Annotated in this window: 112 protein-coding genes, 1 tRNA gene and 3 pseudogenes (2 of these 116 cut by a window edge); 47 read left to right on the forward strand and 69 right to left on the reverse strand. The window is 59.0% G+C overall.

Annotation, left to right across the window (positions count from 1 at the left end; genetic code table 11):
- The 4 genes from K3819_RS12945 to K3819_RS12960 form a co-directional block, all read right to left on the reverse strand.
- A protein-coding gene (locus tag K3819_RS12945; protein ID WP_221399470.1) for an aldehyde dehydrogenase (NADP(+)) crosses the window boundary here: on the reverse strand, window positions 1-1240 show its 5' portion. 353 nt of this gene lie to the left of the window's left edge; only the first 1240 of its 1593 coding nucleotides appear in the window; the start codon lies at window positions 1238-1240; its stop codon lies beyond the left edge, outside the window.
- Window positions 1241-1320: 80 nt separating this feature from the next.
- Complete coding sequence (locus K3819_RS12950; RefSeq protein ID WP_221399471.1) at window positions 1321-2268, reverse strand: dihydrodipicolinate synthase family protein; 948 nt, start codon at window positions 2266-2268, stop codon at window positions 1321-1323.
- A 54-nt stretch (window positions 2269-2322) separates the two neighbouring features.
- Window positions 2323-3249 carry a 4-hydroxyproline epimerase gene (locus K3819_RS12955; protein WP_221399472.1) on the reverse strand — a complete coding sequence of 309 codons (927 nt, stop codon included), beginning with the start codon at window positions 3247-3249 and terminating at the stop codon, window positions 2323-2325.
- Window positions 3250-3271: 22 nt separating this feature from the next.
- The gene (locus tag K3819_RS12960) at window positions 3272-4903 is read right to left on the reverse strand and encodes an APC family permease (protein ID WP_064595752.1); all 1632 of its coding nucleotides are present in this window, start codon (window positions 4901-4903) and stop codon (window positions 3272-3274) included.
- 223 nt (window positions 4904-5126) lie between these two features.
- On the opposite strand from K3819_RS12960, the gene K3819_RS12965 reads away from it, so the two are divergent.
- On the forward strand, window positions 5127-5894 hold the full coding sequence (locus K3819_RS12965; RefSeq protein ID WP_221399473.1) for an AraC family transcriptional regulator: 768 nt from the start codon (window positions 5127-5129) through the stop codon (window positions 5892-5894).
- 21 nt (window positions 5895-5915) lie between these two features.
- Here K3819_RS12965 and K3819_RS12970 read toward each other — a convergent pair whose 3' ends face one another.
- A complete protein-coding gene (locus tag K3819_RS12970) occupies window positions 5916-6239 on the reverse strand; it encodes a hypothetical protein (protein ID WP_082934460.1) in 324 nt (107 codons plus the stop codon).
- A gap of 142 nt (window positions 6240-6381) precedes the next feature.
- On the opposite strand from K3819_RS12970, the gene K3819_RS12975 reads away from it, so the two are divergent.
- Entirely contained in the window at window positions 6382-8508 is a 2127-nt protein-coding gene (locus K3819_RS12975; protein WP_221399474.1) for a TonB-dependent receptor domain-containing protein, read from the forward strand.
- Between the two features lie 10 nt (window positions 8509-8518).
- On the opposite strand, the gene K3819_RS12980 is transcribed toward K3819_RS12975, so the two are convergent.
- From K3819_RS12980 to K3819_RS13035, 12 genes are all read right to left on the reverse strand, one after another.
- On the reverse strand, window positions 8519-9274 hold the full coding sequence (locus K3819_RS12980) for an ABC transporter ATP-binding protein (RefSeq protein WP_039771128.1): 756 nt from the start codon (window positions 9272-9274) through the stop codon (window positions 8519-8521).
- Entirely contained in the window at window positions 9268-10329 is a 1062-nt protein-coding gene (locus tag K3819_RS12985; protein ID WP_085667220.1) for an iron ABC transporter permease, read from the reverse strand. The genes K3819_RS12980 and K3819_RS12985 overlap by 7 nt, the downstream gene beginning before the upstream one ends.
- A complete protein-coding gene (locus tag K3819_RS12990; protein WP_221399475.1) occupies window positions 10326-11513 on the reverse strand; it encodes an ABC transporter substrate-binding protein in 1188 nt (395 codons plus the stop codon). The genes K3819_RS12985 and K3819_RS12990 overlap by 4 nt, the downstream gene beginning before the upstream one ends.
- A gap of 64 nt (window positions 11514-11577) precedes the next feature.
- On the reverse strand, window positions 11578-13992 hold the full coding sequence (locus K3819_RS12995) for a TonB-dependent receptor (RefSeq protein WP_221399476.1): 2415 nt from the start codon (window positions 13990-13992) through the stop codon (window positions 11578-11580).
- A 93-nt stretch (window positions 13993-14085) separates the two neighbouring features.
- The gene (locus K3819_RS13000) at window positions 14086-15063 is read right to left on the reverse strand and encodes a FecR domain-containing protein (protein ID WP_221399477.1); all 978 of its coding nucleotides are present in this window, start codon (window positions 15061-15063) and stop codon (window positions 14086-14088) included.
- Window positions 15064-15579, reverse strand: coding sequence for a sigma-70 family RNA polymerase sigma factor (locus K3819_RS13005; protein ID WP_039771138.1), 516 nt, complete (start codon window positions 15577-15579; stop codon window positions 15064-15066). It lies immediately after the preceding gene.
- 83 nt (window positions 15580-15662) lie between these two features.
- Window positions 15663-16847, reverse strand: a complete 1185-nt coding sequence (locus tag K3819_RS13010; protein WP_221399478.1) for an aminotransferase class V-fold PLP-dependent enzyme — start codon at window positions 16845-16847, stop codon at window positions 15663-15665.
- Between the two features lie 14 nt (window positions 16848-16861).
- Window positions 16862-18106: an MFS transporter gene (locus K3819_RS13015; protein WP_074690762.1), complete on the reverse strand. Its 1245-nt coding sequence runs from the start codon at window positions 18104-18106 to the stop codon at window positions 16862-16864.
- 13 nt (window positions 18107-18119) lie between these two features.
- Entirely contained in the window at window positions 18120-19973 is a 1854-nt protein-coding gene (locus tag K3819_RS13020) for an IucA/IucC family siderophore biosynthesis protein (protein ID WP_221399479.1), read from the reverse strand.
- Window positions 19974-20018: 45 nt separating this feature from the next.
- On the reverse strand, window positions 20019-21167 hold the full coding sequence (locus K3819_RS13025) for an NAD/NADP-dependent octopine/nopaline dehydrogenase family protein (protein ID WP_221399480.1): 1149 nt from the start codon (window positions 21165-21167) through the stop codon (window positions 20019-20021).
- A 28-nt stretch (window positions 21168-21195) separates the two neighbouring features.
- On the reverse strand, window positions 21196-22197 hold the full coding sequence (locus K3819_RS13030) for a PLP-dependent cysteine synthase family protein (RefSeq protein ID WP_260329057.1): 1002 nt from the start codon (window positions 22195-22197) through the stop codon (window positions 21196-21198).
- A gap of 56 nt (window positions 22198-22253) precedes the next feature.
- Window positions 22254-23648, reverse strand: a complete 1395-nt coding sequence (locus tag K3819_RS13035) for a Y4yA family PLP-dependent enzyme (protein ID WP_221399481.1) — start codon at window positions 23646-23648, stop codon at window positions 22254-22256.
- A 587-nt stretch (window positions 23649-24235) separates the two neighbouring features.
- Here K3819_RS13035 and K3819_RS13040 point away from each other — a divergent pair.
- The 15 genes and pseudogenes from K3819_RS13040 to K3819_RS13105 all read left to right on the forward strand — a co-directional run bounded on the left by K3819_RS13040 (window position 24236) and on the right by K3819_RS13105 (window position 40706).
- Complete coding sequence (locus K3819_RS13040) at window positions 24236-25123, forward strand: CoA ester lyase (RefSeq protein ID WP_221399482.1); 888 nt, start codon at window positions 24236-24238, stop codon at window positions 25121-25123.
- A 15-nt stretch (window positions 25124-25138) separates the two neighbouring features.
- The gene (locus tag K3819_RS13045; RefSeq protein ID WP_039771147.1) at window positions 25139-25540 is read left to right on the forward strand and encodes a ParB N-terminal domain-containing protein; all 402 of its coding nucleotides are present in this window, start codon (window positions 25139-25141) and stop codon (window positions 25538-25540) included.
- Between the two features lie 160 nt (window positions 25541-25700).
- Entirely contained in the window at window positions 25701-27905 is a 2205-nt protein-coding gene (locus K3819_RS13050; protein ID WP_221399483.1) for a TonB-dependent siderophore receptor, read from the forward strand.
- Between the two features lie 89 nt (window positions 27906-27994).
- Window positions 27995-28366, forward strand: coding sequence for a fe2+ zn2+ uptake regulation protein (locus K3819_RS13055; protein WP_074690768.1), 372 nt, complete (start codon window positions 27995-27997; stop codon window positions 28364-28366).
- A 129-nt stretch (window positions 28367-28495) separates the two neighbouring features.
- Window positions 28496-28606 (forward strand): annotated as a pseudogene (locus K3819_RS29445) (PAAR domain-containing protein); the annotation flags it as partial.
- A gap of 182 nt (window positions 28607-28788) precedes the next feature.
- Window positions 28789-29841, forward strand: coding sequence for an isopenicillin N synthase family oxygenase (locus K3819_RS13060; protein ID WP_221399484.1), 1053 nt, complete (start codon window positions 28789-28791; stop codon window positions 29839-29841).
- A gap of 42 nt (window positions 29842-29883) precedes the next feature.
- Complete coding sequence (locus K3819_RS13065; RefSeq protein ID WP_221399686.1) at window positions 29884-30693, forward strand: MetQ/NlpA family ABC transporter substrate-binding protein; 810 nt, start codon at window positions 29884-29886, stop codon at window positions 30691-30693.
- Entirely contained in the window at window positions 30690-31490 is an 801-nt protein-coding gene (locus tag K3819_RS13070) for a methionine ABC transporter ATP-binding protein (RefSeq protein WP_221399485.1), read from the forward strand. The genes K3819_RS13065 and K3819_RS13070 overlap by 4 nt, the downstream gene beginning before the upstream one ends.
- A complete protein-coding gene (locus K3819_RS13075; protein WP_074690781.1) occupies window positions 31487-32158 on the forward strand; it encodes a methionine ABC transporter permease in 672 nt (223 codons plus the stop codon). The genes K3819_RS13070 and K3819_RS13075 overlap by 4 nt, the downstream gene beginning before the upstream one ends.
- A gap of 8 nt (window positions 32159-32166) precedes the next feature.
- Complete coding sequence (locus K3819_RS13080) at window positions 32167-33723, forward strand: sugar ABC transporter ATP-binding protein (protein ID WP_221399486.1); 1557 nt, start codon at window positions 32167-32169, stop codon at window positions 33721-33723.
- On the forward strand, window positions 33716-34741 hold the full coding sequence (locus K3819_RS13085) for an ABC transporter permease (protein WP_221399487.1): 1026 nt from the start codon (window positions 33716-33718) through the stop codon (window positions 34739-34741). Before K3819_RS13080 ends, K3819_RS13085 begins: the two co-directional genes overlap by 8 nt.
- A 31-nt stretch (window positions 34742-34772) precedes the next feature.
- Entirely contained in the window at window positions 34773-35828 is a 1056-nt protein-coding gene (locus K3819_RS13090) for a substrate-binding domain-containing protein (RefSeq protein ID WP_221399488.1), read from the forward strand.
- Between the two features lie 9 nt (window positions 35829-35837).
- On the forward strand, window positions 35838-36503 hold the full coding sequence (locus K3819_RS13095; RefSeq protein WP_085611873.1) for a sulfite oxidase-like oxidoreductase: 666 nt from the start codon (window positions 35838-35840) through the stop codon (window positions 36501-36503).
- A gap of 387 nt (window positions 36504-36890) precedes the next feature.
- Window positions 36891-39278, forward strand: coding sequence for a TonB-dependent siderophore receptor (locus K3819_RS13100; protein WP_221399489.1), 2388 nt, complete (start codon window positions 36891-36893; stop codon window positions 39276-39278).
- Window positions 39279-39320: 42 nt separating this feature from the next.
- Window positions 39321-40706, forward strand: a complete 1386-nt coding sequence (locus K3819_RS13105) for an APC family permease (protein ID WP_221399490.1) — start codon at window positions 39321-39323, stop codon at window positions 40704-40706.
- Here the strand turns inward: K3819_RS13105 and K3819_RS13110 are convergent.
- The gene (locus K3819_RS13110) at window positions 40682-41143 is read right to left on the reverse strand and encodes a DUF3574 domain-containing protein (RefSeq protein ID WP_064595798.1); all 462 of its coding nucleotides are present in this window, start codon (window positions 41141-41143) and stop codon (window positions 40682-40684) included. The two genes, K3819_RS13105 and K3819_RS13110, sit on opposite strands and share 25 nt — an antisense overlap.
- 390 nt (window positions 41144-41533) lie before the next feature.
- Between K3819_RS13110 and K3819_RS29450 the strand changes: the two genes are divergently transcribed.
- Window positions 41534-42043, forward strand: a complete 510-nt coding sequence (locus tag K3819_RS29450; RefSeq protein WP_074690788.1) for a hypothetical protein — start codon at window positions 41534-41536, stop codon at window positions 42041-42043.
- Window positions 42044-42112: 69 nt separating this feature from the next.
- On the opposite strand, the gene K3819_RS13120 is transcribed toward K3819_RS29450, so the two are convergent.
- From K3819_RS13120 to K3819_RS13135, 4 genes are all read right to left on the reverse strand, one after another.
- Window positions 42113-42703: a helix-turn-helix domain-containing protein gene (locus K3819_RS13120; RefSeq protein WP_221399687.1), complete on the reverse strand. Its 591-nt coding sequence runs from the start codon at window positions 42701-42703 to the stop codon at window positions 42113-42115.
- Between the two features lie 53 nt (window positions 42704-42756).
- Window positions 42757-42918 carry a hypothetical protein gene (locus tag K3819_RS13125; protein ID WP_170928274.1) on the reverse strand — a complete coding sequence of 54 codons (162 nt, stop codon included), beginning with the start codon at window positions 42916-42918 and terminating at the stop codon, window positions 42757-42759.
- A gap of 147 nt (window positions 42919-43065) precedes the next feature.
- Window positions 43066-44097 (reverse strand): NAD(P)-dependent alcohol dehydrogenase, encoded by a 1032-nt coding sequence (locus K3819_RS13130; protein WP_221399491.1) that lies wholly within the window; start codon window positions 44095-44097, stop codon window positions 43066-43068.
- Window positions 44098-44148: 51 nt separating this feature from the next.
- Complete coding sequence (locus K3819_RS13135) at window positions 44149-44394, reverse strand: hypothetical protein (RefSeq protein ID WP_039773074.1); 246 nt, start codon at window positions 44392-44394, stop codon at window positions 44149-44151.
- Between the two features lie 163 nt (window positions 44395-44557).
- On the opposite strand from K3819_RS13135, the gene K3819_RS13140 reads away from it, so the two are divergent.
- From K3819_RS13140 to K3819_RS13150, 3 genes are all read left to right on the forward strand, one after another.
- Entirely contained in the window at window positions 44558-45205 is a 648-nt protein-coding gene (locus K3819_RS13140) for an ATPase (protein ID WP_221399492.1), read from the forward strand.
- Window positions 45206-45291: 86 nt separating this feature from the next.
- Window positions 45292-45633: a hypothetical protein gene (locus K3819_RS13145; protein ID WP_221399493.1), complete on the forward strand. Its 342-nt coding sequence runs from the start codon at window positions 45292-45294 to the stop codon at window positions 45631-45633.
- 153 nt (window positions 45634-45786) lie between these two features.
- Complete coding sequence (locus tag K3819_RS13150; RefSeq protein WP_221399688.1) at window positions 45787-46179, forward strand: DUF1801 domain-containing protein; 393 nt, start codon at window positions 45787-45789, stop codon at window positions 46177-46179.
- A 51-nt stretch (window positions 46180-46230) separates the two neighbouring features.
- Here the strand turns inward: K3819_RS13150 and K3819_RS13155 are convergent.
- The 3 genes from K3819_RS13155 to K3819_RS13165 all read right to left on the reverse strand — a co-directional run bounded on the left by K3819_RS13155 (window position 46231) and on the right by K3819_RS13165 (window position 48217).
- Window positions 46231-46305 (reverse strand) — tRNA-Gln (locus K3819_RS13155).
- Window positions 46306-46533: 228 nt separating this feature from the next.
- The gene (locus K3819_RS13160; protein ID WP_221399494.1) at window positions 46534-46740 is read right to left on the reverse strand and encodes a hypothetical protein; all 207 of its coding nucleotides are present in this window, start codon (window positions 46738-46740) and stop codon (window positions 46534-46536) included.
- A 139-nt stretch (window positions 46741-46879) separates the two neighbouring features.
- Window positions 46880-48217, reverse strand: a complete 1338-nt coding sequence (locus tag K3819_RS13165; RefSeq protein ID WP_064595813.1) for a 2-hydroxycarboxylate transporter family protein — start codon at window positions 48215-48217, stop codon at window positions 46880-46882.
- Window positions 48218-48348: 131 nt separating this feature from the next.
- Between K3819_RS13165 and K3819_RS13170 the strand changes: the two genes are divergently transcribed.
- Window positions 48349-49266 carry a LysR substrate-binding domain-containing protein gene (locus K3819_RS13170; RefSeq protein WP_221399495.1) on the forward strand — a complete coding sequence of 306 codons (918 nt, stop codon included), beginning with the start codon at window positions 48349-48351 and terminating at the stop codon, window positions 49264-49266.
- Between the two features lie 38 nt (window positions 49267-49304).
- Here K3819_RS13170 and leuD read toward each other — a convergent pair whose 3' ends face one another.
- The 3 genes from leuD to K3819_RS13185 form a co-directional block, all read right to left on the reverse strand.
- The gene (gene leuD, locus K3819_RS13175) at window positions 49305-49913 is read right to left on the reverse strand and encodes a 3-isopropylmalate dehydratase small subunit (protein WP_221399496.1); all 609 of its coding nucleotides are present in this window, start codon (window positions 49911-49913) and stop codon (window positions 49305-49307) included.
- Between the two features lie 3 nt (window positions 49914-49916).
- Entirely contained in the window at window positions 49917-51338 is a 1422-nt protein-coding gene (leuC, locus tag K3819_RS13180) for a 3-isopropylmalate dehydratase large subunit (RefSeq protein WP_221399497.1), read from the reverse strand.
- 122 nt (window positions 51339-51460) lie between these two features.
- Complete coding sequence (locus tag K3819_RS13185) at window positions 51461-51877, reverse strand: RidA family protein (RefSeq protein ID WP_085611861.1); 417 nt, start codon at window positions 51875-51877, stop codon at window positions 51461-51463.
- A 134-nt stretch (window positions 51878-52011) separates the two neighbouring features.
- Between K3819_RS13185 and K3819_RS13190 the strand changes: the two genes are divergently transcribed.
- A complete protein-coding gene (locus K3819_RS13190; RefSeq protein WP_221399498.1) occupies window positions 52012-52974 on the forward strand; it encodes a LysR family transcriptional regulator in 963 nt (320 codons plus the stop codon).
- Between the two features lie 11 nt (window positions 52975-52985).
- Here K3819_RS13190 and K3819_RS13195 read toward each other — a convergent pair whose 3' ends face one another.
- The 3 genes from K3819_RS13195 to K3819_RS13205 are packed head-to-tail and all read right to left on the reverse strand — an operon-like array spanning window position 52986 to window position 54222.
- Window positions 52986-53393, reverse strand: coding sequence for a RidA family protein (locus K3819_RS13195; protein ID WP_085611859.1), 408 nt, complete (start codon window positions 53391-53393; stop codon window positions 52986-52988).
- A 24-nt stretch (window positions 53394-53417) separates the two neighbouring features.
- Complete coding sequence (locus tag K3819_RS13200; protein WP_221399499.1) at window positions 53418-53912, reverse strand: PaaI family thioesterase; 495 nt, start codon at window positions 53910-53912, stop codon at window positions 53418-53420.
- A 55-nt stretch (window positions 53913-53967) separates the two neighbouring features.
- Window positions 53968-54222 carry a DUF4880 domain-containing protein gene (locus K3819_RS13205; RefSeq protein ID WP_221399500.1) on the reverse strand — a complete coding sequence of 85 codons (255 nt, stop codon included), beginning with the start codon at window positions 54220-54222 and terminating at the stop codon, window positions 53968-53970.
- A gap of 224 nt (window positions 54223-54446) precedes the next feature.
- Here K3819_RS13205 and K3819_RS13210 point away from each other — a divergent pair, with 224 nt between their 5' ends.
- Entirely contained in the window at window positions 54447-56357 is a 1911-nt protein-coding gene (locus K3819_RS13210) for a tyrosine-protein phosphatase (RefSeq protein WP_221399501.1), read from the forward strand.
- A gap of 45 nt (window positions 56358-56402) precedes the next feature.
- Here the strand turns inward: K3819_RS13210 and K3819_RS13215 are convergent, their stop codons facing one another.
- Window positions 56403-57323 (reverse strand): AraC family transcriptional regulator, encoded by a 921-nt coding sequence (locus K3819_RS13215; RefSeq protein ID WP_409348346.1) that lies wholly within the window; start codon window positions 57321-57323, stop codon window positions 56403-56405.
- A 172-nt stretch (window positions 57324-57495) separates the two neighbouring features.
- Window positions 57496-59172 (reverse strand): MFS transporter, encoded by a 1677-nt coding sequence (locus K3819_RS13220; protein WP_041475232.1) that lies wholly within the window; start codon window positions 59170-59172, stop codon window positions 57496-57498.
- A gap of 434 nt (window positions 59173-59606) precedes the next feature.
- Between K3819_RS13220 and K3819_RS13225 the strand changes: the two genes are divergently transcribed.
- Window positions 59607-59945: a hypothetical protein gene (locus K3819_RS13225; protein ID WP_221399503.1), complete on the forward strand. Its 339-nt coding sequence runs from the start codon at window positions 59607-59609 to the stop codon at window positions 59943-59945.
- 297 nt (window positions 59946-60242) lie between these two features.
- On the opposite strand, the gene K3819_RS13230 is transcribed toward K3819_RS13225, so the two are convergent.
- The gene (locus K3819_RS13230) at window positions 60243-60938 is read right to left on the reverse strand and encodes a transposase (protein ID WP_221399504.1); all 696 of its coding nucleotides are present in this window, start codon (window positions 60936-60938) and stop codon (window positions 60243-60245) included.
- 556 nt (window positions 60939-61494) lie between these two features.
- Window positions 61495-61878 (reverse strand): DUF6124 family protein, encoded by a 384-nt coding sequence (locus K3819_RS13240; RefSeq protein WP_221399505.1) that lies wholly within the window; start codon window positions 61876-61878, stop codon window positions 61495-61497.
- A 451-nt stretch (window positions 61879-62329) separates the two neighbouring features.
- Here K3819_RS13240 and K3819_RS13245 point away from each other — a divergent pair, with 451 nt between their 5' ends.
- The 3 genes from K3819_RS13245 to K3819_RS13255 all read left to right on the forward strand — a co-directional run bounded on the left by K3819_RS13245 (window position 62330) and on the right by K3819_RS13255 (window position 63971).
- Window positions 62330-62761, forward strand: a complete 432-nt coding sequence (locus K3819_RS13245; protein WP_085611852.1) for a DNA methylase — start codon at window positions 62330-62332, stop codon at window positions 62759-62761.
- Window positions 62758-63489 (forward strand): DUF72 domain-containing protein, encoded by a 732-nt coding sequence (locus tag K3819_RS13250; protein ID WP_221399506.1) that lies wholly within the window; start codon window positions 62758-62760, stop codon window positions 63487-63489. Before K3819_RS13245 ends, K3819_RS13250 begins: the two co-directional genes overlap by 4 nt.
- A 101-nt stretch (window positions 63490-63590) precedes the next feature.
- Complete coding sequence (locus K3819_RS13255) at window positions 63591-63971, forward strand: RidA family protein (RefSeq protein ID WP_085611850.1); 381 nt, start codon at window positions 63591-63593, stop codon at window positions 63969-63971.
- 157 nt (window positions 63972-64128) lie between these two features.
- On the opposite strand, the gene K3819_RS13260 is transcribed toward K3819_RS13255, so the two are convergent.
- Window positions 64129-64608, reverse strand: coding sequence for a hypothetical protein (locus tag K3819_RS13260; protein ID WP_064595846.1), 480 nt, complete (start codon window positions 64606-64608; stop codon window positions 64129-64131).
- Window positions 64609-64841: 233 nt separating this feature from the next.
- On the opposite strand from K3819_RS13260, the gene K3819_RS13265 reads away from it, so the two are divergent.
- A complete protein-coding gene (locus tag K3819_RS13265; RefSeq protein WP_108561544.1) occupies window positions 64842-66830 on the forward strand; it encodes a U32 family peptidase in 1989 nt (662 codons plus the stop codon).
- 60 nt (window positions 66831-66890) lie between these two features.
- On the opposite strand, the gene K3819_RS13270 is transcribed toward K3819_RS13265, so the two are convergent.
- Window positions 66891-68201: an MFS transporter gene (locus tag K3819_RS13270; protein WP_221399507.1), complete on the reverse strand. Its 1311-nt coding sequence runs from the start codon at window positions 68199-68201 to the stop codon at window positions 66891-66893.
- 539 nt (window positions 68202-68740) lie between these two features.
- Between K3819_RS13270 and K3819_RS13275 the strand changes: the two genes are divergently transcribed.
- Window positions 68741-69724, forward strand: a complete 984-nt coding sequence (locus K3819_RS13275; RefSeq protein WP_221399690.1) for a GlxA family transcriptional regulator — start codon at window positions 68741-68743, stop codon at window positions 69722-69724.
- 21 nt (window positions 69725-69745) lie between these two features.
- On the opposite strand, the gene K3819_RS13280 is transcribed toward K3819_RS13275, so the two are convergent.
- Both K3819_RS13280 and K3819_RS13285 read right to left on the reverse strand, forming a co-directional pair.
- Complete coding sequence (locus K3819_RS13280; RefSeq protein ID WP_221399508.1) at window positions 69746-70810, reverse strand: alpha/beta fold hydrolase; 1065 nt, start codon at window positions 70808-70810, stop codon at window positions 69746-69748.
- A gap of 210 nt (window positions 70811-71020) precedes the next feature.
- Window positions 71021-71215, reverse strand: a complete 195-nt coding sequence (locus K3819_RS13285) for a PLDc N-terminal domain-containing protein (RefSeq protein WP_041475233.1) — start codon at window positions 71213-71215, stop codon at window positions 71021-71023.
- 167 nt (window positions 71216-71382) lie between these two features.
- Here K3819_RS13285 and K3819_RS13290 point away from each other — a divergent pair, with 167 nt between their 5' ends.
- A complete protein-coding gene (locus tag K3819_RS13290) occupies window positions 71383-72219 on the forward strand; it encodes an AraC family transcriptional regulator (RefSeq protein WP_221399509.1) in 837 nt (278 codons plus the stop codon).
- A gap of 52 nt (window positions 72220-72271) precedes the next feature.
- Entirely contained in the window at window positions 72272-72868 is a 597-nt protein-coding gene (locus tag K3819_RS13295; protein ID WP_221399510.1) for a LysE family translocator, read from the forward strand.
- A gap of 13 nt (window positions 72869-72881) precedes the next feature.
- Here the strand turns inward: K3819_RS13295 and K3819_RS13300 are convergent, their stop codons facing one another.
- Window positions 72882-74192: a PBS lyase gene (locus tag K3819_RS13300; RefSeq protein ID WP_260329058.1), complete on the reverse strand. Its 1311-nt coding sequence runs from the start codon at window positions 74190-74192 to the stop codon at window positions 72882-72884.
- A 245-nt stretch (window positions 74193-74437) separates the two neighbouring features.
- Here K3819_RS13300 and K3819_RS13305 point away from each other — a divergent pair, with 245 nt between their 5' ends.
- The 3 genes from K3819_RS13305 to K3819_RS13315 all read left to right on the forward strand — a co-directional run bounded on the left by K3819_RS13305 (window position 74438) and on the right by K3819_RS13315 (window position 76176).
- Window positions 74438-75145, forward strand: a complete 708-nt coding sequence (locus K3819_RS13305; protein WP_221399511.1) for a class I SAM-dependent methyltransferase — start codon at window positions 74438-74440, stop codon at window positions 75143-75145.
- 116 nt (window positions 75146-75261) lie between these two features.
- Window positions 75262-75957 carry a tRNA (adenine(22)-N(1))-methyltransferase TrmK gene (locus tag K3819_RS13310; protein ID WP_221399512.1) on the forward strand — a complete coding sequence of 232 codons (696 nt, stop codon included), beginning with the start codon at window positions 75262-75264 and terminating at the stop codon, window positions 75955-75957.
- A gap of 54 nt (window positions 75958-76011) precedes the next feature.
- Entirely contained in the window at window positions 76012-76176 is a 165-nt protein-coding gene (locus K3819_RS13315) for a DUF2986 domain-containing protein (protein WP_064595861.1), read from the forward strand.
- A gap of 27 nt (window positions 76177-76203) precedes the next feature.
- Here the strand turns inward: K3819_RS13315 and K3819_RS13320 are convergent, their stop codons facing one another.
- The 5 genes from K3819_RS13320 to K3819_RS13340 form a co-directional block, all read right to left on the reverse strand.
- On the reverse strand, window positions 76204-78582 hold the full coding sequence (locus K3819_RS13320) for a DUF3772 domain-containing protein (protein ID WP_221399513.1): 2379 nt from the start codon (window positions 78580-78582) through the stop codon (window positions 76204-76206).
- A gap of 117 nt (window positions 78583-78699) precedes the next feature.
- Window positions 78700-79389 (reverse strand): arsenical resistance protein ArsH, encoded by a 690-nt coding sequence (gene arsH / locus K3819_RS13325; RefSeq protein ID WP_221399514.1) that lies wholly within the window; start codon window positions 79387-79389, stop codon window positions 78700-78702.
- A gap of 11 nt (window positions 79390-79400) precedes the next feature.
- Window positions 79401-79871, reverse strand: coding sequence for an arsenate reductase ArsC (locus K3819_RS13330; protein WP_085611840.1), 471 nt, complete (start codon window positions 79869-79871; stop codon window positions 79401-79403).
- A 9-nt stretch (window positions 79872-79880) separates the two neighbouring features.
- Window positions 79881-80228 (reverse strand): metalloregulator ArsR/SmtB family transcription factor, encoded by a 348-nt coding sequence (locus K3819_RS13335; RefSeq protein WP_085611839.1) that lies wholly within the window; start codon window positions 80226-80228, stop codon window positions 79881-79883.
- 118 nt (window positions 80229-80346) lie between these two features.
- Entirely contained in the window at window positions 80347-80967 is a 621-nt protein-coding gene (locus K3819_RS13340) for a LysE family translocator (RefSeq protein WP_085611838.1), read from the reverse strand.
- A gap of 246 nt (window positions 80968-81213) precedes the next feature.
- Here K3819_RS13340 and K3819_RS13345 point away from each other — a divergent pair, with 246 nt between their 5' ends.
- Genes K3819_RS13345 through K3819_RS13360 form a run of 4 tightly spaced genes read left to right on the forward strand, consistent with a single transcriptional unit; the run spans window position 81214 to window position 84998 of the window.
- Window positions 81214-82206: a hypothetical protein gene (locus K3819_RS13345; RefSeq protein WP_221399515.1), complete on the forward strand. Its 993-nt coding sequence runs from the start codon at window positions 81214-81216 to the stop codon at window positions 82204-82206.
- Between the two features lie 2 nt (window positions 82207-82208).
- The gene (locus K3819_RS13350; protein ID WP_085611836.1) at window positions 82209-82838 is read left to right on the forward strand and encodes a DUF2997 domain-containing protein; all 630 of its coding nucleotides are present in this window, start codon (window positions 82209-82211) and stop codon (window positions 82836-82838) included.
- A 21-nt stretch (window positions 82839-82859) separates the two neighbouring features.
- Entirely contained in the window at window positions 82860-83360 is a 501-nt protein-coding gene (locus K3819_RS13355) for a 4Fe-4S single cluster domain-containing protein (RefSeq protein ID WP_256575355.1), read from the forward strand.
- Between the two features lie 27 nt (window positions 83361-83387).
- Entirely contained in the window at window positions 83388-84998 is a 1611-nt protein-coding gene (locus K3819_RS13360) for an AAA family ATPase (RefSeq protein WP_085611834.1), read from the forward strand.
- Window positions 84999-85055: 57 nt separating this feature from the next.
- On the opposite strand, the gene K3819_RS13365 is transcribed toward K3819_RS13360, so the two are convergent.
- Entirely contained in the window at window positions 85056-85523 is a 468-nt protein-coding gene (locus K3819_RS13365) for a metallophosphoesterase family protein (RefSeq protein WP_221399516.1), read from the reverse strand.
- Between the two features lie 135 nt (window positions 85524-85658).
- On the opposite strand from K3819_RS13365, the gene K3819_RS13370 reads away from it, so the two are divergent.
- Entirely contained in the window at window positions 85659-86060 is a 402-nt protein-coding gene (locus tag K3819_RS13370; protein ID WP_085611832.1) for a hypothetical protein, read from the forward strand.
- A gap of 641 nt (window positions 86061-86701) precedes the next feature.
- Here the strand turns inward: K3819_RS13370 and K3819_RS13375 are convergent.
- From K3819_RS13375 to K3819_RS13395, 5 genes are all read right to left on the reverse strand, one after another.
- Window positions 86702-87064, reverse strand: coding sequence for a DUF6124 family protein (locus tag K3819_RS13375; RefSeq protein WP_085690553.1), 363 nt, complete (start codon window positions 87062-87064; stop codon window positions 86702-86704).
- 466 nt (window positions 87065-87530) lie between these two features.
- A complete protein-coding gene (locus tag K3819_RS13380; RefSeq protein ID WP_085611830.1) occupies window positions 87531-88448 on the reverse strand; it encodes an AraC family transcriptional regulator in 918 nt (305 codons plus the stop codon).
- Between the two features lie 81 nt (window positions 88449-88529).
- A complete protein-coding gene (locus tag K3819_RS13385) occupies window positions 88530-88787 on the reverse strand; it encodes an Atu4866 domain-containing protein (protein ID WP_039773158.1) in 258 nt (85 codons plus the stop codon).
- Between the two features lie 19 nt (window positions 88788-88806).
- The gene (locus K3819_RS13390; protein ID WP_085611829.1) at window positions 88807-89181 is read right to left on the reverse strand and encodes a hypothetical protein; all 375 of its coding nucleotides are present in this window, start codon (window positions 89179-89181) and stop codon (window positions 88807-88809) included.
- Between the two features lie 177 nt (window positions 89182-89358).
- A complete protein-coding gene (locus tag K3819_RS13395) occupies window positions 89359-90123 on the reverse strand; it encodes an SDR family NAD(P)-dependent oxidoreductase (protein ID WP_221399517.1) in 765 nt (254 codons plus the stop codon).
- Between the two features lie 286 nt (window positions 90124-90409).
- Between K3819_RS13395 and K3819_RS13400 the strand changes: the two genes are divergently transcribed.
- Window positions 90410-91354 (forward strand): AraC family transcriptional regulator, encoded by a 945-nt coding sequence (locus K3819_RS13400; RefSeq protein WP_221399518.1) that lies wholly within the window; start codon window positions 90410-90412, stop codon window positions 91352-91354.
- A gap of 180 nt (window positions 91355-91534) precedes the next feature.
- A complete protein-coding gene (locus tag K3819_RS13405) occupies window positions 91535-92269 on the forward strand; it encodes an SDR family oxidoreductase (protein WP_064595909.1) in 735 nt (244 codons plus the stop codon).
- Window positions 92270-92355: 86 nt separating this feature from the next.
- On the opposite strand, the pseudogene K3819_RS13410 reads toward K3819_RS13405, so the two are convergent.
- The 5 genes and pseudogenes from K3819_RS13410 to K3819_RS13430 form a co-directional block, all read right to left on the reverse strand.
- Window positions 92356-93591 (reverse strand): annotated as a pseudogene (locus K3819_RS13410) (IS4 family transposase); the annotation flags it as partial.
- A 173-nt stretch (window positions 93592-93764) separates the two neighbouring features.
- Complete coding sequence (locus K3819_RS13415; protein WP_221399519.1) at window positions 93765-94100, reverse strand: hypothetical protein; 336 nt, start codon at window positions 94098-94100, stop codon at window positions 93765-93767.
- Between the two features lie 205 nt (window positions 94101-94305).
- Window positions 94306-95691 (reverse strand): IS4 family transposase, encoded by a 1386-nt coding sequence (locus tag K3819_RS13420; protein ID WP_085611935.1) that lies wholly within the window; start codon window positions 95689-95691, stop codon window positions 94306-94308.
- Between the two features lie 171 nt (window positions 95692-95862).
- The gene (locus K3819_RS13425) at window positions 95863-96423 is read right to left on the reverse strand and encodes a hypothetical protein (protein WP_221399520.1); all 561 of its coding nucleotides are present in this window, start codon (window positions 96421-96423) and stop codon (window positions 95863-95865) included.
- A gap of 211 nt (window positions 96424-96634) precedes the next feature.
- A complete protein-coding gene (locus tag K3819_RS13430; protein ID WP_221399521.1) occupies window positions 96635-97552 on the reverse strand; it encodes a helix-turn-helix domain-containing GNAT family N-acetyltransferase in 918 nt (305 codons plus the stop codon).
- A 249-nt stretch (window positions 97553-97801) separates the two neighbouring features.
- Here K3819_RS13430 and K3819_RS13435 point away from each other — a divergent pair, with 249 nt between their 5' ends.
- Window positions 97802-98248, forward strand: coding sequence for an anti-virulence regulator CigR family protein (locus K3819_RS13435; RefSeq protein ID WP_221399522.1), 447 nt, complete (start codon window positions 97802-97804; stop codon window positions 98246-98248).
- Between the two features lie 118 nt (window positions 98249-98366).
- Here K3819_RS13435 and K3819_RS13440 read toward each other — a convergent pair whose 3' ends face one another.
- From K3819_RS13440 to K3819_RS13450, 3 genes are all read right to left on the reverse strand, one after another.
- Window positions 98367-98666: a hypothetical protein gene (locus K3819_RS13440; RefSeq protein WP_103387280.1), complete on the reverse strand. Its 300-nt coding sequence runs from the start codon at window positions 98664-98666 to the stop codon at window positions 98367-98369.
- A gap of 138 nt (window positions 98667-98804) precedes the next feature.
- Window positions 98805-99884, reverse strand: a complete 1080-nt coding sequence (locus K3819_RS13445) for an NAD(P)/FAD-dependent oxidoreductase (RefSeq protein ID WP_409348347.1) — start codon at window positions 99882-99884, stop codon at window positions 98805-98807.
- Between the two features lie 90 nt (window positions 99885-99974).
- Entirely contained in the window at window positions 99975-100733 is a 759-nt protein-coding gene (locus K3819_RS13450; protein WP_221399523.1) for a sulfite exporter TauE/SafE family protein, read from the reverse strand.
- A gap of 157 nt (window positions 100734-100890) precedes the next feature.
- On the opposite strand from K3819_RS13450, the gene K3819_RS29455 reads away from it, so the two are divergent.
- The 3 genes and pseudogenes from K3819_RS29455 to K3819_RS13460 all read left to right on the forward strand — a co-directional run bounded on the left by K3819_RS29455 (window position 100891) and on the right by K3819_RS13460 (window position 101669).
- A complete protein-coding gene (locus K3819_RS29455; protein WP_260329061.1) occupies window positions 100891-101028 on the forward strand; it encodes a hypothetical protein in 138 nt (45 codons plus the stop codon).
- Window positions 100970-101164: pseudogene (locus K3819_RS29690) on the forward strand (hypothetical protein); the annotation flags it as partial. The gene K3819_RS29455 and the pseudogene K3819_RS29690, both read left to right, overlap by 59 nt.
- A 49-nt stretch (window positions 101165-101213) precedes the next feature.
- The gene (locus tag K3819_RS13460) at window positions 101214-101669 is read left to right on the forward strand and encodes a GNAT family N-acetyltransferase (protein ID WP_221399524.1); all 456 of its coding nucleotides are present in this window, start codon (window positions 101214-101216) and stop codon (window positions 101667-101669) included.
- Between the two features lie 90 nt (window positions 101670-101759).
- On the opposite strand, the gene K3819_RS13465 is transcribed toward K3819_RS13460, so the two are convergent.
- From K3819_RS13465 to K3819_RS13480, 4 genes are all read right to left on the reverse strand, one after another.
- Window positions 101760-102119, reverse strand: a complete 360-nt coding sequence (locus K3819_RS13465; protein WP_409348351.1) for a c-type cytochrome — start codon at window positions 102117-102119, stop codon at window positions 101760-101762.
- Between the two features lie 144 nt (window positions 102120-102263).
- Window positions 102264-103193 carry a LysR family transcriptional regulator gene (locus tag K3819_RS13470; protein ID WP_221399525.1) on the reverse strand — a complete coding sequence of 310 codons (930 nt, stop codon included), beginning with the start codon at window positions 103191-103193 and terminating at the stop codon, window positions 102264-102266.
- Window positions 103194-103229: 36 nt separating this feature from the next.
- Window positions 103230-104204, reverse strand: a complete 975-nt coding sequence (locus K3819_RS13475) for a quinone oxidoreductase (protein WP_221399526.1) — start codon at window positions 104202-104204, stop codon at window positions 103230-103232.
- 296 nt (window positions 104205-104500) lie between these two features.
- Window positions 104501-104860, reverse strand: a complete 360-nt coding sequence (locus K3819_RS13480) for a DUF6124 family protein (RefSeq protein ID WP_221399527.1) — start codon at window positions 104858-104860, stop codon at window positions 104501-104503.
- Window positions 104861-105810: 950 nt separating this feature from the next.
- On the opposite strand from K3819_RS13480, the gene K3819_RS13485 reads away from it, so the two are divergent.
- Window positions 105811-106824 (forward strand): hypothetical protein, encoded by a 1014-nt coding sequence (locus K3819_RS13485; protein ID WP_221399528.1) that lies wholly within the window; start codon window positions 105811-105813, stop codon window positions 106822-106824.
- 374 nt (window positions 106825-107198) lie between these two features.
- Here the strand turns inward: K3819_RS13485 and drt3b are convergent, their stop codons facing one another.
- From drt3b to K3819_RS13515, 6 genes are all read right to left on the reverse strand, one after another.
- Entirely contained in the window at window positions 107199-109160 is a 1962-nt protein-coding gene (gene drt3b, locus K3819_RS13490) for an antiviral reverse transcriptase Drt3b (RefSeq protein WP_221399529.1), read from the reverse strand.
- A complete protein-coding gene (gene drt3a, locus K3819_RS13495; protein WP_221399530.1) occupies window positions 109153-110421 on the reverse strand; it encodes an antiviral reverse transcriptase Drt3a in 1269 nt (422 codons plus the stop codon). The genes drt3b and drt3a overlap by 8 nt, the downstream gene beginning before the upstream one ends.
- A gap of 105 nt (window positions 110422-110526) precedes the next feature.
- Window positions 110527-111294: a phosphonate ABC transporter, permease protein PhnE gene (gene phnE, locus K3819_RS13500; protein WP_221399531.1), complete on the reverse strand. Its 768-nt coding sequence runs from the start codon at window positions 111292-111294 to the stop codon at window positions 110527-110529.
- Window positions 111291-112118, reverse strand: a complete 828-nt coding sequence (locus K3819_RS13505; RefSeq protein ID WP_221399532.1) for an ABC transporter permease — start codon at window positions 112116-112118, stop codon at window positions 111291-111293. The genes phnE and K3819_RS13505 overlap by 4 nt, the downstream gene beginning before the upstream one ends.
- Window positions 112112-112909 (reverse strand): phosphonate ABC transporter ATP-binding protein, encoded by a 798-nt coding sequence (locus tag K3819_RS13510; RefSeq protein WP_221399533.1) that lies wholly within the window; start codon window positions 112907-112909, stop codon window positions 112112-112114. Before K3819_RS13510 ends, K3819_RS13505 begins: the two co-directional genes overlap by 7 nt.
- On the reverse strand, window positions 112906-113053 hold the final stretch of the coding sequence (locus tag K3819_RS13515) for a putative selenate ABC transporter substrate-binding protein (protein WP_007955223.1). The gene runs 704 nt beyond the window's last position; the window shows 148 of its 852 coding nt (coding positions 705-852); its start codon lies beyond the right edge, outside the window — the gene reads right to left on this strand; it ends in the stop codon at window positions 112906-112908. The genes K3819_RS13510 and K3819_RS13515 overlap by 4 nt, the downstream gene beginning before the upstream one ends.

A 113053-nucleotide genomic window follows, 5' to 3' on the forward strand; every position in this document is an offset into this window, starting at 1 on the left:
GCACCTGACGGATTTCAGCGTCGCTGGCGCATTGCACGATCAAGGACGCGGCGCCGAACGCTTCGGCCTGCAAGGTGTGGTCGGCGAGAAAGTCGGCGGCGTCGGTGACGAACACATGAGCCTGGCCCTGATTCGGGTCCGTTGCTTGCTGGCCGACGGCGGCAATACGCGCTCGGTGGTTTTCCGCGAGGGCATTCACGCTGGATTCGTAGGCGTTGAAAATTCCCGGCGTCAGCATGGTCTGCGCGGGGCTGCGCTGGATCAGTTCGCTGGTGGCGGCAATAAAGGCGTCCAACGCCGGCCCCTTACGGGCGAGCACTAAGCCGGGATTGGTGCAGAACTGACCGGCGCCCAGTGTCAGCGAAGCCACAAACCCTTGGGCCAACGCCTCGGCGCGATTTTGCAGCGCCACTGGAAACAGCAACACCGGGTTGATCGAACTCATTTCAGCGTATACCGGAATCGGCTCGGGCCGGGCTTGGGCCGCTTTGATCAGCGCGAGGCCGCCACTGCGCGAACCGGTGAAGCCGACGGCCTTGATCCGTGGATCGCTGACCAGCGCGATCCCCACTTCACGACCGGAGCCGTACAACAACGAGAACACACCTTCCGGCAAATCACAGGCCTTGACCGCCCGCGCAACGGCACGGCCAACCAGTTCGCTGGTACCGGGATGGGCGCCGTGGGCCTTGACGATCACCGGGCAGCCAGCAGCCAGCGCCGAAGCGGTATCGCCACCGGCCACCGAGAACGCCAGAGGGAAGTTGCTCGCACCAAACACGGCCACCGGCCCCAATGGAATCTGGCGCTGCCGCAGATCCGAACGCGGCATTGGCTGGCGTTGCGGTTGCGCGGTGTCGACTCGCACATCCAGCCATTCACCGGCCCGCACGGTGTGGGCAAACAAGCGCAGTTGCTGACAGGTGCGGCCCCGCTCGCCCAGCAGGCGCGGGCGCGGCAGGCCGGTTTCGGCCAGGGCGCGGTCGATCAGTTCGTCGCCGAGGGCTTCGATTTCGCTCGCGATGGTTTCAATGAACTTGGCCCGTGCCTCGAGCGATGTCTCGCGATAACGGTCGAGCGCCGCCCAGGCCAGTGCGCAGGCCTGCTCGACATGCTCGGCAGAGCCGCCGGCGTAGGCCGGTTGCAAAGGCGCGTTGGTGGCGGGGTTGATCCCGTGGATGACGTCGCGGTCGCCGGTGAGGGTTTGCTGACCGATCAGCAGTTGGCCCGTCAGGGTCATGGCGCATTCCTTATCAATAAAGCAGGTCACGAATAAGGCCCGCCGCCGTGGGTGGCGGCGGGCTTGAGCGCAGCGGCAGGTCAGGCGAAGTTTTGCTCCGCCGACCAGTTTTCGTACCAGTGACGGAACAGCGCGTACTGGGCTTCTGCGTAACGACGCTGTGAGTCGCTGAGGGCATCGGTTTCGTTGAAATGCAGGGTGTATTCCTTGTCGCCGTTGAGCACCATCAGGTGTTTGTAATACAGCACCAGATCCGGGCCTTCGTCGAAGGACGACAGCACCGCCAGCGCCGATTCCAGTTCACGGGCCTGGCGCCGCGCCCTGGCGTCACCCTTGGCGGCCTGCTTGCTCAGGGCCACCAGTTGCAGCACTTCGCGGGGCAGGGCGTTGCCGATGCCGGTGATGGCGCCGGTGGCGTTGCAGTTGACGAAGCCGTGCACGACCTGGGTGTCGACACCGACCATCAAGGTCACGTCATCATCCTTGGAGGTGATGTTTTCAGCGGCGTAGCGCAGATCGGCGCCACCGCCGAATTCCTTGAAACCGATCAGGTTCGGGTATTCACGTCGCAGCTCGAAGAACAGATCGGCGCGGGTGGCGAAGCCGTAGTAAGGGCTGTTGTAGATCACCGCCGGCAGGTTCGGCGCGGCTTGCAGAATCGCCGCGAAGTGGGCTTTTTGCGCCGCCGCCGAAGCGCCACGGGACAGCACCCGAGGAATCACCATCAAGCCCTGCGCGCCGACTTTCGCCGCGTGTGCAGCGTGGGACACTGCTTCACGGGTGTTGACCGCGCCGGTGCCGACGATGGTCGGAATCCCGGCGGCCACCAGCCGCGCCACGCCTTCCTGACGCTCGGCTTCGGTGAGCAGCGGCCAGTCACCCATGGAGCCGCAATACACGACGGCGCTCATGCCGATGTCGATCAGTTCGCGACCCTTGGCCACCAGCGCATCGAAGTCCGGTTTGCGCGCGGCGGTGCACGGGGTCATCAGGGCGGGCATGCAGCCGGTGAAGATGTTGTCGCTCATTATTGTTCTCCTTGGAACGGTCATTCAGAGGGGTTTGAAGTGCAGCGCAGCGGCTCAGATGCCCCACGCGAACGGATCGGTTTCGTCGATCAGCAGCGTGCTGTCGGCGGTCATGTGGGCGCGGCCGGTGATGTAGGGGCGGATGCGATCGCCTTCCCATTCAAAGCGGCCTTCGAACTGGCTGCCGGTGATGCTCGCCTGCACCCAGCGCTCGCCGGGCGCGAGTTTTTCGTCGGCGGCCAGGCATGCCAGTTTGGCGCTGGTGCCGGTGCCGCAAGGGGAGCGGTCGTAGGCTTTGCCGGGGCACATGACGAAGTTGCGGCTGTCGGCCTCGGCGTCATCGGCGAACAGTTCGATGTGGTCGATGACCGCGCCGTCCTCGCCGTGGATGCCCTGGTCTTCGAGGGCCTTGAGCATTTTCCAGGTGAGGTCGGTCAGGGTGTCGACGTTGTCCAGCGTCAGCGTCTGGCCGTGTTCGGAGACCAGGAAAAACCAGTTGCCGCCGTAGGCGACGTCACCGAGGAAGCGGCCGTATCCCGGCACTTCCACCGCCACCTGTTTGCGTGAGCGATAGGCGGGCACGTTGCCCAGGGTCACGGCGCCGTCTTCATGCAGCGTGGCGCTGACCGGGCCGACCGGCGTGTCGATCTTGTGCACCCCCGGTGCGATCAGCCCCAGGTGCTGCAACGATGCAACGAGGCCGATGGTGCCGTGGCCGCACATGCCGAGGTAACCGGCATTGTTGAAGAAAATCACCCCGCAGGTGGCGTCCGGCGACACCGGCTCGCAATACAGCGCGCCCACCAGCACATCGTTGCCACGCGGTTCCAGCAGGCAGGCGCGGCGCCACTGGTCATGCTGATTGCGCAGGGCGTCGCGTTTCTCGGCCATGGTGCGCCCGGGCAGGTCGGGAAAACCTTTCATCACCAGACGCGTGGGTTCGCCGCCGGTATGGGAATCAATGACGTGTACTCGTTTCATGGACAGGTCCCGTTGAGTGATTTCAGTAAGCGCCGGCAGCGCGCGGGTTGGCGGCGGAGGCGGGTGACGGCGAAGCGACTTCGCTTTCATCCTCTTCCGATTCCAGGCGCAGCAGATGCGCCGGTACGCCGGTGGCCGCGCCCCAGTAATAAATGCCCATCGCACAGGCTGCGACGACCAGGGTGTCGAACGGGTGGGTGAGGATGCCCAGACCGCCGAAGGTGCCGAGTTTCGACAGGACGATGGTCACCGCGTAGAAGGCGATCAGCCACGCGGACGAGCGCACTTGCCGGGACAGACTGAGGTGGGCGGTCGGCACGAAGCGGCCGCAAAGCAGGTAGACGACGAACATCAGGATTTGCAGACCGAGGAGCCAGGACACGGTGTTCCAGCCGGACCAGTAAACGATCAGCGCAGCGATGATGAACGACACCGGCCCCAGCACGCCCATGCACTTGACCCGGAACGGGCGTGGCATGTCGGGCGCATTGCGACGCAGCGCGGCGACGGTCACCGGGGCGACGGCATAGCTCAGCACCAGCGCGGCGGAAACCACGTTGATCAGCGCTTCCCACGATGGGAACGGCAGAGTCCAGAACACCGACAGGGCGAAGGTAAGCCACAACGCCGGACGCGGGATGCCGGACTTCGCGTCGATGTGGGTGAAGACCTTGAAGAAGGTGCCGGTCTGCGCCCAGCCGTAGATCACCCGAGGCGTGGCGTTCATGTAGATGTTGCCGCAGCCGCTGGGGGAGATCACCGCGTCCGCCACCACCAGATACGCCAGCCAGCCCACGCCCAGTGCCAGGGCGATGTCGCGGTACGGCAGGGCGAATTCCTTGGATACCCCGGCCCAGCCATTGGCGAGCAGTTCGGTCGGGATGCCGCCGAGGAAGGCGGTTTGCAGCAATACGTAGATCGCGGTGGAAAGCAGCACCGACAGGATCAGCGCAATCGGGATGGTGCGTTGCGGGTTCTTCACTTCGCTGGCCACCGAGATGATCGGGGTCAGGCCGAGGTAGGCGAAGATCACGCCGCCGGCGGAGACGGCCATCTCGATGCCCGAGAGTCCGAATGGGGCGAAGCCCTGAACCTGAAAGTTTTCCGGTTTGAAGAAGGTGAACAGCACGCCGATCACCAGCAGCGGCACGATGAACTTGAACACGCTGACCAGATTGTTGGCCTTGGCGAAGGTCTTCACGCTGCGGTAGTTGAGCAGGAAGAACACGCACAGCAGGCCGAACTGCACCAGCCAGCCGAGCAGGGTCGGGTCACCGCTGCCGGCCTTGGTCAGGCTCGGAAACCAGGCCGCCGCGTATTGGCGCGAGGCAACCACTTCGATCGCCACCAGACTGGAAAACGCGATCAACGTGATGAAACCCATCAGGTAACCGAGCAGCGGCCCGTGGCTGTAAACCGGGTAACGCACCACACCGCCAGCGCGGGGCAATGCCGCGCCCAGTTCGCAGTAGACGATGCCCAGCAGCAACACGGCGAACCCGCCCAGCAACCAGGAAAAAATCCCCGCCGGCCCGGCAATCGCCGACACGTGACTGGCCGCGAACAACCAGCCGGAACCGAAGATCGCCCCCAGCCCGATAAAGGTGAGGTCGATCAATGAAAGTTGTTTTTTGAACTTGCCTTGGCCTGACATGGCATCGCCTTCTTGTGAGTTATTGGATAGGCAGGTGTGAGTCACTGGAACGGCTAAACAGTGAACTCATCGGGCGTCGGGCGATTGATGTTTTGCGCAGCTCCGGATGACGAATTCGGCACAGTTGCGAAGAAAGCCAGCGGCGCTCGACACGCCACAAACGTTGCTGCAATCTGCACGCGAACGCCTCAGCCCGTTCCACTCACCGGGGAAAACCGTCACCATGCAGAACGCATTTGCGATCCTGTGCCAGGGCGATGAGCACAATCGTCCCCACACCCTCGAGGCGCTGTTGGCGGGGGTGGCGCCGCTGTTGCCGATGCTGGACGTGATTCCGAACGCGGCGATTTTCATCAAGGATGTGCAGGCGCGGTACGTCCTGGCCAACCGCACGCTGGTGCAGCGCTGCGGCCTGAAAGACCTGAAACCGCTACTCGGCAAAACCAGTGCGCAGGTGTTTCCGGCGCAACTGGGGCCGGGCTATACCGAGCAGGATCGGCGAGTGCTGGAGGAAGGCTTCGTGCTGGAAGATCAGCTGGAACTGCACCTGTACGGCAGTCGCGAACCGGGCTGGTGCCTGACGCACAAGCGTCCGCTGTACAACCGCGACGGCGAGATCATCGGCCTCGCGGGGATTTCGGTGGACCTGCAATCGGCCAGCGAAACCCACCCGGCGTTTCAGCGCCTGGCGGCGGTCGACGAACACATCCGCGCGCATTTCAATCGGCGTGTCACCTTGGGCGAGCTGACCCGGATCGCCGGCATTTCGGTGGCGCAGCTGGAGCGCTACTGCAAACGGGTCTTTCACCTTACGCCGAGGCAGATGATTCAGAAAGTGCGGCTGGAACATGCCCATCGCTTGTTGCATACCGAACTGCCGATCACCGAGGTGGCGCTGCAATGCGGCTACACCGATCACAGCGCCTTCACCCGGCAGTTCAAGGCGTCAACCGGGTTCACCCCGCGTCAGTACCGGCAGGCGACAGAGTGATGAGCGGGTTTCGGTGGGCGATCAGCCCGCTCGTTTCAGCGTGTGTGCGACGTACAGTTTTGTGATCAGCCCGGCCATTGCCTTCGCTCCGAAACAACGGAAGTAAACGTAACCGTTGTCGGTCTCCAGACTGACGATCCGGGTAATGAATCCCCCCTCCAGAGTGACCTTGCGAATGGTGGCTATCGGGACTTCAACGTCCAGAACTCCGCCGGGCACCGCGCGGTTCATGGCATTGGCACTCATACGAATCCCGGACGGCGTGATCACCACTTTCCCACCCACCCAGAGTCCGCCGGGCACGAGAAAATTGGCCAGCCTGGACTTCAGCACTTCTTCAGCCACCTCAGACGCTCCCTTGTTTGATTGCTGTTGGAAAACCACAGGCCTGTTTACCTGACAAAAAACCAAATCGCCATGTGTTTCCTTCGTTCTTTCATGCGTCGCAGTTGTCACTGCCCGTTCCCGCCTGTCTGGAGTTCACCCGATGCCTTCGCTCAAAACCCTGCCCGCCGCCTTGCTGGGGCTGGCCCTTGTCTGTCCGGTCAAGGCGCAATCCCAGGGGCTGGAACTGGGGCAAGTGCTGATCGGGGCCGAGGATCAGAGCGGTGACGATCTGTCGGTGGAAGAGGCGAAGGCTCGTCTGGCCCAGGTGCCGGGTGGCAGCAACGTGGTCGATATGCGCCAGCCATTGCAGGGCCGGGTCGCGAGCAATCAGGATGTGTTGGCGTATCAGCCCGGTGTCTATGCCCAGTCCGCGGGCAACGAAGGGACGAAAATCTCGATCCGTGGCTCGGGCATCAACCGCGCTCCCGGCGCCCACGCGTCGGGGCTGTACACGATGCTCGACGGTCTGCCGCTGACCGGCCCCGGCGGTACGCCTTATGAACTGCTGGAGCCGCTGTGGCTGGATCATGTGGAAGTGCTACGCGGTGCCAACGGTTTTGATCGCGGTGCGCTGGCCCTTGGCGGCGCCGTCGATTACGTCAGCCACACGGGCTACAACGCGCCGCTGCTGAACGTGCGTTACGTCATGGGCAGCCATGGTTATGCCCAGCGGCAAGTCAGTTCCGGCCAGGTGCTGGGCGATTTCGATTACTACCTGTCGATGACCGACGCGCATTCCGACGGTTATCAGGATCACACCGCGAGCAAGAGCCAGGGCGTCATCGCCAACTTCGGCTATCGCTTCAATCCAAATCTGGAAACCCGCTTCTACATACGTCACCGCGAGACCGACAACGACCTCGCCGGGCGGGTGACCAAACACTCCATCGAGCACGATCCACGCGCGGCCAACCCGGCCTACGTGACGCGCAACGACAGCCGCGATCAGCCCGGCAGCACCTTCATCGGCAACAAAACCACGTACTACATCGATGACGATTCGAGCATCCAGACCGGTCTGGTTTATCACGATTACCCGATGGACCTGCGCGAAGGCCCCAACCGCCTGAAGGTCGCTTACACCGATGTCAGCGGCACGTTTGACTACAAGCGCCGCGACACGCTCTGGGGCATGGAGAGCAACAGCACCGTGGGCCTGCGAGTGACCAAACACCTGCCCAACGACGGTGCCAGCGAACGGGTGCGGATTCCCACCGGCAACACCGCCCGCTATGCGCCGGGCACGCACATGCGCAACTTCACTTATCAGGGGTCGGATTCTGTCCTGCACGTGGGCAACGACCTGGAAATCGCCGATGACCTGTGGCTGACCACCGGCCTCGCCGCGATCTACACCCGCCGCGAAAGCGCCGTGACCTACCCGGAAGGTGGCGGCAAAACCAGCCTCGGCGACTGGGATTACGCGCCGCGCCTGGGCTTGCGTTATCAGGTGACGCCGGACCTGCAACTGTTCGGCAACCTCAGCCGTTCGGTCGAAGCGCCGCATCCGTGGTCGCTGATCTATAGCTCCAACATACGCTTCCCGACCGGCAGCGGCGCCGCCACCGGCACCCAGCGTGATCCGGTCAAACTGCAAAACCAGACCGCCACCACCCTGGAACTCGGCGGCCGAGGCGACAGCGCGCTCGGCGAATGGAGTCTGGCGTGGTACTACGCTCAGGTGCGACACGAATTGCTTTCGGTGTTGCCGGACGCCAACGCGACCACGCCTTACGAACTCAACGCCAGCCCGACCGTGCACCAAGGCGTGGAAGCCAGTCTGCTCAGCAACCTGTGGTCAGCGAACGATGGCGGCAAGTTGAGCCTGCGCCAGGCCTACACCTTCAGCGACTTCCATTACCGCGACGACGATCGCTTCGGCGACAACCGCCTGCCGGGCCTGCCGATGCATTACTACCAGGGCGAACTGCGCTACGACTTTCCACAAGGTTTCTTCGCAGCGGTCAACACGCAACTGGTCTCGAAAACCGCAGTGGATTACGCCAACAGCTATTACGCCGATCCTTACGCCACCTTCGGCGCGACCCTCGGTTACAACGCCCCCAAGGGCGACTGGCAGACCTGGCTGGACATGCGCAACCTGACCGACAAGCACTACGCCGCTACCGTTACGCCGGGCTATGACGATAAAGGACTGGACGCCGCACGCTCCACACCGGGTGAGGGCATGGCGATGTATGTCGGGGTGTCGTGGAGTCTGCTCTGAGGGCCAACCCTCAAACAATGTCATCGATCAGAATATGGTGCTGCCCGCGACTGCATTGTTCGATCCGCGCCTCGACCTTGTAGACCGCGCGCAGCATCGGTTCGGTGATGACTTCATGGCTGGGCCCGCTGCCATGGGCCGTGCCACCCGCGATGACCAGCACCTGATCGGCAAAACGCAGCGCCTGATTCAGGTCGTGGATGGCGATGAACACGATCACTTCGCGACGGCGCGCGAGGGCTTTCATGAAGTTCAACACCTGAACCTGCCGGTGCATGTCGAGTGCGCTGGTGGGTTCGTCCATCAGCAGGATTTCCGGTTCGCGCACCAGCGTCTGGGCGATTGACACCAATTGCTGTTGGCCGCCGCTCAGTTCACCGAGGTTGCGAAACGACAGTTCGGTGATCCCGAGCGCTTCGAGAATCTCGTCCACCAGTTTCAGTTCATCATCGTGAACCGCCCAGTTGGGCGTCAGTTGCTTGCGCGCCAGCAGCACCGATTCGTACACCGTGAGCCGGGCGCTGGCGTTCAGGCCCTGGGGCATGTAGCTGATGCCTTGAGTGCCTTTTTTCGAGCCTTCCAGAATCACTTCGCCCGGCCCGTCGATCAGCCCGGCCATGCGCTTGAACAGCGTCGATTTGCCTGCCGCGTTGGGGCCGACGACGGCCACGACCTGGCCGCCGGTAAACGTTGCGGTACTGACGCCGGAAATGATCTCGCGCTGACCGTAGCGGGCGCCGAGGTTGTCGAGCCGGATCTTCACCATGAGTTTTTCTTACCGTTGAGAATCAGAGAAATGAAGAACGGCACGCCAATCAGTGACGTGACCACACCGATGGGGAATATCGCTCCCGGGATCAGGGTCTTGCTGACCACCGAACTGGCGGACAGGATCAGCGCACCGGTCAGCAACGAGGCCGGCAGGAAAAACCGCTGATCCTCGCCGATCAGCATCCGCGCGATGTGCGGCCCAACCAGCCCGATGAAACCGATCGTGCCAACGAACGCCACCGGAAACGAAGCGAGCAGACTGACCATGATCAGCGTTTGAAAGCGCAGGCTGCGCACGTTGATGCCGAAACTCGCAGCCTTGTCGTCGCCCAGGCGCAGGGCCGTCATCGCCCACGCACGTTTGGCGAAGATCGGCAGGGTGATGAGGATCACCACGCAGATCACCCCGAGTTTCGGCCACGTGGCCTTGGTCAGGCTGCCCATGGTCCAGAACACCACGGCTGCCACGGCTTGTTCGGTGGCGAAAAACTGCACCAGCGCCAGTAACGCGTTGAAGGTAAACACCAGGGCGATGCCGAGCAGCACGATGGTTTCGGCGGTCACGCCACGACGCATGCTCATGAAGTGAATCAACAGCGCCGAGAGCATCGCCATGATGAACGCGTTAAGCGGCACCATGTATTGCGCCGCCAGCGGAAACAGCGCCACGCCGAAGGCCAGCCCCAGCGCCGCGCCGAAACCGGCCGCCGCCGAAATACCGAGGGTGAACGGGCTGGCGAGCGGGTTGTTGAGGATGGTCTGCATCTGCGCCCCGGCGAGCGAAAGCGCCGCGCCGACAGCGACCGCCATCAACGCCACCGGCAGGCGGATGTCCCACATGACCACCCGCACTTGTGCCGATGCGGTTTCCGGCGAGATCAAAGCACCGAGCACTTCGCTGAGGCTGTAACGGGCCGGGCCCAGCGCCAGATCGAGCAACACGCTGAAGATCAGCAGCACGGCCAGCCCTAGCAGAATCAGCCGTTTACGCAGCACCAGCCGCCGGTAGGTGACGCTCTGCACAATCGGTGCTTCGCCCAGCGAACTCATGGCTTGACCTCGGTTTTTTGCAGGCTGACGAAATAGCCCGGCTCATACGGCACTGGCATGAAGCGCTCGTGCATCTCGCGAAATGTCGCGTCGGGATCAAGATCGGCGAACAGTTCCGGGTGGAACCATTTGGCCAGTTGCTGAATGGCCACGAACTGGTAAGGGCTGTTGTAGAACTGATGCCAGATCGCATGAAACGCCTGAGTGTCCTGCGCCTTGATGCCGGCGTAGGCCGGGCGCTGGGTGTACCAGGCCAGTTTGCGTCGGGCTTCGGTGAGATCCGCGCCCGGGCCGACACCGACCCAATGGCCGCCCGGGGCAAAGGCTTCCCAGTCGGCGCTGGTGACCACCACATGGTCGGGATTGGCGACGATCACTTGCTCAGGGTTCAGTTGCCCAAAGGTGCTCGGAATGATCCGACGGGCGATGTTATTGCCACCGGCCATGTCGACGAACAGACCAAAGTTCTCGTTGCCGAAACTCAGGCAGCAATCATCGGTATAGCCACCGATGCGCTCGATGAACACGTTGGGACGGGCAGGATGGTATTTCTCGATCACGTCGGTGACGCGGTGGATCTGCTGGTTACGAAAATCGATGAAGGCTTCGGCGCGCTCTTCCTTGCCGAACAACTTGCCGAACAGGCGCATGGTCGGCTCGGTGTTCTGCATGGGGTTGTTGCGAAAGTCGACGTACACCACCGGGATGCCCAAGGCGTCGAGTTTCTCGATGTAGCGGGCATCCTCGGTTGCGTGCTGCGCTTCGATGTTGAGGATGATCACGTCAGGCTTCTGCGAGATCGCCTGCTCGATGTCGAAGGTGCCGCTCTCGAAACCGCCGAAGGTCGGGATCTTGGCGATGTCGGGGAATTTGCGCAGGTAGGCGTTGTAGGTGTCCGGGTCGGACTGGATCAGGTCCTTGCGCCAGCCGACGATGCGTTCGATGGGGTTCTGCGTATCCAGCGCGGCCACCAGATACAGCTGGCGACCTTCACCCAGAATGACCCGGCGCACCGGCAGGTGAACCTTGACCGTGCGGCCCTGCAAGTCAGTCACGGTGCCCAGTGCCGGATCCGCTTCGGCAGCTTGCGCGCGGCCCGGCATCAAGGAAGAAATCGACAAACCCAGCAGCCCGGCGAACAGCAGGGCGGCGAAGGTCTGGCGGCGGCGAAAAACATTAACCATGGTGTATGCCTTTGCAAAAGCCGGATCGGACCACGACGCCAGGCGCCGCTCCGGGCCGGACGTTTCAGAAATCGACAGTGGCCGAGAGCAACAAGGTCCGAGGCGCGCCCTGGGAGAACGCGCCGTAGGAGGCGACGCCCGACCAGTATTCACGGTCAAACACGTTCTGCACGGTGGCCCGCAAAGTGGTCGGCCGTTCGGCGATGCGAGTGGCGTAGCGCGCGCCGACATCGAAGCGGGTCCAGGCGTCCAGTTGTTGGGTGTTGGCCTGATTGACGTACTGGCTGCCGGTGTAGATCGCGCCGCTGGTCAATGTCAGGCCTTCGACCTGCGGCACGTCCCATTCGGCCCAGAGGTTGGCTTGCACTTCGGGAACCCCGACCGGTTTGTTGCCACGGTTGGCAGCGACACCGGTTCGGGTCAGTTCGCCGTCGAGCAGCGTCACGCCCCCGATCAGGCGTGTGCCTGTTGCAATCTCGCCCGCCATGTTCAGTTCGACGCCCCGGTTGCGCTGTTCGCCATTGACCGAGAACACCCCGGATGCCAGTTCACCGCTGGGCTTTTCAAGCTGGAACAGGGCGATGGTGGACATGAAACGGCCGTAGTCGAGCTTGACTCCGACTTCCTGCTGGCGCGACACATAAGGGGAAAAGATCTCGCCCGCGTTGGCAGCGGCGGACGGCGCGATGTCACCCTTGCTCAGGCCTTCGACGTAGTTGTAGTAGAACGAGACATGGTCCCAGGGCTTGGCGACGATCCCGAACAGCGGCGTGGATTTGCTTTTGTCGTAGGACGTGGTGATTGAGCCGGCCGTGTTGTAGTTATCCGACTTGATGTTCTGCTGGCGCACGCCGAGCGTGACCTGGAGGCGTTCATCGAGCACCGACAGGGTGTCGGCGAGGGCCACGCCCGACAGCTCGCTTTCGGAAACCTTCGGGGTATCCGGCTTGGCGATCGCGGGTTTCGGGCGATTGAGCGGGTGATAGATGTTCGACAGGATCGCCGGGCCGGAAATAATCCCCCGGGACAAGTTATCGCGGTAGCGGGTGACTTGTAGCGCCGTGCTATGACTGATCGGCCCGGTGTCGAACCGCAGCCGCGCACCGGCATCGACGGTGTAGCGCTGGACTTCGAATTTGTAATAGCCGGGGATCGACGAGGTGTCGCCCGCTTCGTTGATGATGGTCGGCGTCTGGTCGGACATGCGCGCGACATCCGATCGGCCACCGCCGGCGTGGGCGAACACTGTCAGGTTGTCGTTGAGGTCGTATTCGCCGCCGAGCAACGCCGATTTGTCGCGGGTTTCCGACCAGCCCCATTCCTGGCTGACGCTGGTGCGGCCGTTGGCTGCGGACGGAATCTCCACGCCGGAGGCAATCAGGAAGGGGCGGGATGCGGCGTCGAAACTCTCTTTCTGATTGATCAGGTCCAGGGTGGTGCGCAGGCGTTCGCCCTGGTAGTCGAGGGACATCGCGCCGATACCGACCTCTCGGGATTGCTTGTCGATAGCCGTATCGCCTTGCTGGACGCTGCCATTGATCCGCACGCCGAAGCGGCGTTCTTCACCGAAGCGTCGGCTGACATCGAGGTGGCCGCCGAGCTGGGTATTCAAGGCGTAACTGGTGGTGAAACGAGTCAGGTCTTCGTCCAGTGAACGCTTGGGTACCACGTTGATCACGCCGCCGACACCGCTGTTGGGCGACATGCCGTAGAGCAGGGCGCCGGGGCCTTTGACCAGTTCGATCCGTTCTGCGTACTCGGTGAACACCCGGTAGTTGGAGGCCACGCCGTACACGCCGTCGAACGCCAGTTCACCGAGGTTGCCTTCGCCGACCGGAAAACCACGGATGAAGAACGAGTCGACAATCCCCCCTGTCTGCCCTGTGGAACGCACCGATGAGTCGCGCTCCAGCAAGTCGCCGACGGTGACAGCCTGCTGGTCCTTGATCAGTGTCGAGGTGTAGCTGCTGACACTGAACGGAGCGTCCATCGCATCGCGGTTGCCCAGAATGCCAAGGCGTCCGCCGCGGGCGACCTGACCGCCCGCAAGCACCGGCGGCAAGCTGTCGGTGCGCGTGTCGATGCCTTCGACCGTGGTGTCCGCCAACGTGACCCGGCGCACTACCAGCGTCCAGGTCCCGTCGCTGCGAGCGACCATCTCCAGGCCACTGCCTTCGAGCAGTCGAGACACCGCTTCCTGCACCGAGTAGCTGCCGGACAACCCAGGGCTGACGAGGCCTTCGGTGATCGACGGCTGAAACGACAAGGCGATACCGGCGTCCACGGCAAAGCTCGAGAGGGTCACGCCAAGCGGGCCGGGCCCGATGTTGTAGGCTCGCACAGTGACCGCGTCCAGCTGCTCCGGCCTGGCTGCCTCGGCGAGGGCGCTGCTGGCCAGGCCCAGCACAACGCTGAGCAACACGCTGCGCATAACGGGCTTTAGCAGACGATCCGCAAGCAAGGGTCGTGCAACGAGCATGAAGGGATGACCCTATGGACGAGGTGGAATGGTTGTTCCTTTCATAGCCAGCCGAGATCAAAAAAAGTATCACCCGTGCGGTGATTTTTTTGCTCAGGCGGGTGAGAGCGTCACCCAGTAACCACTCAAGTGCCCGGAGACGCGCACGGGATAGGTCTGCGCCAGCATGTTCAGCGAGCGTTGGGTATCACTGATGGGAAAGGCCCCGGAAATGCGCAGGCCGGCAATGGCTGGATCGCACCGCACAAAGCCTCGGCGATAGCGCGCCAGTTCGACAACGAAATCCGCCAGCCGCATCTTGTCGGCCATCAGCATGCCCTCGGTCCAGGCGCCAACGTTGCGGTCGGTCGGGTTCAGCGAGCCAAAGGCCTGTGATGAAAAGTCGGTACGTTGCCCGGCGTTGACGATGATCGGCGCGCTCTGTGGGCTGTCGGCCAGCTCGACTTGCACAGCGCCTTCGAGCACTGCGAGTTGGGTGTGCGGCTGCCATTCACGAACGGTGAAGCGCGTGCCCAGCGCCTGCATCCGGCCCTGACGGGTGCTGACCAGAAAAGGTCGAGGCTGCGCGGCGTTGTCCGGCGCAGTCTGCACCAGGATTTCGCCTTCGCGTAAATGGATCAGCCGCTGTCGGGTGTCGAACAGAACGTCGATGGCCGTGTCGGTGTTCAGGGTGATTTGCGAGCCGTCGGCCAGGGTGAGTTCGCGGCGCTGGCCGACGGCGGTGTGGTAATCGGCGGACCATTGCTGCGATTGCGCGAGTTTCCAGCTGCCCCAGCCGGCGGGTACCGCTGCCAGCAGCAAGGCCAGTTTGCCGAGGGCTGCGCGACGTTCCGGGTTGCTCGGACGATCCAGCGCCGACATCGCCAGCGACGGTGGCAGACCGCCGAACTTGCTTTGCAGCAACTGCGCGCGGGCCCATGCCCGGTTGCGCTCGGGGCTGCTGACTTTCCAGTATTCCCACTCTGCACGCTCGGTTTCGCTGAGGTCGTTTTCGCTCAGGCGCATCAGCCACTCGGCGGCTTCTTCGAGGATTTTCGGATCGAGCGGCGGTTCACTGCGGCGGGTGAGCATTCATTCCACCAGCATCAGGCACTGCACGAAAGCCTGTTTCATGTAGCGCTTGACGGTGATCAGCGAGACGTCCAGCTGCTCGGCAATATCGGCGTATTTCAAGCCGCCGATCTGCGACAGCAGGAACGCGCGTTTGACCAGTGGCGGCAGGGTGTCGAGCATCGCGTCGATTTCGTGCAGGGTTTCCAGCACCACGAAGCGCAACTCGGGGGAGGGCACTTCCGGTGCGGGCAAATGCGCAAGGGCATCAAGGTAGGCGCGTTCCAGAGCCTTGCGCTGATACCAGTTGATGAGGATGCCCTTCGCCACGCAACTCAGGTAGGCCCGGGGTTGCTCGATGGTCGTGACCTGAGAAGCGAGGATCCGAGTGAAAGTATCCTGCGCCAGATCTGCCGCATCCATGGCGTTACCCAGTTTTTTCTTCAGCGTGGCGTACAGCCAGCCGTGATGGCCGCTGTACAGCGCTTCGATCACGCGCAGATGATTGTCGTTGTTCGCGGGAAGGGTTTCGCTCATGGCTGCAGTGTTTTGCAATTGAGAAGTATTCCCAATGCTAGTTTACAAAGAGCCTGCGACGCAAGCGCGATTCGTATCCGTTTTCAGGCGCGTGGCATTCTCATCAACGCGTCCGCCATGGCATCGATTTCCGCCTCGGTGTTGTAGGCGTGCAGTGATGCCCGGCTGACTTCCAGCAGGTCCCGCTGCTGCATGTCGAGCAGCGTCGAGCGGAAAGTCGAGGTGGTGACGTTGATGCGTTTGTCCTGCGCCGCCAGCCATGCCTGGACTTGCGCGGCACTGGCGTCCTGGCAGGTGAAGGTGACGATGCCTGACTTGACTGCCCCTCGATCCTGCGGCGTCACCCCGGGCAGGTCGGTCAGGCGATTGCGCAAGTGTGCCGACAATCGTTGAATGCGCTGCCACATCGGTTCGATGCCTTGCGCCAGGGCGTAACGGGCCGCCGCGCCCATGCCGAGTTTCGCCGCGACGTTGCATTCCCAGTTTTCGAAGCGCCGGGCATCGCCACGAATTTTGAAGGTGTCCGGTGTCAGCAATGAAGCCGCATGCAGGTCGAGAAACGCTGGCTCAAGGTTTTCGCACAAGGTTTTTTCGACGTAGAGAAACCCCATGCCCCGAGGGCCACGAAGGTATTTGCGGCTGGTGGCCGCCAGCATATGACAGCCGATTTTCTGCACATCGATCGGCATCTGCCCGACGCCCTGGCAGGCATCCAGCAGAAACAGAACCCCGGCCGCGCGGGCGAGGGCGCCGATCTGCTCGATGGGTTGCACCGGGCCACCGTTGGTGGCGATCACCGGCAGCGACACCAGGGCAACCCGGTCATCGCCGAGCATGTCCCGCAGCGCCGGCAATGACACCTGGCCCTGTTCATCGTTGGGAATCACCCTGATCTCGATGCCGCGCTGTTGCTTGAGTTGCAGGTAGGGAATGTAGTTGCCGGCGTATTCGGTGGTCGACGTCAGCACCACATCACCGGGCCGCAGCGGCAATGAATAGAAGGCCATGTCCCAGGCGCGGGTCGCGTTTTCAATCACCGCGATTTCTTCGGGACGCGCGTTGATCAGTTGGCCGATGGCGTCGTAAACGTCTTCCACTTCCCGGGCCTGTTGCCCGGCGGCTTCGTAACCGCCGATCCGGGTTTCAAGTTGCAAGTGACGGGTCACCGCTTCGATGACTGGATTGGGCATCAGCGCCGCGCCCGCATTGTTGAAGTGAATCAGTTGCTCGACACCAGGGGTGTCGGCGCGCAGTTGTTCAATGTTCAACGAAAACTCCTTGGTCAGTCGCCCGGCGGCATCTGGCTCGGTTGCATGACCATCGGCCGGTAGCGCAAGGCAACGATGGGCATCAGCGCGAGCATGTAGGCGAGGCAGACAAACAGGTAGGTGTACTGCAAACCATAGACCTGGCTGAGTAACCCACCGGCCGAAATGCCGGCGATGGACGCGAATTGCGCAGTGCTTTGGGCAATGCCCAGCACGTAGCCCTGGCGCGAGCTGTCGGCGGTTTTGGAAATCAGGGCCATCAGCACCGGCGTGGTGGCCCCCAGCAATACGCCCCAGATGAAATAGGCACCGACGAACACGATCGGGTTGCGCGTGTAGCCGGCAAGGGCCGTCAGCGCAATACAGCCGAGGACGACATAAGTGATGCGTTGCAGGGTGTCCTGCTGGGTACGGTGCTCGAAGTAACGCGACCATGCGGTTGCCGACAGAATGAAACCCAGCGCCAGCAAGCCATAACACAGCCCGACCACCGAGTTGCTGACCTCGAACACCGAGCTGACGTACAGCGAGAACGACGTCTGCGGCAGCATCCGCGCCAGCAGCAGGATGCCCATGACACCCAGCAGCGACAGCAGGGGCGTGCCTTGCCAGACGCTGGTGTTATGGCTGGCAGGCGCCGCTTTATCAGCGACCGGCGCTTTCTTCACTGGCGGTACATCCGGCAACGTCACGGCTGCGACCACGGTGCAGATGGCGCATAACACAGCGGCGATCATGTTGATCCAGAAGAATGTCGCGTAATCGAGGATCAGTCCGCCAACCACCGCGCCGAGCAGCGATCCGACGTTGGTGGAAATCTGCAGGATCGCGAACAGTCGCGCCCGCCGCGAAGGCGCCTCGATACTCACGCCATAGGCCTGGGCCGGGGCGATGTAGCCGGCGAAGGCGCCTTGCAGGAAGCGCAGGATCAGGATCACCCAGATGTCACTGCACAGGGCCAGCCCAAGCTGGGTCAATGACAGGCCGGCGAGGGCGCGGATCATCATCAACTTGTGGCCGTAGCGGTCGCCGATACGGCCCCAGAATGCACTGGTCAGAATAATGCCCAGCATCGGTCCGACGTACACGGCGATGCTGGCGAAGCTGAAAAGCGAATCTGACGAGGTCAGCCCACGCAGGTGGACGGGCCAGAACGGCCCGCTCATTTCCATCGCGCCCATCGAAATGAGCTGAATCGCGAACAGAAGATAAATCAGGACTCTTACGCGCGAACCCGCGATGGCACCTGCTTGGGTCATGAGTCAGCCTCGGTTATTGAACGACATTGAGCGGGTTGGTCAGCGTGTGCTGAATCCGGTAGTTGGAATACTGCATCATGTGCATGCGCAGCAACGAACGGGTCGGCCATGGATCATTGAGGAAGGCCTTGCGTTCGACTTCCCATAGATCCGGCGCGACACGCTCGCGCACCGCTGCGAACGCCTGCTCGGTTTCTTCACGCAGAATGCCCCACATCCGGTTGTTGTCCAGCGCGTACTCCTTGGTCAGCCACAGGGCCATTTCATGCAGGTGCGTGAGGAAGGCTGCGTCGAGCACGAACATGCGCACCGGCTCGATATCGCCCTCGAACACCGTTGGCAGAATGCCCGGCTGCACATGCGGTTGCAGGGTGTAGCCGCGTCCCTCCAATAATGGCGCGTAGGTCCTGCCATCGCCAAAATCGCGGATCAGCAGACTACGTGCTTTGCCATCCGGGGAAAACAGCACCATCGTGTTCTGCTGGTGTGCTTCGAGCCCGATCCCGTACATCAGGTAGATCGCCACTACCGGATGAGTGACCACTTTGCCGTACTGACGGAACCAGTCTTCCACCTGAGCGGCATTGGCCCTAACGCCGTCGCGCTCGATCAGCTCGGTGAACAGTGGTCGACCGTTGCCCGGCAAGCCAGTGAACAGAGAAGCCACGGTGATCGGCAGACAATCGTCGTTACGCTCAAACGCTTGCTGGCTGGCACGGAACACCACCGACAAATGCCGGCCGGGGTGGTCGTCCTGCGTGATCGCGTGCTTGTAACGCACGCCGATCTCCTCCGGGAAGATTTCCAGGCGTTGCTCGAAACCGTTTTCGACCTCGAGGATCTTCGTGATGACGGTGCTGATGCGTGGCCCCATGTGAATCGACTTGGCTTGCAGGCTGCGCAGTTCGCTGGTCATCCACACGGCAATCGGCAACTTGATCAGCGGCGCGCTCTCATTGAGCACCGGCATCATCGTGCGGTAGGACATGGTCGGCAGGGTCTGGATGTCCGGACCGTCGGTGATGAGAATGCCTTCTGCAATTTCCGCCGCAAAGTTTTTCAGCACGTAAGCCTGCAAATGCCATGAGTGAATCGGTAGCGGCAACCACTGGGATTCGTCCAGGCCCTTGTCGTTGAGCGACGCCTTCCATTGCGCCCATTGCGTTGGGAAGTTACTGGCGAACCAGCTGTGGTAATCGCTGACGTGAGGCATGCTTTCGCTTTTCGCCATGTCGGCCCGCAGCGCGGCAATGCGCAGCGGCACCTGGGCGTTGAACTCCGGTGACAGTTGCTCGACTTCCTCATCGCTGAGGCCCGGGCGGGCTTTCCAGGTTGGATAGTAGGGGTGACCTTCCAGCGAGCCCCACTGGTCGAGAAGGATCGCGGCGTCCTTGGTGCTGGCGTGCTGGCGCAGGTAATCGGTCAGGCTGTCGAGGCCCTGTTCCCGGGCGGCGGCGGCCAGTCGAGCGTTCCATTGCTGGCGATGCTGACGCGCGTGGGCGTCGTTCATCAGGCTGTTTTCCATGTCCGACTTGAGCCCGGCGATGCCTTCATCGGTGGGTTCGAAATCGAAGCTGTCGCGCAGCACATCCAGCAGGTCATGATGGGTGTAGATCACCTGGCGTACGCCTTCATCGGTCATCAGGATCACGTCGCCGTCATTGACTACGGTATCGGCCGGGCCCTTGGCGATGTTGGAAAAGAACACATGGGAACGACCGTCTTTCAGCGCGTACGTGGCCTCGTTACCGGCCTCAGAGAAGCGCAGGCCCGCGCGATCCAGAATGTTTTCGGCAAACAGGCAACGGATCATCCGTCGCAGGGCGTTCTTGCGGGAGTAGGCGATGAGTGTCTTGAAGTCATCCATATCAGCTATCTGCTCGTCGAGAAATTAATGAAAAGTTGAACCCGCTCACGCGGTGCGCGGCCATTGGCTGGGGAAGTAGTCGAGCGCCGAGTCGCGCAGGCCCTGCATGTAGGAAACGCTCCATTGCAGGACTTCTTCGATGTAGGGGACTTTCAGTTCGAAGCGCCGGGCCATTTCCACCAGCAGCACGAGGCCGTAGGCAACGTCTTCGTTGAAGGCGCGGCTTTCGCGCTCGATCACGTAGCCGGCGCGGTTGTCGTCGGCCGGAATCATTGGCGCGAGGATGTCGTTGTAGGCCTGGTTGGTGCGCAGGATCGACAGCATGCTGCTCTGATCGCGGATCTGCTCGCCATAGGCCTCGACGATTTCCTGCTTGAGGGATTTGACCGATGACAGGTCGATGCCCATGCGCTGGCTGATCACGCTGCACAGTTCCTGACTTTCCTGATCCATGCGCTCCAGAAAATAGGCGCCCAGCTCGGGGCATTCGGTCCACCAGCACATTCGTTGCGGGAAGATCTTGCGATGCCATTGGCCGTAAGGACCGATCAAACCGTAGATCACCGAGCTGTGCATGATCGGGTTGCCCGGTGTCAGGGTGATTTCCAGGTAGTGGTCGAGCATCGTCACGCAGGGGCCATAAAGCGTGGTGAGAATTTTTTCCAGGTGCAGCCGTGATTGCGCTGATTCGCGGTCGTGCAACGCGACATACAACTGGCTCTTGCCGCCGCCCATCTTGACCGACACCCCTGGCTTCAGATCGAACGCGGTGTGCGGCACATCCTTCATGCCCCAGATCACCACGTTCGAACGTTCGCCCAGCGTGGCTTGCGCCAGCCAGTCGAAACCGCAGAAACCCGGGATTGCGCCGACGTACACCGGTTTGCCTGAACTCAAATGCGGTGCGATGGCTTGCAGGGTCTGCGGTCGTGCGTGGGCCGGAACCGTGATGATCACGATGTCAGCGTCGGCAACTGCAACACTCGCATCGCTGCTGACCTGGTCCGGTCGCGCGCTCAGCGTCGAGCCGTCCGGCATCAGCGCCAGCATCGGCAGATTGGCGAGGTGACGATCAACCACCTCTTGATTATTGGTGAGTATCGAAACGTGAACATTGGGCAACTGTTTAAACAGGATGGCATTCAGATGCCCGGTCCGGCCTGCGCCGCAGATGGCGACTTTCAGCGGTTTCATACAGAGACTTTCCTGTGTGGGAGACGCGTCAGGCGACGCTCAATTGCAAGGGAGTAGCGTCGGATTCCAGCCAGCGGGTCTTGCCCAGCCAGCGATCCAGTTGCGGTGCGACGTCCGGGTCCAGCAGATCCCGCTCTTGCAGCCATTTGTCGTCGAACACGGTGTGCAAGTACTTCTCGCCGCCGTCGGCAATCGGCACCACAACGTTGCCGGTCAACGTGCCTTTGTGAATCAGCTCCAGCGCCTTGAAGATCGCTCCGCCGGTGGAGCCGCCGACCAGCAGTGCCAGGTTGCGCGCGATGTAGCGGGCGGTTTCGAAGGCCTGGGAATCGGTGACCTGCAAGCCCAGGTCGATGCAGCTGTAGTCGAGCACCAGACCGACGGTATCGCCGGCAGGCGTGCCGGTTCCCGATTGGTAATAGGGATAGCCGGGATGGCCGAAGACGATGGAACCGGCCGGTTCGACGGCGACGGTAACGATGTCCGGGTTGTGCAGTTTCAGGCCACGGGCAATGCCGGTCATCGAGCCGCCGGTGCCGACGCAACCGACGTAGGCGCCAATGTGGCCACCGGCCTGGGCGATGGTTTCACGCACAAAATCGCTGTAGCCGCCAGCGTTGGCCGCGTTGTCGGACTGGTTCATGAACACCGCGCCTGGGATCTGCGAAGCCAGTTCGGCCGCCAACCGTTGACGCTCGACCACGGCCACTTCGTCTTCGCGGTAAGTGCCGGCGACAAAACGGATTTCGGCGCCCAGAGCCTTCATCACCGCGATCTTGTCCTGCGCCGCATGGTGATCGACCACCGCAATGAAATGCAGGTCGAACTCCACGGCTGCCATCGCCAGGCCGATGCCGGTATTGCCGGAGGACGACTCCACGACCACACCACCGGGTTTCAACTTTCCGGACTTGAGCGCCGCCAATACCATGTTGCGCGCCATACGGTCTTTAATGCTGCCGCCGGGGTTGTTCTTCTCTATCTTGAGCAAAAGTCGAGCGTTGCTATCCGGAACATCAATGCCCAACATTGGTGTATTGCCAATAAGATCCGAAACTTTATTCAGTATCATCTGGACGTCTTCCCTTAATAGTCAGGTGTGAATGCGTAGTTACCTTCCGTACAACAAGTCGCCATCAGTCGCCGTGGCAACGGGTGGCGATGAAATTCGTTTTCCAGCAAGTCCATCTGATAACCGGCGGTATTGGCGTAGATCAATAAATCGCCGGTTTGCGGTGTTGTTTCGAAGTTGATCAATCGATGAGTAATCACATCATCGTCCAGGCAACTATGTCCGGCGATGTAGGCTTGCATCGGAACGTGTCTCGATTCTTTCGACGTGATCAGGATTGGATCGACAAGGTATTCAGATGAAAACCAGGTTTCGCACGCGCTGAAACTGCTGCCTTCGGCGAATATCACAACTTTGTTGTCGGCCAATTGTTTGGTGCGCGTTACGCGAAAGACGGTGACCGCTGCTTGATCCACCAGACTTCGGCCGGGCTCCAGTGCCAGTTTTATATTCTGACTCTTCAAGTAACCGGCAATTGTTTTTTCCGGGGAATGCTCCGACGCCAGGAATAAGTCCAACCACTGGCAAGCCGTCAGACTGCTGCCATAAGGGTAATAAGAGTGGGGTACTCGACGGTTCTGATAATGACCAGGGTTGTTGTCGTTCTGCAAAAAACTGTCGTACTGCCGTGGGTCGACATAGCGCATCGGCAGGCCACCACCGATGTCAATCATGACCGGGTCGAGGCCCATTTCCCTGGCGGCATCGAAGAACCCGGTCACTTCACGGAAGGCCTGTACTCGGGTTTCGTAGCCGTATCCGCCGAGGTGGAAATGGAAACCTTCGAAGTGCAACGACTCCCGATGTTCCGTCAGCCATTGCAGGCACTGAAACACGTCATCGGCGCCCATGCCGAAGCGGCTCGCCAGGCAACTTGTCGGCCTGTAACGCAGTAGAACTCGGGCTTTGGCCGGTGCCGGCGTAGTGTCGAGCAGTGCTTTGAGCTGGCTGAACTCTTCCCGTGAATCCACACAAATCAGCGAACCGCCTTGCACCAGCGCTTGATGAAACGCGGTCGTCTTCGCCGGCCCGGTTGCGCACAGATGTTCCGCTTCGGTCCCGGCGCGCAGCGCAGCTTGCAGTTCAAACAGGCTCGATACGTCAGTGCCGATGCCTGACGACGCAGCCGCAGCCAGCAGGCACTGGGACTTGTTGGCTTTGGCGCCGTAGAAAATCGCGTAGTCAACGTTGTGCTTCTTCAGCACCGATTGCAGCGCTTGGGCGTTGGCCTCAAAGGCATGTGGCCACACCAGATTCAGCGGCGATCCGTGTTGTTTAACAAGTTCAACAAGTGCTTGGGGTGAGTGTTGAAGAAAGTTTTCGATAACAGGATCAAGTAACGGTTTCAGCACTTTTGTGTACTGAGCTACAGTTGTTTCTTTAATGGGCGGCGCAATTAATTCAGGCATAGAAAACCTCTGGCGTAAATAATCGCCATATGTATGTTGCGTGTTCTTGCTGCTCGTCAGATACGAATGTTTAAAAAGGTGGAGGCGGATGACAGATCCGCTCTGGAATTAAACAAGGGGCATGTTCTTTCATAAAATTTTCACACATCTGTTTCATGAGAACCCCACTCCTTAAGGCTCAGGCAGGCAAGGAGAAGGCCAATAAAATATGGCCTTGTCGCTTTTGAAGTGCCATTGCCTGACATGTAAATGACATCATTGCGCCGAACTTTCCGTGAACAAAATCGCAGGTTTTGATTTGAGTCTCGACCCTGTCAGCGGCTCGAACAATATTGCGAACGGGAACGATTATCAAGTAAGGTTTTCAAATATTTTTGAATGAACACACACAACAGGGGAGTGCGAAGCCGTTTGTTCGCCTGCTCAAGTAAGCGCTCGCGTATTGATTAAAAATTCTCTTAACGCCTTGTTATTCAAGGTGTTGACGATTGATTCAATGCGCCTGAAATCAACCCGGTTTTTCCCCTGTAACAGGTGTTCGAATTTTTTTGAAAACCCACGACTGAAGCACGCTCAGGAGAGTCCCGATGACTGTTCGTCACAGCACCAACGCTACGCTTCCCATCAGCTACCTGTTCGTTCCCGGCAACCGCCCGGAGCGTTTTTCCAAAGCGGTCGAAGCCGGGCCGGACGCGATCATTCTCGACCTCGAAGATGCCGTTCATCCGAACAGCAAAGCCGTGGCCCGGGCGTCGATCTGGGCCTGGCAACAGAGCACGCCTGAAACCGCCTGCCGGCGTTACATCCGGCTGAACAGCGTCGGCAGTTCGCTGTTCCGCCAGGACATGACGTGGCTGGGCGATATGCGCTACCCCGAGCGCTGCGCGGGGATTTTCCTGCCCAAGGCCGAATGCCCGCAGAGCCTGTCCCATGTCGTCGGGCGCCTGCTGGAATGGAACCCAGAGCTGCAGATCGTCGCCATCATCGAGACCGCCAAGGGCTTGCATCAGGTCGAGGCGATTGCGGCGATTCCCGGGTTGGCGCGGCTGGCATTCGGTTCGCTGGATTTTTCCCTGGACATCGATTGCAGCCAGATTCCCGAAGCGTTTCTGTTCGCCCGCAATCGCATCGTGCTGGCTTCGCGGGTGGCCGGGTTACCGGCGCCGATCGATGGCGTGACCCCGGCCATCAGCGACATGGCGGTGGTAGAGCGCGACTCGCGTTACGCCCGGTCGCTGGGGTTCGGCGCCAAGCTGTGTATCCATCCTTCGCAAATCACCACGGTGCAGAAAGCCTTCCTGCCCAACGCCCGCCAACTGGCGTGGGCGGATCGGGTCCTGAGCGCGGTGGCCGGGGGCAGTCACGCGGTGCAGGTCGACGGCGAAATGGTCGATCTGCCGCTCATCGAACAGGCCCAGCGCCTGCGGGACATGGCCAGCCAGTACGCGCTGCTCGTCAACGCGGATGCCTGCTGAAACCGGGGGTGAAGCATGGGACATGGTTACCAGATTGCCTTGCGTGCGCTGTGCGACGTGCGGCAATCCGAGCAGGTCGATCCGCTCAACGTGCAACGTCTGCGCGAGGCGATCATCCAGGCCGGGCATTGGCTGGAACCGATCATCGTCGAGCGTTCCCGGGGCATCGTGATGGACGGCAACCACCGGTTCAACGCAGCGCGGGCACTGGGGTTGAAACGCGTGCCGTGCATCCAGCTCGACTACGCCGACCCACGGGTTTGTGTGCGCCACTGGCAAACCGGACAAGCGTTCGAAGTGGCGCAGATTTTCACCACCATCGAGCGTGGCGAATTGTTCCCGTACAAGACCACCCGCCACGCGTTCGACCCCGCGCTGCCGGTGGTCTCCATCCCGCTGCACTGCCTGTATGACTGATCGGCGTCGGAGGGTGGGTTTCACTGCCCCATCCTCCGGCGTTTTCCCCTGCGGGCGATCCGCGCAAAAAAATATTTGGCCACGCTGATACTTTTTCGATTGTCGACTGGCAAATAGGAGTCACTACCATTTTCAGCCATTCGAGAAGGACCCAATCGTCATGTCTGTTGCACGCCGACCCTGCAGTGAACGCGCCCTCACACTGGCCATTCGCACCGCGATGCTGAGTTCTATCCTGGCCGCAGGAAGCGCCACTGCCTGGGCAGCAGACCCCAAGCAACCCGAGCAACAGGACGCCGCCGCCACGGAAGGGCTGACGCTGGACACCACCAACGTCAACGCCCGTTACAACGGCGCAACCGCATTGCCGGAAGTCCTCGCCGGCGGGCAGGTCGCCCGAGGCGCAAGGCTGGGGATGATGGGCAACAAAGACGTGATGGACACGCCGTTCAGCGTGACCAGCTACACCGCCAAAACCCTCGCGGATCTGCAAACGGTCACCGTGGCTGATGCACTGGAGCGCGACCCATCGGTGCGCTCGACCGGGCAGACCGGTGGGATCGTCGATTCGTTTTTCATCCGGGGATTTGCGATAGGCGAGGGCAACCTCGGCGAGCTGGCCTATGACGGTGTGTACGGCGTTGCGCCCAACTATCGCGTGTTCACCGAATACGCCGAGCGCGTCGAAGTGCTCAAGGGTCCGGGCGCGCTGATGTACGGGATTTCGCCCAACAGTGGCGTTGGCGGCGTGATCAACATCGTACCCAAACGGCCGCTGGCCGAAGACCTGACCCGCTTCACCGGCAGTTACGCGTCGGACTCGCAAGTGGGCGGGCACCTGGACATCAGTCGGCGTTTCGGTGACGAAAACCAGTTCGGCGTACGTTTCAATGGCGGCCTCCAGGGCGGCGACACTGCGGTGGATGATCAGGAGAGGGACCTCAACATCGGTGCCATCGCCCTCGACTACCAGGGCGAGCGCTTGCGTCTGAACCTGGATTTCATCAGCCAGAAAGAGAGCTTCGAGGCGGCGTCGCGCCCGTTCACCATCGCACCGGGCGTCGAGATTCCATCGGCGCCCAACGGCCGCACCAACCTGCCGCAGGACTGGGGCTGGTCGGACACCAAGGAGCAGTCGGCCTTGCTCGGCGGCGAGTACGACCTCAACGATAATCTGACGGTATTCGCCCACGCCGGCGGTGGCCGCTCCGACGTCAAGCGCATGTCCGACCAGGTGCCGCGAATCCTCAACGACGCCGGCGACACCAGCAACATCCCCGGCTACTACAAATTCAACGTCGACCGTTCGACGGCCGACGTGGGCATGCGTGCGCTGTTCGCCACCGGCCCGATCACCCACACGACCACGATCATGGCGACCCGTTATCAGGACGAGTTGTCCCGTGGCATCAACAACGGCACAGAGATCCGCTCGAACATCTACCACCCGGTGGACGTGCCGAAGCAGTACATCAACTCGCCGAAAGTGCTGCGCGTTTCCGAATCGGAACTGTCCGGCATCGCGTTGACCGACACCCTGGGCTTTCTCGATGACCGGATCCAGTTGACCCTCGGCGTGCGCCGTCAGGACATCGAATCGCGTAACTACAACGCTTCGGGTGCGGTCAGCTCCCGTTACGACGACAACGCGACGACGCCGTTGGCAGGCGTGGTGGTCAAACCGTGGGAAGACGTTTCGCTGTACTACAACTACGTCGAAGGCCTGAGCAAAGGTGATATCGCTCCGGGCACTGCAGCAAACTCCGGCGAAACCTTCGCACCCTACAAGTCCAGGCAGCACGAAATCGGCGTGAAGTACGAACACGGCACGTTCATGACCACCCTGGCGCTGTTCCAGATCGAGAAGCCGAGCGGCGAAATCGGCGCCGGCAACGTGTTCTCGGTGCAAGCCGAACAACGTAACCGTGGTGTCGAGCTGAGCATGTTCGGTGAAGTCGCGCCGGGCACCCGCCTGATGGGCGGCGTGACCTTGCTCGATGGCGAACTGACGGATTCGGCCACCGCCGCCAACCGTGGCAACAAACCGGTGGGCGTGCCGGATGTCCAGGCCAACCTCTGGGCCGAGTGGGACACACCGTGGGTCGAAGGTTTCACCCTGACCGGCGGCGCGATCTACACCGACAGCCAATATGTCAATCAGGCCAACACCCAGGAACTGCCTTCCTGGACCCGCATCGACGCCGGCGCTCGCTACGCCACCAAGATCGAGGGTCGGCCAACGACATTCCGCGCCACGGTGCAGAACGTGTTTGATCGCGAGTATTGGTCGGGTGTGGCGTCCTATGGCGCGTTCTCCCCGGGCTACCCACGCACGTTGCAGTTGTCGGCGACCGTCGACTTCTGATCCGGGGGCGCACTGTCGGGTGCGCCTTCTTCTATATAGAGCTACGCACAGCGGTTGATCATAGAGCCTTCAAGGAAAGGAGTATTCGAATGTTAACCAGCCCGGCATCGACTTCCTCTGGTACGCCATTGCCGATCCCGAAAGTCCAGCGAGCCTTCGATTTCGAGCGCAGCACCAACGAGCATATCCGTGAGCTGCTGCATTATTACGGGCTGCGCACCAGCCTGATCCGGATCAAGGTGATCGATGCCTTGCTGGTTGCCACACGGGAAGGACGCGCCGTTGGCGGGCGCGGGGTGCATGGGTATCTGCAGGCATTTGTCAGCGGCATTCAGTTCATCAGCGTCAGGGAAGTGCTCAAGCGTTTGTGCGAGGAGGGCGTCATCGTGTTTCAGCCCGACAAAAGCTACCGTTTCACCGGCGAGGCCTATGCGATGCTGGAGCAGCATGCCGATCGCTGAGTGATCGGGTGTGCCGGCCAAATCAAACCACCTGTTCGCAGGTGGTTTTTTCGTTGGGGGCCGTCAATTCTGATTCGCGCAAACACGGCCAGCGCCCGGCTCATATTCACTTCTTCATTTCCGCACCGGGGCAGCAGCACCTATACCGTCGATGGCACGCCCATTGCGCTGGGTGGGATGAAAACTGCGTGTGGGGCGGCGCTTATCGCCAGCGGCCCGAAAGGCGTGGTGGTCAGCTGAGTCCCGTAGTCAGACAGACCTAAGCTAATGCAAAAAAGATATTTGTTCGGTGTTTTTAATATCGTTTAGTTTTGTTTCATAGACGAACCAAAAGCATCAAACCGACAGACCCCCGATTGCCATGACGGCACACGCTGAATCGATCACGGACTCTTCAGGTTTGATTCACACGGGAGTGAATCATGCCGCACACCTCAGACATCACCGCATTACCCATCCTCGACCTGTCCCTGTTCGACGGTACGCCGTCGCAACGCCAGGCATTTCTTGATGACTTGCGTCATGCCGCCCGCGATGTGGGTTTTTTCTACCTGACCGGTCATGGCATCGACGCCGGCCTGCTCGAGCAAGTGCAGGACCACGCGCGCCAGTTCTTCGCCTTGCCTGACAGCGAGAAAACCGCTGTCGGCATGATCAATTCGCCGCACTTTCGTGGCTACAACCGCGCCGCTTCCGAGATCACCCGTGGCCAGCCCGATCAGCGTGAGCAATTCGATCTGGGCGCCGAGCGTGAGGTCTTGCCGTTGAACGCCGACAGTCCGTTGTGGGCGCGGCTGCAAGGGCCGAATCAATGGCCCGAGGCGTTGCCGCAACTCAAGCCGCTGTTGTTCGACTGGCAGCAGGCGATGACCCAAATGTCGCTGCGCCTGCTGCGCGCATTCGCTCAGGCGCTGTCCTTGCCGGAAGACGCTTTTGACCGGTTGTACGGCGACAAACCCAACGAACACATCAAGCTGATGCGCTATCCGGGGCAAGCCTCGACGGCGAGCAATCAGGGCGTCGGCGCGCACAAGGATTCGGGATTTCTCAGCTTCCTGCTGCAAGACCAACAGGCCGGCCTGCAAGTGGAAATCGAAGAGGGGCGCTGGATCGATGCGCTGCCTCGGGACAACACCTTGGTGGTGAACATCGGCGAATTGCTGGAGCTGGCCACCAACGGTTATCTGCGCGCCACGGTGCATCGTGTGGTGTCGCCGCCGGTGGGCAGCGAGCGCTTGTCCATCGCGTTTTTCCTCGGTGCGCAACTGGATGCAGTGGTGCCGCTGTATCCCTTGCCGACGGCGCTGTTGCGTGAGGCGCGCGGCCCGGCGAGTGATCCGCTCAATCCGCTGTTCCGCGATGTCGGCTGGAATTATCTGAAGGGTCGACTGCGCTCCCATCCCGATGTCGCGCAGCGCTTCTACGCCGATGCCGCGAATACTCCGACACCGTTGCGCAAGACCGCCAACGCCTGATCCATCACTCGCAAAAGGATTTTTCCCATGTTGAAAACAGCAGTGTTGAAAAAAGCAGGCCTGACCCTGGCCGTCCTCGGCGCGCTGGTGACTTCGTTTGGCGTTCAAGCGCTGGAGCCATTGCGGGTTGCAGCCGACCCGGTGCCCCACGCGCAGATCCTGGCGTACATCCAGAAACTCGATCCGCAGCTCAACCTTAAGGTGATCGAAATCCCGCAGGGCGTGAACTCCAACGAACTGCTGGTGCACGGCGATGTGGACGCCAACTACTTCCAGCATTTGCCGTACCTGCAATCCCAGGAAAAGGCCCTCGGCGAAAAGCTCGCGGTGGCCGCCACGGTGCACATCGAGCCGTTGGGGATTTACTCCCATCGCCACAAAACCTTCGCCCAAGTGCCGGACAAAGGCACGGTCGCGGTGCCGAACAATGTCACCAACCTGAGCCGCGCGCTGTACCTGTTGCAGGACAACGGCCTGATCAAGCTCAAGCCTGGTTTCAATGACCCGGCGGCCGATCAGGCAACGCCCAAGGACATCGCCGAAAACCTGAAACAGCTGAGGATCCTCGAAATCGAATCGCCGCAATTGCCTCGTGCGCTGGATGACGTGGACCTGGCAGTAATCAACGGCAACTACGCGCTGGAAGCCGGGCTGGTGCCGGCCAGGGATGCGCTGGGGCTGGAGAAGGCCGAGCACAACCCTTACGCCAACATTCTGGTGACCACGCCGAAACTGGAAAACGATCCGCGCATCCAGCAATTGGCCAAGGACCTGACCTCGCCGCAAGTCGCCAAATACATCGCCGAGAACTTCAAGGGCTCGGTGATTCCGGTGGCGGATGCCAAGCCATGATCGTCGTCGAGCAGTTGAGCAAGACCTACCCGTCAGCGTCGAGCCCGGCGCTGGATCAGGTGTCGCTGAGCATTCCCGATGGGGCGATCTACGGGATTCTCGGACGCAGCGGCGCGGGCAAATCGACGCTGCTGCGTTGCCTCAATCTGCTCGAACGCCCGGATGCCGGGCGGATTCTGCTGGACGGCGAAGACCTCACGGCGCTGTCCGACCGTGAGTTGCGCCGCCAGCGTCAGCGCATCGGCATGATCTTTCAGGGCTTCAACCTGCTGCATTCGCGCAACGTGTTCGACAACGTCGCGGTGCCGCTGGAAATCGCCAAAGTCGCCAAGCCACAGCGCCATGAACGGGTTCGCGAGCTGCTGGATCTGGTGGGCCTGGGCGACAAGGCCGAAGCCTTTCCATCGCAACTGTCCGGCGGGCAGAAGCAGCGGGTGGGCATTGCGCGGGCCCTGGCGGCACGACCGGCGTATCTGCTGTCGGACGAAGCCACCAGCGCCCTCGACCCGGAAACCACCGCATCGATTCTGGAGTTGTTGCGCGACATCAACCGCCAGCTAGGTTTGACCATCGTCCTGATCACCCACGAGCTGGACGTGGTCAAGTCGATCTGCGATCACGCCGCGTCCATGGCCAACGGAAAACTGGTGGAGGCGGGGCCAGTCGCTCGATTGCTGGCCGATCCACAGTCCTCACTCGGTGCCTCACTGCGGCCCAGTTGCGGCTTGCCGCTGGGGCATGACGCGCCCGGTTTGAGTTTTCTGCGGCAATACGGCGTACGGGCGGCCCACTCATGAACCGCGTGATCGACTGGAATGAAATCCTGCAACTGGTGCTCAACGCTACCGGCGAAACCCTGTACATGGTGCTACTCGCCGGGCTGTTCACCTTGCTGATCGGTTTGCCGCTGGGGGTGTTGCTGTTCATCAGCCGTCGTCAGGGTCTGTACCCGTTGCCGAGGCTCAATCAGGCCTTGGGCGCGGTGATCAACCTCGGTCGTTCGCTGCCGTTCGTGGTGATGCTGATTGCCCTGATCCCGCTGACCCGCCTTGTGGTCGGCACCACGTTGGGCAGCACTGCCGCCGTGGTGCCGATCACCATCGGCGCCTTTCCGTTTTTTGCGCGGATCGTCGAGAACGCCCTCGACGAGGTCGAAAAGGGCCGGATCGAAGCGATCCTCGCCATGGGCGGTGACATCCGCCACGTGATTTTCAAAGTGCTGTTGCCCGAAGCGCTGCCGGCCTTGCTGGCGGGCATCACCCTGACGCTGGTGATGCTGATCGGTTTTTCTTCCATGGCCGGGGTGATCGGGGGCGGTGGACTGGGCGATCTGGCGATCCGCTACGGCTATCAACGATTCAACAATGAAGTGATGGTCGCCACCGTCGTGGTGTTGGTCATCCTCGTCCAGGGTGTGCAAAGCCTGGGCGATCGACTGGTGCGTTCGCTGGCTCATCGACGTTAAGGAATTTTATGGGTGCGCCTGTCGCCGTGGTCTCCGAGCCACTGATTCGTGTACGTGAACTGAGCAAGACCTTTGGCTCGAACCGGGCGCTGGACCGGGTCAGCCTGGATATTTTTCCCGCCGAAGTGGTGGCGTTGCTCGGCGCCAACGGTGCGGGCAAATCGACGCTGGTGAAGATCCTCGCCGGCAGCCAGACCCACGACGGCGGCGAGATCTGGATCGATGGTCAGCCCCGGCATTTCAGTTCGCCGTTGTCGGCGCGTCGTTTCGGCATCGTCGCGGTTCATCAGCAGATCAACGAAGGCATCGCACCCGGTTTGAGCGTGGCGGAAAACCTGCTGCTCGATGAACTGTGCCGCCCTGACGCCGACTTCTGGCTCAATCGCAGACGCCTGCTGGAGCGCGCTGCGAGCATCGCCGCCGGCCTCGGGCTGGTGCTGCCGCTGGAGCAGCCGATCGAACACCTCGGCCAGGCCGAGCGGCAATTGGTGGTGCTGGCCCGCGCCTTCGCCCTGCAACCGCGCCTGCTGATTCTCGACGAGCCCACGGCGGCCCTGTCGGATGCCGAAGCGCAGCGCCTGTTCGGGCTGATCGACACCTTGCGCAGCCGTGGTGTGGCGATTCTGTACATCTCCCATCGCCTGTCCGATCTGCAACGAGTGGCTGACCGCGCCGTGGTATTGCGCGACGGGCAACTGGCCGGTGAGTTCAGTGCCCGGCAATTGCCAGAGGCACTGGAAGCGATGCTTGGTCAGGCGCTGGAAACCCACGTCTACACACCGCGAGCGGTGGGCCGTGAAGTGCTGAAACTGCACGACGTGAAAATCTTGCCGCGTACCCAGACTTTTGATCTGACCCTGCACGAAAACGAAGTGGTGGTGCTGACCGGATTGCTCGGCGCCGGCAAAAGCGAGATCGCCGAAGTGCTGTTCGGGCTGCGCAAAACGTTGTCCGGCTCTCTGCAACTGGACGGCATCGAGTGGCAACCGGGCTCGCCCCGCCAGGCAATCCAGAATGGCGTGTTCTTCGCCGCCGAGGATCGCGCGAGCCAATCGCTGGTGGCGGATTTTTCATTGCGTCGAACCCTGACCTTGCCGTTCCTCGAACGCTTCACCCGTGGCGGTTTCATCCGCAACCGTGCCGAAGCGGCGGCGGTGGAGGCGCAAGTCGCCGCGCTGGGAATCAAGACCGCCGGCATTGATGTGCCGATGAGCGCGTTGTCCGGCGGCAATCAGCAGAAAGTCGTGCTCGGTCGCTGGCTGCTTGGCGAGGGCCGGGTGCTGATCCTCGACGGCCCGTTTCAGGGCGTCGATGTGCGTGCCCGGCGCGAGATCGGCCAACTGCTGCGCGACAGCGCCGCTGGCCGCGCCACGCTGGTGATCTGCTCGGACGTCGATGAAGCGCTGGAGATCGCCGACCGGATTCTGCTGGTGCGCGATCACGCGGTGGTGGCCGAGTACCCGCGTGCCGGGCTGGATCGCGCCACCCTGGTCGCCGCGCTGGCCGGCAGCGATCCGCAAAATTCTATTGTTCACGCCGCGCCAAGGAGTAGAGCGAGTGCCTGATTCGAGTTCCCTGTTGTCATCCGCCCCGGCGCCGTCCGAGCGCTTCGTGCAAGCGCTGATCCGCTATGGCCTGCTGTGGGTGCTGGCGTTGATCGTGGTGTTTTTCAGTGTGGCGGAACCGGCGTTTCTGCGGGTCGGCAATCTGTTCAGCATCTTGCAGTCGGTGTCGATTGTCGCGCTGCTGGCGCTGGGCGTGACGCTGACCATGGCTGTCGGCGGGCTGGATCTGTCGATCGGCGCGGTGGCGGCCATGAGCCTGATGATCGCCAGTTACGTGATGGTGGTACTCGGCTGGGGCGCGGTGCCGGCGGTGTTGATCAGCCTCGCGGGTGGTGCGCTGGTCGGGCTGCTCAACGGCTGGCTGATCGTGAAGATGCGCGTGCCGGACATTCTCGCCACGCTCGGCAGCATGTTCCTGGTGATCGGCGTGCAACTGATTCCTACGGGCGGCCGCTCGATTGCGGTGGGCATGACCCTGCCCAATGGCGACGAAGCCGAAGGATCGTTCAGTGCGTTGTTTCTGGCGCTGGGCCGTGGACGGCTGTGGGACATCGTGCCGATTCCGGTGTTGATCACGGCGGTGGTCGCGGTGGCGGTATGGCTGTTTCTCGAACGCACGCGCATCGGCCGGTTGTTCTATGCGATTGGCGGCAACGAGCAGGCGGCGCGTCTGGCCGGTGCGCCGGTGCAGCGCTTCAAGTTGCTGGCTTATGTGCTTTCGGCGCTGCTCGCATCGCTGGGCGGCTTGCTGCTGGCGGCGCGATTGGGGCGCGGCGATGTCAGCTCCGGCAATGGTCTGGTGCTCGATGCGCTGGGTGCTGCGCTGATCGGTTTTGCCGTGCTCGGGGCGAAGAAGCCCAACGCGTTCGGCACGCTGGTCGGCGCGCTGCTGGTGGCCTCGTTGCTCAACGGCCTGACCATGCTCAACGCGCCGTATTACGCGCAGGATTTCGTCAAGGGACTGGTGCTGGTGCTGGCCCTGATGTTCACCTTCGGCCTCGCGCATCGGGCGCGCTGAGCCGGTTCATTGATGCTTCAAGGAAAGATCCATGCACGGTTCAATCAAACAGTTCGCACGTCATTGCCTCGCCGGGGCGCTGCTCTCGGCGCTGGCCTTCAATGCCCAGGCCAAGGCCTTGCCCGGTGCGCCGGCGCCGTTCGATAAAGGTCAGGTACAGATCGCGCTGGTGGGCTATCTGTTCTCCGGGGATTTCCCTGAAGCCTATCTGCGCGGGGTGGAGAAACAGACCGAAGCGCTGGGCGCCAACCTGCGGGTGTTCGACGCGCGGCAACAGGCGGCGAGCCAGGGCGAGATGATCGATCAGGCCGCCGATCTCGGTGTCGACGGGATCATCGTGCAACTGGGGCTGGCGGAAACCCTCAAAGGGCCGATTGAGCGGGCGCTGGCCAAAGGCATCAAGGTCGTCGCATTCGACGTCGACCTGAACACGTCGCAAGTGACTCAGGTCGAGCAGGATCACCACGCACTGGCGCGGCTGGCACTCGATCAAGCGCTCAAGGACAACGGCACCCGCTTCGACGCCGGGTATGTCTACATCAGCGGCTTCACGCCGATGGAGCGCCGCGACGAGATCTGGAGCCAGGTCAAGGCGAGCAATCCGGGGATCATCGAGAAGGCGCGCTTCGGCACGCTCAATCCGCCGATTGCCAACTCGGTGGCCGATCAGGCCAGCGCCGTGCTGCGGGCCAATCCGGGGATCAGCGTGATTTTTGCGCCGTTCGACGAGTTTGCCAAAGGCGCGAAGATCGCCGTCGATGAGGCCGGTCTGAGCCGCAAGGTGAAGATCTACAGCGCCGACATTTCTACCGCGGACATCCAGATCATGAAAGAACCGGACAGCGCCTGGGCCGCCACCGCTGCGGTCAATCCGCAAGTGGCCGGGGCGATCAGCGTGCGCAGTCTGGCGATGCTGATTGCCGGGGAAAATCCGGGGCACAAGGTGCTGGTGCCGCCGACTCTCATTACCCGTCAGCAACTGCTGGATCTGGACGTGAAAAACGTGCGCGACCTCGGGCAAAAACTGCCGGCCTTCGGTGACACCGCCAATGTCGCGCGGGCACCGTGGATTCCCGTGGCGAACTGAGGAACCGACATGCACGACAAGGCTGCGCGCCTGCGCAAGAGCCGTTCGCCGAAAGCCGATGTGGCGCTGGGCGAACGGCTGCCGCCGGGGCAGGTGCTCACGGAGCGTTTCCCGATCCTGCACGAAGGCGAGGTGCCGGCGTATGACCTGGCGACGTGGTCGCTACGACTGTTCGGCACTTTGGCCAACCCGGTCGAGCTGACCTACGCCGATCTGCAAGCGCTGCCACAACGCTCGTTGCAATGCGACATTCATTGCGTGACACGCTGGTCGAAGTTCGACACCCGCTGGAGCGGCGTGCACCTGCAAGACCTGTTGCAGGCCTTGGACATCCGGCCGACGTCATCCTTTGTCATGGCCCACGCCGATCACGATTACCAGACCAACCTTCGTCTCGATGACCTGCTGCACCCGCACAGCCTGCTGGCCACCCATTACGACGGTCAGCCGCTGACCGCCCAACATGGCTGGCCGCTGCGGCTGGTGGTGGCGGGGCGGTACTTCTGGAAAAGCGCGAAATGGCTGCGCGGGCTCGAATTCACCGATCAGGAACAACCTGGCTTCTGGGAGCGCAACGGCTTTCACTTGCACGCCGATCCGTTCATTGAACAGCGTTTCAGCGGCGATGCGCTGGACATTGCCGAAGATGCCTGGCGGGAAAAGGACTTTGACTGACGGCATCTAACTTCGCACCGAAAAAACACAGATTAATAATGCTCTCTACAACAACGTGGAGTGTGTTTTTGTGCGTGATTAGTTGTTGGTTAGTTGAGTATTAATGTTGTTGCGCAAACACAAGTGTTGCTCAGGCAACACTCCGTTCGTCGGGCATAACCTAAGCGTTATTGGTTCTTTTGCGGCAGGCGACCGCTCGTCTAGCATCGGTAATCAGGGGGTTCTACTAACTTTGGGATTCTAGCGCTCTAACAGCCGATAGTTGCTCAACACACTTGGCTGCCTTTCTGAATATCAAAACTACAGCAGAAATTGCCGTGCACTGATTGCCGACACTTCATGATTCGGCAGCGGCCGGTTATTAACTGCGATTCAAGGAGCTGTCGCATGATTCACCGTTCGCGTTCATTACTCGCCATCGCTGTTGTCAGTGCAATCTGGCAACTTCCTGCGCAAGCTGAAGAGACTTCCGCGCGCGTCGACGATGACACACGGTTGGGTACCGTGCTGGTCACCGGCACCCGGGGCACCGCACGCACGGTGCTGGATTCGCCGGTGCCGGTGGATGTGTTGACCGCCGAGGACCTGAAGACCGCCGGCGCCAGTGGCGGCGAGCTGGGCCAGGCGTTGCAGACGCTGTTGCCGTCGTTCAGTTTTCCGCGCCAGTCCAACTCCGGCGGCGCCGACCACGTGCGTGCCGCGCAGCTGCGTGGGATGAGCCCGGATCAGGTGCTGGTGCTGGTCAACGGCAAGCGCCGTCACACCTCGGCAGTGGTCAACGACTCGTCGAAAATCGGGCGCGGCACGGCGCCGGTGGACTTCAACTCGATTCCGATCAGCGCGATCAAACGCATTGAAGTGCTGCGTGACGGCGCCGGCGCGCAATACGGCTCGGACGCGATTGCCGGGGTGATCAACATCATCCTCGACGACGCCCCCGAAGGCGGCGAAGTCTCCACCAGCTACGGCGCCTACCACACCCACCAGGACGCCATCGGCAAAACCACCACCGACGGCCAGAACAGCGTGACCACCGCCAAGATCGGTACGCGGCTGGGCGAGGAGGGCGGTTTCATTCGCGGCGGCACCGAGTACAAGGATCGCAATCCGACCAACCGCGCCGGCTACGACGGTTTTGCCGACACCCCGGGCCAGCGCAACTACGTGATGGGCGACGGTGTGGCGCGGGACGTCAACGCCTGGTTCAACGGTGAATTGCCGTTGGCTGGCGGCAAGGCCTACAGCTTCGGCACCTACAACGAACGCCACACCACCGGCGCCGAGTTCTATCGCTACCCGTCCGAGCAGCCGCAGTTCTACCCCAACGGCTACTTGCCGCAATCGCTGGGCGACAATACCGACATCTCCGCCACCGCCGGCTACAAAGGCCTGATCGGCGACGACTGGGATTTCGACAGCAGCGTCACCCACGGCCGCAACCGCTTCGAGTCGGCGACCCGTCGCACCCTTAACGTCAGCCTCGGCGCGGACTCGCCGACCCGTTTCGACACTGGCGACTACGAGTTGCGTCAGACCACCACCAACCTGGATTTCAGCCGCGAATTGCGCCTCGGCGGCCGCTCGTTCGTGCTGGCGGTGGGCGGCGAATATCGCTACGAAAACTACCTGACCTTCGCCGGGGACGAGGCCTCCTGGATTGGCTCCGGGGCCGATGGCGCCAACGGCCTGCGTCCGAGTGAAGAGTCGGATCTGGATCGCAACGTGTTCGGCACCTACGCCGAATTGTCCGGTGATCTCACCGAGCGTTTCTTCGTCGACGCCGCCACGCGTTGGGAACATTACGACGACGCCGGCAGCAAACTCACCGGCAAGCTCAGCGGTCGCTACAAGTTGACCGATCAATGGGCGTTGCGCGGTGCGGTGTCGAACAACTTCCGCGCGCCGTCGCTGGCCCAGAGCGGTTTCCAGAACACCACCAGCAACTTCGGCGACGGCGGCACGCTCACCGACATCCGCGTGCTGTCGGTCAACGACCCGATTGCCCGTGCCCTGGGTGCGGAAAAACTCGATCCGGAAACCTCGAAGAACTTCAGCCTCGGCTTGACGTTCCAGTTGAACGAACGCTTCGATGCGTCGCTGGACGTGTTCCGCATCGACGTCAAGGACCGGATCACCCTGTCGCAGCGAATCGGCAGCGACGCACTGGAAAGCTACATCAACGATAACTTCGGCGTGCCGGGCGTGCACGACGTCAACTTCTTCACCAATGCCGCCGACACCCGCACTGACGGCGCCGAACTGGTGCTCAACTACCATCAGCCGTTCTACGACGGGCAACTGGGGCTGACCACCGCGTACACCTACAACCACACCAAGGTCACCAGCACCAAGGGCACGCCGTCGCAGCTGACCGCCCTGGGGATCGGCAATGACGCGCTGGTCGGCGTCGAGGAACGCAACACCTTGACCGACGCCGCACCCAAGGATCGCTTCGTGTTTTCCGCCAACTGGACCAGCGAACACTGGGGCCTGCTCGGGCGTCTGACCCGTCAGGGCGAGACCACTCGGGTGTTCGATTTCGGCGACTCGCAGCCTGAGCAAACCTACGGCGCGGTGTGGCAACTGGACGCCGAGGTGACCTACAAATTCACCCCGAAATTCAGCATCGCCCTGGGTGGCAACAACCTGACCGACAACTACCCGGAACGCTCCGGCTCGGCCATCAACTACGGCGGCAACCTGCCGTACGACGTGCTCTCGCCGATCGGCACCAACGGCGCTTATTACTACGCCACCGCCACTTACGGCTTCTGAGTCTTTTCCGCCATGGATGGCGGATCATCAGCGGGAACCTTCATGACTCAAACCAATGGCCCCAAGCGGCATCTGCCGGTGTTTCAGGCGTTGCTGATCACGCTGGGCATGGTCATCACCACCGACATTCTCAAAACCGCACCGACCGTTGCCTTGAACGTCGGGCCGGAACATTTCTATTGGGTCTGGGTGCTCGGCGGATTGGCGTCGATGGCCGGGGCCTTGTGCTTTGCCGAGATGGCCACCGCGTTCCCGCATCCGGGCGGTGACTATCATTTCCTGCGCACCGCTTACGGCGAGCGCATGGGGTTCCTGTTTGCCTGGTCGCGATTCTCGGTGATGCACACCGGGTGGATCGCATTGTCGGCGTTCATGTTTGCCGACTACTTCAATGCGGTCGTGCCGTTGGGACATTACGGGTCGGGGCTGTTTGCCGGTGCGATCATTGCCGCGTTGGTGCTGTTGAATCTGACGGGCAAGCACGTTGGTTTCATGACTCAGACGGTGTTGGTCGGGCTGCTTGCTCTCGGGTTCCTGAGCATTGCCAGCGCCGGGGTCTGGCTGGCGTGGCAAGGGATCGAACCCGCGCTGCCCAGCGATCCGGTCGTGCCCGAACACACTGGCGCGGCGGGATTTTCAGCGGCGATGATCTTTGTGTTTCTGGCCTTCGGCGGCTGGAGCGATGCCGCGACATTGTCCGCCGAAGTGCGCGACGGTCGACGCGGGATCTTCATCGCCATGCTCGGTGCGCTGACAGTGCTGATGGCGATCTATCTGGCGCTGAACTGGGCGTTCGTCCAAGGGCTGGGATTCGAAGGCCTGGCGGCGAGCAACGCGCCGGCGGTGGAACTGTTGAACCGCGCTTTCGGTGCCCCCGGTGTTTTGCTGATCCTGCTGATGGTCGGCATCGCGGCCATCGCCACCATCAACTCGACCTTGCTGGTCGGCGCCCGCACCACCTACGCCGCCGCCCGCGATGTGCCGCAACTGCGCCGCTTCGGTGAATGGGACGAACGCGACGGCGTACCGCGCAAGGCGTTGCTGGCCGAGGGGGCGGTCGCGTTGTTGCTGGTGTTGTTTGGCAGTTTTACCCAGAGCGGTTTCAACACCATGGTTGATTACCTGACGCCGGTGTACTGGTTGTTTTTGAGCTTGAGCAGCCTGGCGTTGATCATTCTGCGGCGGCGTTTCCCCGAGATCCCCCGGCCGGTCAGGGTGCCGTTTTATCCGGTTTTGCCGCTGCTGTTTTTTGGCTTGTGCGTTTACATGCTGTATTCCAGCGTGACAGTGGTGGGGTTGGGGGCGTTTCTGGGGATCGGGGTGTTGGTGGTTGGCGCGTTGTTGCTGGCCGGGTTGAGCCACCTGGTGTCGACACCTCGGCAGGCTCTGCAAAAGGCCTCGGATCAGAAGGACACCGCCGCCGGCTGAGATAACCGTAGCACCGACAAATCCCCGGTAATCCGCTTGTAAGCCAAACGAATCGCCTCAATGTCACTCTCACGTTTCGCGCTGCTCTCGTGCAGGATCACAATCACCTTGGTCGCCAGCCGCTCGGGCACTTTCGCGTCGTGGTCCTTCCACTGCCCATACGCATCGAACACGCTGAACCCGTCCGGGAACCGCGTCGTCACTTCCTGATCGAGAAACTCGCGCCAGCGCGCCGGGCTCACCACACCTTTCTTGCCTTCCAGCGGCCCCACCGAGAAGTACAACTCGGTGCGCACCCACTGCGCCTGCGCCGGTCGCGTGGCATCGCCTTGCAGGGTCGAACTGACGGGATCCTTGGTATGCACGGAAACCGGAGGAGGGCTGGCACACCCGGCGACCGCCAGGAACAGTGCTGCCAGTACTAAACGTTGCGGCATGGAACTTCCTTATTGTTAAGAACTGTCCCGAATTATAGGGGGGACGGTTAATAGCAATAAAAGATTAAAAAGTGGATCAACGTTGAACTAATGGAATAAGCAAAAAAAGTGAAAATAATGCCCGCTGGTTAGAACGATTATTTCTTTAAGTTATTTGCTTGGTGTTGAATCGCATATCCATGACATTCAAAAACCTGCTCCCGCATTTGCCGGATCTGTCATGGCGTCTACTCTGCTGCTGCAACGGTTCAAGTCGCACGGAACGCTGCACTTGAAGCGTTTGAACAGCAGTTTTTGCTGCTCGATGGACAGCTTGTTGCGGATTTTCCAATCCTTAGAATCCGCTCCATCAACTTCTCATCCAGTTCTTAATCCTCAGGGAGCTACACCATGATGAACGCCATGCAGATGCAAATGCCGATGAACGCCAACATGCCGATGATGCCGATGACGGGCATGCCGATGATGATGGCGACCATGAGCTGCGACATGATGGACGACGGCATGATGTGCAAGATGATGCCGGCCGCTGGCATGGACATGGCCATGTTCAAGAACAGCGCGCAAATGATGCAGATGATGATGGACTGCGGCATGCCGATGATGATGCATTGCGGCAACATGAGCATGATGTGCATGTCCCCGGCGGCCATGGCCATGCCGATGATGAACATGATGATGCCGATGCCGATGATGGGCATGCCGATGCCATCGATGAAGTGCGTGATGGAATGCACCATGATGGCCGACTGCATGATGTGCAAAATCATGCCGATGCCGGGCATGAACATGGACATGATGAAAAACTGCTGCGCCCTGATGATGAAGATGATGAACGACTGCAGCATGCCAATGATGATGAGCTGCAACGGCATGCCGATGATGTGCTGCACCTGCTGATTTTCGCCAGCGCATGAAAAAGCCCGACCGGGAAATTCCCGGTCGGGCTTTTTCATGTCTGTCTGTTTTTCAGTCCAGGCGTTCGGGGTAGGTCACCACCAGGTACGCCACCGCTTCACTGTCGGCGGGGTTGCGATAGCGGTGGGGCTGGTCGGCGTAAAACAGAATCGAGTCGCCCGTCGACAGCAGATAGCGCTCGTCGTTGACGCTGATCTCCAGCACGCCCTGAGCCACCACCAGGTTTTCCTGCACGCCCGGGCCATGGCCTTCGGATTGATCCTCGCCCAGCGGGCTCAGGCGCAGTTCATAGAATTCCGACTGGCGCGCCACATCAAAGGGAAACAGCGCACGGCTGACAAAGGCACCGCTGGCGCTGACCAGCCGCTTGCTCTGGCTCGCCGACAACACGGCTACGCCTTCAAACGCGCGATGTTCGAGAAACGCCGCCACCGACACCTTCAAACCCTTGGCGATTTTGCACAGCACCTTGATCGACGGCACGCTGCGTCCGGACTCGATTTGCGCCAGCATCGCCCGGCTCACGCCGCTCTGGCGGGCTAGGGCGTCGAGCGACAGATGCCGCTTGCCGCGCAGACGTTGCAGGTTCTGCGCGACGCGTTCACAGATCGGGTCTTCTTCCAGGGATTCGAGATTGTTCAGGTCCAGCACAGGTTCATCGGCGCTCGCCAGAAAGCGCGAGGGTTCACGCGCGTTCACGCTTGACGCGTCTCGCTGGAACGAGCGGCCTGCACCCACTGCCAAGCCTGATAACCGGCATTGCGCGCATACATTTCCCACATCAGCCGGGCCTGTTGCTGGGCGTGACGGCGTTTGCGGTAGACGGCGAAGTCGATCAGGTTGTCGGTCGGTTTCATGGCGCACTTCACTGTGTTCAATGACGGGATGAGGTGAGAGTACGCCGAGATTTTTATAACGATAAATACTGATTGTTTATTTGTTAATTCAATTGGGTTCTATATGAAATGATTGGCGCGCCGATGGCACTCGGCGCGCCAAATCCTTCATTTGCTGGCGTTCAACACAATCCGGTACCGCGCCTTGCCGCTGCGCAGGTGGTCGACGGCTTCATTGACTTTGCTCATCGGAAATTCCTCGACCTGCGGCAGGATCTGATGCCGCGCGCAGAACTCCAGCATGGTTGCCGCCGTGGCGGGCGAGCCTACGGGTGAGGCTGACAGGGATTTCTGTTGAGGGATCAGGTTGAACACGTGCACCGGAATCGCGTCGGGCACGATGCCCACGAAGTGCAACCGGCCCTTGCCGCGCAGGGTGGCGAGCATGGCCGTCCAGTCCAGGTTGGCGTTGGCGGTGATCAGCAGAAAGTCGAGGGTGCCGGCAATCGCTTTCAGTGCTTCGCTGTCTGTGGAGGCGACGACCTTGTGGGCGCCGAGGCGCTTGGCTTCATCCTGTTTGCTCAGGGAAGAGGTGAAGGCGGTGACGTCGCAACCCCAGGCATTGAGAAACCGCAGCGCCAGGTGACCGAGGCCGCCGATGCCCACCACGCCGACCCGGTCGGTCGGCTTGATGTCGAATTCCACCAGCGGATTGAAGACCGTGGAGCCGGCGCAGAACAGCGGGCCGGCGAGGGCCGGGTCGAGGTTGTCCGGAAGTTTCAGCGCCCACGCCCAGTGGGTGCGCAGCCGATCGGCGAATCCGCCATGGCTGCCGATGATCGTCGGTCTGGCGGTGGCGCAAAGGTGATGCGAACCGCTGATACAGGACGAGCAATGCATGCAGCTGCCCTTGTACCAGCCGATCCCCACGCGCTGGCCGACTTCCAGACCACGTACCTGCGGGCCTGTACGCACGATGCGGCCGACCACTTCATGGCCGGGAATGAACGGGTATTGGCTGATGCCCCAGTCGTTGTCGATCAGCGACTGGTCGGAGTGACAGACGCCGCAGTACTCCACGGCGACTTCGACTTCTTCATCTCCCAGCGGGCCGGGGTCGTAACTGAAGCGCTCCAGCGGCGCGCCGGCCGAGGTGGCGGCCCAGCCGGTGAATGTCGTGGATTCGGTGTTATTGCTCATGGGACACCTCCAGGTCTGGCGCTGCGGGCGCAGCCTGAAGAGTCTAGCGTGTCATCGAGCGGGCGCTAGCCAGGTGTTAAGCACGCGTCGATCCAGTTCTTCCCAATCTGCCATGCCCAAAACGCGCGTGGTGTTCAGGCCGCGTAAATAGCCGCGCAGCTGATAGGCGACGGCCCGCACTGATTCGGAATCGGCAACGTTCTGGCCCAGGACCGTTTCGTATTCGACAAGGTATTCCGCCACGCGGTCGCGGAATTCGGGCACGACGGCATCGCGGATCAGATCAAAGGTTCGCACGGGTAATCCTCATCTGTTTTCGTTGTGATTGAGTGTGCCGCAGTCTGCACGCCGCGCAACTATCGGTTCAAGTAATAGTGACCATCAAGAAACGCAAGTTCTGCTTTGGCGCCGATGGGCGGAAAATCGCCTCCATCGAACACGCCGCTGAAGGAATTGCGCGATGAAGACTTTGAACCGACTGGCTGTAGTCGCCCTGCTGATGGGCGGGGTGGCCGCTACCGTAGCCCCGGCTTACGCAGACGACGCCAAGTCGTGCCATTTTCTGCCCGTCGCCGCCAGCAGCGCCGCGCTGCAGCACTCGCAAACCGTCGGTGTGCTGTACAGCGAAAACACTCTGGACAACCTGCAATACCTCGAGCGTTACCACGATGTGGCGGTGAACGGTGCCAAGGATGCGCTCGATGCGCGGATCCGTGACGCCTTCGTCGACAGCTCCGACCCGGAACTGGCCATCGACTGGCTGATGAGTTCGCTGCAACAACAGTTTCTCTCGGTGACCGTCTACGAAAACCTTGATGCGCTGGTACAGGCCCATCCGGACGTGGTGGTGATGCTCGACACCCACAACCGTCTGCTGACCCAACGCAACAGCCAGGTCGAAGCGCGGTTCGCCGCACGCTTCTACGACGCCAACCTGCAATACATCGGCAAGGCCGAGGGCGCGGTGGAGAAGCAACTGCCGTCGGTGTGGGTACACAACAAGGCGGCGCCCGAAATCGCTGCCGGGATCGAACAGCAACGCGATCTGCAATTGAGTGCCTTGAAGCAGTTTGATGACTCGCTCAAGGCGCTGGTGAGAGCGGGCTGAACACCTAAAGCAAAAACGGCAACGGCAGTGCCCGTGACACTGAACGTTGCCGAAGAACCGAACCTTTTATTTTCAGGATTTTATCCATGCGTGCCTTTTTTATCCCTGCCATGGCGTCTGCCACTTTGTTGCTGACCGCTTGCGCCTCCGCGCCGAACGATCCGACGCTGACCCTGCAGACGCACAAGACGCCCGCCCAATACGCCGAATGCGTGGTGCCGAAACTGCAGGGCAGCGCGCTGAAGCCGACCGTGTCGCAGACCCAGCGCAGCTACCGGATCGTGGTGCCAAGCAAAGTCGCAGCGGACAACGTGCTGGAAGCCTACAAGGCGCAGGACGGCGGCAAGGTCTTTTTGTATGAGCGCCACTTGCTGGCGTCGAGTTTCATGCCGTCGAGTTTTGAACGGGCTGCCCAGGAGTGCCTGTAACGCCTGACGGTTAACGCTTTTGACGATGCTCCTTTGGTTGGCCGCAACCAACCAATTCCTTTGCCCCGCATCTTGCGGGGCTTTTTTTGCCCGGCGTTTGGTGCAGTCGGCGCTACGCTGGATAGCGGACAAGGTTTTCTGGAGAACAGGAATATGAAAAAGGAGAGCAGCGACTCGGCGACCGAGAATCCCTCTGTGCTGATCGACGCAAGAATCAAGGAACTGAACGACTGGCGCGGCCAGAAGCTGGCCGAGATCCGCGCGATCATTCATGAAGCGGACCCGGAGGTCGTCGAAGAGTGGAAGTGGCGCGGCGTTCCGGTCTGGTCGCACAACGGCATCATCTGCACCTGGGAAACCTACAAAGCCGTGGTGAAAATGACCTTCGCCAAAGGCGCGGCGCTGGAGGATCCGTCAGGACTGTTCAACGCAAGCCTGGAGGGCAATACCCGGCGGGCGATCGATGTTCACGAAGACGACAAAATAGATGCAAAGGCTCTGAAAGCTCTGGTGCGTTCGGCGATTACGTTGAATTCAAAGAAGTGATTTGCCGTTGAGGCGGAGGTGAAGTGCAGGAGGGTGAAACGAGGAAAAAAATGGCAGGGGCGGCTGGATTCGAACCAACGCATGGCAGGATCAAAACCTGCTGCCTTACCGCTTGGCGACGCCCCTGTAGCTATTGGTTTCAGTCCCGGGAGGACCTCTGCAACAGTGGGCGGCACTTTACCAGCGCTCTTTCGATCTGTGAACCCCTGAAGCCAATAAATTTCAGGGAAAACAGCTACTTATTTCCCGGACGGTATTGTCGCCCAGGTTTTTCGGGCTTTTCAGCGATCGCCATGATTCCGACACGACCGCTGTAGCCCGAAAACCTGGCCAAGACCTGCCTCGATGAACCGATCAGTTGCCGTCCGCAACCTTGCGTTCGATTTCGTCGACCTTGCGTTGCAACGCCTCAGCGTCCTGCTCTTTGGTGCGGGTCGACGAGGGCGTTATGACCTCATCCACGCCGCGGGTCTTGTCGTCCGGATCCTCAAGATCGCGTTTCACCACATCGACCGGTTTGCCAGACGTATCCGTGGCTGGGGCTTTGCTGTCGTTGTTCATGGCGCTGACCTCCGTTGGCTTAAACGTTGGATGCAGCGCTCTGGCGCGAGTTCGAGTTTTTTAGCGGCAACCGTGCGGAAAACTGCGGAGCCGGGTTGATGAACCGCCGGTAGCTCACCGGCAACAAGCCGATATTTGTTCAGGCGACAAAACCCAGCAACAGCGTCGCCAGAATCACCGTCGAGGCGCCGCCGATCCGGGTGGAAATCTGCGCAAAGGGCATCAGTGACATCCGGTTCGAGGCCGACAGGATCGCGACGTCGCCGGTGCCGCCCAGACCGCTGTGGCAGCAGGTCACGATAGCCGATTCGATGGGGTACATCTTCATCAGGTTGCCAATGAAAAAACCGGCGACGGTCATCGACACCACGACGCTCAGGCACACCAGCACATAGCCGATCGAGAACACCTTCACCACGCTGTCGAGCGGTACATACAGCATGCCCAGGCCAATCATTACCGGCCAGATGAAAGCGGCGGAAACCAGTTTGTAGAAAGACTGCGCGCCTTTTTCCAGTTTCTCCGGCAACACGCGCACGTATTTGAACAGCACCGCCGCGAGAATCATCATCACCGGCCCCGGAATCCCGACGACCTTTTCCAGCAGGCCACCGAGGACGAAGAAAGTGCAGATCACCAGCACCCCGGCGCCCATGACCCGCAGGTCGATGCTGGTGCCGGTTTCTTCCTTGACCTTGAATTTGTCGTTCTCGGCCCTGGCCCGGATCAGTGCGCCTTCACCGTTGATGGCCGGGCGTTTCAGTGCCAGTCGTGCCAGGTAACCGGCGCAGATGATCGCTGCAATGTTGCCGACCACGGCCGCCGGGACCAGTTGCGCGACGTAGATGTCCGGCGTGCCGCCGAGGATCGCCGAATAGGCCAGGGACAGCGGCAGGATGCCTTCGCCGATGCCGCCGCCAATGATCGGCACGATGATGAAAAAGAACGTGTGGTAGACGCTGTAGCCGGCAAGCTTGCCGACAATCAGCCCGCTCGCGACGGCGGCCAGGGTGCCGGCCAGCAAGGGGATGAACATGCGGATCATGCCCTGGACCAGAATGAACCGGCTCATGCCCAGGATGCTGCCGACCACCAGGCTGGCGATCACGAAGTACAGGAAGTTGGCTTCCTTCATCAGCATTTTTGTGGCGTCGATCGTCGGCGCGCCGAAGAAGCCGTAGAACACCAGCACCGACGGCAACATCAGGCACAGGATCGCGCCGCCACCGATTTCCCTGAGGATCGGCAGACGCGAGCCCATCTGGCCGAAGAACACGCCCATGGTCATGATCACGGCCAGTCCGCCGATCATGTTCTTCGGCAGAAAGCCGAGGTGGGCCGACAGAAACACGATCACGGCGATGCCGAGGAAGATCGGCAGCGGGATCACGCCGATCTCATAGCTGCGCAGGCGCTGGATGAAGCCGCCGGCGCGCGGGCCGTCGACGTTCAGGGATTGCTCAAGGGAGTCGCTCATGACGCATGTCCTCATGATTGTTTTTATCGAGGATGGACGGGAAACCACGGTGCACCGGGCTCGGGTGGCGAGGCGGTGATTCGATGGTATCCTTCGCAAAATGCGTGATAAACAGCGGAAGCATGCGGCCTATGAACACGAATCGTGACCAATTTCCCTTGCCCGAGGACCTCAAGGTGTTCCTCACCGTCATCCGCAAGAACAGCTTTGCCAGCGCCGCTGACGAGTTGGGCTATTCGCCGGCCTACGTCAGCAAACGCATCTCGGTGCTGGAAACCACGCTGGCGACCAAGCTGCTGCACCGCACCACCCGGCGCATTGCGCTGACCGACGATGGCGAGCGGGTGCGGATCTGGGCGGAGAAACTGCTGGGGGATTTCGATCAGTTTCTCGGCGAGATTTCCCAGGCCCGACACCAGCCAGCGGGGTCGCTGCACATTTGCAGCAGCTTCGGTTTTGGCCGCAATCATGTGGCGCCGGCGATCAGTCAGTTATCCCGGGCTTGCCCGAAACTCGATATCCGGCTGGACGTGTTCGACCGGGTGGTCGATCTGGTGGGCGAGGGCTTCGATCTGGAAATCCTCGTCGGCGATGACCTGCCGGGCCAGCATCTGGCGCGCAAACTGGTGAGCAACCGGCGCGTGCTGTGCGCCACGCCGGAATACCTCGAACGCCGGGGCACGCCGCAGTCCCTCGAAGACCTGAAAGACCACGATTGTCTGGTGCTCAAGGAGCGCAACAACGCGTTCGGTATCTGGACCCTGAGCAAGGACGGACAGGAAGAAACGGTGCGAGTGAATGGTCCGTTGTCCTCCAACAGTGGCGAGATCGTGCTGGAGTGGGCCTTGAGCGGCGGCGGGATTCTGTTGCGCTCGATGTGGGACGTCAAACCGATGCTCGAGCAGGGCAGGCTGGTGCAGGTACTGGACGGCTACACCCAGAGCGCCAACGTCTGGGCGGTCTATCCGACCCGGCTCAGCGAGTCGGCGAAATTGCGGGTGTGCGTGGAGTTTCTGGAAGAGTACTTCCGCGATTTGTCCGTGGAATGAAAACGGGTGGTTCAATGAACCGCCCGTTTTTTTTGCCATCAACCCAGCCAGGGATTGTCCGCCAGATGCCGTGTCTCGAAGGCGCGGATCTGCTCGGTGCGTTGCAGCGTGGTGCCGATGGCGTCCAGTCCCAGCAGCAGCGATTGTTTGCGCAACTGATCGATCTCGAACGTGATCAGTGTGCCGTCCGCCAGTTCGAGGGTCTGCTGTGCCAGGTTCACGCTGATTCGCGCGGTCGCCGGGACGCTGATCATCTCTGCCACGCGCTTGAACTGCGCGTCGCCCAGTTGAATCGCCAACACGCCATTACGCTGGCAGTTGTCGTAGAAAATCCCGGCGAACGTGGTGCCGATCAAGGCCCGGATCCCCACTTGCTTCAAGCCCCACACCGCGTGTTCGCGGCTGGAACCGCAGCCGAAGTTGGGGCCGGTCACCAGAAACGCCGCGTCCTGCCAGGCCGGCTGGTTGAGCACGAATTCCGGGTTGGGTTCGCCGGAGGCGAGAAAGCGCAGATCGAAGAACAGCCCGCGATCCAGCCCCTGACGATCGATGCCCTTGAGAAACTGCTTGGGCATGATCATGTCGGTGTCGATGTTGGACGCAAGAAACGGCGCAGCGCTGCCGCTGACGGTGTCGAAAGGTTGCATGGTTCAAGCCTCCAGCGCTACGTTGCGCACGTCAGTCAAATGGCCGCTGATGGCGGCGGCGGCGACCATCGCCGGGCTCATCAGGTGGGTGCGCGCACCGGCGCCCTGACGGCCTTCGAAGTTGCGATTGGTGCTCGACGCACAGCGATCACCCGGCGCGAGCACGTCGTCGTTCATCGCCAGACACATCGAGCAGCCCGATTGCCGCCATTCGAAACCGGCGTCGAGAAAAATCTGCGCCAGGCCTTCGTCCTCGGCCTGATTGCGCACCAGGGTCGAGCCGGGAACGATCATCGCCCGCACGTGGGCCGCCACACGCTTGCCGCGCACCACCCGGGCGACGTCACGCAAATCTTCGATCCGCGCATTGGTGCAGGAACCGATGAAGGCATGGCTGATCGTCACTTCGTTCAATGGCATGCCGGGTGTCAGGCCCATGTAGTCGAGGGCGCGCTGCAGGCCCTGGCGCAGGATCGGATCGGGCTGGGCGGCCGGATCCGGCACGTGCCCTTTGATCGGCGCGGCCTGATCGGGGCTGGTGCCCCAGGTCACCATCGGCTCCAGCTCGGCGACGTCGAGAATGACTTCGCGATCGAACACCGCGCCCTCGTCGCTGTGCAGGGTTTTCCAGCGCTCGATGGCCTGCTCCCAGACCTTGCCCTTGGGCGCACGCGGCTTGCGTTGCAGGTAAGCGAACACCTTGTCGTCCGGCGCCATGAACGCACCCCGGGCGCCGGCCTCGACGGCCATGTTGCAGATGGTCATGCGCGCCTCGACGCTGAGGGCGCTGATGGCCGGGCCGGTGAACTCGATGGCGTAACCGGTGGCGCCGGACGCGCCGATCTTTTCGATCAGCGTCATGATGATGTCCTTGGAGGTGACGCCTGCGCCCAGCTCACCGTTTACCGTCACCCGCAGGGTTTTCAGGCGTTTGTAGACCAGCGTCTGGGTTGCCAGCAGGTGCTCGATTTCCGAAGTGCCGATGCCGAAACCGAAGGCGCCCAGCGCGCCGTAAGTGGTGGTGTGGCTGTCACCGGCCGCGACCACCATGCCCGGCAGAATGAAACCCTGTTCCGGCGCCACGACGTGCTCGATGCCCTGGCGCTTGTCCAGCACATCGAACAGCTCGATGCCGAAGTCGCGGCAGTTTTCTTCGAAGTACGACACCTGCCGCGCGCCCCCGGCGTCGGGCATGGTCGCGATGCGTTTCGGTGCGGTGGGGTTCACATGATCGACCACCGCCAGCGTCGCCCCGGGCCGCCACACCGTGCGCCCGGCCTCGCGCAGGCCGCTGAAGGCTTGCGGGCTGGTGTATTCGTTGGCGACCTGGCGATCGATGTAAAGCAGCACGTGGCCCTGATCGTCGAGGGTGCAGACGGTGTGACTGTCGATGTGCTTCTGGTACAGCGTTCTCGGGCTGGGCATGGCTTGCGCTCTTTTCTGACCGGGGCAAAAACAATATGAGGACAGAATATTGATCGCGGAAATGGCATCAAGAGCGCTTCAGTGAAGCCGTTGAACACGGATTGTGAGCAATTGCCGCAAACCTACGCCCGTGTCTCCTCCGGCAACCTGGCAATCACCTTGATCTCGAACTGAAAGCCATACAGCCAGGTCACGCCGACCGCTGTAATCGTCGGGTGCGGCGCCTCGCCCCAGAATTCGGGGACCACTTCCCAGATGGTTTCGAAGGTCGATTGCGGGTCGACCATGAACACCGTCACGTCCACCACGTTATCGAAGCTGGCGCCGGCCGCGCCGAGAATTGCGTTGAGGTTGGTGAAGGCCAGTCGCACCTGTTGCTTGAGATCCGGTTCCGGCGAGCCGTCTTCAAGGCTGCCGACCTGGCCTGAGACAAACAGAAAACCGTTGGAGCGAACGGCCGGGGAGTACCGATTGCGCTCGTAAAGCGCATGGCGTCCGGGCGGGAAAACCACGTCGCGTTTTGGCTGGGCGTTAGTCATGGGGAGTCTCCTTCAATGGGTTGAAAACCTGCGATGGAGAAACTTTAGGGACTTGCCTCGGCGCGATAAACGCGCAACCTTGGCGTTCACTGTTTGCAAATCCCAAACAATCGAGCCGCTATCAGAGGTGGGATATGGACCGTTTTGACGCGATGCAAGCCTTCGCCAGGGTGGTGGAGGCGGGCAGTTTCACCAAGGCCGCCGAAACCCTGCACATGAGCAAGACCACCGTGACCCAGCTCATTCAGCAACTGGAGGCGCGGCTGCGGGTCAAGTTGCTCAACCGCACCACGCGCAAGGTCAACGCCACGGCGGACGGCGCGGCCTATTACGAGCGGGTGATCAAGTTGCTGGCGGACATGGACGACGCCGAGACCAGTCTTCCCGGTGCGGCATCGCAGCCCAAGGGCCGCTTGCGGGTCGATGTGCCCAGCCCCCTGGCCAATCTGATTCTGGTGCCGGCGCTGCCCGAGTTTTACGCGCGGTATCCGGAAATCCAGATCGACATGGGCGTCAGCGACCGGATCGTCGACATCATCGATGAAAACGTCGATTGCGTGGTGCGTGGCGGGGAGCTGCGGGATCAGTCGCTGATGGCCCGGCGGGTTGCCGATCTTGAGCTGGGCGTATATGCCGCGCCGAGTTACCTGGCCCGCGCCGGCACCCCGATGCATCCCCGTGAGCTGGAAGACAGCCATCACCGCGTAGTCGGTTTCCTCTGGGCGCGTACCGGCAAACCGGTGCCGTACGCTCTGCACAACGAGCACGAAGACTTGCAGATCAAGGGTCGTCACGTGCTGGCGGTCGATGATGGCAACGCCTATCTGTCGGCGGGTCTCGCAGGGCTGGGCGTGTTGTGGTTGCCCAGGTACATGTCCAGAGCACACGAGGCGAGCGGTGATCTGGTGCCGCTGTTTGAAGACTGGCGCCTCGATCCGATGCCGCTCTACGTCGCGTACCCGCCAAACCGCCACATCAGCCGCAAGTTGCGGGTGTTCATCGACTGGATCGCCGAAGTGATGGCCCGTCACGCACCGGTCATGGATCGCTCAGGTTCGCCAGCAGAAGGTCAGGCTCATCGTTCAACAACAGGGTGAGCGGAATGGCGTTACCCAGAGGTAGCGCGCCTGGGCACCGCCACGCATTTGATTTCCACCAGCAGCCCCGGATGGGCCAGTTCGCTGACGCCGATGCAGGTCCAGGCGCAGAAGCCTTTGGGGAACACACGGTTTTTCACTTCGCGAAACACCGGCATGTGTTGGCTCATGTCGACGTGATAGGTGGTCATCTCCACCACATCGTTAAAGGTGCAGCCACCGGCCTTCAGCACTTCGTGGAGGTTTTCCCAGGCGCGGATGAATTGCTGCTCGGGGTCTTCGATGACTTGCAAATCAGCGGTGCGGCCCACCTGACCAGCGCAATAAAGCGTATCGCCGACCAGAACCGCCGGGGCGTATCCGGCGCGTTCGACGATGGGTTTCATGGATTCGGGGATGATGATTTTGCGATCTGGCATGGTGTTTTCCTTCAATGACGGATTTCAGCGACCGTGCGCGGCCGCTGCCAACTGCTCGGTATCCACCCGCACGAATACCGAATCACCCACCGCCGTCAGCACATCCCCGGCGTAGACCTCGCAGATCACCCGGGTCTTGCGCCCGACTTCACCTTCGACTTTTGCCTTCAATGTCAGCGGCACGCCCATTGGCGTTGGTTTGATGAACTTGATGCCCAGGTTGCCGGTGACGCAGTTGATGTGCGGCAGGCTTTCGGCTTCACGCCCCTCAGCGCGGTAGTGATAAGCCATTGCGGTCCAGTTGGAGTGGCAGTCGACCAGCATGGCGATCAACCCACCGTAGACCAGCTCCGGCCAGCCGCTGTACTTGGCCTCGGGCACGTGTTCGGCCATGACGTGTACGCCGTCTTCGTGCCAGAAGCTTTTGATGTGCAGCCCGTGGGGGTTGCGGCTGCCGCAGCCGAAGCAGACGCCCTCGGGGGCGGCGGTGTCTTGCAGGGAAATGTCGGGGGTGGCCATGCCGGGATCATCCTTAAACTGTAAGCCGAACCCCGCGGATTCTAACCCCGAATGCTCAACGTGAGGATTGCTCCTTTTGCGTGGGCCGTTGTGGACCGGTCAGCAGTTTTTTGCGAGTCGTCGAGTGGTTCGGCAATTGCTCACTGATGTCCCAGATTTCCAGCATTTTCGCGTATTCGAAGGCGTGGCGCGGGCTTTGCTGAATCCACTGCTCAAACGCCTGGCGTTCGTCGGGCGTGCAATCGTCCTCCTGCAGGCGCAGGCACCAGTGCGCTGCCTGGTTCAGGATTTCTTCGTCTGCGTCGGTCATTGACGGTTTCCACGATGGCTGGGGAGGGCATTTTACGTTGCCGCTTGCAAAAAAAACGTCAAAGCACCTTGAGTATTTAAACGGTTAGTGAACGTTCAACGGACAAAAAACGCTGCCGATGGACAGATCGCGCCGTGATTTCCGGGCTTCGTCGCTTTGTCATATTCCCTCACATTTCAATGCAGATAGTGGGCAGCCCAACCTGTTTCCAGTGAGGCTGCCCCGTGTTTCAACGTCTTGTTTGTTCGCTGTCCGTGCTGAGTCTGTCCATTGCTGCCGCCCAGGCGGCTGACCTCGATACCCCGCGCCTGGCAGGCATCGACAACTTCCGGGATATCGCCGGCACCACCACCGCCTATTCCACGGCCCATGACGGCACAATGCGCGCCGGTGTGTTCTACCGCTCCAATGCCCTGACGCCGACGGCGGCGGACCTGGCGACCCTCAATGGCCTGGGGATCAAGTCGGTGTACGACCTGCGCACGCCCAGCGAAATTGCCAGCACGCCGGACACGATGCCAAGCGGTGCGATCTACCAGAATATCGACATCATCGGCAGCACCACCTCCGGCGCGAACATCACCACCGTGTCGTTCAAAAGCGCGGCCGATGCGATTGCGATGATGCAGGAGACCAACCGCGCGTTTGTCAGCGATGCTGGCATGCGTGGTGAGTTCAACGTACTGTTCAACGAGCTGGCCGGTGTCGACGGCGCCGCGCTGTTCCATTGCACCGCCGGCAAGGACCGTACGGGCTGGACCGCTGCCGTTCTGTTGAGCATCGCCGGCGTCGATAACGCCACGATCATGAGCAATTACCTGGCGACCAACGACTACACCGCCGAACGGGTCGCCAAGACCCTGGCGATGATGCCGCCGAGCATGGCCGCGATCTACGCGCCGCTGCTGGGCGTCGAAGCCAGTTACCTGCAAGCGGGTCTGGATCAGGTCACCGCGCAATACGGCAGCATGGACAACTACCTCAAGCAGGGGCTGGGTCTGTCCCAGGAAACCATTTATGTACTGCGCGGCAAAATGGTCGAGTACAACAGCCTGCCCGGCCAGGCAGGGCTGATCGGCAACGCCGCGGCCGGTGCGCAACTGTTGCAGGAGTTACAGAACAGCAGCCTGTCGGGCACCTACAGCGCTTACAACTACTACCTGCAATCGGCCATCGACGCCGGCACTCTGGGCGGTGTCGAGTCCACGGTCGGCGGCCAGGTGCACGCCGATGCGGCCAGTTACCTGCTGCGTCAGAACGCAATGATCGAGCAAGCCGCCGCGCCGTTCTCCAGCGGCACCGACCTCAAGGTCGGCCAGTACCGGTTGTGGAGCACCGCGCTCGCCGGTTATCTGGGCACCGACGGTTCGGCCCATGCGCAAAGCAGCAATGAACACAGCCAGGGCCTGATGGTCGGCGTCACCCAGCGCTTCTCCGAACAGCTCAGCGCCCGTGGCGGGATCGGTTACAGCAAAGGCTCGGTGGGTGGCGCAGGCGGAGAGGCCGATACCGATTTCACGTTCTTCAATCTTGGTGCCCGTTATGGTTTCACCAGTCTGGAACGTGGCCTGTTTGTCGACGCCAACATCAGCGCCGGTTACGTCGACTACGACAGCAAACGCGACCTCGGCGGCGGCCTCGGTTCGGCGAAGGGCGACACTCACGGCAATCTCAGCGGCGCCACATTGGCGCTGGGGTATCGCATGCCGCTGAACACTGTGATTCTGGAGCCAAGCCTTGGCGTGCGCGTCAGTCGTCTGGACCTGTCAGGCTTCCAGGAGAAGGGCAGCGAACTGGCCCTCAATGTCGATGACATTCAGGAAACCCGCCGCAGTGCGGTGGCCAATCTCGACGTCTCGTTTGCCCCGATGCCCATGGGCGCGTGGCAACTGGTGCCGGGCATGCGCGTTGGTTACGAGCATGTGCTCGGCGATCATCAGGTCGACAGCGAGGGCCATCTGCTGGGGCTGGATATCGAGCAACGCGCGGCGTTCGATAACCGCGATCAGTTCAGCGGGGGCGTCAACCTGATGGCCAATCTCGGTGCTTTGAGCCTGGGCGCTGAAGTCGGTGCCAGCGGTGGGGGCGACAGCCACGGTTTCAGTGGCGCGCTCAAGGCCAGTTATCAGTTCTAAAAACTGTGGGGGCGAGCCTGCTCGCTCCCACAATGGTCTGCTGTGCTAACGCAGTCCCTTTCGCACATCAGCCGGGCTCACGCCGTAGGCACTCAGGAAGTACTGGCTGAACCGGCCGACATTGCTGAAGCCCAATCGCAGCGCCACTTCGGTCACCGAGGCAGGAGTGCCCTGGCGCAATGTTTCGTAAGCACGCTCCAGCCGCACCTGCCGCTGATACCCGACAATCGACGTCCCGGCAAACCGCCGAAAACCCTCTTGCAGCGCGCGCAGGCTGACGTTCGCCAGCCGCGCCAGATCCGTGCCACTGACCTGAATCTCGGGATGCGCCTGAATGTAATCGATCGCCTGCCGCACATGCCTCGGCGCAATCAACGCCTCTGGACGACGCAGGACCTGGCTGAAGTTGTGCGGCCAGGCCTCCAATACCGCGTCCACCAGCATCTCCCGCAGCCGTGACGGCATCAGCGAACCGGCGTTCAGCAGCAGATCGAACTCGGTGCCGGTGGCCAGATCAATCAGCGCGCGAATGCCCTGAAACGCCGGGCTGTTCAGATCCACCCTCGGCTCGAAATGCAGCTTGTGCACGATCGGTTTGCCCAGCAGGGTCGACAGCCGTTCGGTGAGCGCCGCACGGCTGATCGACATGCCGTGCTGGGCATGATTGTCGATAAAACGCATCGAACGCAGCTCAGCCTTGTCGATGGCCAGCCCCACATCGCACAGCCCGACAGATTCATGGTTGAAAACGATCTTGCCGGCGGTGGGAATGACGAAGGTGATTTCATCGAACGGCTCGGGGAAGGCGACGGTGAAATCGCCCCGGTAATGCATGCGCCGGAAACTCACGCCTTCGTACCGCCCGTAAACGCCGCCAATGATGATGTCTTTGGGCGGCGGTGGTGTGTCGCCATAACGGTTGCCGAACATTCGCGAGAACAGGGCGCCGAAGTCGTCACTGGCCATGTTGTCGGATCGCAGGATTAGGGTCTGGCGTGTCGGGCTTGAGTACACCGGGAGGTTCACCTTGGTGGTCGGGGCATAGGGGCGCGAGGACGTTACCAAGGGAGAATGACGCTGATGTGACAACGCCGGATGCTGTACGTGAACGCCACGCACAGCATCCGGCGAGGTTGGGTCAGGTGTGATGAATATCGCGATCCTTGGTCTCCGGCATGAAGAAGATCCCGAGAATAGCCGTCATCACCGCAATCACGATCGGGTACCACAAGCCGTAGTAGATATCCCCGGTGGCCGCAACCATCGCAAACGCCACGGTCGGCAGGAACCCGCCGAACCAGCCGTTGCCGATGTGGTACGGCAGCGACATCGAGGTGTAGCGGATGCGCGCCGGGAACAGCTCGACCAGCCACGCGGCAATCGGACCGTAGACCATGGTCACGTAGATCACCAGAACGGTCAGCAGGAGCAGCACCATCGGGTAATTGGTCTTGGCCGGGTCGGCTTTTTCCGGGTAACCGGCTTCTTTCAGCGCGGCGCCGAGGCTGGCGGTGAAGGCGTCGTTACGGGTCTTGAAGTCAGCGGCCGGCAGGGTCGTGCCTTCGAAGCTTTCGATGACTTTGTCGCCGATACGCACCTGGGCCACGGTGCCCGGTTCCGCCACCACGTTTTCGTACGGGATCGCCCGTTTCGCCAGGATGGTTTTCGCCAGATCGCACGAGCTGGTGAATTTGGCCTTGCCCACCGGATCGAACTGGAACGAGCACTGGTCGGGGTTGGCGATCACTTTGACCGGGTTCTTCTCCTGGGCCACGAACACGTCGGGGTTACCGTACTGGGTCAGCGCATGGAAGATCGGGAAGTAGGTCACCGCCGCCAGAATGCACCCGGCCATGATGATGCCCTTGCGCCCGATGCGGTCGGACAGGCTGCCGAAAATCACGAAGAACGGCGTACCGATCAGCAGCGAACCGGCGATCAGCAGGTTCGCGGTCTGCGGGTCGATCTTCAGGGTTTGCAGCAGGAAAAACAGCGCGTAGAACTGCCCGGTGTACCAGACCACCGCTTGCCCGGCGGTGCCGCCGAGCAGGGCCATGATCACGATTTTCAGGTTGTCCCAACGGGCGAAGGACTCGGTCAGTGGGGCTTTCGACGACTTGCCTTCTTCCTTCATTTTCTTGAACACCGGCGACTCGTTCAGTTGCAGCCGGATGTACACCGAGACCGCCAGCAGCAGGATCGACAGCAGGAACGGAATCCGCCAGCCCCAGGCCTCGAACGCTTCGGTGCCCAGCGCGGTGCGGCAGGCGAGGATCACCAGCAACGACATAAACAGGCCCAGGGTCGCGGTGGTCTGAATCCAGGAAGTGAAATAGCCGCGTTTGCCCTTCGGCGCATGCTCGGCCACATAGGTTGCCGCGCCGCCGTACTCGCCGCCCAGCGCCAGGCCTTGCAGCAAACGCAGGGTAATCAGAATGATCGGCGCCGCGACCCCGATGGTCGCGTAACCGGGCAGGAAACCCACAATCGCCGTCGACACACCCATGATCACAATCGTGATCAGAAACGTGTGCTTGCGCCCGATCATGTCGCCCAGTCGCCCGAACACAATCGCCCCGAACGGCCGCACCGCAAAACCGGCGGCGAAGGCGAGCAGGGCGAAGATGAACGCCGTGGTCTCGTTCACCCCGGCAAAGAAGTGCTTGGCGATGATCGCCGCCAGGGAGCCGTAGAGGTAAAAGTCGTACCACTCGAACACCGTGCCGAGCGACGACGCAAAGATGACCTTGCGCTCCTCCCGGCTGACGCTGTGGTGCGGGGCACTGCCTGTGGACATGCTGTCGAGTACTGCCATGGGTGTTCTCCGTCGTGCTTGTTTTTGTAGGCCGGAGCACTTCATCAACGTCGCGTACCCAAGGCCTGTGGCGGATGCCGGTTCAGGTATTTCGTGGAGCGTGCACAGAATCACCGCCCCGCGCGGGAGGGCGGGGTTTCATTGAGCATAATTGGGATTGGGGGGATATCCAGTTGGGGGAGGCTGGGTGTGGGTCGTGGCGGAGATCAGATAGTTGATTCGGGGAAACTGCATGCGAGTTAAAGAAGAAAAAGCGATGAGCAAAATTGCAAAAGAATATAAAAGACTGGTATTTCTGACAGTGTTCTTTTTGAACTGCAAGCGTAAGTATAGGACGGGCCTGGATTGTTAATGGCTAAAAAAATGGCTGGGGTAAGAATGAATATTTCTCCCTTGGTCGCTGGATATTAACTTTGCTCTTGAAGGATAAGGATATGAAAATTTCTAAGCTGCTCGGGTGCACGGCGCTCCTCTCGTTGGTTTTAACTGGTCAAAGCGTTTTTGCTGCAGATCCTGAGTGTGAGGCAGCATGGGGTAGCAGTAAAGCCAGTCAATCTTGTAAGTTTTTTTCCAACGACATTACACGCAGCGGTGAGTCCTGCGTGTTCAAAGGTTACTGTCCTAAATCAAGTGGTACTCAGAGCATTGTTTATAATGACGCCTTGTCCAAGTCTCCTGATAGTGTAAATGCACTTCCTGCTGCAGTAATTCCACTTAAAAGTGTGCCTGGTCTTAATAATTGTAATGGTGCTCTGAAGGTGGGCTCGTGTTAACGAGCCAAAGTTAAAATCAAAAAATTAAAAGGGAATCAAAAGGGGGTTGTTTAATTTTCCCCTTTTGATGTTAAGTTGTTTTCTCTGGTCGCCCTTATTCTCTGAAAAGAATACGTCTTCCGGTGATTTTCTCGAATTCATCGAAGAATTTCATGTTGCCAGTCAGTTGGCCACGCTGAAGCGCAGCTCTTATGAGTTGTAATTCATTTGAGGGAGGGGGCATCTCGACAAACGATTTAATAATCAAAAGGGGACAATCAAAAGGGGACAGATTTATTTAATCGTCCCCTTTAGACGTTAAGTACTTTTCTCTGGCCGTCCTCTATCTCTTAATTCAATGCGTCTTCCGGTGATTTGTTCGATTTCATCGACGAATCTCATGTTGCCAGTCAGTTGGCCGCGCTGCAGCGCTCCCCTGATGAGATGCAATTCATTGGTGGGTGTAGCCATTCCAACAAACGACTTATAGCGCTCACGCCGGGTGGCATCGTCAGGTCCTAACTCCAGGAAACAAGGATTTTTGTCCAGCCAGGTGCTTTCTGAAAAATCGTTCAGGCGCAGAGCGAAACTTGACCAGGGGTAGTCTTCTGCACGCTCCACCATTTGGGCTCGCATCGGGTTTAACTCGATATAGCGACTGCAAGCCAATAGATAGGTGTCGGATTGGACAACGCTGGATTTGTAGCGACTTTCCCATAGCGTGCCAGTCCGCCCCTCAACCTTGTTGCGATACCGCGTCATCCGTGCGGCGAGCGCTTTCATAAGCTGTCCAAGGTTGGACGTTGCTTCTCCTGGGGCGAGAAGCAGGTGGACATGATTGGTCATCAGGCAGTAGGCATAAACTTTTATACCCAGTGCCTCCTTGAGTTCTCGCAGGTCAGAGAGGTAGCGCTCGAAGTCCGCTGGCTCTGCGAAAACGACCTGCCTGTTGTGGCCGCGCTGCACGATGTGATGCGGGTAGTTCGCTAGCACGATGCGTCCGGTTCTGGGCATGAGTCTTCTTACGTCCTTGTTTTGACGGATGAAGTTTAGAAGATGGCGAGGCGGAGACAGGCGGGATGTGTCAGAGAATGTATCCGCGTGGGCTGGGGCGGATTAAATAAGTCTGTATCCGTTACCTTTTATGGTTATTCAGAAGCTTGGTTGTTCTAAATTAGTATTAAAAGCTGTCATTTCTATCAGGTGCGGTTGTGGCTGTTTATGTTGATACTTTGACTGCCAAAGGGGTGGAAAATAAATCTGTCCCCTTTTTGCTCCGATCATTTTTGTCCGAGTTGAATCGAGTAATCGAATCACGCTTGAGGTTGAGCCATCTGATCAGATTGAATATGTAAAGGCAAAGATAAAAAAAGGTCGAGGCGGTGTCTTTTGATAATAAGTAGTTAAGGTTTGGGGGGCGAGTTCTCGAAAACTCAAGATCTTTGCAGAGTTATGATATTGGAAGTGAGGCGGTTCTTGACTTGTCTTGAGGAGCGAGAAAAAGGGGACGAATTTACGCCATCATCCCCATTGGGTTTTAAGTCCTAGCGAAATTTAGCACCGGAGTGATTTATTCCGTCGGAACAACGTTATCCAGCACCTGATTCACCGCCAGTTCCGCCAGCATCACGATCTGTGCGATGCCTTGTGCGGTTTTGCGGTGGGGGCCTTCGAGGGCGTCGACGAGGTTGTTGAGCATGACGTTGGCCGAGCCGAGAGTTTCGACGGCGTCGGCGAGCAGGGATTCGGTGTTGCTGGCCGGGTTGGCCTGGTAGAGGCGGTTGGGAACGTAGGGCGCGGCCATTATGTAGGGGGCGGGCGGGCCGAGGTAGTAGTTGAGGGCGCGTTCGGCGGCTTCGTTGAATTTTTTGGAGTCAGGGCATTCGTAGGGGGATGTTGGGTCGGTGATGCTGGACGGTTCGGTGACCGGAGGATTCGGCGTTACTTTGAACATGGTGATGTGCCTCGTTGAGGCTGCAACCGTCTCGCTGCTAAACGGAAGGTGGCAGCTGTGCGCAAGTTAGCAGACCGGTCATCACCAAACCCGGCGCACCCGAAGGTGCCATGCGCACAGCCACCGCAAAATGCAGGTAAAAACCTGACAAGGTGAGATGTGCAACCGTGGTAGATGAACCGGGCTGCTAAACCCGATCACTGGAAATCAGTGACCCGATCCAAGTTACCGGCCGACCCCAAGGCGCACAAGCCGGCGGATTCTGGCGTAGCGGTAGGCTCTGGCGCAAGGATTTGTAGGCATCCGGAAGCATTCCGACATGTCTTTAAACGGCGTGATTCAAACCTGTTTATCGATCATCGCCCGACGAGGAGAAACCTGACGCGTTAAGCCCCAAAACCATTCGTCGCCAGCCCCGCACTCATCACGCCGCCCCTCGCTCAAAAGCTGCATGACCAAAACCATCAACGCCGAAGACTTGCACATCGACCTGCATCCGCTGAACGAATCAGCGCTGTTCAAATGGCTGCTCGCCAGTTTCCTGATGGGCAAACGAATACAGGCCGACATCGCCGCCGAAGCCTACCGAGTGATCGTTGAACAGCACCAGCGTGACACCCCGCGCAAACTCGCCCACTGCACCCACCGCGAACTGGTGCGGATGCTCGGCCAGGCGCATTACGTGCGCTACGACGAAACCACCGCCGAACGCTTGCTGGCCCTGGCCGCCAAACTGAATGACGAGTACGCCGGTCGGGTGATGAACATGGTCGAGGCGAGCGCTGACCGCCAAGACTTCGAAAAGCGTTTGCAAGCCTTCGACGGCATCGGCCCGAAAACCGTGGAAATCTTCATGCGTGAAGCGGGCAAGGTGCTGTTTTGAGTGTGTCGTCGATCTTCATCGGTTGCGCCGGCTGGAGCCTGCCCCGGCAGCACTGGCCGGCCTTCCCGGAGCAGGGCACTCATCTGCAACGTTACGCCGCGCTGCTCAATGGCGTGGAAATCAACAGCTCCTTCTACCGTCCGCACAAACTGCAAACCTATGCCCGTTGGGCCGAGTCGGTGGCGGACGGATTTCGCTTCTGCGTGAAGATACCGAAATCGATCAGCCATGAGCGACGCCTGCGGGACTGTGAACCTGAGCTCGACGCCTTTCTCGAGCAGTGTTCGGGACTGGGTGATCGCCTGGGTTGCCTGCTGCTGCAGTTGCCACCGTCGCTGGCGTTTGACGAAGCGGTTGCCGAGGCGTTTTTCATCGGCTTGCGCCAGCGCTATTCCGGGGCCGTGGTGCTGGAGCCGCGCCACGAATCCTGGACCGCCGCCGAACTGTTGTTGATGGCGTATCGCATCGCGCAAGCGGTGGTCGATCCCTCGCGAATCAGCACCGACACGGCTCCGTGCGGCTGGCCGGGCGTGCGCTACTGGCGGCTGCACGGTTCGCCACGGATTTATCACAGCCCCTACGACTCGGCGTATCTGGAAACGCTCGCCGGCGATTTGCAGGTGGCGGCTGTCGACGGCGTCGACACTTGGTGCATTTTCGACAACACCGCCAGCGGCGCGGCACTCGGCAATGCGCTGGAACTGCGGCGGATACTGGCGCAGGGCTGACACACCGCGTCGGGACTTCCCACCGCCGACCGGGTCTGTAAACTGGCCGCCCGAAACGGCGCGCGATGGCGCCGTCCTCACTGCCAGCGAAGGACTTTCCCATGGCCAACCAAGACATCACTTACACCCCGGACCCGGATGCAGACTCGATCTCTTCGGACGTGACCGAATTCAACGGCATCCTGATGTCGACCCAGATTCCGACCCGTACCGACGGCAGCCTGGAACTGGGCGACATCATCGCGCAAAGCGAATGCACGTTGCAGGCGCTGAAAGTGGCGCTGGAAAAGGCCGGCAGCTCAATGGATCGCGTGCTGCACTTGACCATCTACCTGACCGATATGGCTGATCGCGCTGCGTTCAACGAGGTGTACAAGCGCTACTTCGCCAAGCCATGGCCGGTGCGTGCGGCGGTGGGCGTGGCGGCGCTGGCGGTTGAGGGGATGAAGGTGGAAGTGACTGCGATGGCCGCCAAGGCCTGACTTCAGCACAGCTGCTCCCCGCAGGAGCAGGTGTTCCAAGTCAGTCATTCATTGCTGCTGTATTGTGCCGGCGTTTTTACGGGCAAACTTCCCTACAGACCAGCGCAGCCAATACGGCCGCTCCGAGCCTGGCTGCGCTTCGAACTTTCTATTAAGGCTATTTATCGTCCAGTGGGCCGGTGGCATTTAGAAAAAGTTGTGCGTTTTTCACATGGTATTCGACGCCTTCATAAATAACATACATTTCAAAATTCGCTTCAATAGTGTTGCTGATCCTGTCTCTTTTGAACGTAACCTTACCCTTAAAACCCGACACATTATAAAAGCCTGCTGTTAGGTGGCCCGATACAACGCCAGTACCTTCGCGCTCTATTCTGTATGTACCGTCTTCCAGCGTTTTGGGGATTATGAGCCCGAGCTGTACGTGTTCCTCAGTTGGCAGGCTACGACCCAGGACACTTAAAAATTCTGGAACTAACGAAGCATAGATGAATGTGCCAGCTGAAAACTTTTCCCCTACGCCCGGAATGGGTGGACTGAACGTTGCCTCGCAATAATTGTTCATTACTGAATGTGCATCACCGGCCGTCATGTCTTTTTCATTAATATTTAATGCTTTGTAAATTTCAGTGTTCATTATCGAAATCCTTTTTTATGAATCGAAAATGGAAAAGGCACTGCAATACGCTGGAATACCTGGCGAAAAGAGTGCTTCATATAAGCCGACCCAACAACTGACAGAACTTACAGTTATGCCATTGCCGAAACTGTGCTAGTGACTTTATGCATCACATCGCCCCATGGGTGCCGGTCAGGCCGTTCGCAGGTACAATGCGCGCCTCGACCGTGACAGCCTGACTAAAAAAACATATGTCCTTGCCCAAACATCACCTGGAACTGCTCAGCCCCGCCCGTGACGTGGCCATCGCCCGCGAGGCCATCCTGCATGGCGCCGACGCGGTGTACATCGGCGGCCCGAGCTTCGGTGCGCGCCATAACGCGTGCAACGAGGTGAGCGAAATCGCCGAACTGGTGGAATTTGCCCGTCGCTACCACGCGCGCATCTTCACCACCATCAACACCATCCTGCACGACAACGAACTGGAGCCGGCGCGCAAGCTGATCCATCAGTTGTACGACGCCGGCGTCGATGCGCTGATCGTTCAGGACCTGGGCGTGATGGAGCTGGACATTCCACCCATCGAGCTGCACGCCAGCACCCAGACCGACATCCGTACCCTCGAGCGGGCCAAGTTCCTCGATCAGGCCGGTTTCTCGCAACTGGTTCTGGCCCGTGAACTGAACCTCAAGGAAATCCGCGCGATCGCCGATGAAACCGATGCCGCCATCGAGTTCTTCATTCACGGCGCGTTGTGCGTGGCGTTCTCCGGTCAGTGCAACATTTCCCACGCGCAGACCGGGCGCAGTGCCAACCGTGGCGACTGCTCCCAGGCCTGCCGTCTGCCGTACACCCTCAAAGACGAGAAGGGTGGCGTGATCGCCTACGAAAAACACCTGTTGTCGATGAAAGACAACAACCAGAGCGCCAACATCCGCGCACTGGTCGAGGCCGGTGTGCGTTCGTTCAAGATCGAAGGTCGCTACAAGGACATGGGTTATGTGAAGAACATCACCGCCTATTACCGCCAGCGCCTGGACGACGTGCTCAACGACCGTCCGGACCTGGCCCGCGCCTCCAGCGGCCGCACCGCGCATTTCTTCATGCCGGACCCGGAAAAGACCTTCCACCGTGGCAGCACCGACTACTTCGTCAGCGAGCGCAAGATCGACATCGGCGCGTTCGATTCGCCGACCTTCACCGGTCTGGCGGTGGGCGTGGTCGAGAAAGTCGGCAAGCGTGACATGCAGGTCATCACCCACGAGCCGCTGTCCAACGGCGACGGCCTCAACGTGCTGGTCAAGCGCGAAGTGGTGGGGTTCCGCGCCAACATCGCCGAAGCCAAGGGCGAGTTCGAGGAAGAAGGCGAGAAGCGCTACCGCTACCGCGTCGAGCCGAACGAAATGCCGGAAGGCCTGTACAAGCTGCGCCCGAACCACCCACTGAACCGCAACCTCGACCACAACTGGCAGCAGGCCTTGCTCAAGACTTCTGCCGAGCGTCGTATCGGCGTGAGCTGGCTGGCGAAGCTGCGTGAAGAGCGTCTGGAACTGACCGTGACCAGCGAAGAGGGCATCAGCGCCAGCGTCGCGCTGGAAGGCCCGTTCGGCGTCGCCAACAAACCGGAACAGGCGCTGGAGACCTTGCATGACCTGCTCGGCCAGCTCGGCACCACCGAGTACCACGCGACCTCGATCAAACTGGATGCGCCGCAAGCGTTCTTCATCCCGAACTCGCAGCTCAAGTCGTTGCGCCGTGAAGTGATCGAAGCGCTGACTGCCGCGCGCGTTGCCGCTCATCCGCGCGGTTCGCGCAAGGCCGAGACCACGCCACCGCCGGTGTACCCGGAAGCGCACCTGTCGTTCCTGGCCAACGTCTACAACCAGAAGGCTCGCGACTTCTACCACCGTCACGGCGTGAAGCTGATCGACGCCGCGTACGAGGCCCACGAAGAGGCGGGCGAAGTGCCGGTGATGATCACCAAGCACTGCCTGCGGTTCTCCTTCAACCTGTGCCCGAAACAGGCCAAAGGCGTGACCGGCGTGAAGACCAAAGTCGCGCCGATGCAGCTGATTCACGGCGATGAAGTGCTGACCCTGAAGTTCGACTGCAAGCCGTGCGAGATGCACGTGATCGGCAAGATGAAGGGCCACATCCTGAATCTGCCGCAGCCGGGCAGCGTGGTGGGGCATATCAGCCCTGAGGATCTGATGAAAACGATCCCGCGCGCGCCGCACTGATTAGCAGGCAATAAAAAACCGGTGACGAAAGTCACCGGTTTTTTTATGCCTGCCAGAAACTCAACTGGCTTCGTAGCGCGATCCTGTCTGCGGCGCCGCTTCGCCGCTCAACGCATCGACCATCGGCGGATGGTCTTGCGCCGCCTGACGCAGATCCTCGGTCACTCGCAGCTCTGCACCGGTCGGCGAGAAGGTCGCTGCCGCCGTAAACGGCGCCGGGTTGGCCGGCACCGGACGCTTGCCGCGACGCCAGAAGAAGAACGTCACCATGCTCAGATTGACCAGCGCGAAGGCCCAGAACAAGCCGGTTTCGCCGTGAGCGTTCATCGCCGGGGAGATCAGCAGCGGGCTCATCGCCGAGCCCAGCGAGTTGATCAGCAGCATGCCCTGAATCATCGGCACCAGGGTTGCCACCGGCGCACGGTCGGCGGCGTGGCTGACCGCAACCGGGTACAACGCGAACACGCCGCCACCCAGCAGGAACAGCATCGCCGCGAGCATGGTCGAGGACAGCGGCACCAGTACAATCACCAACGACAGCACGGTGCACGCGGCGCAGAGCACGGTCAGCACTTGCAGGCGATCCTTGCGATCGGACCAGCGCCCGACCGGGTATTGCAGCAGCATCGCGCCGAGGATCGTCCAGGCCATCATGCTGCCGACTTCGCCGACGTTCAGGCCGATGCGTTGCAGGTACAGCGGCAGCAGGGTGTAGATCGCCGCGATGGTCACGCCGGAGCCGAAGCACCCGACCAGACCGGTAGGCGATACGCCCAGCAGCGCCCGAGGCTTGAGCGGTTCGACCTGTTCCAGCAATGGCGATACGCGCGGCAGGATCACGATCGGCAGCACCGACAAGGTCGCGAGCATGCCGGCGACCATGAACGGCGCGGTGTCGCCCAGCCCGGTGATTTTTCCCAAAAACGCCTGACCCAGCACGCCGGCGCCGTAGAGAACGATCATGTACAACGCGAGCAGACGGCCGCGAATCTTCGCGTCACCGGCCAGCAGCAGCCAGCTCTCGATCACCAGAAATACACCGACCGTGGCCCAGCCGTTAATCAGGCGCAGGACGACCCAGCCCCAGGTGTCATAAAACAGCCCTTGCAGCAGGATGGTCGCGGCGATGAGCGAGGCGAAGCTGCTGTAGGCGCGGATATGGCCGATGCGCAGGATCAGCCGGTCGTTGAAGATCGCGCCCAGGGTCAGGCCGATAAAATAGGCCGAGGACACGATGCCGATCATCGTCGCCGATTCGCCGGCCGCGCCCAGGCGCAAGGTGGTCAAAGAAGACAGAAAGCCGTTGCCCAGGGCAACAATGAACAGCCCGAGCAGGGGCGCCAGCGCCATGGCCAGCAAACGCGGTGTCATAAAAACCTCAAGTGATCGAACAGCGGAACGTGCGCCTCTGCGCATGCGAGTGCCAAGCCGAAGTGTGTTGAAGACAAACGACCGCCGAACGGGCAGGGCGATTGAGCCTGGCGCACTGGGTGAAAGTGGCCGGCTGTTCAAACCTGAGGGTTGTCATGGCTGCGGGCAGGCGCCGGTCGGGCGACTGCGAGAGGAGGCGCGATTTTAAGCCTTGTGTGGCGTTTGCCAAGGTGCCGGGCCTGCGACGTTGGGACGCAGGCTCGCCCGTTTCAGCACTGATCATGCTGATCGTTCCCACGCTCTGCGTGGGAATGCAGCCCGGGACGCTCCGCGTCCCTCCCAACGCCGGACGCAGAGCGTCCATGGAGGCATTCCCACGCAGAGCGTGGGAACGATCAAGGTCAACGGCGTGGGAACGATCTCTGGATGGGTGCTTGCGTCGTTCGCGAGTAATTTGCTGCGGCGCCGGTTAGCATGGCGGCATAACAACGAAACGATGGACCCCCACCTTGATCGAACGACGCCAATTCAGCGGTGGCATGAAGGGCAAGAACCTTCGCTACCTGAACGAGCCCGCCAGCGGGCCGGGACGCATGACCCGCACCGGGTTTGTGCTGCTGGAGCATTTTTCCCTGCCGGCCTTCACCCAGGCGCTGGACACCCTGGTTACCGCCAATCTGCTGCGTCCCGGTCTGTTTTCCACGCGCACCTTTGGCTTGAGCGACGGTGAAGTGATCAGCGACCTGGGGCTGGTGATTCGCCCGGACTCGCGCCTGGAAACCAGCGTGTTGCAGGAACTGGATCTGCTGGTGATCTGCGGCGGTTACCGCACTGAATTGAAGGCGAGCGATGAGCTCATCAACCTGCTGAAAATGGCCGCCGAGGCCGGCGTGATACTGGCCGGGTTGTGGAACGGCGCGTGGTTCCTGGGCCGGGCAGGGGTGCTGGAAGGCTATCGCTGTGCGATTCACCCGGAGCATCGACCGGCGCTGGCGGAGATTTCCAAGGCGACCCAGGTCAGCAGCGAACCCTACGTAATCGACCGCGACCGGTTGACCGCGTCCAGTCCGTCTGGCGCGTTCCACATGGCCCTGGATTGGATCAAGGGCCTGCACGACAAGGCGCTGGTCGAAGGCATCGAAGACATTCTGGCGTTCGAGGAATCGCGTTACCGGCGGATCAAACCGACCGAGAACCTCTGCGTCAGCGCGCCGTTGCGTGAAGTGGTGAAGCTGATGGACGCCAATCTGGAGGAACCGCTGGAGCTGGAACAACTGGCGGTGTATGCCGGGCGCTCCCGGCGTCAACTGGAGCGGCTGTTCAAGGAACAACTGGGCACCACGCCGCAGCGTTATTACATGGAACTGCGCATCACCGAGGCTCGGCGCCTGCTGCAACACACCGAGCTGTCCCAAGTGGACGTGCTGGTGGCCTGCGGATTCGTTTCGCCGAGCCATTTCAGCAAGTGCTACAGCGCCTATTTCGGTTATCGCCCGTCCAAAGAAAAACGGCTCGTCAAATGACGAGCCGTTTGGCGTGCGGCTTCAGAGGTGATCGGCGTCAATGATCGCCTGAGCGAAGGCTTTCGGGTCTTCCTGCGGCAGGTTGTGACCGATGCCGCCGTCGATCAGGCGGAACTGGTATTTGCCGGTGAAGCGCTTGGCGTAGTCCTCGGGCGCCGGGTGCGGCGCGCCGTTGGCATCGCCTTCCAGGGTAATGGTCGGCACGCTGATCGACGGTGCGGTGGCGAGTTTCTGTTCCAGTGCCTCGTACTGGCTTTCACCTTGCACCAGGCCCAAACGCCAGCGGTAGTTGAACACGGTGATCGCGACGTGATCCGGGTTCTGCAACGCCTTGGCGCTGCGGTCGAAGGTGGCGTCGTCGAACGCCCATTTCGGTGACGCCAGTTGCCAGATCAGCTTGGCGAAATCATGGGTGTTCTTGGTGTAACCCGCCTCACCACGGTCAGTGGCGAAGTAGAACTGATACCACCATTGCAGTTCGGCCTTGGGCGGCAGCGGGTTCTTGCCGGCAGCCTGATTGCCGATCAGATAACCGCTGACCGACACCAGTGCCTTGACCCGCTCCGGCCACAGCGCCGAAACGATGTCTGCCGAACGTGCGCCCCAGTCGTAGCCACCGAGCACGGCCTGCTTGATCTTCAGCGCATCCATGAAATCGATCACGTCACTGGCGAGCGCCGCCGGCTGACCGTTGCGCACGGTCTTGTCGGACAGGAAATGCGTCTCGCCATAACCCCGGGCGTATGGCATCAACACCCGATAACCCTTGGCCGCCAGCAGCGGCGCAACGTCGTCGTAGCTGTGAATGTCGTACGGCCAGCCGTGCAGCAGAATCACCACCGGGCCATTGGCCGGGCCGGTTTCGGCGTAGGCCACGTCCAGCACGCCGGCCTTCACATGCTTGAGCGGGCCGAAGGGCAGGTCAGCCGTGACGATGGCGGCTGCGGTCTTGACTGGATCGGGCGTTGCGGTTTGTGCCTGGGCGAGCGCGCCGAATTGCAGCAGCGCAGTCGCAAGAATCGACAAGCCCAACAGGCGACGACGGTTTTTCCCAGTAGTGACGGTGGCGTGTGGTGCGTGCTTCATGGCAAGTCTCCTTATGATCGGCGAGGGCCGGGTTCTGGCTGAACCCTTCGAATCTGGAGCCCATTAAAGACTGGCCACGTATCTGCGCTGTTTCCGTTTTCGTCATCTGATGCCCAGGCATGTATCCGGGCGGCATTCGTACACACTGGGATACAAACCAGCGGCCAACAAAAAGCCCCGAATGTTCGGGGCTCTTGCTTGCCTTGGGCTTCAGGCCTGCGTGACGTGCTTGGGCCCGGCCAGCGCCCAGGCGATCAGCCCGAACAGCGGCACAAACACGATCAATACGATCCAGACGCCTTTGTTGCTGGCTTTCCCCTCACTCTTGCGCACCCGGTTGATCGCCCACAATTCGATGAGCAAAAGCACGACGGCCAGTACGATCCACGTGGTTTCAATTTGCATGAGCTACCTCCTGATGGTCTTTGGCTTAGGCGGGCCGTGACACTCAGGGTTCATTAAATTTGCTGGATGGCCTGCCTGGCTCACGTGCACAAATGTTCTAAACCCATCGGCAAAGTCGCGGTAACGTAGACGTCCTTGACGAACAACCACTGCCTTCGGAGCCTTGCGTGGACAAACGCAACTGGATCGACTTGTCTCAGGATGCCGACACCGGGATCGAGTCGATTCGTGCCCATTTCCAGGGCCACGCCTACGATCCGCACTGGCACGACAGCTTTCTGGTGGGCGTCACCGAGCAGGGTGTGCAGCAGTTTCATTGCCGGCGCGTGCGCCATCTGAGTACGCCGGGCAAGATTTTCATGCTGGAACCGGGTGAGATCCACGACGGGCACGCGCCGACGGAGGAGGGTTTCACCTATTCCATGCTCTACCTCGACCCGCACTGGCTGGAGCGCGAATTGCGCGTGCTGTTCGAGCATGCGCCGGACAACAGCCAGCTCGGGTTCACCGATACCCTGAGTCAGGATTCGCGCCTGTCCACGGCCATCAATCAGGCCTTCAACGCCCTGCATCACGGCGACTTGCGCATCGTGCGCCAGACCGCCATCGACACCTTGCTCGGTTCGCTGACGTCCCACCTCGACTGGCGAAAGCGCCAGCCGTTCGATCCGCGCCTGCCACGGGTGGCCCAGGTGGCGCGGGACTATCTGCATGCGCATGCCTTCGAAGACATCGGGCTGGACGACCTGGCCCAGACCTGCGGGGTCGATCGCTTTCGTCTGACCCGTGCATTCAAGGCCGCTTTCGGACTGGCGCCGCATGCCTATCTGATTCAGCTGCGGCTGGCCCGCGCCCGGCAGTTGCTGGCGCGCGGCGAAACACCCGCCACCGTCGCCAGCGCCCTCGGTTTCGCTGATCAAAGCCATCTCGGGCGCTGGTTTCGCCGTGCCTATCACCTGACGCCGGCGGACTACCGCAAACGCTGCTCAAACCTTCCAGACTGAACCCCCGCGCAACCGCGACCATGGCCTCCTGTTTTGATTCGGGAGTCCTGTCATGGAATCGTTGCTGCCTTTTCTGCTGTTTTCCTTCGTCGCCTCGATCACCCCGGGGCCGACCAATATTTTGGTGATGAGCCATAGTTCGCGGCGCGGTCTGACGGCCACCGTGCCGATCATTTTCGGTGCGTGTGTGTCGGCGGCGCTGGTGGTGTTGGTGGTCGGACTCGGCGTGGGGGAAACCTTGCTGCGCTATCCCCGCGTGCAGCAGGCGATGGCCTGGGCCGGCGTGTTGTGGTTGAGCTGGCTGGCGTGGCAGATCTTTCGCAGCATGCCGCCGTCGCTGGAGTCGTCAACGTCTAGTGATGACGGCTTCAACGTGTTCGGCGCCGCCGGCCTGCAATTGATCAACCCCAAGGTGTGGATGATGGCCGTGGCGGTGGTGAGTGTGTTTGGCGGCAACGGCGACGACAGCGCGCGGATGCTGCTGTTGTCGGCGGTTTTTCTAATGGTCTGCCTGCCGTGCATGACGGCGTGGGCGCTGCTGGGCGTGGGCAGTGCGCGGTTCTTTGGATCGCCACGGGCATTGCGGCGCATGAATGCCGGGCTGGCGTTTTTGTTGTTGCTGTCGGCCTGGTTGGCGGTGTTGGTGTAGATCGGTTCAGATATCAGTCGGTAAAGAGCGCAACCCTGTCACTCTGGATAAGGCCGCTGGCGGCCAGCGCTCTGAGCCGTTGCACCAACGCGTTGCGCTGGTCTTTTGAGGTGACCGGGTCGACCGCCTGATACTGACGATCGCACCAGAGATCCACCTGCCGCAGCCAGAATGTCTCGATCACGGGTTCTGCTTCCAGCCGTTTCAACAGATAGGCAACCTGCTGCCAACTCGACATCAAGTGCAAGATCGCCCGGCTGCGTTGCGGGGGCAGGTCATGCCATTCGCAATCCAGTTTCGCGGCGACCCCGGCATTCAGCGCGGCCCAGGGCTGCTTGTCTGTTAGCGCGTAGGCGGCGAGGTACACTTTTTCCGAAGAATCACCCAACGCCCCGAGCATCAGCGGCAGATCTTCGTCGCCCAGCAGGCGAACCGCAGCCTGCCGCACAGAGGGATAGATCGAGCTCAGCGCTTCAGTAAGCCAGTGCTTCTGGAGTCTGATTTCCAGCTCGGCAGCCAGGCCCAGTACGCCAAGCCATTCGCGTTTGCGGGTGGGGAAATCCTGACTGAGTCGCTGCGCCAGTACCTCAGGTGCATCGACGCCGTGACGAGGTGCAGCCCAACGCGCCAGGCTGCGGATCGAGGGCGAAGGATCGAGTAAAGCCATCCGCAACAGTTGGCCTGGATCATCAGACAAGGGAAGGAGCGCGCGGAGTATGTTGACACGCACCTTGGCACCCGGCCGCGACAGGGCCTCAATCAGCAAAGGCGAGGCCTGCGCTGGCGATAGATCCTGACAGACCGACACCGCAGCTAGCCTTACAGTCAGCTCCCGATGGGCCAGGGCGCTACGCAGGAGTATCTCCGGGTCGAAATCCGTTTCCAGCAGCAAACTGAACAGGTAGCGCGCGGCTTTGCCTTGCCGCGTGAGAAAGTTTGCGAAAACCTCATCGCGGATTTCCGGTGATTGAAGAACAGTGCGTGCGGCGGTGTAGGTGGGAGCATGGTCAACCCGCTGCCGCGCCGCCAGCGCCATGATCGAGTCCAGCGCATACAGCAACGCAGGCGCCTGAGCGGGGTTCAGGTAGTTGTTCATCCCGGACAACGCCAGATCGCGAATCTGTGGCACCCAATCGTTGAGTCGTTCTGTCAGGGCTACAAGCGCCTCTGGAGAACAGTCGCGAATGAGTTCTCTCACGGCGACTTCGCGGACGAACCCGTTGTAGTGGGTGCTGAGTTCTATCCACGTACCGCTGCCGTTGGCATTCGCGAGCAGTTCCAGCGCTTCGTTACGCCGATAATCCGCCCATGTGTACTCGGTCACGGGTTTGTTCCTGAGCCGGTCCCACCAGTCCTTTGGAGATGTCACGCATTGATCCTTTCTGTAGTCGCCCGGGTGCAGGGTTGCCACTTTACTGATTTTGCGGTCGCAGGCGTAACTGTCATTTCGTTCCTGCACGGCACAGGATGCCTTCCGCATTCCCGACAGGAATGCACCGCATAAAATCAATGAATTTCTATTATCGATTCTCGTGACGTAGGGTGCTTCAAGGACACGGAGAAACTACCTTGAACGCTTCCTCTACTGAAAAATTCGACACCTCCCGCGCCAATGAATATGGCCAGCAAAGCCGCATTGCGCTGGCGGGCTATGACGCTTGCCATGACCTTGCCGCGTGCATGCTGGCGGCCAGTCTCGGTATCGCAGGTTCGGCGCGGATTCTGGCGGTGGGCGCCGGCGGGACAGCTCAGGAAATCATCGCGATGGGGCGTCTGGAGCCAGGCTGGCGATTCATGGCGGTTGACCCTTCCGAGCCGATGCTGGCGGCGGCGACCGAGCAGTTGCGGTTGCATGACTTGCTGGCGCGAACGGATCTGCATCTCGGGCCGGTCGATGATTTGCCTGCCGATGAGTCTTACGACGCCGCTACGGTGATCGGCGTTCTGCATCATCTGGAAGGCGATGAGGCCAAACGAGCGCTTCTGCAATCCATTCGGTCGCGTTTGAAACCGGGTGCTCCGCTGATCGTGGCCGGCAATCACTGCGCCTATGCGAGCCAACCGTTGCTACTGGAAGCGTGGGGACAGCGCTGGCGCCAGAACGGGGCCAGCGCCGATGAGGTGAAGGCCAAACTGGGGAAAATTCTTCAGGGCGCCGATCCTCCGCATTCCGAAGCGGCGGTTCAAAAGCTCTTGCATGAAGCCGGGTTCGGCGAGGCCACCCGGTTTTTCAGCAGTCTGTTCTGGGGCGCATGGTTGACGCGTAGAACGGGTTGATTCGGGGCTCAGTGACGAATCCGACCACACGCATTTGAAATCCCCGCCGTTGCCCCCCAGAATCGCGCCCCGATCCGGCCACCAGCGCCGGGCGTTCAGAGTGAAAGGGGTTGCGGTTGAACGAACAGACATTGTCCATGCGCCTGGAACGGGTGGCGGCGCAGGTGCCCGCCGGTGCGCGGCTGGCCGATATCGGCTCGGATCACGGCTACCTGCCGGTGGCCCTGATGCGCCGTGGCGCGATCGCGGCGGCGGTGGCGGGCGAGATGGCCGAGACGCCGTTCCGTTCGGCGCAACGCACCGTGCGCGACAACGATCTTGAGCAGCAGATCACCGTGCGTCTGGCCAATGGCTTGATGGCCGTCGAACCGGCAGACGGGATCACGGCAATTACCGTATGCGGCATGGGCGGTGAAACCATCCGCGACATCCTCGAAGCCGGCAAGGCGCGCCTGAGCGGTCGCGAACGCCTGATCCTGCAACCCAACGGCGGCGAGCAACCGCTGCGCCAATGGCTGATGGACAACGACTACCGAATCCTCTGTGAGGAAATCCTGCGGGAGAACCGCTTCGACTACGAAATCATCGTGGCCAAGCGCGGCGAGCCGGTGACGTATACCGCCGAGGAACTGTACTTCGGCCCGCTGCAATTGCAGGCGCGCAGTCCGGCGTTTGTCAGCAAGTGGCAGCACCGGCTGCGGCACAAGCAGCAGACGCTGGCGCACTTTGGACGGGCTCGGCATGCCGTTTGTGAACACAAGGTGCAGGAGCTGACGCAGCAGGTGCGGTGGATTACTGACGTGCTGGGGTGAAGCAGGCCCAACGCTGATATCATCCAACAACTTTCAAGCAGGCCAAAAAACACCATGAACCGTCAGAAAAAACTGCAACAGCTCTTCAAGGAAAAATCCAGAAAGGCCAACGCCAAACTGGCACCCAAGAGCAACAAGCCGAAGTACATCAGCAAGGCTGATCGCCTGAAGCTCGAGGCGCAAGCGGCTCCAGAGTCGATTGAAACCCCTGAGGCCTGATCAGGCAGGCGCGCAGCAGGTTTTACCTCAGGTACTCGGCGGCTTCGCCAGCTCGATTCCCGCCGCCCCCAGCCGCTTGAGAATCTCGAACAACAAATCACTCTTGGTCGTCCCGACAATCCTCGGGCTCGCCACATACCCGGTCACCGTCAACGTAATCCCGTCCGGCGTCAGCTTGCTGAAGCGCACGAACGGCGCCGGTTTTTCGAGGATGGTTTCGTGTTCCTTGTAGGTGTCGAACAGCAGGTTCTGCACCTGTTCGGGGTCGATGTCCAGCGGGAACATCAGCTCCAGCGTCGCCACGCCCTGGGCGCTGCCGCCGAGGGTGACATTGCGCAGGTTCTGCGAGATCAGTTGCGAGTTGGGCACGATCACGATCGAGCGGTCACTGAGCTGGATTTCGGTGGCGCGCACGTTGATCCGGCGGATGTCGCCCTCGACGCCGCTGATGCTGATCAGGTCGCCGACCTTGACCGGGCGTTCGGTGAGCAGGATCAGGCCGGAGACGAAGTTCTTCACGATCTCCTGCAAGCCGAAGCCGATGCCCACCGACAGGGCGCTGACGATCCACGCCAGATTGGTCCATTGCACCCCCAGCGATGACAGGGTCAGCAGGATCACCACCGCATAACCGATGTTGGAAAACAGCGTGCTGAGCGAGGCGCACATGCCCGGGTCCATGTCGGTCTTGGGCAGGAACTCGTTGTCGAGCCAGCGGCGCAGGGCGCGGATCAGGTAGATGCCGATCAGCAGCGCCAGCATCGCGTTGAGCAAGTGGCCGGGGACGATGTTCAGCTTGCGCAGGCCGGCGCCGCCGAGGATCGTGCCGATGTTGTTGGCCAGTTGGCCCAGGGTGGTGCCGATCCCGCCGACGAACAGGGTGATGACCGCCAGCAGCAACAGCGCGGCTCGACCGAAACCGGCCAGCAGGGTCGAGGCTTGTTCGAGTCGCCGGTCGCCGACGCCCAGCAGTTGTTTCAGCGCCTTGCCGCTGGAGTGGCGGGGCGAGAAGAAGTACTCGCAGCTGTCCTTGAGCAGCTGCATCAGCAGGTAAAACCCGGAAAACACGATAAACGCCCACACCAGTTCATAGGTGATGAACCGCGCCAGCGATACGTAACCCGTGAGCAGGACGCCGAACGACAGCACCATCGCCAGGGTGGCAACGGTGTAAACCACCCCGGCGAAGGTATTGCCCGCCACTTGGCTGTCTCCGGCTGCGGCCAGTGTTTTGCGCACCCTGCCGACGCGCATCAGCAGCGTGGTGACGATGCCCAGCACCGCCAGCGCAATGATGCCCCGGCCTGCGAGCACAATCTGACTGCTCATGCCGGCGGCATTGCTGACTTGCACCGCCGTCACCAGCACCAACAGCGTCGCGGCGAGGATCCGCGCGTAGGGATGCAGCGCGAGCGCCACCGGGTCAGCCACCGCCGGCAGTCGCCAGGACGGATGCTCGGTCGAGAGCAACGCGCGGCTGAGCCCTGTGATCAGCACGCAGGCATAAACCACTTTCCCGAACTCATCGGAAAATGTCGCCAGCATCGGCGGCAACGGCACGTGACGGGTGCAGGCGTAATAGAGCAGTTGCAGGGCGATGGCGGTGGTCGCGAGTGTCGCCAGCGCCGAGGCGAACGCCAGCGAACTGCGGCGCAGTCGACCCTCCGGCATGCGGTGGATGCACACCCACGCCAGCCAGCGGTCGGCCAGTCGCCGCCCCAGCGTCCAGACGACAAAGGCCAGTACCACCAGCAGGGCGGTGTAAAAGCGCTGACCCGGTTGCCAGGCTTCGGCGCCGGTCTGTTGCACCTGATCGACGAAAAGCCTCAGACGCTGGCGGTCATCCGCCGACGGATTGACAAGGGGAGCCCAGAAGCCGGGATTCAGAATGCTGTGGGTGCTGAGCGTCAGTTCGCTTTCGAGCAACGTGCGGCGGATACCGGCGATCTGGGTGATCAGCTCCGTGGCGTTTTGCTTGAGGGTGGCGAGGTTCTTCAACGCCGTATCGACTTTGGTTTTCTGCTCGATCAACGTCGCCCGTTGCGCCGCGATATCGGCTTGTTCGGCGGCGACCGCTTCGGCCGGCGCGGCACCGAGTACGCCCAGTTGCACGGTCAGTTGCGCCTGCTGCGGCAACAGCGACGCGGACAGCCGATCGATGTCCAGAATGAACGTCTGCACCCGGTCCTGCGGGCCTTCGAGCTGGTTGTAATTGTTGGCGGACGAGATCTGCTGCTTGAGGCCGTCGAGGCGCAGTTGAAGGGCTTGCAGATCGCTTTGCGTGACGCCGGGGAGCGGGGCGCCGACATCGGGCGTGCCGGGCAGGTCGGCGGCCGACACCATCGAGACACCCGGACAGAGCAGCGTCAGGGTGATGAACATCAATGACTTCAATGCATTACGCATGGGACTGGACGGTTCCGGTTGATCACACAAACATTGAGGTTAGGTGATGGGGCCGGAGGGCGCGGAAAAGTTTCGGTGACCCGGGCGACGGGCCACCGTTCGCGGCGTTGCGGTTATTCAGATCGACCGCTGATTGACCCGCTGCATCAATTCCTCCGCCGATTCCTTGCGCTCGGAGTAGCGATCCACCAGGTCCGGGCGATCACGCAGCAACAGCGTGAACTTCACCAACTCTTCCATCACGTCCACCACCCGGTCGTACAGCGCCGAGGGTTTCATGCGGTTACCTTCGTCGAATTCCAGATAAGCCTTGGGCACCGATGACTGATTGGGGATGGTGAACATGCGCATCCAGCGGCCCAGTACGCGCAGTTGATTGACCACGTTGAACGACTGCGAACCGCCGCAGACCTGCATCACCGCGAGGGTCTTGCCCTGGGTCGGACGCACCGCGCCGAGGGCCAGCGGCACCCAGTCGATCTGCGCCTTGAACACTGCCGACATTGCGCCGTGGCGTTCCGGCGAACACCAGACCTGACCTTCGGACCATTGCATCAGCTCGAGCAGTTCCTGGACTTTCGGGTGATCGCCCGGCGCATCGTCCGGCAGCGGCAGACCCGAAGGGTTGAAGATTCGTGTCTCGGCACCGAAGTGCTCCAGCAGGCGGGCGGCTTCTTCGACCAGCAAACGGCTGAAGGAGCGCGGGCGGGTCGAGCCGTAAAGCAGCAGGATGCGCGGCTTGGGCGCGTCTTCGTCACGCGTGGTTGTTTGAACCAGTGAAGGGTCGAGGTTGGGCAGGTCGGTCATGTCGGCTCCGGTTACAGCGTGCTGATGCGGTCGAGCTCGCGCTTGAGGGCATCACGGTCAAGTTGGGCGAAGGGCAGGGCGAGGAAGGCTCGGCAGCGGGTTTCGATGCGGGCGAGGGTGGCGCGGAAGGCGGCATCGATGGTCCGTTCATCGCCGACCACATCCGATGGATCTTCCAGCCCCCAATGCGCTTTCAAGGCCGGGCCGAAGTACACCGGGCAGGCTTCACCGGCGGCCTTGTCGCACACGGTGATGACGATGTCCGGCGGGTTGTCTTCGAAGGCCTCGTTGCCCTTGCTGCTCAACCCGGCGATGGAAATGCCGGCTGCCTGCAACGTGGTCAGGCTGCGCGGCAGCACCTGGCCCTTGGGGAAACTGCCGGCACTGACCGCTTCGAAACCGGCCGGCGCCAGATGGTTGAACATCGCCTCCGAGAGAATGCTTCGGCAGCTGTTGGCGGTGCACATGAATAGAACTCGCATTTTCGATCCTCAGCAGCAGGCAGACGTATTGAGCGGGCGATCGCCCATGGCCGCCAACCGCGCGCTGTTTTCTTCCAGCCAGGCGGTGTTGGCGGCGAGCGTGGTTTCAAGCAGCGTGCGAATCCATGCCGGCAAATCAGGGTTGAGCCGGTAATAAACCCATTGGCCCTGACGGCGATCCAGCAATAGACCGCAGGTGCGCAATTGCGCGAGATGGCGGGAGATTTTCGGCTGACTGTCGTCCAGCGCGCAGACCAGTTCGCAGACACACAACTCACCCTCACGGGTGATCAGCAGCGTGGCCCGGGCGCGGGTTTCGTCGGCGAGGCATTTGAAAACGGAAGCGGGGGTGAGCATGACGATGCCTTCAAGATATACGGTTGTCCGAATATACGGATATCCATATGTATTGGGCAAGCCTGGAGTTTGATGACGGTGGCAGCTCTCGACTGAAGATTTGTTTAGCGCAGGCGCTTCAACGCTTACTGAACGCCAAGCGCGCAGCAAACAACACGAAAATCATCCCGGTGGTGCGATCCATCCAGCGAATCACCTTCTTCCGGCGCAGAAAACCGGACAGTGGCTGCGTCGCGCCAATCAACACCAGCGACCAGATCAGCCCCAGCACCACATGAATGCTCACCAGCCCGAATGTCCACGGCACCAGCGGCTGACCTTGCGGAATGAACTGCGGCAGAAACGACACGTAGAAAATCCCGATCTTCGGATTCAGCACATTCCCCAGCATGCCCTTGAAAAACCAGTTCGCCCCCGGTTTGCCATCGGCCTCGGCCGGTGCCAGCGAACGGCGAGGGCGCAGCAGCATGTTCAACCCCAGCCACGCCAGATACGCCGCGCCGCAATACTTCAACAGGTTGTAGGCCAGTTCCGACACCGCAATCAACGCCCCCAACCCAAACGCCACCGCTGCGCCCCACAACAGACAACCGGCATTGATCCCCAACGCCGCACGCAACGCCTGCTGCTTGCCCTCGACGGTGGCGGTGCGCAGCACCAGCGCGGTGTCGAGGCCAGGTGTCAGGGTCAACAGCGTGGCGGCGAGGGTGAAGGCGAGGAGGTTGTCGGCGATGGACATGGTGCGTGGGTTCCCTGTTCTGGATGGAGGGAACGGTAGCGGTTTCAGGCAGGGGGATCCAGCAGGGAGATGAAGTGGGCGGTAGTTTATGTTGTTAGTTGCCGACACTTACAAGGCCACGCAGGAGAGGTGCACCTGTAACGCGACCTTTCCTGAAACGTGATAAACCAAAGATGGTCATGTAGCATAGAGCCATCATCGCTACCCCGGTGCTACTCACTTCTGCCCACTCAAAAAGGTTTGTAAATGATAAAAACTATCCCGATGTGGAAAATGGTGATGGAGATCAAAGGCAAGATAATAGGATTTTTCTTGCTTGCGGCCATACCTGCTTTCATCGCTGGCAGTGCGTGGATGTTCGTTGAGACATTGAAAAAAGGGCAAATTCGCCACGCTATGGTGGGTTTTATTGCGGTGGTTTTTTTTGGTGCGTGCAGCGTTGTACTTGCACCGTCAAAAAAATATGTGCCTGGAAAAACATTCAAGTTTTATAGAGATAAAAGATTCTGTTCGAAGAAGTACATAAACTATGCTTATGCAATTACTGTTTTGATTTTTGCTGTTTGTGCCTCGGTTTCTCCAGAAGACGCGCTGAAGTCAATAGGTTATGGATCAACAGCTCTTTATGCTGTTTATATTTACTCTAAAAGCGCGAGATTTCACGCGGATGTCGATTTTTCGACGAATGAATATCTGACCACCGCTCTGGGGTTTTCTGCAGGGGAGAAAGTTCTGATCAGCTACCAGAATTTTGATGCCGAGGAGGTTAAGGCTGGTAGTAATGCTTTTGCCGCAACTGCGACCAAGTTTATTCTAGCGTCATTTGATGGAGAGGCTTGGACGAAACTGTCAAAGGACCTGAATCAAGTCTCGGGCATTGGTATCGTTGGTAAGGATGGTCAGAGTTATGCCATGAAACTGGAGTTCAATGATGGTGTCGATGCTTTGTTTTACATTGGGCTCTATGACAAGCTCACATCAAACCCGTTTATGGTAATTCGAGGGCTGTTGGACGCAATTGATGCAAGCCTCTTGAGTGACCAGGATGCACCACAGACAACCAAAAGACGTCGGGTGGTGGTCAACTCCAACAGTTCAGCTTCGACTTCAGAAAATGTTTCGGCTGATGCAACGCTTGCCGCCGGGGCACCTGTACGCAATATTGAGGTTGCTCCTGAAGTGTTGAACGCTATCCAGAATGCCGAAGTAACTGTTTCCGGTCGCAGGCTGGAGCTTTAACAATGTCTCATTGCACGAAGTTTGAATTTTCATATGTTGATGAAGAGGCCATTGCCAAAGCTTTCGGCAAGATGGGCCTCACCCCGACAACCGGCCTGGTTTCAATGTTTGCCAGCGACTTCAGTAAAAAGGTGCTGAGCGCAATAGGCTATATGGGGCAGCAACAATTTAGAGCTATTTATGGCACGGCTGGTGAGTTCAGTCTGTTTGTTTGTCAGATTGAGGAGGGTTCCTACAAACTCCTCATCGAACGGGAAACTGTTTCGGCCAACGATGAAGCGATCATGTCTGATTTGGCTTTAAGCTTTCAGAAAGCCTATATCAGCGTGGCCATCGATGAAACCGTAAAACGCATAGATGCGTCAGGTTTTCCATCAAGAGTGAAAGAAACTGTTCAAGGCTTTGAGGTTGAGTTCGGACCCAGCTACGAATACAGCATTCATGTCACTTTTACAGGCGATGAGGTGATGGAGGAAGTGCATGGCGTCAAAGGCGATATTTGCACAAAACTCACTGAAGAGCTTGAGGCACTTCTTTCCCGTCCTACTGCGGAGCTCGTGACCGAGTGGAAGCCAGCCTATGCCGTAGTCCATGAAGAGCAAACCCTTCAAATTCTCAGGGCCAATTTCTAGATGGAAATCAATGTACATCACATGGACTTGAGCAGCGTTAACGGCCCCGGGTTGCGCTTGACACTGTGGGTGCAGGGTTGCGCGCTGAATTGTAAGGGATGCTTCAATCAGAGTACCCACGCTCGCGAGGCGAGTACGCTGATGTCTGTTCATGACCTGGCAAAGAAGATCAATGCACTCGACATCGCTGGGGTTACTCTTTCCGGGGGGGAGCCGCTCGACCAGGCGCCAGCCCTTGAAAAGCTGATACATGCCGTCAATGGTGAGAAAAACTGGATACTTTATACGGGCTATACGCCAAAAGAGATATTCCAAAATGAAGCCATGATTAGAGTTGTCAAGGCCGTAGACTTGACGCTGGCAGGCCGGTATCTGCAAAACGCGAAACATCCCTATCAGCACAAACTGATTATCAAAACAAGTGATAGGGTTGATATCGACTTTTTCCGTGCCAGGAGACCTGTCGAGTTTGTTGTTTCAAACTCCGGGGTTACCAAAACCGGTCTTCCGGTGCATGTATAACTTAGTTCAGGCGCAGGGATAACAGGCATGAACCGTACCAAGCAGATAACAGATTACCTCAAGGCGCGTTACGCCATTCTGGTCATTGAAACGTTCGAGGAAGAGCGCGCCCTCAAAGAAATCTCTGAAATCGCCAAGACGCTCAGCCATCGTTTGTTCGTTTGGAACTCGACGATGGGTGTTCAGATCAATGGCGCCGTGGCCGGGGATAAAACCTTTGATTTGAAAATGGCCCTGGACTTTTGCGAAGAAAGAGCCAAGGAGGAAAACAGCAAAAACATTTTTGTCTTTTGTGACGCTCATAATTACCTTGCCCCAAGCTCGAATCCTGTCTATCGCCGTCGGCTTCGGGATCTGGCCATAAATATTCGTTCGCGTGGATATCGAAGTAATTGCATCATCGTGGCGCCAAGTTTTGAAATTGCCAATGATCTTCAGAAAGAAATCACGTTGATTGATTTCCCTTTGCCGTCGAGAGAAGAAATTAAAAGTCAGGTCAATGATTTTGTTAATTCCTGGCATGGCAACACTAGCGTCAAGATCGACCTGACTGGTGAAACCAAAGATAAACTCATTGACGCCGCTTTGGGGCTCACGGGGTTAGAAATTGACAACAGTTTGTCTCGTTCACTGGTATCCAGTCTTAGTGTCAATGAAAGTACCGTAAAGGATCTGCTTTTCGAAAAGAAACAAATCATAAGGAAGACAGGCATCCTGGAGTACATCGACTCCACGGTAAATCTTGAGGATGTTGGAGGGCTGGCGACTCTCAAGAAGTGGCTTCATTTGCGCAGCCAGTGTTTTGGGCAAATGGCTCAGGAGTTTGGTGTCAAAACCCCGAAGGGCTTGCTCTTGACCGGAGTCCCTGGCTGCGGCAAGTCGCTGACGGCAAAGTGCATATCGTCGTCCTGGAACATGCCCTTGTTGCGTCTGGATATGGGGAAAATCTTCCAGGGCGTGGTGGGTTCTTCAGAGTCAAATATTCGTTCCGCACTACACACTGCCGAAGCTATTTCGCCTTGCATCCTGTGGATCGACGAAATTGAAAAAGGACTTTCCGGTTCTTCCGGAGGAGCCTCTGATGGTGGCACGGCCACACGCGTATTCGGCACGCTGTTGACGTGGATGCAAGAAAAGACGGCGCCTGTTTTTGTATTTGCTACTGCTAACAACATCAATAGTTTGCCTCCGGAACTGTTGCGGAAGGGGCGGTTTGACGAAATATTTTTCGTTGACTTCCCGTCGACACTGGAAAGAAAAAAGATTCTTGAAATACATCTGAAGAAGTTGAAACGTGACCCGGAAAAATTTGATCTGGATCGATTGTCTGCTCTGGGAGGCGAGTCGAATTTTGGTAAAGACGTTGTGCTTTCAGGTGCTGAAATCGAAGCGTGGGTCGGGGACTCGCTGATTGAGGCGTTTTCACGGCGAATGAGCGGCACTGGTGATGCAAGTGACCTGACCATGGCTGATTTTGAAACGACTATTTCGCGTTTGGTACCCATGAGCAAAATGCGCAAAGACGAGTTTACAAAACTGCGTGACTGGGCCAATCAAAACGCAATCAGCGCTTCGGCCATGGTTGCCGGCCAGAATGATACGGAAACTCAGATCGGCGGCAGGCAAATTGACTTTTGATCTGAGGTGATTTTCAGTGGGACAGGCTTTTTTCTGGATGGGGGAACGTTAGCGGTTTCAGGCGGGTGGATCCAGCAGGGAAATCAGGCGCGGTTCGATGCAATCGGGTTGTATCTCGAGGATCGCCAGCGTGACTGGCAACTTGAAACGCCGAGGGCCGGCGCTGCCGGGGTTTACGTAGAGACGGTCACCGCGCCATTCGATGCGGGGTTTGTGGGAATGGCCGGTGATGATGAGCTTGATACCCGGATCGAGATCGGCGGGGACATCGGCGATGTTGTGGACGAGGAGGGTTGCCCAGCCATTGAGGGTGAAGGTCAGGAGGTCGGGGAGGTTTTCGGCCCATTGGCTATTGAGGTCGTTGTTGCCGCGCACGGCGTGGACGGGGGCGATTTTGGCCAGTTGGGCGAGGACGTCCGCGTTGCCGATGTCGCCGGCGTGGATGATCTGGTCACAGCCCTGGAGCGCGGCGAGGGCTTCGGGGCGGAGGAGGTTGTGGGTGTCGGAGATTAGGGCGGTTTTCATGGGTGGCTCTCCGTTGGTGGTTTGGGTGGGAGTGGCTGGTTTCGAGCCATAGCAGAAGTTCGACAGCACATCTGGCAGTATGGTTTTCTGACAAACCTGCCCTGAATCCATGGCAAAACCGAGTACTTTCACCCCATGAACAAAGGTCTGAGTGACGACAACCTTGATTACGTACTTGCGGTCCTTGAGAAGGCCCCAAACCCGGAATTAAGTGTGATGTGTGAACATCTGCAGATTGACAGTCGCGATCTGTTGAATCAATTGACGATCTCAGTAGCAAGACTGTTTATCACGGGCACTCGCGATTTTCATTACTGCGATGAGGTGATGAATATTGTCATCAGCGATATCGTCGACTTGTCCATTCACGCGGAAATGCCCCAGCCGGCATTTTCTATCTATCAGGCATTCGATGCAGGCGAGTATTGGCACAGCGACGATGACCGGGATGTGTTTCCTTGGGAGAAGTGGACGCGGCCTGAGCTGATGAGAATTTTGCGTGAGGTCGACGACGGCGCAAATGGGCTTTCGAAGTAGGTTCGACTTTGATTCGATTTGTTAGCCGCTTTAGATACCCCCGAAACCGAAAAGCCAGAAAGGTAATGCTCTGCCTCTATGCCCCTCATACTCCGATTCACTCTCAAGCTGTTTTCGACAATAAAACAAACTGATAATGGCTGGGATAAATAATAAGGTGAACAACCATTGAAATACGTCAGTTGATTTCAAGGTGGCCGCCACCAGTAAATTAATTAGAGTCATGCCAATAATGAATAAGTTGTATCTAATATGTCGACGCTTCGTTGAAGCAAAGCTTTCCCAATCATAAATCAGCCAGTCGTGGGAAAAATCGTCGCATTTAGGACACCTAAGGCTTGGCGGAAGCTTGTCTGCGATATAACCGCAGCTAGGGCATCGAACTTTCATGGCGTTATCCTGACACCTTCACATTAGTTGACATGCCATGTCGTGGTAAGCGCGAGATCTATCGAGGGATAACGCGATAGGGATGACGGCAAGCCCGACTACGATAAAGAGGGTAGCAGGACACAATCCATTTGCCCGTAGTCTGTCCACCGACTGCTGTTGGCCGAAGCTGCCATTCACAATGGCAGCTTCGGCCAACGCTCATTCCCTCTGTCGTTCCGAACTAGTCGGTCACCAAAGAGGGCTAGCGTTTAGCTCTTCACCTCAACATGATCCAACGCCTGATTCACCGCCAACTCACTCAGCATCACCAACTGCGCAATCCCGATCGCAGTCTTGCGATGGGCAGGCTCCAGCGTGGCCGCAAAGTTATTGAGCATTTCGCTCGCCGATCCCAGTGATTCGCTGGCGTTGGCCAGCAGGGATTCGGTGTTGTACGCAGGGTTGGCCAGATACATGGGGTCGTGTTTGTGGTGGCTGCCCATGATCCGTTGCTGCGGAGTCAGGTAGTGATCGAGGGCGCGTTCGGCGGCTTCGTTGAGGGTTCGGGAGTCGGGGAATTTGTAGGGGGAGACTGGATCGGTTTCTGGTGGGTTGGGTGTTGGTTTGAACATGGATAAATCCTCTAGCGCGATTACCAAAAGGAACCATCACCCTTCGCTACCAAACGTTGGGTGGCGGCCATACGCGGGTTGGTAGACCGGTCGCACTAGAACCCGGCGCCCACGAATGAGCCCCACGCATGACCACCATGAAATCCGAGCCCAGAGAAAGGGCTGCACACGGTGACGCCATGAGTCTAGAACGAAGCGGGCTACCAAACCCGATCACTGTTTTTCAGTGACCCGGAAACGATAAAACCCGTGCCCCAGACGCACAAGCCGGCGGATTCTGGCGTAGTCGTAGGCAATGACGCAAGGCGTTGTAGCCTTGAGGAAGTAACGCTGAGTGTCTTTAAACAGCGAAGGCCGAAACCCTTAAACAATCTCCGAGGGTTCCTTCAATAACCGGTGTATTGGATCTTTCCCCGGCGCTCTGCTGCCCTGAACTGGCTCTATCCCTAAGCCGCTGGCCAGGCCATCACGCAGGATTCCGAACCCGGCTGGCATCTCTGGAGGGCGGGCATCCGAACTGGCGACTGTATTCCCGACTGAATTGCGACGGGCTTTCGTAGCCCACTCGATAACAGGCGCTCGCCACATCCAGCCCTTCGCCGAGCAACAGACGGCGGGCTTCCTGCAGGCGCAGTTGCTTCTGATACTGCAGCGGACTCATGGCTGTCACTGCCTTAAAGCGATGATGCAATGTGGAGTTGCCCAAGTTGGCGACCCGGGCGAGTTCTTCGATGCGCAAGGGTTGGGTGTAGTGGTTGTTCAACCAATCGATTGCCCGTGTTACTCGCCGTGTTTGCGAGTCGCCGAGGGCAAGCTCGTACAGACGACGGCCGTGCACGCCTCGCAGGAGGCGGTAATACAACTCGCGAAGGGCGAGCGGTGCCAGCATGCCGATGTCTTTCGGTGTTTCCAGCAGCCGAACCAGCCGCAGCATTGTTTCCAGCAGGGGCACATCGACTTTCTCGAGGAAAAGACCAAGCTCCGGCTCGTCCGGGACACCTGCCGGCGGAGCGTCGGCGATGACCTGAGCGATTTCCGTGGGCTCGAAATCAAACCGGATACACAGGTAGGGCGCCTCCGGGCTCGCCATCAGCACGCGACCGGACACCGGAAGGGTGACCGAAACCACCAGGTAGCTGAGGGGGTCGTACAGGTAGTGGTCGTCACTCAGGCCGATTTCCTTTTGCCCTTGCACGATCAGGCAAAGTGCCGGTTTGTGCACGGTATGGATCAGCTCCGAAGGTGCATCGAAACGGATGACATGCAGGGGAGCTATGGCGGTCTCATAGATCCCGGGTGTGGTAAAGCGTTGCGTCAGCAGGCGAACCAGTTCGTCACGGTAGACGGCTGTGTTTTGAAGGATGAAAGCATCGCTCTGTTCCATTTCAAGGCTCTCACAAGTGTTCATGAGCGTCTGCCTGAAGCTTTTCAGGCAGACGATATTCACCCGACATCATCAAAGTACTCATTGCCGATAGAGGATCATTCCGGCGTGATACAGCACGTCGTCATGAAAGTGGCCATCAGCGGTGAAGCCGGTGTCGTCCCAGTACTGGATGTAATCACCGACCAGTTCGTAACGGCCCTGATAGGCGCTCTTGTTTTTACCACGGGCCTCGTCGTAACGACCAGTCGTCAGAAGCTCATGACGGATGAATCCATCCGCGGTGACCCACATGCCTGCGTAACGATGGTCCTGAGTGGTTTTTTTGGCATCTTTCATCACTTTTTTCCTCGGATTTTCAGACTGAGCCGATACGGCCCAAAGCCGTGCGATCAGAGCCGTTTTCGGCAACGCGAAAACCCGGAGTGCGATCACTGCCACCTTCAGTTACGCGCATGCCTGGCGTGCGGTCCGAACCATCTGCGGCAACGCGGAACCCTGGAGTGCGATCACTGCCGCCTTCAGTGACGCGCATGCCTGGCGTGCGGTCCGAACCATCTGCGGCAACGCGGAACCCTGGAGTGCGGTCACTGCCGCCTTCACTCACGCGCATGCCGGGAGTTCGATCAGCACCGTCAGCGGCCAGGTACAGGCTGGTCGAGGAAAGGTTGATCGCGCAGGCCACCATCGCGCCGATCACCAGTGAAAGGGAAAGCCGTTTTGCGTTTTTCATTATTCAGTCCTCATTGACGTTGTTCATCTGAGCGGCCTGCCGTGGCCTGTGTGTGCATCCGTTGCGTGCTTTCAGATTACGTAGCCGAGCGCAGCGGTGTTAGGACGAAACTGCCGCAGATTTGCCTGATCCTCTCGGGCTGGTCGGGCATGCCGTGCGGCGCGTTTGTGCTGCGGCTCAGCCGGCCGTGACAGTCATGCCGCCGTCGGCCATGACCACCGAACCGACCATGAAGCTGGCCCGATCCGAGGCGATGAACGCGACCACTTCGGCGATTTCTTCCGGTTGGGCGGCGCGGCCGATCGGCGCCGCTTCGCCATGTTGGGCGAGAAAGGCAGGGCCGTCGTCGACCACATTGTTGAGGATGTTGGTCACCACATCGCCGACACCGACAGCATTGACGCGGATGCCGTGGCCAATGACCTCAAGCGCCAGGGTGCGCGTCAGTTGGGCCAGCGCGCCTTTGGAGGCGGTGTAGGCGGCAATGGTGGGGAAGGCGAAATAGGAAGCGTAGGACGCGATGTTGACGATCGATCCGGACTTGTTGGGCATCATCGCTTTGACCGCCTCCCGGCTGTGCAAAAAGGCCGCCGTGGCGTTGACCGCCTGAATGCGTTCCCAGTCTTCGCGGGTCATGTCGATGACCAGTTTGTTGATGATGATGCCGGCGTTGTTGACCAGAATGTCCAGCCGTCCGAATTGCTCGATGGCCAGGGCGACCGCGCGTTCGGCTGCCCCGTCCTGAGTGATGTCGGCCACCAGGGGGACCAGGCCGGGGCGGGCCAGTGCTTCCACCTCAGGGTTTATATCTTCAGCAATGACCTGGGCGCCGCGAGCATGCAGCAGCAGTGCGATGGCCTTGCCGATGCCACTGGCCGCGCCAGTGACCAGCGCGACTTTACCGGCCACTTCGTTTGGGGTGCCGTTCTTGAAGTCGGTCATGATGTTCTCCAGCGTTTTTGATCGAGTAGGGATAAGCCGTGTCGGCGCCGGCGAGGCGCTTTCATCGGCGACGGGCCTACTGTCTCGCAGCGAGGCAAAGTCGGCTTTCGTGAGATTGCCCACGCTGTCGGGGTTTTGCGCTGAATGTCAGTGAGGGAGGTTCGGTGCTCGATTCAACCCACGGGAAAAGCCCGATATCATCGAGCCGGTCACCGTGACACGGCGTGCGGGCAAGCATCGGAGACCTGTCTGGCTTCGCACGGCCGAATCTGAAAAGGACGAGTTCATGGCAAATACCGGGCGTACCTCCCAGGACGCGTTGTCGACATCCTCTCGAGACTTGCGCATCAACGGCGAGTCGATGGGGGAGTTCCTGCCAGGCGAACCCCAGGCGTTACCCTCGCGTCCGGAAATCACGGACGTGGTGATTCAGCTGTTTACCCATCGCAGTGTTACTGAGCCCATTCTCGTGCCTGCAGTGGTGGAGCCGCTGCTCGTTCTGGTTCTGGCCGGGGCGGCGACGGTAGAGGAGCGCGCATTGGGGGGCGAGTGGGAAGCTGCCGAGGTCAGTGCCGGCGATTTTTTCCTCACCAGTTCCGATGAGCCGTATGAAATGCGATGGCAGACGCACGGAGGCGATACCTTCGAAGTCATGCATCTTTATTTGGGGCTGCCCTTGATCGAGCAAGCGTCTCGAGAGCTGTCGGGCCAGCACGCCGGGTCTGTGCGGTTACGCGATGTTTCAGGGGCACGGGACGGGCGCGTCGCGTTTGTTATGGAGCAGTTGCGCACCGAGCTGCTCCTGGAACGCTCGCCCAGCGCGCTTTTCGCCCGCTCTCTGGCGCAGGCGCTGGCCGTGCATCTGGTGCGCAGCTATCTTGCTGAAAGCCAGCCCGGGCGTCGGGTCAACGCCTTGCAAGCCTACAAGCTGCGCAAAGTCACGGACGCCATGAGCGCGCATCTGAGCGCTGAATTCAGCCTGGCCAAACTGGCCAGCCTTGCCGAGCTGAGCGACTACCACTTCAGTCGCCTGTTCAAGCGGGCGACGGGACTGTCGCCATCGCAGTACTTCATCCGCTTGCGCATGGTTCGTGCACGGCACCTGCTACTGGAAACCCGTCTTAGCGTCATCGACGTCGGGCTGGAGGTCGGCTACTCGAGCCCCAGTCACTTCTCGCAGGTCTTTCGGCGTGAAGTGGGCGTAACGCCCAGCGAGTTCCGTGGGGCGTGAGCGGCGCTTCATCACAAATTTGCAAGCGATGCACACAGACACGAATAGGCAAAAGTTGCGCAGGTTTCGGCACGCGTCGACGAGGCCCGCGCCCTTAATCTTTTCGACGTACCCCGCAGCAACGAACGCGTCTTCAGCGGTCGGTGCTGAACCTCAATGCAGACAGCAGGAGCTACGGATATGTCGAACATTCAAAACAAAGTCGTCCTGATTACCGGTGCAAGCAGCGGTATTGGCGAAGCGGCCGCCAGGTTGATCGCCGCCAAAGGCGCGCATGTGGTCCTCGGTGCCCGCCGTACCGAGCGTCTGGACAAACTGGTCAGCGAGATCCAGGCCGAAGGTGGTTCAGCAAGTGCCTGCGCACTGGACGTTACGGATCTGCAATCGATGCACGCCTTCGTGGCGTTCGCCAAGACGCAACATGGCAAGGTCGATGTGATCATCAATAACGCGGGCGTGATGCCTTTGTCTCCGCTGGCCTCGTTGAAGGTCAACGAATGGAACCAGATGCTCGATGTCAACGTTCGCGGCGTACTGCACGGTATTGCCGCCGTCTTGCCGGACATGCAGGCGCAGGGTTTCGGTCAGGTCATCAATATCTCGTCGATTGGTGGCCTCGCGGTTTCTCCGACCGCTGCGGTGTACTGCGCGACCAAATTCGCGGTCAGGGCTATCTCGGATGGTCTGCGTCAGGAAACGGACAAGATCCGCGTCACCGTGGTGTGCCCGGGTGTGGTCGAGTCCGAACTGGCCGATACGATTTCGGATGATGTGGCCCGCGAGGAAATGAAAGCCTTCCGCCGTGTGGCGCTGAATGCAGACGCCATTGCGCGAGCGCTCGCCTATGCCATCGAACAGCCCGACGATGTCGATGTGAGTGAGATCGTGGTTCGTCCGACCGCCAGTCCGCACTGAGCCGTTCCGGGCGCAATCACCCGTGGTTTGTGCCCCGTTCTGCCTGGCTATAAAGACTAGAAAAAGGGGACTGATTTGAATGGCACTTACTTAACATGTTTAGCATGCCCCTTTTTCCTGACCTCAGCCCTTGCTGACCGACGTGACTTGGTCAGCAAGGGGTAGGCCTGAGGTCGTCGTTTTATGGCTCGCGGTTCGATACGACCAGGTCGATTTCCAACGCGTCTTTGCGCTATCAGCATCAGTAAGTTCGCCAGACCATCCCCGTCTTCAGGACTCCCATATTGTCGTAGCGCCAGCCATAGCTGAAGGCTGTGTTTGAAGCTCAGTTCGCGAGGTAAGCAGTCCGCTAAGAGAGCCGATTGGGCCATGAGCATTCGGATCAGATTGTGGGCCAACAGATAGACCCATAACTCCTTGACGGCCATGCCCGGGGTTTTGCAGCTCAACCTTCCAAGGCCCAGCGTGGCCTTGAGATTTCGCAAGTTCAACTCGACATGCCATCGCCCCTTGTACAGCGATTTGAGAGCTGTTTTGGGTGTCTGCTTCGGGCAATGCAAGGTGGTCACCAACGTTTTTCCGCCAGTCTTCAACTCTCGCACTATCAGCCTTCCAGGGGCCTGTTCGTAATGTGTTTGACTCATCCAGGGCGGCCTTCTTTCGGGCTTTTTCAATTCGATCAAGTGGTCTTCAGAACCGAGACTTTGGCCCAGACGAAAGTCCGTGCTGCGCCGTCGGGCGCCATATTGTTCGAACACGCCATCGATACCTCGTCGCTGCAACTCGCACAGCAGAAAATAGGTCGCGTAGTAAGCGTCGCCCAACAAGATGTCGCCTGTTTTCGACGTGCCGAGCATTGATCTGAGCAGCGTCTGTTCGTCGCCGCCCTTACCTCGGAAACGTCCAAGTGCGGCATCTAAAACGGCGCCACTGGAGAGGCAAACGAGGCCCACCACTCGACACAACGGAAAACCAAGGCCAACTTTCTGCCCGCGAGATTGCGGATAGACCCCCTGATTCGCAGCCGTATCGGGCATCGAGACGGTTGTCCCGTCGACAAGGCGTACAGGTCGCCCCATCCATCGCCATGAAGGCGGCGCCTGATCACTGATAGACGAACCGGTCTGTCGAACCAGCATGGAAACCATTTCTACCGGCAAGCGTTGCCTGGCCTTACAGAAAGCGCCCGTGCGAGTGCTATTGGGTTTCATGCCGCTACAGGATCGCTTGATGGAGAAACCGTTGACGGCATTCTGGCAGGAGCGATCGGCACTCATCGCTTGAGCCAGGAACATCGACAGAGTTTCCGTTGGCGGATACAAGCATGTGGGCTGTGTCCTTGGTTTTCTGGTGTGTGTTCGCAACTATCACCGTAGACCAAGGCCAGCCCTTCTTCATTTTTTGCTTTCAGCTCAATCGGTTAGCTGTTAAGTAAGTGCCATTCAAATAAGCCCCCTTTATTTTTTTGTCAGTTCGTCCATTTTAGGTTTTAAGTTTATTGAATGGGGTTGTTTTGTCGCCTAGTCCAGTTTCCATATGGATCAAGGACCCAATCTCCCTCCATAGGTGCTACAGAAGATAAGGCTCCAGATCCTGTTCGCGTATCATCAATAAGCTTTAGGTCATCTAGTCGAATAACATGGGCCTTGTCAGGATAGTTGTCACTTTGAAGAACTATTACACCAATAGCTCGATCTCTAGCCGCTAGTCGTCCTTGGGTTATAATTCCAGGTTCTGATTTTTTATAAATCATCAAGTATTTTCCGATTGCATAGCTGCTAATGAGAGACCAAAACTCATCCACAGTTTTTGGAGGGGGAGTAAATGTCATTGTCGCATCCTCAAGGAGAAACACCAAATTATTGGATTTCGGTTGTTAAGGATTTTTACAGAGGAATGAAACTTTGTGCACTGTCAACAATGACAGTTTTTTATAATAAAAAATGATAATATATATTTCGAAATCGAATTTATTAATAACAAAGGGGCTGATTTATTTCCATAAAATCATAAAATAAATCAGTCCCGAATGGCACTTACTTAACATGTTTAGCATGCCCCTTTTTCCTGACCTCAGCCCTTGCTGACCGACGTGACTTGGTCAGCAAGGGGTAGGCCTGAGGTCTTCGTTTTATGGCTCGCGGTTCGATACGACCAGGTCGATTTCCAACGCGCCTTTGCGCTATCAGCATCAGTAAGTTCGCCAGACCATCCTCGTCTTCAGGACTCCCATATTGTCGTAGCGCCAGCCATAGCTGAAGGCTGTGTTTGAAGCTCAGTTCGCGAGGTAAGCAGTCCGCTAAGAGAGCCGATTGGGCCATGAGCATTCGGATCAGATTGTGGGCCAACAGATAGACCCATAACTCCTTGACGGCCATGCCCGGGGTTTTGCAGCTCAACCTTCCAAGGCCCAGCGTGGCCTTGAGATTTCGCAAGTCCAACTCGACATGCCATCGCCCCTTGTACAGCGATTTGAGAGCTGTTTTGGGTGTCTGCTTCGGGCAATGCAAGGTGGTCACCAACGTTTTTCCGCCAGTCTTCAACTCTCGCACTATCAGCCTTCCAGGGGCCTGTTCGTAATGTGTTTGACTCATCCAGGGCGGCCTTCTTTCGGGCTTTTTCAATTCGATCAAGTGGTCTTCAGAACCGAGACTTTGGCCCAGACGAAAGTCCGTGCTGCGCCGTCGGGCGCCATATTGTTCGAACACGCCATCGATACGCCGTCGCTGCAACTCGCACAGCAGAAAATAGGTCGCGTAGTAAGCGTCACCCAACAAGATGTCGCCTGTTTTCAACGTGCCGAGCATTGATCTGAGCAGCGTCTGTTCGTCACCGCCCTTACCTCGGAAACGTCCAAGTGCGGCATCTAAAACGGCGCCACTGGAGAGGCAAACGAGGCTTACCACTCGACACAACGGAAAACCAAGGCCAACTTTCTGCCCGCGAGATTGCGGATAGGCCCCCTGATTCGCAGCCGTATCGGGCATCGAGACGGTTGTCCCGTCGACAAGGCGGACAGGTCGCCCCATCCATCGCCACGAAGGCGGCGCCTGATCACTGATAGACGAACCGGTTTGTCGAACCAGCATGGAAACCATTTCTACCGGCAAGCGTTGCCTGGCCTTACAGAAAGCGCCCGTGCGAGTGCTATTGGGTTTCATGCCGCTACAGGATCGCTTGATGGAGAAATCGTTGACGGCATTCTGGCAGGAGCGATCGGCGCTCATCGCTTGAGCCAGGAACATCGACAGAGTTTCCGTTGGCGGATACAAGCGCTCCCGATGCTCTGGCAGTGCTGACTCAACTCGCTGCAGCAACTCGGGAGCCGTGAGCAGGTTGAAAAAAGCATAGGCATCACAATTCGAAGCATGGCGGCGAAAACGTTGCTGTTGATGCTGGAGAATTTGGCGTCTACGATCCATGTGGGCTGTGTCCTTGGTTTTCTGGTGTGTGTTCGCAACTATCACCGTAGACCAAGGCCAGCCCTTCTTCATTTTTTGCTTTCAGCTCAATCGGTTAGCTGTTAAGTAAGTGCCATTCGGGACTGATTTATTTTCTACTTTCTGAAAAAAACAGTCCCCCTCGGTTTTATGTCAGAGCGTTACGCATTGACTTTTTTGAAGGAAATCTTTTAGAGCAGCCTGGTAAATAGCTAACGGTCGTTTGTCAGCCTCAAACAAGGCAAATGGAATCAAGACCAGATGTGAGAATGTCGTGGCGTTTATTGAGTAGGTTTTTTGCCTGCAAAAGCCATGTTCATTGTTTAGCGTGAAATCAAACTTGAACAGATTTTCCCTTGTGCACCAGCTAGGAATCAAACCAAGACTCAAACCGGTTAAATACTCTTGTCCGCAAGCACCACCAAACGTGAACTCTGAGACTTTTATCTCTAACGTAGGGAGAGGCGAATTTGTCGGCTTGGAGCTGACGTCTTTTGCATCTGGAATGGTTTTTTGTGTCGCTGCGTATGTGTCCTTGCCAAAGCGACTAACTTTCAATGGAGAGTCCATTTCGTAACTGTAGCTGGAGATGATTTCTGCGTTGCCGGCTCCAACGTGTTGGTTGATTGTGGGCTGCGACGAATATGAAGTGCAGCCAGAGAACAGTATTGCGATGCTGATAACAGTAAATCCATTCGCTATTAATCGATGCATGCTCGGTTTTCATCCCGGTTATTCATTGTCTAGGGTTCTGTCGTTCGACACCTTGGCTAAATTCAAGCGCCTCGTCTATCGTCATTTTGCTTGATGCAGTGCTTCGGTTGGCCACTGCGCTGGGGCTCAAAAGACTATTCGGCAATTCCTTCCGCCGAAAGCCGACGCCATTGTCCTGCCTGACTACAACGACTCACAGCGGGTGTAGACCTTACAACTCAATCGCCCACGTCTGACTGACCAAATCCTTGCCGAAGCTGTGAATCGGCTCTTCCTCGACAAGCTCAAATCCTGCCCGCTGGTATAACCGGCGGGCATCCACCAGATTGCTGGTGGTCCACAGGATCATCTTTTTGTAGCCGACATCCCGAGCAAAACGCAGGCATTCCTCGACCAGCCGATTGCCGATTCCCAAGCCCCGCGCACTGGCATCCACGTAGAGCATGCGCAGTTTCGCGGTGGTTTCGTCGTGGCGGATGACGAACACCGAACCCACCACCTTGCCGTCCTTCTCCGCGATCCAGCAGCGCTCGCCGGTTGGGTCGAATTCGCGCAGGTATTTGGCGACGACCTCTGACACCAGCGCTTCGAACTCTGAATTCCAGCCGTATTCACGGCTGTAGATCGCAGTCTGCTGATGCACCACCAGACCCATGTCACCGGGCTGCGGATCGCGTAGCAGGTAGGTCGTCGACTGGCCGCCCTCGAGCAGCGTCTGGATCTGCTTCATGGAAGCGATCAGTTGCAGTTGCTGCGGTTCGGACAGGCGTTCGAGCAGGGTGATGACTTCTTGCCGAGAGGCTTGTTCCAGCGGCGCGAGGATCTCGCGGCCGAGGTCGGTGATGTGCAACTGACTGGCGCGGGCGTCGGTGGTGGAGGGGACTTTCTGGATCAGACCCTTTTTGTCGAAACCGCTGATGAGCCGGCTCATGTAGCCCGCGTCGAGGCCCAGCATCTGGCGCAGGTCGGTGCTGGTCAGATCGCCCTGGGACGCGAGTTCGTAGAGGATGCGCAGCTCGGTCAGCGAGTAGTCGCTTTGCAGCAAGTGTTCCTGCAACACGCCGATCTGATGGGTGTAGAAACGGTTGAACTGCCGGACGATGTCGGCGCGGTCGGTGATCGTGGACATGGCGTGATGCTCATATATTTGCTTTAAGCAACTATATAGTTGCCTTAGGCAAGCAAGTCAAATGAATGATTTCACGACCCCGAACGCAAAGTCAGCCGGAAAAAACCGCTCAGTCGTGTCCGTTCGTATGTTCTGAGGCTCACGGTTTCCAGATGCGTCGCCGCGTGACCGCGATGACAGGGCCATCTCTCCATGCCTGTAAAAAAAACTGACTAGAATCCACACACACATTCATTCAAGGAACGACTCATGTCCGGTTTACGCACGTTGATTGCGACCACGACCTGTATTGCGCTGCTGTGCAGTTCGGTGACCGCGCTGGCCGATCCTGGTAACGGAAAGGGGCAGGGCAAAGGCAATCCGCATAACAGCCAGGATCATGGCAATCAGGGGAAAAAAGGCGGGGGCGGTTATCAGGGGCACGGTCCGAGTATCGATCGCGGCGGGGTGATTGGGATTGTGGAAGGCTATCGTGGCTACTGGACCCCGGGCCCGGCGTTACCGCCCGGCATTCAGAAGAACCTGGCGCGGGGCAAACCGCTGCCGCCAGGGATTGCGAAGAAGCTCGATGGTCGACTGGTCGGCAGACTGCCGCACTACGACGGCTATGAATGGCAGCAGGTCGGTACCGATCTGATCCTGGTCGCGCTGGCTACAGGGCTGATTTATGAAGTGCTCAATGGCGCCTTCGATTGAGGTCAGCGGAGCGAACAATTCCGCCTGTTTTGGGGACAGATTTATTTTCCACTCAGACATGAAAAAGCCCGGCGGATAAGGCCGGGCTTTCGTCGGGTACTGCGGTAAAACCCAGCATTCAGGCGTTACGACTTTCGATCAGACGGTCAGAACCACCTTCGGCAACGGCATCGCTGAACAGAGGATCAGTTTCAGTCGCGGCAACGGCATCACTGAACAGCGGATCGGTTTCGGTTGCGGCTACGGCATCGCTGAACAGCGGATCAGTTTCGGTCGCAGCTACGGCATCGCTGAACAGTGGGTCGGTTTGAGTCGCAGCGGCAACCGCATCGCTGAACAGTGGATCGGTTTCAGTCGCCGCAAAAGCATTCAGGGCGAAGAGCGAGAAGGCGATGCCGAGGATTGTTTGGCGTTTCATGGTTCTGTACTCCGTGTGCAGTGGGTTGGTATGGAGCAGATCCTACGCTTTGGATTTGATATGAGAACTTCATTGAATTAATGGTTGTTATTGATGCAGTCAATGGGAGTGCTCGGCCCGGCCACCGCGGGCTTGTTCTTACGTCTTGAAAAAACGGTCAGGCCGGCATGGCGCCAGGGCAGGTGAAACCTGATCGTCGATCAGCTCGTCACTGACCAGGCGGCCTGCGACTGCCGCGAGTGTGACGCCAGGATGCATCGTACAAACGTACATTGCGCCGATCCCGGGCAGATAACCGATGATGGGCACGCCGTCCGCAGGCGTGGGCCTGAGCCCGATACACGCCAATTCCGGCTCAATGGAAATGATGCCCGCCAACTCGTTGCGGATGGCCGCCGCGGTTCGTTGCGCTATGGCTTGCGAGTGGTTCTCCAGGGAGTTGTCCAGATAGTCTTCCGCCGCCAGCAAGATCCCTTGCGAATCCTGTCTGACTTCCATCTCAGGACTGGAGATCAGGGTATTCACCCGATCGGGTTGCATCCTGTAGCGGATGAAAATAGCGGGCGAGGCCTCGATCGGAAGGGATAGGTTCAGAGTTTCAGTCAGTTGCCTGATGGCCGTTCCTGCGGCCAATACGACCAGGTCAGCTTCGATGGCACCCGTTGCGGTTTCGACGCCAGTCACCGTTGCATCGCGGAGGGTAAAACCCTGCACTCGGGTATGCACCAGTACCGTCGCTCCAAGAGCCTGAGCACCGGCGATCAACGCATGGGTGGCTTGCACGGCGTCCAATGCGCCTTCCTGTGGATTGTAAAAGGCTTGTCGAGGGGGATTTTTGAGGTTCGGCTCAAGGTCGAGAATTTGTGCTTGAGTGAGCAGGTTGGCTGAAGCTTCCAGGTCTGTGCCGGGCGGATAACTCAGGGCGCCCGTCCAGTGAATCTTCAGGTCCGGCAGTTCTGCTTCGAGCCGGTGATACTCCTGGATTGCCGCAGCGCGCAGTTGCGCAATGGGATCGGGCCCACTGTGCGACGTGTTGATCCACGCAAACGAGCGCCCGGTCACGCCACTCGCGACCTCACCGGCCTCGATCACAGTGACCTGCGCACCTTTGCAAGCCAGGTGATAAGCGACGGACGCACCCACGATGCCGGCACCGATGACAATCACACGCCTTGCACTCTCTGTTTTCAAATCAACCTCCAGGTTGTCGATTCGCAATGGTATGAAGCCTATTTCATCCGTCCAGCATTCGGATCAATCGGTTGCCGTGCCGGCGTTCAAATAACCCCGGCCCGGCCTGAACTTCGTTCAGACCATGTATCCCCCGACTCCATCCCACAACAACTTCAACGCCGTGACCACCAGCAAGCCATAACAGGCGCGGTACATCTGACGCTGGTCCAGTCTGGCGTGCAGCCGCCAGCCCAGCCAGACGCCGCAGGGTACAGCGAGCAAGCTGACGAGCATCAGCGTCAGCACGTTGCCGGTAGGTTTGGCCAGCAGCAGCCATGGCACTGCCTTGAGAAGGTTGCCCACGGTGAAAAACAGGCTGGTCGTTCCGGCATACATCTGCTTGCTCAGCCCCAGCGGCAGCAGATAGATCGCCAGTGGCGGCCCGCCGGAATGCGCCACCATCGTCGTAATACCCGAAGTAATGCCGGCAGCCACGGCTTTGGGTGAGGAGCGCGGCCGCATTCGGACTTCTCCGCCCGCTTTGAACCACAAACCGACAAACAACAGCGTGATCGCCGCCATGACGATGGCGATGGCGCGGTGGTCCAGTACCCGGAAAAGCAAATAGCCAGCGCCGATGCCGACGATCAAACCTGGTACCAACAACTTCAGGTCGGGTTTTGACCAGGTGGAAGGTTTCCAGAAGCGCAGGCTGAACAGATCCATGGCGACGAACAATGGCGCCAGCAGCCCGCCAGCCGTGATCGGGTCCATCACCAGCGACAGCAGCGGAATCCCGACAATCGCAAAGCCGCCGCCGAACGCGCCCTTCATGAAGCAGATCAGGAACACGCCGGCGAAGGTGACGAGGAGGGTGGTGACGGTCAGATCCACGGCGTGTGCTCACTTCATTTCGGGCGGGGAGTGGCCTTAATTTCGCTCACGGTCTGCAGGATGAACAGTTACAGTTTCGAGGCCGATCCACGGACCAGTTGCCAACTGGATCGAATGTGGGCCTTGGGCAAAGTTCGGTTTGGGGAGATAGGGGCACATGGGACTTGAAGACATCCTGACCGAAGACCTTTACGTGGTGTTCTGCGGAATCAATCCGGGTTTATTGGCGGCAGCGGGTATCCGGCAAGAAGTCGATCAACTGGGGGCTGCAAGAGGACACGTTCGGCGGCGCTAACGTCTGGATTCTGCCCAATCCCAGCGGGCGCAATCTGGCGTTCAATCAGGCGCAACTGGTGACGGCGTATCGTCAGCTTTACCTGGCAACACGCGAAACCATGATCGACTCCCAGTCCGGGATGGGTTTTATATGAAGCAGCTCGTATTCCCCATTTTTTGATGACGCGCAAGGAGCGGCCCTTGATGGACTACCTGATTCGAAACGCTACGAATGCAGATGCGCCAGCGATCAGTCGAACGATCCTCAGTGCTCTGCGCGAATCCAACGTTCAGGACTACTCCGCCGAAATCATCGAGCAAGTGGCGCAAAGCTTTTCTCCCCCCGCGATCCTTCATCTGTTGAGTGAGCGTCAAGTCGTGGTGGCTACAACCGGGAGCCATATCGTTGCAACCGCGAGTCTGGATAACGACATTGTCCGAAGTGTGTTTGTCGATCCGCGCCATCAAGGAAAGGGCGTCGGAAGACGCCTGATGGAGAAGCTTCAATCACTTGCCATCAATGCAGGTCTGAGCCAGCTGCGTGTGCCTTCTTCAATCACCGCAGAAGGCTTCTATGCTTCGCTTGGGTTTGAAAAGGTACGAGACGAGTTTCATGGGGCGGAGCGCACGGTCATCATGGCGAAGGTATTGGAGCTGTAGCGCCCCAGAGTGCAGAAATGGGGACAGATTTATTTTTTGAAAAATAAATCTGTCCCCATTTTTTTTTGATAAATAGATCTGTCCCCATTTTTATCTGTTCGTATGGGAAATCACACCGCTCATATATTGGTGCAAGTCGCGAAAATCGTTAACGCTCCAAGCGTGCGGCGGGATCTTCACGCCATTCTCTCGCAAGGTCTTTGGAATCAAATCCCCGTTGGGGCGGAGTATTACCGAGGACACGATGACGCCCGGGTAATCACTCAGTCGCTTTTTGAAGGCAGCGGTTGTCAGGTCAGGCGTTGGCGGATTGCTTTTCCTGGCCAACGGCCCGGTGCCCTTGATGTCGGCTCCGTGGCACACGGCGCATCGCTGGGAGTAGAGGGCTTTTCCATTGGCAGTATCGGCGAGGGATAGCGCCGTTTGGGTGAGGGCCAAGAAGCCTGACATGGCGATTAGGAATATTTTGAATCTCAGGCGTCCCGGTGTAGACACGCCCGCACAAAAAGCCCTGGTCATGTAAATCCGCACTTTTTCCTCCATGAATGCACGTCGATTCCGAGGCCGGCACGATATCCCATCGCGGCTGGTAAATCAGCGAGGCAGCGTCACCCAAGGCGCACCTTCAGCAAAAGCGTCCTCGATCCACTCCTTGAACGCCGTAGTCGTCGCGGTGTTGAACCGCGCCGAAGGCCGCACCAGATAAACCCCCGTGTCAGCATCCAGTTGCCACTCGGGAAGCACCCGAGCCAGACGCCCCTCGCGCAGTTCTTTGGTCATCAGCCAGTCGCCGCCGGCCAAAATCCCCACGCCCATGCGCGCGGCACACAGCTGCGCTTCGTTGTCGTTGCTGACCAGTCGGCTGCGGATTTTCAGAGTGTGTTTCTCGTCGCCTCGGGTCAGCCGCCATTCGGGATACGAATGCAACCCGGTAAACCCCAGGCAATGATGATCGGCAAGATCCGCCGGCGTTTTCGGCTCGCCGTGCTGTTGAAGGTAGGAGGGTGCGGCACACAGGATTCGGCGGTGATCGCAGAGCTTTTTCGCCACCAGCCGATTGTCCGCCAGCTCGCCGATGCGGATCGCCGCATCAAAACCTTCGGCGACGATATCGACGAAGCGCTCGGCATATTCAACCTCCAGCGCCACGTTCGGATGGGCCAGGGCAAACGCCGAAACGATTTCGCCCAGCCATAGCCGCCCCATGGCGGCCGGCAGGGCGATGCGCAAACGCCCGCGAACTTCGGCGGCACCCTCGCGCGCATCCTGCTCCGCTTCGGCGATCAGGCTGACCGCATGCCCGAACCGTGCCACCAGCCGTTGCCCCTCATCGGTGAAACGCAATTGCCGGGTGGTGCGCTCGATCAGCCGCACCCCCAGTCGCGACTCCAGCGCGCTGAGCCGTTTCGACAGCACCGAGGGATGGCGCTGCAACGCCCGGCCCGCCGCCGCAAACGAGCCGTGCTCGGCCAGGGCCAGCAGGGTGGCGACTTCATCGGCCTGACGGCTATCGAACAGATCCATGCAACGACAACCCTCGTGGATGACCCGAAAAAAGACTCAAGGCACCAGCACAATAGCCCCCGGCAAACCGCCCCGGTGCAGATCGGCATGGGCCCGGGCGGCGTCCGCCAGCGGATAGCGACGCCCGACATTGGGCCGGATGATACCGGCGTCAATCGCTTGCAACACGTCCTTTGCGCGCTGCTGGTATTCCTCCGGCGTGGCGGTGTGGGCGGCGAGGGACGGTCGGGTCAGGAACAACGAACCCTTGGCATTCAGGGTGCTGACCTCGACCGGCGCCGGCGCCCCCGACGCCATGCCGAACGACACCAGCAACCCGCGCGGGCGCAGGCAATTCAACGACGCCTCGAAAGACACCCGGCCAATCGGGTCGTACACCACATCCACTTTCTTGCCCTGGGTGAGGTCGACCACCGCGTCGGCCAGCGTCGCCGCCTCGAACACCAACACCTCATCACAACCCGCCAACCGGGCCCGCTCGACACTCTCGGCGCGGGACACCACACCAATCACCAACGCCCCCAAATGCTTCGCCCACGGCACCATGATCTGCCCCAGCGCACCGGCCGCACCGTAGATCAGCACCGTCGACCCCGGCCCGACCGGGTAAGTGGACTTGAGCAAATACTGCGCGGTAATGCCCTTGAACAGCACCGCCGCCGCGTTCTCGAAACTCAGGCTGTCGGGGATCTTCACCAGACGATTGGCCGGGTAGAGGCGGCCGCTGGCATAGGCGCCAATAGGTCCCGTGGCATAAGCGACCCGGTCGCCGACGACCACGTTCGTCACATCGGCCCCCACCGCCACAACCCGCCCGGCGCCCTCAAGCCCCAGCCCGGAAGGCAACGCCAACGGCGCGGCACCGGAACGCTGGCTCAAGTCGAGCGGGTTGACGCCAACGGCCAACTGCTCAAGCCAGACCTCGCCGGGGCCGGGTGTTTGCGCGGTGGATTGCTCCAGCTGAATGACTTGAGGCTCACCGGTTTGATGGATGGCGGCGCTGGTGACCATGTTTAACGCTCCCTTACGTTGATCGTGGGAAGAGTCTAAAGGCCTGCTTGGGGAGCACTAGTTGGGTTGATTGCAGTTCATATGTGCATTTGATGCAGTAATTGGATCACGGCTCCGTGGTTCGATTTACTGAAACGCAAACAGCCCGGGCCGACGCCCTTCGTAGTTAACGAGGGTGCCGGCCCGGGCTGTTTTGCATTCCATAACCTCTTGAGCCTCACTTTTTCCTGCAACGGGAGACTCAATTAGTCGCGCTGTAGAAGCCGCAGCGAATGGCTACTACAGCCATCGCCGACTTACGCGACCTCGACGTGATCCAGCGCCTGATTCACCGCCAGCTCGGCAATCATCACAATCTGCGCAATACCGATCGCCGTCTTGCGATGCGATGGGTCGAGCGTTGCCGCGAAATTACTGAGCATCTCACTGGCCGCACCGAGGTTTTCGCTGGCGTTGGCCAGCAAGCATTCGGTGTTGAATTTCGGATTGGCCAGGTACATCCGCTCGGGCTCGTTCAAGGACGACATGATCCCGGCGGCGGGGAAGAGGTAATGATCCAGCGCACGCTCGGCGGCGTCGTGGAGTTTTTTGGAGTTGGGGGATTCGTAGGGGGAGGTGGGGTCGGCTTCGGGTGGGTTGGGTGTTGGTTTGATCATGGTGAAACTCCTTGTGTCGTCATCAGGAGCCATCACCCACACGCTACCAAACGTTGGGTGGTGGCCATACGCAGGTTGGTAGACCGGGACACAAGGAGACCGGCGCGCCCGAAGACGCCCTGTGCATGGCCACCATAAAACCGGGGCGATTGACCGCCGCGATGGAGAGCTCTGCATCTTGTGTTTGTCTCGGGCTACCAAACCCGATCACTGTTTTTCAGTGACCCGGAAACGATAAAACCCGCGGTGTAGACACACAAGCCGGCGGATTCTGGCGTAGTCGTAGGCAATGACGCAAGGCGTTGTAGCCTTGGGGAAGTTACGGCGGGTGACTTTAAACGTGCCAATTAAACGTTTGCATCGAGACCGTTGATAATCGACGGCATGCTGTATGCCTAGCTTCGTGTTTTAACGGACCCAGCACCGATGATGGACCTCCTCTAGCGTGACTTAAAAAAGAGGAAGGTCGAAATCAGATCTTCGAAACTCATCAACGAAAAGTATTGCCTGATGCTAGATTAGGTGATGACACTTGGCTATCATTGCCGTGGGGAGCGTGAGCATTTGCTGAGCTCTTAGTTAAGAAGAACAAGCTGAGTCATGGAGGAAGTAGAATGGCGAATATCTCAGGTCCGCAACCAGATATCCAATTTTGTCCTATCTGTCGAGGTGGGCTTAGAAATATCCCAAGAGCCGAAATGCGGTCACCTGCACGTACTAGAGCCGATGGAACAGTTCCTGAACATACCCATACCTACGAGTGCAATGAGTGCCGCTCGCGATTTGAGATTAATCAAGCTAGGTAGAATTAAAGTTGATAAATTTTCCACTGGAGGTTTGTGTCGTTGAAGAAAATACAGATGGTACAATCCCTCACGTTCGGGTTTTAACTGATTAAAAATTTTAAGTGATAGTGCATTTCCACACAATTTTATGGTAGGGAGTTTGTGATGCAGGACGCTTTGACGTTTACAGCTTTTTCTAAAAAGATAAATGAGATCTACGGCAATGTGAATGAAGAGAGAGATTTTGAATATATTTATTCTTATCTCTGTAGGAATTGCTCATATCTATCCCGATCTATTCTGCGGGATGGTAATTCTAAGCTGTTTTTTGCGAAGTCTTTTTCCTGGCTGTTTTCAGTTGCCGGGAAATTAGAAGTTGATCTGGGAGATGTTTTTAGAAGGAAATATCCTCGAGCTTGCCCGTACTGTGTAACCGCACCATGTCAATGCAACGAAACGCACAGAGCTCCGGTAAACAAGGCGCCCGCGCACGCAGTTAGGTTGAGTCTGATCAACATGTATAACACGGACATGAACTCATCTGCAGAATTGGGATTGGAAAAAGCCATATTGAGAATGGGGGAAATTTACCCTGCGAATAAGGCGATATGGAAAGCATTTGGTAGTTTCTACCATTTTTCGAGACTGTTTGAAGAGCTTGGGGAGATTCATGAGGCTTATTCTGGTTATAAAAAAGATGGAGAGAAAATAAAACTGGAAGAGGAGTTGGCGGACGTAACCGCTTGGCTGTTGTCTGCATGGGGCATACATCATAAATCAGACTCTCTGTCGGACTGCTTACTAGACTACTATATTGATAATTGCCCCGTTTGTAAGAAGTCACCATGTGTTTGCACTGAGTACTCTGACAGACCTCAAATGCTCGCTGATAAAGCCAGTTTGGAAGAAGTTAAAGCTAAAATTGTTGAGTTGATAAGTTTAGATCCAAGTTTGAAAGCTGAAATTGGAGAGCTTTTAAGTTCTATGGATCAAGCGATAGACACTGTGTCGACGGTGGATGCTAAGCAAGCTGTAGGCAGTGTCAAAAGAGCCCTGACTCAAATGGAAGGGGCTATCAATAAGGCGGACGATGTAACCGGAAGGACTAATAAGGTTCTAGCATCAATTAAATCAATCTTAAGCACGCTTGAAAGCTTCAAAGACTATTGGCCGGGATAAGACATAAGGCTTATTGCTAAAAGGTGGGGTGTTTTGCTAAAGATATACCATTTTAATCGATAATCGAAAAAAGGGGACGGTTTTTTCAGAAGATAAACCCGTCCCGCTATTTTTTATATAGTTAGTGTCAGTCAGAAGAATGCTGTGATTTTTAAGGATTATGTGTTGTGCGTTACAAGGTAAATAAAAGGTAGGAGATGGCCTCACCTCATTAGTGTGTGCTCCTGGCAAATATGCCATTTGCTCCTCAAGCAACTTATGCAATGACATCCATTACAGAGTATTTCACCTTTCACAAGAGGTAATCGCCTCTTCAGCAAGCATCCGAGTCGTGGAGAGTATCTTGGCCATCTCCCAATAAAAAACTTACCACTTCAGTAGACTTGTTTCAACTCCTTTCTCTCAAGCGCGTTTAGCAGGTCCACTTCGTGCCAGTTGGTAAACCAATAGCAATTTTCATCGCCAACCAAAAATCTACAGATCACCGTTCTTGGAGGTGGATTGATATTGAAAGAAGAATATAAGCGCCGGATCCACTTTAGTCTTTTTGCTACCGAAATAAACGGGCAAGCAACGGCATCCATCCATAAGCTTGCTTGCTCCGTATTAGTTTGAATGGAACTTAGATCCAAGAGTCGCGAATTTATGCCGTCACAGATATGACTTCTTAAAGGGTTATAGGTTGGGTTGTCTTTTATGTAGAATAGGCATGACATAAGGTCATGGTAGGAGCAACTCGCGCGTAACAATTTACGCAGCACTTCCGGAGGTAGCCAGTAATCCTCACCAAGTTCACTAATAGCAAGAACAATATTTAGCGCTTCGAGATATACGAAATTGTCAACTGAGGTTTGATATTTTGCCAGGTCTCCTGTGAGCAGGTCTAATGTTAATTCATATAGTGCCTGCTTTATTGTGTGTTGCCTTTGCGTAAGATGTGTTTCGGCAAATCTAGATATCAGAATTACCGAGGCTGAAAGCTTGTAAGATGAACTTACCGAGGGTGCAACTGAGTAGAAAAAATAAAACAGTTCAATGATTACCATTAATGCGTCGATATACAGGTTTGAGTCTGTAGTGTCTAGCTCTTTTTCTTCAAGGTTTATGAGTCGTTTGGTTCGTTCAAAAAATGCTGAAATTATATAAGAAGATACTGAGTCATAACTAACAGAGTTTTCAGAGCAGATCGACTTTACAGCGTCGATAAAGCTTTGAGAAAGTTTGGATTTCCGATAAATTTCTTTGGGTATAAGTCTAAGGCTTCCATCTGCCTCAGTTAGAAATTTATCGCAAAAAAAATTTACTGCTAAGTTGATTTCTCGTATGACCCTTGATTTGGAAGAATAGAATGGTCTCTCGTATCTTACGGATTTTGATGAATTTGAATGGAGATTGTAAGTGCGAAGTCTTTCTGTATAGATTTCTGACACAAGGCTTGCAGTATTGAGATCCTGAGCAAAGATAAAAATATCGTCAACATATCGCGTAATGCTGTAATCAATTTCGAATATTTTTCCTTGCTTTTTTAGCTGGATTTCTACTTGGCAGTCAATGTCTTGGAATATTATTTCAGCAAATATCCGGCTGATTTCCGGGCCGATCAATATTCCATTTGTTTCATTATAGTTGGCTCTTTGCATTAGGGCGTCAAAGTGCTGGCCGAATGTGGAACTTACTAGTACTTTTGATTTTACATTGTCTTTGGACTTTGTAGCCCAGGCAATCGAGTGCGTATAGATGCTATCGAAACACTTTGACACGTCTAATGTCCAAAAGTGTGAAAATTTCTTCTCGAGAAGTCTGAACTGATCGGAGTTGTAAAATTTATATAGCCGATCAAATCCTTTGTAGGCGAAGAAAGATGAGCTGTGTTTTGTGTATTGATCTAGGTCTGATTCGATTATCCCACCCCGCTTATACTTGCTTACATTTTCCCACGAGTTTTTATAATAGAAAGAAGATGCGATGCTTTTCGGTGCGCGGATAGAGAATCTACTTCTTGAAGTGTAGTGGCATATAAGTTGTTCGTAGGTCTTATAAAACTCTCTCATTTCCCACTGAGAGTAGGGGTGGATTACAGATAGCGTTCTAAATTCGGTTGCGGTTTTTTTTATTTTATACGTATAGGGAACGGTGAATTTGCTTTTTTTACCTTCGCCTTTGACCAGGCGGGAAATAATGAATTGGAAAATTTCTGCTGATATGTCGCTTTTAATATTGTTGTAAAGTCCGTCATTAGAAAACATTATGGGGGTTTCATAAGGGATTGTTTCTGTAATGAGTGCGCGATCATAATCCCCTCGTTTGACTTTGCGCTTTTTAAGGGTGTTAGACATATTTCCAACACTCCTGTATTTCACCTAGTCTGGAATTGGAGTAATGAAGAAATATTTTTTTTCTAAAGCCCCTGCTGAAACTAATAGTCAATAGCTCGCGGCGCTGCCGGAGCGTTGTTTTAGAATAGAAGTCGTCCGAAATTTTTCCGGATCCCGATGAAATGATTTTTATTAAGTACGTGTCAAGTTCAATTAAGCTCTTTGATCGTTCAGGATCTATTCTGTGGTAGTTGTAATAAATTCCGGCTAGTCTTTTTCTGTCTCTATCGGCGTCCATTACGCTAAAGTTTGATGCCAGAAATTTTATTCTGCTTTGAAGTAATTTGAAATTTCCTAGTGAATTAAAAGTTAGCAGTGACCTTGCTAGTCTTGTTTTGGTTTTTTTTACCTTTGATTTGGCAATGTCCAATGTGACATCTCGATAAAGTTGGTTATCTCTTTTTTTTCTGTCACGGAGGGGGGGCTCGACTACGAATCTGTATCCAAGGTACTCGAAATCTAGTTCCTCCACGGAGGGTGAGCCTAAATCTCGCGACACAACGTCACCCCTTGTTTCACAAATTATTTGTTTTTTTGTGTTTAGATGCATCCCTTCAGGAAGATTTTTTTTAATGAATTTTAGGAATTTAAATGGCCGCTCTGTTCTGTCGGTGATCACGATAATGTCGTCAACATAGCGAGCGTAGTAAAAAACTCCACCCAGTTCTTCAATGGCGCAGTCGAAGTCCTGCATTACAATTTCTGTTATGGTCGCGCTAAGAGCAAGGCCTCGAGGTACTCCTGTTCTTCTGCTTGCAATATGGAAGTCGAGGATGTTTTTTAGATGCTTTTTTGTGGGTTGACTTATTAGTGTTAATTTTTCAATCAGGGCTAAGGCGTGCTGGGTGTCTATTGATTCGTAAAAGCTTTTTATGTCTAGTCTATAGACTCGATATTCTATCCCTTCGCGCAATAGCTGATTGATGTTTGCAATGATTGAGTCTCTACTGAGTGTGCGTAGATTGGCATGCTGCATCAAATTTCTATTTAACTTTCTCAGTAACAGTTCGTCGTTAAAAGATGCCGCTCTGTAAACATGTTTACCTCTGATCAGGCTTGCAAGTAACCCTTTGGAGATATCCCAGCTTCCGACACCTTTGACGATCGCAGCTTCAATTTCGCGATCTTTAATGCTTTTGTCTCGCAATCTTGGCTTGAATGTGAAGTCACTTTTTCTGAGTTCACGATTTATGGTCTTTAAATTAAAGCTCTGATCGTACATGCTCAAGTTCCCTTCGTCCTCATTGCAGTCACAACGCCAAGCTAAGTTTTACTGACCTTGCTGTATTGGTCGAATCATTATTAGTGAAATGAGCGTGAGCTAAATTTAGGCTTTGATCCACCGCCCCCGACCCCAACCACTCAACCAATCCACCCCCCACACCAAAATCAGCATAGCCAAAATCACCGTCCCCGCCTGCGCCTCCTGAAACAAACTCAAGCTCACATACAACATCTGCCCCAACCCCCCAGCCCCGACAAACCCCAGCACGCTGGCCATCCGAATATTGTTCTCCCACCGATACAAACAATACGCCAGCAACTGCGGTGCCAGGTTCGGCAGCGTGCCGTAGCAGAACGCCAAAACCGGATTCCCCCCCTGCAACCGAATCGCATCCGCCGGCTCCGGCGGCGTGTTTTCCAGCGCTTCAGCAAACAACCGCCCCAGCACGCCCGTGGTGTGCAGGGCGAGGGCCAGTGTCCCGGCATTCGGCCCAAGGCCAGCCGAAAGCACCATCAACGCGGCCCACACCAGTTCAGGAATGGCACGCAGTGCATTGAGCACCAGGCGCGCAGCACTCTGAAAAAACCAGCCAAATCGACCAGCGGCGGGGAGCGCCAACAACAGGCCCAGCACAGCGGCGAGCAGGGTGCCGAGGGCCGACATGGCCAGCGTTTCCATCGAGCCACGCAGGATGGCGCTCAGGTAGTCGGCGCTCAGGTCGGGGCTGAGGAAACGTGCCACATACAAGCCCATCTGTTTCAGGCTGGTGGCGCTGCCGAGTTCTTCGAGGTCAAGGCCCAGGTAGGCAAACGAGGCAATGACGGCCGCGACAATGGCGAGGATCAGCACCAAATTGATCAGGCGTTTCATGTCAGCCTCCAGCGCAGCAGGCGGCTGAGTTGGTCGGCGCCGAGGACGAGGAGGAGGAAGGTCAGGAGCATGCTGGCGACTTCGCCGCCGGCGAACATGCGGATCGAGAGGTCGATCTGTTGGCCGAGGCCGCCGGCGCCGACGAAGCCCATGACCACCGAGGCGCGGATGGCGCATTCCCAGCGGTAGACGGTGTAGGAGAGCAGTTCCGCCGCGACGTTGGGCAGTACGCCGTAGGCGAAGCTGGCGAGGCGGCCGCTGCCGGCCTGGAGCAGGGCGTGGGCCGGGCGTTGGTCGGTGGATTCGTAGATTTCGGCGTAGACCTTGCCGAGCATGCCGCTGTAGGTGATCGCGATGGCCAGCACGCCCGCCGCCGGGCCGAGGCCGACGGCGCGCACGAACAGCAGCGCCCAGACGATTTCCGGCACGCTGCGCAGGAAGATCAGCAGCCCGCGCACCGGCCAGCGCAGCAGTCGGGCCAACAGGCTCGGGCGGCCGCTGCGGGAGGCGGCGGTCAGCGACAGGGCGCGGCTGGCGAGCAGGCTGGCCGGCACCGCCAACAACAGCGCCAGGGCCATGCCGGCGGTGGCGATGGCCAGGGTTTGCAGGGTGGCTTTGAGCAGTAATTGCAGAAACTCGCGGTCATGGGCCGGTGGCCAGAACATCGACACGAAGCGGCCCATTTCACTCTGGCTGTCGGCGTGAAACAGCACGCCCAGATCCAGTTCGCTGAGCTGGATACCGGGCCAGAGCAAGGCAATCGCCAGCCCGGTCAGCAGCAACCGTGGCAGCGCGGCGGGGTCGCGGGTATCGGCGCTCAGCATCGTGGAATCTGCACAACCAGTGGGGTGACGGCGGGCGCCGGGGATTGCAGTTGTTCGTTGGCGTAGAGGGTGTCGAGCATGTCGCGGCTGACTTGCGCGGACGGGCAGTCGAACAGGATCCGCCCTTCGCGCAAACCGACGATGCGCGGGAAGTGCGCCAGCGCCAGTTCCACCGCGTGCAGGCTCGCCACCAGCGTGACGTTGTGCTCGCGAGCATGGCGCGACAGGATCGACAGCGTGTGCCCGGCCAGCACCGGGTCCATCGCCGAGACCGGCTCATCCGCCAGCAACACCTCCGGCGCCTGATACAGCACGCGAGCGATGCCGACCCGCTGCAATTGCCCGCCGGACAGTTGCTGGCATTGGCTGAAGAGTTTGTCGGCCAGGTCGAGTTTCGCCAGGGCAGCGCGGGCGCCGGGAACGTCGAGCGGGTGCAGCAGGTTGATCAGGCTTTTGCCCAGGCTCCATTGGCCGAGTTTGCCGGCCAGCACCGCCGTCACCACCCGTTGCCGGGGCGGTAGCGGCGGCGCCTGATGCACCAGACCGATGCGCGCACGCAGGCGCTGCCGTTGGCGGGCGGACAAGTGCCAGGCGCGCTCGCCCAGCACTTCGATGTCGCCGCTGCTGGGGCGAATGGCGGTCGCCAGCAGGTTCAGCAGGCTGGATTTGCCGGCGCCGGACGGGCCGATGATCGCCACCTGCTCGCCGGCCTCGATCTGCAAATCGACGCCGCGCAAGGCCTCCACGCCATTGGTGTGGTGCAGAAAAGCCTGTTTGAGGCGCAGCGTCATTTCAGCAAGTCGGCGGCGCGGGCGGCTTCCTCGATGCCTTTGTAATTGTCCGGGCTGGTTTCGATGAAACGGCTGGCGGCTTGCAGGTCGAGGATTTTCTTGTGCTCGGGGTTGGCCGGGTCGAGGTCGAGGAAGGCTTTTTTG

Source organism: Pseudomonas sp. 3-2 (genome assembly GCF_019710535.1).
GTDB lineage: Bacteria > Pseudomonadota > Gammaproteobacteria > Pseudomonadales > Pseudomonadaceae > Aquipseudomonas > Aquipseudomonas pharyngis.

Excerpts from the sequence above, each read along its gene's own strand:
- K3819_RS13165 (WP_064595813.1), bottom strand. The coding sequence starts at position 48,217 with ATGAGCGACTCCCTTGAGCAATCCCTGAACGTCGACGGCCCGCGCGCC.
- K3819_RS12995 (WP_221399476.1), bottom strand. The coding sequence starts at position 13,992 with ATGCTCGTTGCACGACCCTTGCTTGCGGATCGTCTGCTAAAGCCCGTT.
- K3819_RS13405 (WP_064595909.1), top strand. The coding sequence starts at position 91,535 with ATGTCGAACATTCAAAACAAAGTCGTCCTGATTACCGGTGCAAGCAGC.
- K3819_RS13475 (WP_221399526.1), bottom strand. The coding sequence starts at position 104,204 with ATGGTCACCAGCGCCGCCATCCATCAAACCGGTGAGCCTCAAGTCATT.
- K3819_RS13245 (WP_085611852.1), top strand. The coding sequence starts at position 62,330 with ATGACCAAAACCATCAACGCCGAAGACTTGCACATCGACCTGCATCCG.
- K3819_RS13205 (WP_221399500.1), bottom strand. The coding sequence starts at position 54,222 with ATGACCGACGCAGACGAAGAAATCCTGAACCAGGCAGCGCACTGGTGC.
- K3819_RS13040 (WP_221399482.1), top strand. The coding sequence starts at position 24,236 with ATGACTGTTCGTCACAGCACCAACGCTACGCTTCCCATCAGCTACCTG.
- K3819_RS13025 (WP_221399480.1), bottom strand. The coding sequence starts at position 21,167 with ATGAAACCGCTGAAAGTCGCCATCTGCGGCGCAGGCCGGACCGGGCAT.
- K3819_RS13055 (WP_074690768.1), top strand. The coding sequence starts at position 27,995 with ATGTTAACCAGCCCGGCATCGACTTCCTCTGGTACGCCATTGCCGATC.
- K3819_RS12965 (WP_221399473.1), top strand. The coding sequence starts at position 5,127 with ATGCAGAACGCATTTGCGATCCTGTGCCAGGGCGATGAGCACAATCGT.
- K3819_RS13185 (WP_085611861.1), bottom strand. The coding sequence starts at position 51,877 with ATGACTAACGCCCAGCCAAAACGCGACGTGGTTTTCCCGCCCGGACGC.
- K3819_RS13415 (WP_221399519.1), bottom strand. The coding sequence starts at position 94,100 with ATGACATTTACTCCCCCTCCAAAAACTGTGGATGAGTTTTGGTCTCTC.
- leuC (WP_221399497.1), bottom strand. The coding sequence starts at position 51,338 with ATGCCCAGCCCGAGAACGCTGTACCAGAAGCACATCGACAGTCACACC.
- K3819_RS13080 (WP_221399486.1), top strand. The coding sequence starts at position 32,167 with ATGGGTGCGCCTGTCGCCGTGGTCTCCGAGCCACTGATTCGTGTACGT.
- K3819_RS13435 (WP_221399522.1), top strand. The coding sequence starts at position 97,802 with ATGTCCGGTTTACGCACGTTGATTGCGACCACGACCTGTATTGCGCTG.
- K3819_RS29450 (WP_074690788.1), top strand. The coding sequence starts at position 41,534 with ATGATGAACGCCATGCAGATGCAAATGCCGATGAACGCCAACATGCCG.
- K3819_RS13340 (WP_085611838.1), bottom strand. The coding sequence starts at position 80,967 with ATGTCCATCGCCGACAACCTCCTCGCCTTCACCCTCGCCGCCACGCTG.
- K3819_RS13045 (WP_039771147.1), top strand. The coding sequence starts at position 25,139 with ATGGGACATGGTTACCAGATTGCCTTGCGTGCGCTGTGCGACGTGCGG.
- K3819_RS13420 (WP_085611935.1), bottom strand. The coding sequence starts at position 95,691 with ATGGATCGTAGACGCCAAATTCTCCAGCATCAACAGCAACGTTTTCGC.
- K3819_RS13395 (WP_221399517.1), bottom strand. The coding sequence starts at position 90,123 with ATGACCGACTTCAAGAACGGCACCCCAAACGAAGTGGCCGGTAAAGTC.
- K3819_RS13140 (WP_221399492.1), top strand. The coding sequence starts at position 44,558 with ATGAAGACTTTGAACCGACTGGCTGTAGTCGCCCTGCTGATGGGCGGG.
- K3819_RS13090 (WP_221399488.1), top strand. The coding sequence starts at position 34,773 with ATGCACGGTTCAATCAAACAGTTCGCACGTCATTGCCTCGCCGGGGCG.
- K3819_RS13425 (WP_221399520.1), bottom strand. The coding sequence starts at position 96,423 with ATGCATCGATTAATAGCGAATGGATTTACTGTTATCAGCATCGCAATA.
- K3819_RS13315 (WP_064595861.1), top strand. The coding sequence starts at position 76,012 with ATGAACCGTCAGAAAAAACTGCAACAGCTCTTCAAGGAAAAATCCAGA.
- K3819_RS12980 (WP_039771128.1), bottom strand. The coding sequence starts at position 9,274 with ATGGTGAAGATCCGGCTCGACAACCTCGGCGCCCGCTACGGTCAGCGC.
- K3819_RS13160 (WP_221399494.1), bottom strand. The coding sequence starts at position 46,740 with ATGAACAACGACAGCAAAGCCCCAGCCACGGATACGTCTGGCAAACCG.
- K3819_RS13050 (WP_221399483.1), top strand. The coding sequence starts at position 25,701 with ATGTCTGTTGCACGCCGACCCTGCAGTGAACGCGCCCTCACACTGGCC.
- K3819_RS13320 (WP_221399513.1), bottom strand. The coding sequence starts at position 78,582 with ATGCGTAATGCATTGAAGTCATTGATGTTCATCACCCTGACGCTGCTC.
- K3819_RS13255 (WP_085611850.1), top strand. The coding sequence starts at position 63,591 with ATGGCCAACCAAGACATCACTTACACCCCGGACCCGGATGCAGACTCG.
- K3819_RS13330 (WP_085611840.1), bottom strand. The coding sequence starts at position 79,871 with ATGCGAGTTCTATTCATGTGCACCGCCAACAGCTGCCGAAGCATTCTC.
- K3819_RS13345 (WP_221399515.1), top strand. The coding sequence starts at position 81,214 with ATGATAAAAACTATCCCGATGTGGAAAATGGTGATGGAGATCAAAGGC.
- K3819_RS13015 (WP_074690762.1), bottom strand. The coding sequence starts at position 18,106 with ATGACCCAAGCAGGTGCCATCGCGGGTTCGCGCGTAAGAGTCCTGATT.
- K3819_RS13280 (WP_221399508.1), bottom strand. The coding sequence starts at position 70,810 with ATGAAGCACGCACCACACGCCACCGTCACTACTGGGAAAAACCGTCGT.
- K3819_RS12955 (WP_221399472.1), bottom strand. The coding sequence starts at position 3,249 with ATGAAACGAGTACACGTCATTGATTCCCATACCGGCGGCGAACCCACG.
- K3819_RS13170 (WP_221399495.1), top strand. The coding sequence starts at position 48,349 with ATGAACACGAATCGTGACCAATTTCCCTTGCCCGAGGACCTCAAGGTG.
- K3819_RS13365 (WP_221399516.1), bottom strand. The coding sequence starts at position 85,523 with ATGAAAACCGCCCTAATCTCCGACACCCACAACCTCCTCCGCCCCGAA.
- K3819_RS13265 (WP_108561544.1), top strand. The coding sequence starts at position 64,842 with ATGTCCTTGCCCAAACATCACCTGGAACTGCTCAGCCCCGCCCGTGAC.
- K3819_RS13460 (WP_221399524.1), top strand. The coding sequence starts at position 101,214 with ATGGACTACCTGATTCGAAACGCTACGAATGCAGATGCGCCAGCGATC.
- K3819_RS13510 (WP_221399533.1), bottom strand. The coding sequence starts at position 112,909 with ATGACGCTGCGCCTCAAACAGGCTTTTCTGCACCACACCAATGGCGTG.
- K3819_RS13385 (WP_039773158.1), bottom strand. The coding sequence starts at position 88,787 with ATGAAAGATGCCAAAAAAACCACTCAGGACCATCGTTACGCAGGCATG.
- K3819_RS13360 (WP_085611834.1), top strand. The coding sequence starts at position 83,388 with ATGAACCGTACCAAGCAGATAACAGATTACCTCAAGGCGCGTTACGCC.
- K3819_RS13400 (WP_221399518.1), top strand. The coding sequence starts at position 90,410 with ATGGCAAATACCGGGCGTACCTCCCAGGACGCGTTGTCGACATCCTCT.
- leuD (WP_221399496.1), bottom strand. The coding sequence starts at position 49,913 with ATGCAACCTTTCGACACCGTCAGCGGCAGCGCTGCGCCGTTTCTTGCG.
- K3819_RS13375 (WP_085690553.1), bottom strand. The coding sequence starts at position 87,064 with ATGTTCAAACCAACACCCAACCCACCAGAAACCGATCCAGTCTCCCCC.
- K3819_RS13005 (WP_039771138.1), bottom strand. The coding sequence starts at position 15,579 with ATGAGCGAAACCCTTCCCGCGAACAACGACAATCATCTGCGCGTGATC.
- K3819_RS12990 (WP_221399475.1), bottom strand. The coding sequence starts at position 11,513 with ATGGTTAATGTTTTTCGCCGCCGCCAGACCTTCGCCGCCCTGCTGTTC.
- K3819_RS12975 (WP_221399474.1), top strand. The coding sequence starts at position 6,382 with ATGCCTTCGCTCAAAACCCTGCCCGCCGCCTTGCTGGGGCTGGCCCTT.
- K3819_RS12950 (WP_221399471.1), bottom strand. The coding sequence starts at position 2,268 with ATGAGCGACAACATCTTCACCGGCTGCATGCCCGCCCTGATGACCCCG.
- K3819_RS13145 (WP_221399493.1), top strand. The coding sequence starts at position 45,292 with ATGCGTGCCTTTTTTATCCCTGCCATGGCGTCTGCCACTTTGTTGCTG.
- K3819_RS13110 (WP_064595798.1), bottom strand. The coding sequence starts at position 41,143 with ATGCCGCAACGTTTAGTACTGGCAGCACTGTTCCTGGCGGTCGCCGGG.
- K3819_RS13260 (WP_064595846.1), bottom strand. The coding sequence starts at position 64,608 with ATGAACACTGAAATTTACAAAGCATTAAATATTAATGAAAAAGACATG.
- K3819_RS13190 (WP_221399498.1), top strand. The coding sequence starts at position 52,012 with ATGGACCGTTTTGACGCGATGCAAGCCTTCGCCAGGGTGGTGGAGGCG.
- K3819_RS13295 (WP_221399510.1), top strand. The coding sequence starts at position 72,272 with ATGGAATCGTTGCTGCCTTTTCTGCTGTTTTCCTTCGTCGCCTCGATC.
- K3819_RS13230 (WP_221399504.1), bottom strand. The coding sequence starts at position 60,938 with ATGCCCAGAACCGGACGCATCGTGCTAGCGAACTACCCGCATCACATC.
- K3819_RS13370 (WP_085611832.1), top strand. The coding sequence starts at position 85,659 with ATGAACAAAGGTCTGAGTGACGACAACCTTGATTACGTACTTGCGGTC.
- K3819_RS13355 (WP_256575355.1), top strand. The coding sequence starts at position 82,860 with ATGGACTTGAGCAGCGTTAACGGCCCCGGGTTGCGCTTGACACTGTGG.
- K3819_RS13195 (WP_085611859.1), bottom strand. The coding sequence starts at position 53,393 with ATGCCAGATCGCAAAATCATCATCCCCGAATCCATGAAACCCATCGTC.
- K3819_RS13225 (WP_221399503.1), top strand. The coding sequence starts at position 59,607 with ATGAAAATTTCTAAGCTGCTCGGGTGCACGGCGCTCCTCTCGTTGGTT.
- K3819_RS13215 (WP_409348346.1), bottom strand. The coding sequence starts at position 57,323 with ATGGCCAGTGACGACTTCGGCGCCCTGTTCTCGCGAATGTTCGGCAAC.
- K3819_RS13070 (WP_221399485.1), top strand. The coding sequence starts at position 30,690 with ATGATCGTCGTCGAGCAGTTGAGCAAGACCTACCCGTCAGCGTCGAGC.
- K3819_RS13505 (WP_221399532.1), bottom strand. The coding sequence starts at position 112,118 with ATGCTGAGCGCCGATACCCGCGACCCCGCCGCGCTGCCACGGTTGCTG.
- drt3b (WP_221399529.1), bottom strand. The coding sequence starts at position 109,160 with ATGTCTAACACCCTTAAAAAGCGCAAAGTCAAACGAGGGGATTATGAT.
- phnE (WP_221399531.1), bottom strand. The coding sequence starts at position 111,294 with ATGAAACGCCTGATCAATTTGGTGCTGATCCTCGCCATTGTCGCGGCC.
- K3819_RS13430 (WP_221399521.1), bottom strand. The coding sequence starts at position 97,552 with ATGTCCACGATCACCGACCGCGCCGACATCGTCCGGCAGTTCAACCGT.
- K3819_RS13275 (WP_221399690.1), top strand. The coding sequence starts at position 68,741 with ATGAAGGGCAAGAACCTTCGCTACCTGAACGAGCCCGCCAGCGGGCCG.
- K3819_RS13285 (WP_041475233.1), bottom strand. The coding sequence starts at position 71,215 with ATGCAAATTGAAACCACGTGGATCGTACTGGCCGTCGTGCTTTTGCTC.
- K3819_RS12985 (WP_085667220.1), bottom strand. The coding sequence starts at position 10,329 with ATGAGTTCGCTGGGCGAAGCACCGATTGTGCAGAGCGTCACCTACCGG.
- K3819_RS13200 (WP_221399499.1), bottom strand. The coding sequence starts at position 53,912 with ATGGCCACCCCCGACATTTCCCTGCAAGACACCGCCGCCCCCGAGGGC.
- K3819_RS13485 (WP_221399528.1), top strand. The coding sequence starts at position 105,811 with ATGCAGGACGCTTTGACGTTTACAGCTTTTTCTAAAAAGATAAATGAG.
- K3819_RS13060 (WP_221399484.1), top strand. The coding sequence starts at position 28,789 with ATGCCGCACACCTCAGACATCACCGCATTACCCATCCTCGACCTGTCC.
- K3819_RS13100 (WP_221399489.1), top strand. The coding sequence starts at position 36,891 with ATGATTCACCGTTCGCGTTCATTACTCGCCATCGCTGTTGTCAGTGCA.
- K3819_RS13350 (WP_085611836.1), top strand. The coding sequence starts at position 82,209 with ATGTCTCATTGCACGAAGTTTGAATTTTCATATGTTGATGAAGAGGCC.
- drt3a (WP_221399530.1), bottom strand. The coding sequence starts at position 110,421 with ATGTACGATCAGAGCTTTAATTTAAAGACCATAAATCGTGAACTCAGA.
- K3819_RS13130 (WP_221399491.1), bottom strand. The coding sequence starts at position 44,097 with ATGAGCAATAACACCGAATCCACGACATTCACCGGCTGGGCCGCCACC.
- K3819_RS13000 (WP_221399477.1), bottom strand. The coding sequence starts at position 15,063 with ATGCTCACCCGCCGCAGTGAACCGCCGCTCGATCCGAAAATCCTCGAA.
- K3819_RS13240 (WP_221399505.1), bottom strand. The coding sequence starts at position 61,878 with ATGTTCAAAGTAACGCCGAATCCTCCGGTCACCGAACCGTCCAGCATC.
- K3819_RS13105 (WP_221399490.1), top strand. The coding sequence starts at position 39,321 with ATGACTCAAACCAATGGCCCCAAGCGGCATCTGCCGGTGTTTCAGGCG.
- K3819_RS13030 (WP_260329057.1), bottom strand. The coding sequence starts at position 22,197 with ATGTTGGGCATTGATGTTCCGGATAGCAACGCTCGACTTTTGCTCAAG.
- K3819_RS13150 (WP_221399688.1), top strand. The coding sequence starts at position 45,787 with ATGAAAAAGGAGAGCAGCGACTCGGCGACCGAGAATCCCTCTGTGCTG.
- K3819_RS13390 (WP_085611829.1), bottom strand. The coding sequence starts at position 89,181 with ATGAAAAACGCAAAACGGCTTTCCCTTTCACTGGTGATCGGCGCGATG.
- arsH (WP_221399514.1), bottom strand. The coding sequence starts at position 79,389 with ATGACCGACCTGCCCAACCTCGACCCTTCACTGGTTCAAACAACCACG.
- K3819_RS13075 (WP_074690781.1), top strand. The coding sequence starts at position 31,487 with ATGAACCGCGTGATCGACTGGAATGAAATCCTGCAACTGGTGCTCAAC.
- K3819_RS13270 (WP_221399507.1), bottom strand. The coding sequence starts at position 68,201 with ATGACACCGCGTTTGCTGGCCATGGCGCTGGCGCCCCTGCTCGGGCTG.
- K3819_RS13440 (WP_103387280.1), bottom strand. The coding sequence starts at position 98,666 with ATGAAACGCCAAACAATCCTCGGCATCGCCTTCTCGCTCTTCGCCCTG.
- K3819_RS13465 (WP_409348351.1), bottom strand. The coding sequence starts at position 102,119 with ATGTCAGGCTTCTTGGCCCTCACCCAAACGGCGCTATCCCTCGCCGAT.
- K3819_RS13220 (WP_041475232.1), bottom strand. The coding sequence starts at position 59,172 with ATGGCAGTACTCGACAGCATGTCCACAGGCAGTGCCCCGCACCACAGC.
- K3819_RS29455 (WP_260329061.1), top strand. The coding sequence starts at position 100,891 with ATGGGACTTGAAGACATCCTGACCGAAGACCTTTACGTGGTGTTCTGC.
- K3819_RS13470 (WP_221399525.1), bottom strand. The coding sequence starts at position 103,193 with ATGGATCTGTTCGATAGCCGTCAGGCCGATGAAGTCGCCACCCTGCTG.
- K3819_RS13380 (WP_085611830.1), bottom strand. The coding sequence starts at position 88,448 with ATGGAACAGAGCGATGCTTTCATCCTTCAAAACACAGCCGTCTACCGT.
- K3819_RS13480 (WP_221399527.1), bottom strand. The coding sequence starts at position 104,860 with ATGATCAAACCAACACCCAACCCACCCGAAGCCGACCCCACCTCCCCC.
- K3819_RS13095 (WP_085611873.1), top strand. The coding sequence starts at position 35,838 with ATGCACGACAAGGCTGCGCGCCTGCGCAAGAGCCGTTCGCCGAAAGCC.
- K3819_RS13035 (WP_221399481.1), bottom strand. The coding sequence starts at position 23,648 with ATGCCTGAATTAATTGCGCCGCCCATTAAAGAAACAACTGTAGCTCAG.
- K3819_RS13335 (WP_085611839.1), bottom strand. The coding sequence starts at position 80,228 with ATGCTCACCCCCGCTTCCGTTTTCAAATGCCTCGCCGACGAAACCCGC.
- K3819_RS13020 (WP_221399479.1), bottom strand. The coding sequence starts at position 19,973 with ATGGATGACTTCAAGACACTCATCGCCTACTCCCGCAAGAACGCCCTG.
- K3819_RS12960 (WP_064595752.1), bottom strand. The coding sequence starts at position 4,903 with ATGTCAGGCCAAGGCAAGTTCAAAAAACAACTTTCATTGATCGACCTC.
- K3819_RS13125 (WP_170928274.1), bottom strand. The coding sequence starts at position 42,918 with ATGAAACCGACCGACAACCTGATCGACTTCGCCGTCTACCGCAAACGC.